This window comes from Actinomadura graeca (assembly GCF_019175365.1).
GTDB lineage: Bacteria > Actinomycetota > Actinomycetes > Streptosporangiales > Streptosporangiaceae > Spirillospora > Spirillospora graeca.
Genome location: NZ_CP059572.1, coordinates 3,528,499 through 3,643,200, shown reverse-complemented (window position 1 = coordinate 3,643,200; position 114,702 = coordinate 3,528,499). Strand labels below are relative to the sequence as shown.

Here is a 114,702-nt window from a genome sequence, read left to right as displayed (position 1 = left end):
GCTCGTCGGAACGGCGCCCGTACTTGGCCAGGCGGCTCTTGACGTCCTTGTAGAAGGCGCGGCCGTCGTCGAGCCTGCCGTGCCGGCTGAAGATGACGTCGGCGTCGGCGGCGGCGAACTCGCGTCCCTCGTCCGAGTCGCCCGCCTGGATGATGACCGGATGGCCCTGCGGCCCGCGCGGCACCGTGAACCGCCCGGCGATGTCGAACTGCGTCCCGCGGTGGGCGAACGTCCCCGCCCCGGCGCGGGCGAACTCGCCCGCCGCCGGGTCCGCCACCAGGTCCCGCGGGGCCCACGAGTCCCACAGCTCGCGGGCGGTGTGCAGGAACTCCCTGGCGCGGTTGTAGCGGTCGGCCTCGTCGAGGTACCCGCCGCGCCGGAAGTTCTCGCCGGTGAACGCGTCGTAGCTGGTCACAACGTTCCAGGCGGCCCGCCCGCCGCTGAGGTGGTCGAGGGTGGCCAGCCGCCGCGCCACCTCGTACGGCTCGTTGAAGGTGGAGTTGACGGTCGCGGCCAGCCCGAGGCGCGTGGTGACGGCCGACAGCGCGGACAGCACGGTCAGCGACTCGGGCCGCCCCGCGACGTCCAGGTCGTGGATGCGCCCCTTCATCTCCCGCAGCCGCAGTCCCTCCGCGAGGAAGAAGAAGTCGAATTTGCCGCGTTCGGCGGTCCGCGCGAGGTGGACGAAGGAGTCGAAGTCGATCTGGCTGCCCGACCGGGGGTCGGACCAGACGGTCGTGTTGTTGACGCCCGGGAAGTGGGCGGCCAGGTGGATCTGCTTGACCGGCAACAGGGGGCTCCCTCATCCCCGGGCGGCCGCGACGGCCCGCCCGGCGAGCGCCGCCGTCACCTGCGGCGCGACGAGCCCGGCCCACGCGTCGAGCACCTCCTCGGCGTCCGCGAAACGCGACTCCGGGAACGCCAGGCCGGGGGTCGGGACGGCCGCGCCCAGCTCCACCAGCAGCGGCCGCAGGTGGACCTCGACGGCCAGCGCGTGCTTCGCGTCGCCCATCACCAGCAGCGGCAGCGCCACCGTCGACGCCAGTGCGCCGCCGGGCAGCCGGTCGAGGAACACCTTCAGCAGGCCCGTGTAGGTGGCCTTGTAGGTGGGGCTCGCGACGACCAGCACGTCCGCGCCGGCGACCCGGTCCAGCGCGTCCTGCACCTCCGACGCCGGGACGGCGTTCAGCAGCCCGGGCGCCAGCGCCGACAGGTCGATCAGGTCCGGCGCGTCCGCGCGCCCGGTCCGCTCACCGACAGCGGCGGCCGCCCGCACGGCCACCTGGAGCGTGCGGGACTGCGGACGGGGATTCCCCACCAGGACGACGATGCTCACGTGACTCTCTCCTCTGTTTGCAGTGGACGGCTCGGGATCTCCCGCCGCAGCACCGGCGCGACGTCGCCCTGGAACAGCTCCAGGGAGGCGCGGTGCAGGTGCTCCGGAAGCCCGTCGGCGTCGGCCTGGACGTGCATGACCTCGTGGCCGAGCCGTTCGTGGTAGCGGTGGACCTTGTCGATGACCTGCTGCGGGCTCCCGATGAGCGCGGAGCTCCGCTCGATCGCGTCCTCGACGGAGTGGAAGACGACCGGGACGCCGTTGCGCCGGAACAGCTCCTGCCGGGCCTCGAAGACGGGCCGGTAGACGTCCACGGCGTCCTGGGAGTTCTTGGCGACGTACAGGCCGGCGGTGCCCGCGCCGACGAGGGCGTCGGCGGGGTCGTGGCCGTGGTGCTCCCAGCGTTCGCGGTAGTGGGCGACCAGCTCGGCGTACGGCTCGACCGGGTTGGTGACGTTGGCGGAGAACAGCGGGTCGCCGTGGACGGCCGCGAGCTCCACCGACTCCCTGCTCGTCGCGCTGCCGTGCCAGACGCGGACGGGACGCTGCAACGGCCGGGGCAGCACCTCCGCGCCGTCCAGCGGCGGGCGGTACCGGCCCTGCCAGGTGACGGTGTCCTCCCGCCAGAGGCGCCGGAACAGCTCGTAGCCCTCCCGGTTGCGGTCCCACTGGTCGGCGGTGGTGACGTGGAACAGCTCGGCCTGCGCCGTGCCGTTGCCCTTGCCGATCATCAGTTCCAGCCGCCCGCCGGACAGGTGGTCCAGGGTGGCGTAGTCCTCGTACGCCCGGACCGGGTCGAGGAGGCTCAGGGTCGTCACGGCCGTGAACAGCCGGATCACGGACGTGCGCGCCGAGATGTGGCCGAGCAGCACCGGCGGCGACGACGACAGGAAGGGCCGCTCGTGCCGTTCCCCCACTCCGAAGCCGTCGAACCCCAGCTCCTCGGCGAGGACGGCGTGCTCGACGACGGTGCGGAACCGCTCGGTGACCGGCGGCGGCACGCCCGTGGCCGGGTCCGGCGCGTGCACGATGAGGGTGATCGCCAGGAACTTCACAGGACCTTCTCCATGCAGATCGAGAAGCGCAGCCGCTCGTACGGCGGGAAGATCGGGATGCGGCTGTAGCCCTCCCGCTCGTAGAGCCGGACCGCGTCGGGCTGCCGGTCGCCTGTCTGCAGGACGATCCGGGGCGCGGCGAGCGAGCGCGCCGCGTCCTCCACGGCCGACAGCAGGGCGGTGGAGACGCCGGTGCCGCGCCGGGCGGACGCGACGTACATCCGCTTCAGCTCCAGGTCGCCGTCCGGGCGCCCGGCGGTGCGGCGGAGCGCGGCGTGCCCGGCGGGCTCGCCCGCGGCGTAGGCGACGGCGACGTAGACGACCTCGTCGGGCTCGACGACGACCGCGCCGCGCCTTTCGGGGTCGGCGGCCTGCCTGTCCAGCTCCGCCAGCCGGTCCCGGTAACGGCCGCGCATCTCCGCCTCCATGGCCTCGCGCAGGGCGGCCGCCGCCGGGTCGTCCCAGCCGGTGGCGCGGACGTCGACCCGGGGGCCTGCGGGCACGGGGGCGCCTCCTGACTTTTATGGTAGGAAAAGAGGATAAATTGTCAATGCAGGGTACGCCGATCCGGCGCGGGTCCGGTTCCGGCACGCGGTGGCGGCGGACCGGATCAGCGGCGGGGTCAGCGGAGCCGGCGGAAGGCGCTGGCGTGGAAGACCAGCGGGGGAACGCCGTCGGCGGCGTCCAGGTCCTCCACGCGGAAGACGACGATGTCGTGGTCACCGGAGCGGACCTGCTGCTCGATGGAGCAGTCGAACCACGCCGACGCGCCCTCGACCAGCACGCTCCCGTCCGCGGTGGACCGCCACTCGACGCCCGCGAACCGGTCGCCGGTGCGGGCGCCGAGACGCCGCCCGACGTGCTCCTGGTGGGCGCCGAGCACACTGATCCCGATGCGGGACAGGTCGCGCAGCAGGGGCCAGGTCGTCGAGGTGTGCGCGACGCACACCGACACCAGCGGCGGATCCAGGGACACCGGGACGAACGAGCTGGCGGCGATGCCCGCGGGGCGTCCGCCGACCAGGCCCGCCACGACCGCGACGCCGGTCGGGTAGGCGCCGTAGACGCGGCGCAGGTCCAGGCCGAGGGTGGTCATCGCCGGGGCTCCTTCGGCAGGAAGGCGGTCGACTGGAAGGCGCCGCCGCCGGGGGATCCGTGGAACAGGCCCCGCCCGGCGAGGAGGGGCAGCACGCCCTCGCCGAACCAGTACAGCTCCTCCAGGTGCGGGTAGCCGGACAGGACGAACTCCTCGATGCCGAGCGCGGCGTACTCGGCGATGCGGTCGGCGACCTCGGCGTGGTCGCCGACCAGCGCCGTCCCCGCGCCGCCGCGCACCAGGCCGACGCCCGCCCACAGGTTCGGCGCCACCTCCAGTGCGCGCGGATCGCGCCACGACCCGTCGGCCCGGCCGCGCTCGTGCAGCTCGCGCATGCGCCGCTGGCCGGTGGACTCGCTCCGCGCGAGGGTGGCCTGGGCGGCGGCGACGGTGTCCTCGCCCAGCGCCTCGACGAGCCGCCCGGCCAGCCGCCACGCCTCCTCGGCCGTGTCGCGGGAGATGACGTGCAGCCGGATCCCGAACCGCGGCTTGCGGCCGTGCGCCGCGGCGAGCCCGCGGATCCACTCGATCTTCGCGGCCACCGCGTCCGGCGGCTCGCCCCAGGTGAGGTACACGTCGGCGTGCTCGGCGGCGACCGGGCCCGCCGCGGCGGACGACCCGCCGAAGTACAGCGGCGGGACGGGGTCGGGGACGGTCGGCAGGCGCGCGGCGTCGATGTCCAGGTGGGTGCCGCGGTGGGTGACGGTCCCGCCCTCCCACAGCCGCCGCACGACCGACAGGAACTCCGCGCATCGGGCGTACCGCTCGTCCTTGGACAGATGGTCCCCGTAGGCGCGCTGCTCGTGGGCCTCGCCGCCGGTGACGACGTTGAGCAGCAGCCTTCCGGGCGCGTGCGCGGAGAACGTGGCGGCCATCTGCGCGGCGAGCGTCGGGCTGATCAGCCCGGGACGGAACGCCACCAGGAACGCCAGCCGCTCGGACTCGCGGGCCAGCATCGCGGTGGTCAGCCAGGCGTCCTCGCACCAGGCGCCGGTGGGGGTGAGCGCGCCGGTGAAGCCGAGCTCCTCGGCGGCCCGCACGATCGAGGACAGGTAGCCGATCGAGGCGCGGCGGTCACCGGACGCGGCGTCCGCGGGACGGCCGTGGCCGCCGCCCACGATGTAGCGCGAGTCGCCGTAGGTGGGCAGGAACCAGTGGAACGACAGGGTCACGGTGGGGTTTCCTTCCTCGGGGGTCCGGCCCCTCTCACAGCTGGCCGTGGCGCGGCGGGGGTGTGCCCTGGAGCAACCAGCGTCCGATGTGCTGTACCTTCCAGCGCTCGGGGTCGTGCAGGGTGTGGGTCCGGGCGTCGCGCCAGTGGCGGGACAGGTTGAGATCGGCGGCCGCCGACCGCGTGCCGCCGAGCTCGAACAGCGCCGACGACGCCTCCAGCGCGGCGCGCCCGGTGGCGACCTTCGCGGCGGCGGTCGCGATCGACGCGCGCGCGGTGGCGTCCGCGGACGGGACGCGCTCGGCCGCGTCGATCGTCTCGGCCGCCTCGCGCAGCAGCGCCTCGGCCCCGCGGACGGCGATCTCCAGCTCGCCGGCCCGCTGGACGAGCAGCGGGTCGCCCGCGGCGGTGTCGGCGCCGCTCTCGAACCACGGACGCGCCCGGCCCGCCGCGGTGACGGCGGCGGCGAGGGCGCCGCGGGCGATGCCGGCGTCCAGGGCGGCATGCAGCACCTGCGCCCGCGCGCCGTAGGTCGTCGGCCCCTCGAACAGCGCGTTGTACGGGATGACCTCGGACGCGCGGACGCGCACCCGCTCCAGCCGGACCGTTCCACTGGCGGTGGTGCGCTGCCCCATGCCGTCCCAGTCGTCCTCGACCGCCACGCCTGGGGACGCGCGGTCGATGTAGGCGAGGGCCTTGGGCGGGGACCCGTCCGGCAGGGGCGGCTCGTCGGGGAGCACGGCGCGGACGACGAGCACGTCCGCGAACAGGGCGCCGGTGCTGTAGTACTTCACCCCGTCGAGGACGTAGCGGCCCCGGCCGGAGCGGCGCAGGGCCGTCGCGTCGTCGGTGACCGTGCGCCCGCCGCGCTCGGTCTGGGCGTTGGCGAAGCGCGCGCCGTCCAGCGCGCGGGCGAAGTACAGCGCCTGCTGCTCGCGGGTGCCCTGCCGCCGCAGGGCGTCCAGGAACACGAAGTGGCTCTGCGGTATCTGCGCGAGGCTGGCGTCGGCGGCGGCCAGCGTGCGGAACACCTCGGTCAGCACCGCCACGCTCACCTCGGCTCCGCCGTGCCGCGCGGGCACGGTGATGCCGAGCAGGCCGGAGTCCGACAGCGCGGCGAGCTCGTCGGCGGGCGGCCGCCGTTCGCGGTCGCGGTCGGCGGCCTGCTCGGCGATGCCGACGGCGAGCTTGCGCGCGATCTCGGTGGCCTCCGCGCCGAAGCGGATCCGGTGGGCCATGGGTCCTCCGTGGTGGTCGGGCGGCTCGGGTGGGCCCGGCCCGCGGCGGCCCGGTGCCCGGGCCGCCGCGGCCGGTGTCGGTGTCGGAGTCGATCTCGGGTCGGGTCAGCGGTAGAGCGAGAACTCGGGGGCGCGCCGGTTCAGCGTCCAGTCGCCGACCTCGCGCGCCTTGTAGGCGACGGGGTCGTGGACGGTGTGGGTGCGCAGGTTGCGCCAGTGCCGGTCGAAGCCGTAGGCGCTGGTGGTGGCCCGCGCGCCCTGGATCTCGAACAGCCGCGACGCGGTCGAGAGCGCGACCTTGGTCGTCAGGTACTTGGCCTCGTAGACGGCGACGGCCGCCTCGGCGCGCTGCTCCTCGGTGAGCGACGGGCCGGTGTCCAGCGCCGCCTGGAGCGCGTCGCCGGCGCGGTCGGCGAGCAGACCCGCCGCGCGGACGTCGCTGGCGATCTCCCCGACCGTCTGCAGGACGTACGGGTCGTCTGTCGCGCTGTCCACGCCGGAGGTCTCCCAGGGGGCGCCGTGCAGCCGCGTCCAGTCGAGCGCCTCTTCGAGCGCGCCCTCCGCCGTGCCGATGTAGAAGTTCACGAACGCCAGTTGCCAGTGCGGCGTGACGAGCGTCTGGTACGGGGTGATCGTCCGTCCGAGGAGCGGGTCGGGGCCGAGGATCTCCGCCCGCTCGACGCGGGTGCCGGTGAACTCCACGCCGCCGGAGTCGGTGAGCCGCTGGCCGATGTTGTCCCAGTCGCCGAGCGCCCGGAAGCCCTCGCGCCCGCCCGGCAGCGCGATGAAGACCAGCTCGCCGTCCAGGGTCGCGGTGACCGAGAGGTGATCGCCGAGGCTCGCCCCGGAGGCGAACGAGCGCCGCCCGTCCAGCCGGAACCCGTCACCGTCCTTGGTCAGGACGAGGTCGGAGCCGCCGCGCGGGTTCTGCACGCCGCCCCAGAAGATCTTCCGCTCGGCGTTGAGGCGCGACAGCCGGTCGGCCTGCGCGGGGGTGCCGAACAGCGGCGCGACGCGGGTCTGCGCGAAGTGGTAGCCGATCAGGTGGGCGATGGAGGTGTCGCCGCGGGCGATGCGGCGGGTGATCTGCACGGTCTCGGCGTAGGACAGGCCGTCCCCGCCGTACTCGACGGGTTCCTGCACCTGGAGGAGGTCGTTCCGGCGCAGCAGCTCGACCTCCTCGCGCGGCGTCCGGCCGGCGCGGTCGCGCTCGGCCGCGGTCGCGCGCAGCTCCGCGGCGACGACGTCGGCGCGCCGGAGGGCCGCGGCGAACCGTTCCCCGTGGGAGGCCCCGCTGTTCTCCGTGGTCCGTTCCGTGCCGGCGTGCTGTGTCTCGACGGACATCCGTCCCTCTCCTTTCCGGTGTCTCGGATCTTCTGTCTCAGGAACCCACGTGCGCCGGGGCGCCGCGCTCGGCGGCGTCCGCCTCCAGCTCGCGGACGAGCGGGAGGACCCGCCGGCCGAAGTACTCGACGTCCTCCAGGTAGTGCAGGAAGCCGAGCAGGAACAGGTCGACGCCGAGCCGCTTGTAGGCGACGATGCGCTCGGCGATCTGCTCGGGCGTGCCGATCAGGCCGGTGCGGAAGCCGTCGTTGTACTGGACGAGGTCGGCGAACTCCGAGTCCTCCCACATGCCCTTGCCGTCGGAGGCGGACCGCCCCGCCTGCTTCACCGCGGACCCGAACCCCTCCACGGCCTCCCGGTCGGCCTTCGCGACGATCTCGCGCAGCACCTCGCGGGCCTCGGCCTCGGTGTCGCGGGCGATGAGGAAGCCGTTGAGGCCGAACCGGACGCGCCGCCCGTGCAGCGCGGCCTCGGCCCGGACGTCGCGGATCTGCTCGGTGACGCCGTCGAAGTCGCGGCCGTTGCTGAAGTACCAGTCCGAGACCCGCCCGGCCATGCGGCGGGCGCTGGTGGAGTTGCCGCCCTGGAAGATCTCCGGGTGCGGGCGGCCCGGCGCGGCCAACGGCTTCGGCTTCAGGTCGAAGTCGTGCAGGCGGTAGAAGTCGCCGTTGAACTCGGCGTGCTCGGACGTCCAGATCTCGCGCAGCACGCGGATGAACTCCTCGCTGCGCCGGTACCGCTCGTCGTGCTCCAGCCACGGCTCGCCGAGCTTGGTGAACTCGTCCTTGAACCAGCCGCTGACGACGTTGACGGCGGCCCGCCCGCCCGACAGCTGGTCGGCGGTCGCGACGAACTTGGCGAGCACCCCGGGGTGCCACAGCCCGGGGTGGACGGCGGCGATCACCTTGAGCCGCCGCGTGGCGAGCAGCAGCGCCAGGCTGAACCCGGTGGACTCGTGCTGGTAGGCGGCCCCGTAGGAGGCGATGTAGCGGACCTGGCTGAGCGCGTAGTCGAACCCGTTGTCCTCGGCGAGGACGGCCAGCTCCCGGTTGTAGTCGTATCCCCAGTCGGTGCGCTGCTCGATCTTGCTCACCACCAGCCCGCCGCTGACGTTGGGGACCCAATAGGCGAACTTCACCGGCTCCGGCGTATTCTCCATATTCCCTACAGACATAGTTAGGATTGTGCGGTTCATTCCGGCCCTGGTCAATGCGCCGGCCGCCCGGTGAGCGTCACACGGCCGCGGTGACGGTCAGGCGGCCGCGGTGACGGTCAGAGGGACGAGCGGAGCCGTTCCACGAAGATGTGGTTGCGGTCGGCGCGGCTGCCCGGCGTGCGCCCGCGCCCCCAGCCGACGATCCGGCGGTACTCGCCCAGCGCCTCGCCGAGGGCCGCCTCGTCGGTGTGCGGGGACCCGGCCGGGGCCGGGCCGCTGAACGGCGCGACGTACAGGGCGTCCGCCGGGCAGTGCGCCTCGCACATGAAGCACGACTGGCAGTCGCCCTGGCGGGCGATCACCGGGACGCCGTCGTCCCCCCGGTCGAACACGTCCGTCGGGCAGACCTTGATGCAGATGTCGCACGCGACGCAGCGGTCCGCGCTCACCACCTCGATCATGCCGCCGCCCTCCGGGGCTCGGCCGCCGTCCACGTCTCGTCCAGCCCGCCGACCAGCAGCCGGTGCTCGAACCGCCGCAGCGAGGGCAGGTCGTCCAGCCGGTGCAGGCCGCGGGACTCCTCACGGGCCAGGGCCGCGCGGTAGCACCAGCGGGCGTGCGCGGTCATCGCCGCCGCCGACCGCGCGCCGAGGCGCTCGCGCCCCTCGCCCGCGAGGCCCCTCGACGTGATCCGCTCCCACAGCGCGTCCAGCGAGGCGAGGGAACGCCGGAGCCCGGCGCGGGTGCGGAAGAGGTTGCGGTCCAGCGGCAGCATCTCCTCCTGCACCGTCCGGACGACCTCCGCCGCGTCGAGCGACCCCGGCGCGATGCCCGCCCGCCCGGCCGGGACCGCGTGCGTGCGCGCCCGGCCCGTCCCGAACAGGGCGGCGCCGCGCCCCGCCCACGTCCCGGACGAGATCGCCCACGACCCGTTGTAGGCGCCGCCGCCGCTGACGGCCCCCGACACGTGCTCGCGGGTCGCGGCGTCCCCGGCGGCGTACAGGCCGGGGACGGTCGTCGCGCAGTCGTCGCCGGTGATCCGGAGCCCGCCGGTGCCCCGGACCGTGCCCTCCAGCACCATCCGCACCTCGTACCGGTCGCGGAACGGGTCGATCCCGGCCTTGTCCAGCGGCAGGAAGTAGTTCGGCTGGGCGCCGCGCATCGCCTCCCGCAGCTCCTCGGGCGCCTGGTCCAGCCGCGCGTACACCTTCCGGCCCGCCGCGAGGCGTTCCGCGACCTGCGTCCTCGCCCCGAGCGGATGCGGGACGTCGATCGGCGCGCCGTCCTCGCCGTAGTACGTCGCGAACTGCATCATCAGGCCCTTGGTGTGCGCGCCGTGCGCGGGGGACAGCGCGTAGGCGCCGGAGAACTCCATGCCCGACATCTCCGCGCCCAGCTCGGCCGCCATCAGATGGCCGTCGCCGGTGTCGACGTTCGTGCCGAACGCGCCGGACAGGAACGCGCACCCGCCGGTCGCGAGGACGACCGCCCCCGCGCGGACCGTCCAGGGCTCCCCGCCCTTCTGCCGGGCGATGCCGGACGCGCCCGCCGCGGCGCCCGAGCCGTCCACGAGCAGCCGCAGCGCCGGATGGTGGTCGAGGATCACCACCCCGGCCCGGCCTCCCGCGGATCGACGGCCCCCCGCGCCTCCCGGGACGGCCCGGAGCACGCGGCGCCGCATCCGCCGCATGTACTCGGGCCCCTGAAGGCTGCCGCGCAGCTCCACGCCGTCCTCGACGGGGAACGGGTACCCGAACGCGGCGAGGTCGCCGACGCGCCGGTACGTCTCGTCCAGGACCCGGGCCATCCAGCCGTGGTCGGCGAGCCCGAGGCTCTGCGCGAACCGCTCGCCGACCGCGCGCTGCCGCGCCGCCGCGTCCGGGGGGACATACCAGAGGTTGTTGCCGCCCGACGCGGTCGGCCCGCTGGTGCCGCAGTACCCCTTGTCCGCGAGGACGACCCGGGCCCCGGCCCCGGCGGCGGCGAGCGCCGCCCACGCCCCGGCGGGCCCGCCGCCGAGGACGAGGACGTCGGTCTCCAGCTCGATCACGGCGCGGTCCCGGCCGCGGTCTTCGCCCCGGGCGCCAGCCAGGAGCCGACCGGGAAGTCCTTCTTGATCAGGTCCTGCCCGACGAGGAACGTCTTGGTGCCTTCGAGCAGCCGGAGCCCCTCGGCGGGGAACGGCTCCTCGGGCAGCTGCTCCTTGAGCGTCGTCTTGATCGACACCTCGGGGGCGTAGCCGCCCGTCCTGGCGACGAACGCGGTGTAGGCGGGCCAGTTCGCCTTCGCGACCCGGGCGCCCTTCGACTCGGCCCGCTGCCACACCTTGACGATGTCCTTGTGCCCGGCCAGGTACTTCTCCGTCACGACCGTCACCGAGGTGCCGAGCAGGTCGGGGTGGTCACGGGACGCGACGTCGATCGAGCGGTAGCCCTTCTGCTCCTCGGCCACCTGGTCGGCGGAGATGAGGCCGCCCGCGTCGATCGAGTTCTTCTCCAGCGCCGCGATGATCGCGGGCGTGTACATGTGGATGATCTGCTTCGGCTTCACGCCCGCCTCCTCCAGCGCCCCGAGCAGGTAGCGGTGGATATAGGAGCCGGTCTGGACGCCGATCCGCTTGCCCTCCAGGTCCTTGAGCGACGCCGGGCCCGCGTTCTTCTTCGCGACGACCGCCGCGTCCAGCCGGATCGAGTTGAGCGACACCAGCCGGGTCGGCAGGCCCCGCCCGTGCCCGACGAGCGCCGGGGTGTCCCCGTACAGGCCGATGTCGAGCGACCCTCCGGCGAGCGCCTGGTTGAGGTCGGGGCCGTTCTGGAACGTCGCGACCTGGATCTTGCCGATCCCGGCGGACTTCAGCTCGGGCAGCAGCTCGCCGCGCTCGTCGAGGAAGCCGACGGTGCGGGTCAGCTTGTTGCCGACACCCGAGCCGATCACGCCGATGCGCAGCGTCCCGGAGCCGCCGTCGGCCGCGGACGAGCCGCACGCCGTCGCGGCCAGGACGAGCAGCCCGGCGGCAAGGACCTTGGGGATCTTCACGTTCAACGCCTTTCAGGGGGGTGGTCTCAGGAGGTGAGGGGAGGGCCGGGCCGGCTCAGCGACGGCCCGACCGCGAGCTTGGCGCCGGGGGTGCGCCCCCGGCCCCAGCCGATCTGCTCGCGGTAGCTGCCGAGCAGCCCGTCCGCGGCGAGCGCCGCCTCGTCGGGCGGCTCCGGCAGCGGGTGCGAGCGCGGGTCGACGAACAGCGCGTCGACCGGGCAGTACGCCTCGCACATGAAGCAGGTCTGGCAGTCGTCCCGCCGGGCGAGGACGGGGATGCCGTCCGCGCCGCGGTCGAACACGTTCGTCGGGCACACCGCGATGCACTTGTCGCAGGCGATGCACCGCTCCCGCGAGACGATCTCGATCACGACGCCACCGCCAGCGCCCCGGCCTCCGGCCGCGTCCACACCTCGTGGAGCCCGCCGGTGACGAGTCGGCGGCGCTGGGACGGGTCCTGCTCGGGCAGGTCCTGCCGCTTGTGCATGCCGCGCGTCTCGGTCCGGGCGAGCGCGGCGTTGTACATCCACCGGGCGTGCGCGGTCATCGCCGCCGCCGACCTCGCCCGGACGATCCCCGCGCCGTCCTCGCGCAGGGTGCCGCTCAGCTCCCGCCACGTCCCGTCCAGGGCGCCGAGCGCCGGGACGAGCCGGTCGCCGTGACGCAGCAGGTTCTTGTCGTAGGGCAGCACCTCGGCCTGCACCGCGGCGGTGTACTCGGCGTGCCCGCGGGTCGCCGGTCCCGACGGCCGGACGCCCGCCTCGCCGAGCGCGCGGACGGCCCGCGCCCGCACCGGCCCGCCGAGCCCGGCGGCGTACCGGGCGGCGCCCCGTCCCGCCCAGGTGCCCGACGACATCGCCCACGCGGAGTTGTGGCTGCCGCCGCCGGTGAAGCCGCCGCAGATCAGCTCGCGGGTGGCGGCGTCGCCCGCCGCGTACAGGCCGGGCACCGTCGTGGCGCAGTCGGGCCCGGTGATCCGGATGCCGCCGGTGCCCCGGACGGTCCCCTCGGCGAGCAGCGTCACGGGGAACAGGTCGGTGAACGGGTCGATGCCCTGCCGGTCGAACGGCAGGAAGAAGTTGGCCTGCGCGAGCCGCATCGCCCGCTGCTCCTCGGGCGTCGCACGGTCGATGCGGCACAGGACGGGCTCGGTCAGCAGCGTCCGCGCGATCACGGACCGCCCCCGCTGGCTGCCCGCGCCCTCCAGCACCGTCCCGTCGGCGTGGTAGAAGGTGGCGAACATGTAGAACGCCGTTTTCGTCACGGACGTGAACGCCGGGGCGATCGCGTACGCGTTGGAGAACTCCATCCCGGACAGCTCCGCGCCCGCCTCCGCCGCGAACAGCGCGCCGTCCCCGGTGTTGACGTCGCAGCCCAGCGCCTTGCTGAGGAACGCGCACCCGCCCGTCGCGAGGACGACCGCGCCCGCCCGGACCCGGAACGGCCGGTCGCCCCGCAGCTGGTACCCGGCCGCACCGGCCACCGCCCCGGAGCCGTCCGCGAGCAGCTCGGTGATGGGGCTGTGGTCGAGGACCCGCACGCCCGCGCGGCGCACCCGCACGCGCATCCGCCGCATGTACTCGGGCCCCTGGAGGCCGCGCCGGATCTGCCGTCCGTCCTTGTCCACCGGGAACGGGTACCGCGACACCTCGGCCAGCTCGTTCATGTTCGCGTACGTCTGGTCGAGGACGCGGGCCATCCACTCCCGGTCGGCGAGGTGCCCGCCGAGCCCTTCGCGGCTCGCCATCGCCGCCTCCCTGGCCTGCGGCTCCGGCTCGACGTACCAGACGCCGGTGCCCGCCGACGCCGTCGCGCCGCTCGTCCCGAGGTACCCCTTGTCGGCGAGGACGACGTCCGCGCCGGCCTCCGCCGCCTTGATCGCGGCCCACGCGCCGGCGGGCCCGCCGCCCGCGACGAGCACGTCCGCGGTCAGGTCGGTCACGTTCGCATCGGTCGTCACAGCGCCTCCTCGGCGGCATCCCTGGTGGTGGCACGATTCGCTCGGCGGGCCCGGACACCGAGCCCGTCGAGCAGGTCGCGCCGCAGCGCGACGAACCGCGGGTCGTCCATCGACCGCGGCCGCGGAAGGTCGACGGCGTACTCCCGCTCGATCCGCCCGTCCGCGAGCAGCAGCGCGCGGTCGGCGAGCAGGAGGGCCTCCTCGACGTCATGGGTGACGAGCAGCACCGCGGGCCGGTGCTCGGCCCACAGATCGGCGACGAGCGCCTGCGCGTTCAGCCTGGTCAGCGCGTCCAGCGCGCCGAACGGCTCGTCCAGCAGCAGCAGGTCGGGGGTGCGGACCAGCGCCCTGGCCAGCGCGACGCGCTGCGACTCGCCGCCCGACAGCGTGAGCGGCCACGCGTCGGCGTGCGCCGCGAGCCCCACCTCCGCCAGCGCCGCCTCGGCCCGTCCGCGCAGGTCACGGCCGCGCAGGCCGAGCACGACGTTGTCCCACACCCGGTTCCACGGCAGGAGCCGGTGCTCCTGGTAGACGACGGCGCGCCTCCCGGGGACCGCGATCTCGCCGCCGCCCTCGCCGTCCAGCCCGGCCAGCGCGCGCAGCAGCGTGCTCTTCCCGGATCCGCTCGCGCCGAGCAGCGCGACGAACTCGCCGGGCGCGATGTCGAGGTCCACGCCGTCCAGGACGGCCCGCTCGCCGAACACGCGCCGGAGCCCGCGGACGCGCACCCCCCTCTGCTCCACGATCGTCATCGCGCCACCAGCCCCCGCCGCCAGGCCAGCGCGCGCCGCTCGACGAGCCGCACCAGCAGGTCGGTGGACACGCCGAGCAGCGCGTACACCACGAGCACCAGGAAGACCGTGTCCATCTGGAGGAACTGCGTGGCCTGGTTGATGACGAAGCCGATGCCGCTGGCGGTCGCCGACTGCTCCACCACGACGAGCGTCAGCCAGGCGACGCCGAGCGACAGCCGCAGCCCGACGAGGATCTGCGGGAGCGCCCCGGGGAGGATCACCTTCCGGATCAGCCCGAGCCGCCCGACCCCGCACGTCCGCGCGGACTCCACCAGCCGCTCGTCCACGCCCCGGATCCCGTGGAACACGTTGATATAGAGCGGGAACACCACGCCCACCGCGATGAGGCCGACCTTGGACGTCTCGCCGATCCCGAACCAGATGATGAACAGCGGGACCAGCGCGAGGTGCGGGAGCATCCGCAGCGCCTGGAGCGGCGCGTCCACGACGTCCTCGCTCACCCTGAACAGCCCCGAGAGCAGGCCGAGCACCAGCCCCAGCGGCAGCCCGATCGCGAGCCCCTTCAGGACCCTCAGCAGCGAGACGCCGAGGTTCTCGGCCAGCTCGCCCGAGACGGCCATGTCCCATCCCCGCACGGCGACCTCGCTGAGCGGCGGAGTGGTGCTGCCGAGCCAGCCCGCGCGCGCGCCGACCTCCCACAGCACGAGGACCAGCGCCAGCCCGCTGACCTTGCGCGCCCGGCGCAGCAGCGACAGCGCCACGGCGCCGGACCGTCCCGCGGCGGCGGGCAGAGCGGCCTCGGGTAGCGCGGAACGGGGTGGATCGAGCAGCTCGGTGGACATGCGGCACCTCCATGACAGGGGCGAAAGGAACGCAGGGGGAATCCGGTGGCGGGAGCCCGGCGGTGGAGGAAGAGAGACGGCCGATCAGAGACCGTGATGTGCGAATGAGCGGCTCAACAGGACGCGCTGCACACGCGAAGGAGGTCGATGTGGCGCCTCGCCACCAGTACCTCCGTTGCGTTCATGCTCCTAGCATGCACACGGATCCACCCCCTGTGAACCCCTCGGGAAGCCGCCGCGACCTGGGCAGACGTCCCCGGGCTGACCCTAAATCGACTAAATCGACCGATTTACCAGGGATTATGGTCGTCCGCCTCCCCGAGGGACTCACCGCCACGGTTATACAGATCACACCCTCAGGAGACACAAGGGTGGACGCTCCGTCCCTCGCCGCCCACGCACCGTCCCCGCCACCTCGTCAAACGCCCGTGTTCGTGAAACGGCCGTGCGATCCGGTCAACGGCGGGTCAACGGCGGCGCTCCGCGTTCTCCGGCTCGTAATAAGTCGCGCCGCGCTGTTAAGCCCGTCGTCGATCCGGCAAGGGTGCAGGTGGGGCGGGGGCACTCACGACGCCGGACGAGCATCCGGGGCCGTGCCGACATTCGCTGGGCTGGGGGGACGACGTGGCGAAGGTGAAGCGCGAGCACAACGGGCACGACAAGGCGGCGGGCGCCGAGCTGCTGTCGTCCCAGGAGTACGCGGTCGAGCACAGGTACGACGCGAGCGGCCTCACGTTCGGGGCGGCGAGCTGCGGCGGGCCCGTCGAGGGCCTCGAACAGCACGTCTGCATGGGCCTGAACGCCTGCAACGCCTTCGACGTCGACACCAACGCCCTCATGGCCGGGACGGGGAACTGCGCCACCGTGCGCCATGTCTGCCACGGCGAGGGCCAGTGCCGTGGGCAGGGCGGCTGCGGCTACGCGGGGAACGACGAGCAGCAGTGGCGGCCGGGGGAGCAGGCGTGCCGCTTCAACGGCAGCTGCGCCAGCCCCGTCAACGTCGGCCGCGTGTTCAGCAACGGGCCGATGAAGGGCAAGAGCGTGTGGCTCCAGGCCCGCCGCCTGATGGAGGACCGCATGTACCGCGCGGGGCTGGCGTTCGGGCCGTCCCCGGGCGAGGGCATCCCCGACGACATGATCCCCGAATACGACGTCGACACCGGCAACGACCTCCCGGACCCCAAGGTCAAGGGCGACGGCCGCCGGGCCCGCGCCGGGAACGGCTCCCGCAAGGCCGGGACGGGCAAGGCCGGGACGGGCAAGGCGGCGTCGGGCAAGACCGCGTCAGGCAAGGCCACGTCGCGGAAGGCGGCGTCAGGCAAGAGCGGGAAGGGCGCGTCGGGGAAGGGCCGATGACGTCGGCGGCCACCGACCACCGGCCGCTCGGTTTCGGAGTGGGCCTGCGCGCGCCGCACATGGACCACGTGCGGCGGCACCGGCCCGCCGTGGACTTCTTCGAGGTGATCTCGGAGAACTTCATGGACTGCGCGGGGGGACGGCGCCGCGCCCTGGAGGGGATCGCCGAACGCCACCCGATCGTGCTGCACGGGGTCTCGCTGTCGATCGGCGGCACCGACCCGCTCGACTTCGGCTACCTCGCCCGGTTACGGGACCTGGCCGGCGCGGTCCGCGCGCGGCTGGTGTCCGACCACGTCTGCTGGACGGGCGTCCTCGGGCGCAACACCCACGACCTGCTCCCGCTGCCGTTCACCGAGGCCGCCCTGGCGCACGTGACGGGACGCGTCCGCGTCGTCCAGGAGTTCCTCGGACGCCGCCTGGTGCTGGAGAACCCGAGCACGTACGTCGGCTTCTCCGCCTCGACCATGCCCGAGCAGGAGTTCATGGCCCGGCTCGTCCAGGACAGCGGCTGCGGACTGCTGCTGGACGTCAACAACGTCCACGTCTCGGCCGTCAACCACAACTTCGACCCCGTCGACTACCTCGACGCCCTGCCCCTGGACCGGGTCGAGCAGATCCACCTGGCCGGGCACACCGACTACGGCACCCACATCATCGACACCCACGACGGCCCGGTCGCCGACCCGGTCTGGGACCTCTACCGGCACGTGACCGAACGCGCCGCGGGGATCCCCACGCTGCTGGAATGGGACGACCGGCTGCCCGCCTTCCCCGTCCTGGAGGCCGAGCTCGACAAGGCGCGGCGGGTGGCGGCCCGGACCCCGGTCCCCGCCGGGAGCGACCTCGATGCCTGAACCGTCCGAGCTGGCCTTGCTGCAGCGGTGGATGCAGGAGGCGATCCTGGACGCGGACGCCGCCGCCGACGACGTCGAGGAGACGCTCACCGCGTCATCCACGCTGAACGCCCGGCAGCGGCTCGGGATCTACTGGCGCGGCTACCGGCTCCGGCTGCTGGAGACCATGCGCGGCATGCACCCCGGCCTGACGCACCTGCTCGGCGAGGAGATGTTCGACCGCTTCGCCCTCGACTACCTCGACGCGCGCCCGTCCCGCGCGTACACGCTGTCCCGGCTGGACGAGGGGTTCACCGACCACCTGTCGACGACCAGGCCCGACGCCGGGGACCCGGAGGGATGGCCGGACCTGATCATCGACCTGGCCCGGCTGGAACGCATCGCCGGCGAGGTCATCGACGGCCCCGGCACCGAGGACGGCCCGCTCCTGCGCCCCGCCGACCTCCCCGGCGGCGCGGCCCTGCGCTGCGTCCGCCTCGTCCCCGCGCCCTGCCTGCACCTGCCGGACTTCGCGTTCCCCGTCAACGAGTACCTGGCGGCCGTCCGGCGCGGCGAGGACCCCGCGCCGCCCCCGCCACGTCCGGTGCGGCTGGCCGTCCACCGCCGGGACTACCGCGTCACGACACGGGAACTCGACCCCGCCGCCCACCGGGCGCTCCGCGCGCTGGCCGGGGGCGCCACCGTCGGCGCCGCCCTCGGCGGCACACCCGAGGCCGCCGACCGCCTCCGACGCTGGACGGACCTCGGCTACTTCGCCGCCGTCCACCGGCCCGCCACCGCCGCACCACCACACACGGAAGAGAGAGCGACACGATGACGACCGCCACCACCAGGACGAAGTCCCGCAAGCCCACGACGAAGTCACGCGCGTCCGGCAAGAAGGCACGCGCGGCACGGGCAGTGCCGATCAGACAACTCAATCCGGCGGAGGGCATCAAGACCGTCCAGGACCTCGCCGACCACCTGTACGTCGCCGCGCAGGTGGAACTCTCCACGATCCCCCTGTACCTGTTCGCCGCGTACTCCATCAGGACCCGCGGGCACTCCCAGTGGGCGGCGCCCCGCGGCGTCCTGCGCACGCTGACCGGGATCTCGATCGAGGAGATGCTGCACCTGGCGCTCGTCCGCAACCTGATGGTCGCGATCGGCCACGGCCACGAGATCAGCTTCTACGACCGGGACTTCATCCCCGAGTACCCGAGCTTCATGCTGAACCGCTACAACCCCGACGACCCGGACGGCGCCGAGCTCCTCCTCAGCCTCGACCGGCTCTCCACGGAACAGGTCAGCACGTTCCGCCGGCTGGAGATGCCCGACGACATCGACCCCAAGGCGACCACCTTCGCCACGCACCCCGAGGACGTCGGCCAGTACACCAGCCTCGGCGAGTTCTACCGCGCCATCGACCAGGCGTTCTGCGAACTGGACAGCAAGATCGACTGGGCGGTCGAGGATGCCCGCAAACAGTACAAGCGCGCGTTCTGGAACGAGTTCGGCAGCGGCAAGCCCATCCGCGTCTACGACCTCGACACCGCCCGCCAGGCCCTGAAGCTCATCATCGAGCAGGGCGAGGGCTCCGTCGACGACCACAAGCGCATCGAAATCCGGCCCGGCGTCGAGGACTACACCCACTACGAGAAGTTCCTGCGGATCGAGAAGGGCGTGGAAGGCATCGGCGCCGTCGACGGCGGCCCCGAATACGAGATCAACATCGACGACCCCGAGGCCACCTGGCCCCTCGTCAGCGACCCCGCGCTGGAGGACTTCGAAGACCAGCCCGCCATCCACAGCCTGATGACGCTCTTCAACGCCGCCTACTGCTACACGCTCTGCCTGCTGGACGACCTGTACGACCACTCCACCGACGACGTGAAGAAAAAGAAGATCCCGGGCACCGAACGCGAGGAGCTCTTCAGCTACCGCTACGGACTCGAACGCAACAACATCTCTCTCATGCAAGGCGTCCTCTACCCCATCGCCCAGACCCTCGTCACCACACCCATCACCGACGGCCCCTACAAGGGCTTCAACGCCGCACCGTCATTCGAGTTCTACGACTTCGACGAAGACCCGGCCCGCTCCAAGAAAGAACAACTCCTCGACCTGTGCGAAGAGGCCATCCAGCACTTTCCCATCCTCGGCGGCCCCGACGGCGTCCAACGCCAAATCAACCTGGTAGCTGCGTTGTAGCAATCCCGGCCCAAGAGAGCTCGCCTGGCGGCTCGCCCTCTTGACCGTGCTTGTGCGAGCGCGACATCGCTCCGCGATCAGCCCGCGTGAGGCTCGCCTCCGGCTTCACCTCACGCGGGCTGGTACCGCGCCCGCGCGACGGCCAAGGCCACTCACGACACCGCCAAACCCGCCCGCCACGCCACCATCCCTTCCCACAAGTGTTCGCCTTGCCCCCTCCTCGTCAGGGACTCGGTTAGCCTCTCTGTCGGCGTACTGGCAACGAAGGGGCGGGGCGATGGTCGAAGGATCACGCGAGATCGAGGTCAAGTACCGCATCGCGGATCCGGTCGCGGCGGCTGAGGCTCTGAGCGCCGCCGGGTTCGTACTGTCGCCGCCGATCCACCAAGACGACCAGGCATATGCAGAAGTGGGCTGGCAGTACGGCATGAGCAAGGTCGGTGTCGCCTTCGCCCGGCTTCGCACCGTGCAGGGACGCTACGTCTTCACCGTCAAGAAGCCGATCGACAACGAGATGGTCTGTACCGAGTACGAGTGCGAGGTTTCAGACCGTGAGCAAATGCACCACGCAATCATGGCGATGGGCTTCTACCCAACCGTCCAGATCGTGAAGACGCGACGTACCGCTTCCCGCGCGGCCCTCTCGCTCTGTCTGGACGAGGTTGAACGCATCGGCAGTTTTTTGGAAGTCGAGCGCCTGGTGGCCTCGCACCAGTCCGGGCTCCAGGTGCAGGCTGAGCTGAACGAGTTCGTCCGGTCGCTCGGCATCGCCGCTGAGCGCACCACGGACACCTACGATTCCTTGATTCGGGCTGCGATGCAGCTCTCGGCCTAGAAGATTGTCAACGATCCTTCGGCGCACAGGCCGGTCGTAAATAGCCGACTCGTGCCAGTGCCTTGGCGCGCGTTCCTGTCAGGTCAGCCCTCCAACATGAGGCTTTCGTACCGGCGGTATCTTCGGCCTCATCGATCAGACGGATGACGGTGGGCAGGTCACGCTGAGTTGCAGTAATGCGCGACGCTCCATCGTCATCCTCCGTGTGGAGCGGGCCGGTGCCTCCACGCTAACGGCCGCTTGGGCGGATGCGTCCGATTCTTGCTGCCAGTTCGCTCTTGTACCGGCGTCACGCATCGCGTAGGGCCTTGGCTCATGTCATACGAAAGAGACAGTTCCAGGCTGGGTGCCGGGTGCTAGGTGATGAGATGCCTTCCGGAGGTGAGGGTTTGCAGTTCTCGGACGGCCGGGCGGTTTCGCTGCTCGCGAGGGATCGCGCGCAGGACGGTCCTCCCGGTCTCAAGGATCATGTGGCTCTGGTGGGCGGGTGGCAGCTCCGCGAGGATCTCCGTGGCCTGCGCGGCGCCGGGACCGGCTCCACCCTTCACCACGGTGCACAGGGCTTCGTGAAGCCGGACGTTCGCCGCGTACTGGTAGCCCTGCGTGCGGGCCAGGACAAGCTCGCGTTCCGTGTCGGCCTCTGCCTCACGTCCGGCACAGGCATGGACCCAACTCGCTGTGAAGTGCACGCGGTTCTCGTTCCAGAGCGTCGGCATTATGCCTCGCGCATTCCTGTCGCCGGTGAAATCGATGAAGGTGCTCAATGCCTCCTGGGCTTCGTCGTGCCTGCCCTGTAGTGCCAGTGCCCTGGCGCGTGTTCCTGTCAGGTCAGCCCTCCAAGATGAGGGTTTCGTTCCGGCGGCACCTTCGGCCTCATCGATCAGACGGATGACGGTGGGCAGGTCACGCTGGCCGTAAAGCCCGAACGCGGCCTCTTCGCAGCGCGTCATCAGGCGCAGGCCGAGGTCGTCGGTGGCATCGGCGGCGACCTTGGCAGTGCGCCACCAATGGATGGCGCCCGCGTGCTGGCCGAGCCGGGTGAGGGCGTTGGCGTACAGCATGGAAAGCGCGGCCGCGACCCGGCGCAGTTCGGTCGCCTGATCCGGCTCGGCGGTGTGTAGCTGACGCTGGATCGCGACCAAGTCGACTATGAGACCGTCCCGCGCCTGCGAGGACGCGCGAGTGAGGATCGCGTGCAGGTGGTCCGACAGGGTCAGGTGCCAGGCGTCGAGGTCTCGGGGTTCTGATTCGAGGGCCAGGGCGAGGAGTTGGCGGACGGGTTCTCCGGTGGAGCCGAATGCCTCTGCGCTCAACCCGAGCGCGGTGAGTTGCAGTAGTGCGCGACGCTCCATCTCGTCGTCTCCTGCGTGGAGGGGGGTTGATATCTCCACGTTTACGTCCGCTTGGGCGAGTGTGTCCAGCTTCTTCTTGTTGAGTCTTTCGGACTGCCGCGGGGGTGGTTCGGGGAAGAGTTCGTGCAGGGGGATGCCGAAGGTCTCGGCGTAGACCGGGGCCCAGGTGCCGGGGTAGTTCTCGCCGTTCTCCCAGCGCAGGATCTGGCGGTACATGTTCCTGACCCGGCTGAGGGAGGGGTTCTCCACGCCGACGGTGCGCAGGAGCTGGCGGGCCATGTCGAAGGGGCCCCAGCCTCGCAGTTCGCGCTCCTCCTGGAGCCGGATGGCCCAGGCGGGACGTTGTGTCTTGAGCATGTGGACCTCTGCCTTCTGCCATGCGACGGTCCGGGGGTGCTTGGGACACCCCCTTCGGATGTCAACTCATTGTCCGTGTTCCGTCACGCATTGTGCAGGGCTTTGGGTCAGATGAATGAGGTGGGTTCGGTCTTTTGCGCCGCGTGCCGGGTGTGGAGGGCCTGGGTGGCGATCGCCGTGTGAAGGTCGCGCACTGCCGGGCGGTTTCGCTGCTCGCGGGGGACGGCGTGCAGGACGGCTCGTCCGGTCTCGGTGATCATGTGGCTCTGGTGGGCCGACGGGAGCTCCATGAGGATTTCCGCGGCCTGCTCGGCGCCGCGATCGATTCCGCCGTTGACCACGGTGCACAGGGCCTCGTGGAGACGGACGTTCGTCGCGTACTGGTAGTCCAGCTGCCAACCTGTGGTCAGGACGTTCGTCCGGGCCTCGTCCGCGGCGGCTTCGTCGCCTGCGTGTGCGTACACCCAGCTCTCGGCGAAGTAGATCTCGGTGCCGGTCCAGTATCCCGGGATGAGGCCCTCGCTTGACGAGCCGGGGTCTGACTGGGACAGCGTGTGCAGCTTCTGCCGTGCCTCGTCGTGCCTGCCCAGCAGGGACAGTGCTTTGGCTTCGGCCGTCTCGACCTTGGCGCGGCCGATGGACGGTCTGTCGCCGGTGATCTCCTGGGCCACGCGGGTCAGGGCGAGCACTGTCGCCGGGGGCCGCTGTCCGTACAAGCCGAATCCGGCTTCGGACCCGAGGGCGAGGAGGCGCAGGTCCAGGTCACCGGCGGCGTCGGCGGCCGTGTACGCCGTGCGCCACCAGATGATCGCGTTGCTGTGGTCGCCGAGGCGGGTCAGGGCGTTCGCTAACAGGATCGCCAGTCCGGCCATCACACGCTGCAGCTCGGTCTCGTCATCGGCCGCTGCGCTCCGGAGCTGCCGCTGGGCGGGCGCGAGGTCGATCAGCAGGTCGTCGCGGGCTCGTGCGGGGGACCTGGTGCGGATCGCGTGGAGGTGGTCCGAGAGGACCATGTGCCACTCGTCGAGGTCGTGGGGTTCGCTGTCGAAGAGCAGGGCGAGCTGTCGGCGGACCGTCTCCGGGTCGAGCGGGCGAGTACTCCGTCTCGGTCTCCGCTTTTGTGCGGCGAGTTGCAGCAGCTTGCGGCGCTCCATGTCGTCATCCCTTGCCGTAGAGGGGACGAACTCATTGTCCTCGTTCCACGACGCACCGTACAGGTCCAGGCTCTGCCTTCCCCAGGGTTCGCTCGTGGTCGTCCGATCTGCACAGAAAGGTGACGTGGCCGGGTGGCCGCGCAGGTCAGGGGCTGGGACGGCCGTCCGCTTCGGTGGCGGGGCGTAGGTGGACGGCGGCTGCCAGGCCGGTGCCGGGGGCGGGGTGCAGGTCGATGTGGCCGCCGCTGGCCTGGACCAGGCGTTGGACGATGGCCAGCCCGAGTCCGCTGCCGCCCTTGGGTGCGTCGGGGGCGCGCCAGAAGCGGTCGAAGGCGCGGGTGCGTTGGGCCGCGGTCATGCCGGGGCCTTGGTCGATGACCTGAAGGGCGACCATCCCCGCCGATCCCGTGCGGGGTTGGGGGGCGGGGTGGCGGGCCAGGGTGATGGTGCTGCCTGGTGGTGCGGCGCGCAGTGCGTTGGCCAGCAGGTTGTCCAGGATCTGCTCCAGCGCGCCGGGGATCGCCCAGACCGGTCCGGTCGGGGCGCCGGTGCGGGTGAGCCGGACGTGTTTGGCGGCCGCCGGTGTGCTCCAGGTGCGGGCCCGGGAGGTGAGGACGGCGTCCAGGTCGACCGGTTCGGGGTGGGTGTCGTGGTGCATGCGCGCCAGGTCCAGCAGGCCGTCGATCATCTGGGCGAGGCGGTCGATCTCGATGACGGCGGCGCGCAGGTCGGCGTGCCCGGTCCGGGGGAGGACGGGTTCGAGGTTCTCCAGCCGGAGCCGCAGCGCGGTCAGCGGGGTGCGCAGCTGGTGGGAGGCGTCGGCGGCGAAGCCGCGCTGGGCGGCCAGCAGTTCCTGGAGGCGGGACGCGGTGTGATTGAACGTGGCGGCCACGCGGCGCATCTCCGGGGGGCCCAGGTGGGTGGCGGCCGGGGTGGTCAGCGTGCCTCCGGCGAGCTGGTCGGCGGCGCGTTCGAGGCTGCGCAGCGGACGGGTGATGGAGCGGGCCAGGGCCGAGCCGACGAGCGCGACCAGGGCCAGCACGACGACGCCGGCCAGGGCGAGGTTCAGCCACATGCGGTGCACGACGGCGTCCGTGCGGCCGGTGGGCACGGCCAGATGGACGGCGCCGTGGATGGTGGGTCCCGAGGCGGCGGGTGCGGCGACGTAGTAGTCGGTGGACGGGTGGGTGCCGACGCTGAGGTGTCCGGCCAGTGCGCGGCGGATCCCGGGCAGGTCGCCGGGATCCCCGCGTCCGGCGGACGCCGGTGCGGCGGCCAGCACCTGCCCTCGGCGGCCGACGATGACGACCCGTCCTCCGGAGGCGCGGGCGTGCTCGGCGGCCAGTCGCGGGAGCAGGTCCGGCTCGTCCTCCTCGATCGCCTCATCGGCGAACTCGGCGAGCACCGTGGCCTGACGTTCCAGGTCGCGTGCGGCGCGCTGGCGTTGCTCCCCGGCGTAGGTGAGCGCGAACGGCACCTCCAGTGAGAGCAGGACCAGCAGGGTCAGCGACAGGTAACTCAGCAATAGCCGCCGCGCCATAGGTGAGGCTCCTACGAGTCCGAGGCGGTGTGCGAACCGGCGACCGCCGGGACGGCGGGGTCGGTCAGCCGGAAGCCCACGCCGCGTATGGTCTGCACCCAGGCCGCGTCGCCCAGCTTGCGGCGCAGCGCGGCGACGTGGAAGTCCAGCGTTTTGGTGGACCCCACGAAGTAGGGGTCCCACACCACTTCGATGATCTGCTGGCGGGTGTAGACGGCGCCGGCGTCCTCGGCCAGCAGTGCCAGCAGGTCGTACTCCTTCGGCGCCAGCTCGACCTCCTGCCCGGCGACCCGGACCTGCCGGGTGCGCCGGTCGATCGTCAGTCGGCCCGTCCGCACGATGTGCCCGCCGTCTTCTGCCTGCCCGGCGCCGGCGTGGGAGCCGCCGGGTCGATGCGGACGGCCGAGGTCAGCCGGGCCGGGCCGGGTGCGCCGGGCGACCGCCCGGATGCGGGCCACCAGTTCCCGCAGCCCGAACGGCTTCGCCAGGTAGTCGTCGGCGCCCAGTTCGAGGCCGACGACGCGGTCGGTCTCGGTGCCGCGCGCGCTGAGCATGATGACCGGCACGTCCGACGCCGTCCGCAGCCGTCTGCAGACGTCGATGCCGTCGATGTCCGGAAGCCCCAGGTCCAGCAGGACCATGTCGGCGCCGGGATGCGCCAGGGCACCCGCGCCGGTGCGGACGTGCTCGACGGTGAATCCGTACCGGCCCAGCCCGTCCACGAGCGGCTCGGCGATCGTGTCGTCGTCTTCCACCAGAAGTATCCGCATCACCGGTGCCCGATCTCCTTCGCGCCGATCCGCACTCGCCCGCCGTGGGGCGTGTCCGGTGTGCAGTACGGATCAGGCCGGGCATGCGGTTGCGGGTCAGTCGCCGTCGTTGTCGGGCTGCTTGTCCTCGTCCTTGGTCCCCACGACTTTGAATGCCTTGTCCAGATACACCTCCACGGTGGTGCCGGTCTTCTGGCGGATCTCCACCGCGTACAGGCCGGGCCGTTCGGCGTCGTACTCGGCCTTGAGCACCTGCCCGGGATACGCGGCCAGCGCCGCCTTCGTCGCCTGCGCCGCGAGCCGTCCGGTCAGAGGGGTCTCCTTCGGTTTCACCCCGCCCCCGCCCGTCTCCTGACCGCCGGACGTGCCGGTCTGGGCGGTCGTGCTCTGGCCGGCGTCGGCGGCCTTCTTGTCTTCACCGGAACAGCCGGTCAGCGCGATCACCGTCGTGGTCACCATGAGAAGAAGCAGCGCTCGGGTACGCATTCGAAAAGGCCCTCCCTGACAGATCGAGGCAATGGGAAATGTCAGGCGTCCACGCTAGGGATCGGACAGACAGGTCCACCCCAGGGCAGGGCCAGCGGACCAACAGCATCCGTCCAGGATCGCGACGGTCATTCGCCGCGCGGTCGTACCTGGGAGCCGTGTACGCGGTTCGCGAAATTGGCAGAGGTGTTGCTGCCATTGGCAGCGGGGGCGCGGGTGGTGGTGATAACGTCCCGCCTCCGTCCGCCTTTTAAGCGCCGCGGCGCTGGGAGGAGCCTGCCGGGTGAGCAGCCGCGCGTACGAGGTCGTCGGCGACGCCACGATGATCATCATTGTGGACGCCGAGACCCGTGACGTCGTCGGCGCCGCCTATGCCGAGGAGGATCCGCGCTGGTGGCGTGGTGTCCTGAACGGGCGGGTCCGCCGCCTGTACGTCCCGGCGGACGTGCCCGACCCGCACATGGACGTCGCCCGCCGCCTCCAGGCTTAGCCGGGCCCGTCCGGGGGCGGCGTCAGGATGCCGTCAAGATTCCCGGGTGGCGCGTCAATATGGCGTAGCAGACCAGTCTTTGTGCGGGATATGCCCATACGGTCGGTTTTGTACTTGCTTATCGATAAAGCAATGCATTTGGGGTTGAGGAATGCACGCCATCGGCTCGCCGGGCGGTGGGCGCCGCCGGGCGGTGGGCGCCGCCGGGCGGGCCGTCGTCCCGAGGTGGCGCCGGGCCCGCGCTGGGCCGGTCGGCGCGGCGGTGTCGTCCTGGACGTTCGACGGAGGTGTCCAACGGTGAGTGACGTGGTGTTCGTCCTGCTGACGGTGGCGCTGTTCGCCCTGATCGGCCTGCTGGTGAGGGGCGTGGAGAGGCTGTGACCGTCGAGAACGCGGTCGGGCTCGTCCTGGCCTCGGTGCTGGCCGTCTTCCTGATCGCCGCCCTGCTGTTCCCGGAGCGCTTCTAGTGGGCACGAGCGTCGCGGGGGCCCTGTTCATCGGGTCCCTCGTCCTCGCCCTGGCCGTGGTGTACCGGCCGCTGGGCGACTACATGTACCGCGTGTACGGCGGGACGCGGCACAGCCGCGTGGAACGTGCCATCTACCGTCTCGTGGGGGCGGATCCGGGCACCGGGCAGACGTGGGTGACCTACGCCCGCAGCGTGCTGGCGTTCTCGGCGGTCGGCGTCCTGCTGCTGTACGGGATGCAGCGGTCGCAGAACCACCTGCTGCTCAGCCTCGGATTCGCGCCGGTCGAGCCGGACCAGGCGTGGAACACCGCGGTCAGCTTCGTCACCAACACCAACTGGCAGTCGTACTCGGGCGAGTCGACGATGGGCCACCTGGTGCAGATGGCAGGGCTGGCGGTCCAGAACTTCGTGTCCGCGGCCGTGGGCATGTGCGTCGCGATGGCGCTGATCCGCGGGTTCGCGCAGAAACGCGCCGAGCACCTGGGGAACTTCTGGGTCGACCTGACCCGCACGTGCGTGCGGATCCTGCTGCCCATCGCGTTCGCCGGGGCGCTCGTCCTGATCGCCGGAGGGGTGGTGCAGAACTTCGCGGACGCGGAGCACCACGTGGTCACCACGGTCGCCGGCGGCCGGCAGGCGATCCCCGGCGGGCCGGTGGCGAGCCAGGAGGCGATCAAGGAGCTGGGCACCAACGGCGGCGGCTTCTACAACGCCAACTCCGCCCACCCCTTCGAGAACCCCGCCGCGTGGACGAACTGGCTGGAGATCTTCCTCATCCTGCTCATCCCCGTCGCGCTGTGCCGCACGTTCGGGCGGCTGGTCGGGCAGAACCGGCAGGGCTACGCGATCCTCGCGGCGATGGGGACGATCGCCCTCGTCAGCGTCTCGCTGCTCAACGCGTTCCAGCTCGCGCACCACGGGACGGTGCCGACGGCCGCCGGTGGCGCCACCGAGGGCGTGGAGACCCGGTTCGGGGTGGCGGACTCGGCGACGTTCGCCGGGGCGACCACGCTGACCTCGACGGGCGCGGTGGACTCCTTCCACGACTCCTACACGAGCCTCGGCGGCCTGATGACGCTGTTCAACATGATGCTCGGCGAGGTCGCGCCCGGCGGAACCGGATCGGGGCTGTACGGGATGCTCGTCCTCGCCGTCATCACCGTGTTCGTCGCCGGGCTCATGGTGGGGCGGACGCCGGAGTACCTCGGCAAGCGGATCGGGCCGCGTGAGATCAAGCTCGCGGCCATGTACTTCCTGGTCACGCCCATCCTGGTGCTGGCCGGGACGGGGGCGGCGATGGCCACCGAGAGCGGGCGGGCCGGGATGCTGAACGGCGGCGCGCACGGGCTCGGCGAGGTCCTGTACGCCTTCACGTCCGCGTCGAACAACAACGGGTCCGCGTTCGCGGGGCTCACCGCGAACACCGTCTGGTACGACACGGCGCTCGGCCTGTGCATGCTGCTCGGGCGGTTCGTGCCGCTGGTGTTCGTCCTGGCGCTGGCGGGGTCGCTGGCCGGGCAGGGCCGCACGCCCGAGTCGGACGGGACGCTGCCCACCCACCGGCCGCAGTTCGTCGGGATGGTCGTCGGGGTGACGGTCGTCCTGGTCGCGCTCACGTTCCTGCCCGCACTCGCGCTCGGGCCGCTCGCGGAAGGGATCCACCGATGACGGCACAGACCACCGAGGCGCCCGTCCCCTCCCCGGCGCCGCCGCCCACGCGGCGCGGCGGCAGGGTCCAGGGCGGCCTGCTCGACCCCGCGCAGCTGGTGCGGTCGGTGCCGGACGCGCTGCGCAAGCTCGACCCGCGCACGCTGTGGCGCAACCCGGTCATGCTGATCGTCGAGATCGGCGCGGTGTGGACGACGGTCCTCGCGGCGCTCGACCCGGGCGTGTTCGCCTGGTCGATCGTGGTGTGGCTGTGGCTGACGGTCGTGTTCGCGAACCTGGCCGAGGCGGTCGCCGAGGGGCGCGGCAAGGCACAGGCGGACGCGCTGCGGCGCGCCAAGACCGACGCCGTGGCGCGCCGCCTCGTCGGCTGGGCGGCGGGACGTCCGGGCGCGTCCGAGGAGCGGGTCCCCGCACCGGACCTGCGGCGCGGCGACCACGTGGTGGTCGAGGCGGGCGAGATCATCCCCGGTGACGGGGACGTGGTCGAGGGCATCGCCAGCGTGGACGAGTCGGCGATCACGGGGGAGTCGGCGCCGGTGATCCGCGAGTCCGGCGGCGACCGGTCGGCGGTGACGGGCGGGACGAAGGTCCTGTCCGACCGGATCGTCGTCCGGATCACCCAGATGCCGGGTGAGTCGTTCATCGACCGGATGATCTCCCTGGTGGAGGGGGCGGACCGGCAGAAGACGCCCAACGAGATCGCCCTGAACATCCTGCTCGCCGCGCTGACGATCGTCTTCCTGCTCGCGGTCGCGACGCTCCAGCCGATGGCGATCTACTCCAAGGGCGCGAACCCGGGCGTGGCGGACTCCGTCGCGCTGGACGGGCACGGCGTCACCGGCGTGGTGCTGGTGTCGCTGCTGGTCTGCCTGATCCCGACGACGATCGGGGCGCTGCTGTCGGCGATCGGCATCGCGGGCATGGACCGGCTCGTCCAGCGCAACGTGCTGGCGATGTCGGGACGCGCCGTCGAGGCCGCGGGCGACGTCGACACCCTGCTGCTGGACAAGACCGGCACCATCACCCTCGGCAACCGGCAGGCGTCGGCGTTGATCCCGGTGGACGGTGTCGGGGAGGCGGAGCTGGCCGACGCGGCGCAGCTGTCCAGCCTCGCGGACGGGACGCCCGAGGGACGCTCGGTGGTGGTGCTGGCGAAACAGCGCTACGACCTGCGCGAACGCCACGCGGGCGAGCTGACCCGCGCGACGTGGGTGCCGTTCACCGCGCAGACGCGGATGAGCGGCGTCGACCTGAACGGGGACGGGGACGGGGACGGAGGGCAGGGCCGGATGCTGCGCAAGGGCGCGGCGAGCGCCGTCGCCGCATGGGTGCGCGGGCAGGGCGGCACCGTCCCCGACGGGCTGGGGCGGACGGTGGACGGCGTGTCCGCGGGCGGCGGCACGCCCCTGGTGGTCGGCGAGGCCACGGACGGCGGCGCGCGCGTCCTCGGGGTGATCCACCTCAAGGACGTGGTGAAGGCCGGGATGCGGGAGCGGTTCGACGAGATGCGCCGGATGGGCATCCGCACCGTGATGATCACCGGGGACAACCCGCTGACCGCCCGCGCCATCGCCGACGAGGCCGGGGTGGACGGCTTCCTCGCCGAGGCCAGGCCGGAGGACAAGCTCGCGCTGATCAGGCGCGAGCAGGACGGCGGCCGCCTCGTCGCTATGACCGGCGACGGCACCAACGACGCCCCCGCGCTCGCCCAGGCGGACGTCGGGGTGGCGATGAACACCGGCACCTCGGCCGCCAAGGAGGCCGGGAACATGGTCGACCTCGACTCCGACCCCACCAAGCTCATCGAGATCGTGGAGATCGGCAAGCAGCTGCTCATCACCCGCGGCGCCCTGACGACCTTCTCCATCGCCAACGACATCGCCAAGTACTTCGCGATCGTCCCGGCGCTGTTCGCCGGCCTCTACCCGGGCCTGGACGCGCTCAACGTGATGCGGCTGCACAGCCCGCAGTCGGCGATCCTGTCCGCCGTCGTGTTCAACGCGCTTGTGATCGTCGCGCTGATCCCGCTGGCGCTGCGCGGCGTCGCGTACCGGCCGGGCGGCGCGTCGAGACTCCTGTCGCGCAACCTCGCCGTCTACGGGCTCGGCGGCATCGCCGCCCCGTTCGCCGGCATCACGCTCATCGACCTCGTCATCCGCTACCTCCCGGGGATGTCCTGATGCGTTACCCCACCTGGATCCGGCGGCACCTGGCCGCGCTGCGCGCGCTGCTCGTCCTGACCGCGCTGCTCGGCGTCGCCTACCCCCTCGCCGTCTTCGCGGTCGCGCAGCTGCCCGGCCTGAAGGACAAGGCGGACGGATCGTCCGTCACCGTGAACGGCAGGACGGTCGGCAGCGCGCTCATCGGCCAGTCGTTCACCGGCGAGGACGGCGGCCCGCTCAAGCAGTACTTCCAGAGCCGCCCGTCCAACGCCGGGGACGGCTACGACCCCACCGCCAGCGGCGCGGGCAACCTCGGCCCCGAGGACATCACCGACATCCTGCCCGACCCCGCCCTCGTCGCCGCGGGCAAGGAGGACGAGAACGCCAGGCAGAGCCTGCTCACGCAGGTCTGCGCCCGCAGCAAGGCCGTCGGCGACCTCGACGGCGTCGACGGCTCGCGCCCCTTCTGCACCAAGGGCGGCGTCGGCGCCGTGCTCGCGGTCTTCGGCCCCCGCACCGCGGACGGCACCGTCCCGCACCCGACCCGGGTCGTGAGCCTGAACGAGGAGGAAGGCGTGGTGAAGACCCCGTTCCTCAGCACCTACAACGGCGTGCGGGTCGAACTGGCGAAGTATGGCGAGGACTACGCCCGCGGCCTGCCGGTGCCCGTCCGCGGAGACGCGCCCGCGACGCCCGCCGTCCCGCCCGACGCGGTCACCGCGAGCGGCAGCGGCCTCGACCCGCACATCTCGCCCGCCTACGCCGCGATCCAGGTGGGACGGGTCGCCAAGGCCCGCGGCGTCGCCCCGTCCCAGGTCGAGGCCCTGGTGAAGGACGGAACGGACGGCCGCGACCTCGGCTTCATGGGGGAGCCGCGCGTCAACGTCCTCGCCCTCAACCTCGCGCTGGACCGGCGGTTCCCCGTCCGGGGCTGACGCACGGCGGGTGTCCGGCCGATGGTGGGCACGTGAACCCGGGACGGTCTTGTTGGTAACGATTCAGGTCGATGGGCTGTCCAACCCCCAGGTCGATAGACGAATCTGGGGGCATGGGCCTACCTTCCCCGGACAGAGGCTTCGCGGACCGGGCATTACGGCAATTGAGCGGCTGGCCCGCGCTGACGGTGTGCCGGGCGGCCGACGGGACGGCCAGCGGACTGGCCTTGCGCACGCACCAGATCGTGCACCTGCACAGCGAGGACGAGGCGGAGGTCCTGCTCACCCCTCCGGTGGTGCGGCGGATGGCCGAGGCCCTCGACGACTGCAACCAGGTGATCATCGAGCCCGGCGGATGGGTCCGCGTCCGGCTGGACAGCGCGAGCGACGTCACCCTGTTCGTCTCGCTGGTGAGCGTCGCGATCAAAGCCAATACCACGGCGCCGGTAAACACGCATCGTGCAATCAGCCCTTGCCCGAAAGCCATTAACGCGGCAGTGTAGAAACAGGAAGTCAATCGCTGACCCGAGGGGATATGCGGTGACCGTACAGGGCGATCCGGCAGTCCGCGAGAAGCAGGCACTGAAAGAGGTGACCGATCGCCTGAGGCGGTCGTTCGCCGACGTCTACAGCGAACTCCAGGTGACCGACGCGGTGGCGACCGTCCACCGCCGGTTCGACGACAGGCCCATCCGCGACTTCGTCCCGATCCTGGTCGAGCGGATGGCGCGGGAGCGGCTGCGGTCGTCGGACGACCGTCCCACGTAGGACGTCCCGCCCCAGGCGGCCCATGCCTCCCGCCGCCCACTCCGTTCACGGCGCCCGCCGCCACTCCCGTTCATCGTGACCGGCGACGGCATATCTATGCGGTCATCGACGCCGTGCCGTAATTCCTGACCGCCGCCCAAAGAATTGCGGCATCGCTTTTCGGTGCGACGCGGCGGCAGCGGCTCCGGGGCACGACAGCAACGACGGCCGCGAACGCGGCCGGGAAGCCCGCTGCCGTGCGTGCAGTGGCGTCCACCTGTGGCCTGAGGCGGCGAACCCCGGGAACGGCGCGGCGTGCCCGTGCAAGCGTTCTGAACGGAACGTCCGCACGGCCGCAGGGGAGACGTATGCCGCGGCGAGATGGAGCAGACGAGGGGACGGGGGCGCCGCCGTCACCCCGCGTCGTCCTGCTGCGCGACACGGCCCCGGCGCGCCGCCGCCCGTTCCTCCCGCGCGGCCGTGCCTCCGAGGACGGCGCCGACCTCTCGGGCCTGTCGGTGAAGGAGCGGCTGGACCTGCGGAACCAGCGCCGCCAGACCCGGCACCAGTCCGTCAACACGGTCGTGATCGTCCTCGGCGTCCTGTTCACGATCGCGAGCCTGACGACGACCTACCTCGCCCTGCGCGCGACCCGGGAGGGCCAGATCACCGACCGCTACGCCAAGTCGGTGGAACAGCTCGGCTCGCAGAACCGCGACGTGCGCGTCGGCGGGCTGTACGCGCTGGAGCGCCTCGCGGACGACTCCACCCGCGACTACTCCACCGTCATGGAGGTCCTCGCCGCCTACGTCCGCGAACACGACCCCCCGCCCAAGGGCAGGCCGCCCGCGGAACCCGACACCGACGTCCAGGCGGCGCTCACCATCCTGATCCGCCACCAGCGCGGACGGCAGGCCGTCCCCCTCGACCTGCACGGCGTCCGCGTCCCCGCCGCGGCCTTATCGGACGGCGACCTCGTGGGAGGCGACCTCTCCAACGCCGACCTCACCGGCGCCCGCCTGACCCGCGCGCTCCTGAGCGGCGCGAACCTCGCGAACGCGGTCCTGGCCCGCGCGTCCCTGGACCGCGCGGCCCTGACCGGCGCGCGCCTCGACCACGCCACCCTCTCCGGCGCCCGCCTGGCCGAGGCGGACCTGACCCGCGCCCAGATGAACGGCGCACGCCTGGACGGCGCGTACCTCGACCGCGCCACCCTCTCCGGCGCGTACCTCCACGGCGCCCGCATGACCGGCGCGCGGCTGGGACGTGCGGACCTGACCTACGCGGACCTGGACGGCGCGCACCTCGACGACGCGCACCTGTCCGGCACGAATCTGACCGGCGCCGTCCTGACCGGCGCGGACCTGACCGGCGCCGTCATGGACGGTGTGCTGCTGAACAGCGGAAGCCTGGACGGCGCGGACCTCAAGGACGCGGACCTGTCCACCGCGAACCTGAACGGCACGGACCTGTCCGGCGCGCGGCTGGACGACGCGGCCCTCAACGGCGCGAACCTGAACGACGCCGACCTGACCGGCGCGAAGCTGTCCGGTGCGAGCCTGTCGGGCGCGAACCTCAACGGCGCGCGGCTGCGCAACGCGGACCTGAGTGACGTGGACCTGACCGGCGCGCACCTCGACCGAGCCGACCTGTCCGGCGCGAACCTGTCCGGCGCGAAGCTGTCGGGCACAAGCCTCACCCGCGCGACGTTGCAGGACGCGGACCTGCGCGGAGCCGACCTGTCCGGTGCCCACCTCGACCACGCCGACCTGTCCGGCGCCGACCTTTCGGGCGCGAACCTGACCGATGCGAACCTGACCGGCGCAGACCTGCGCGGCACGAGAGGAACCTCGCGGCGCAGGTGAGGGACATCGCCTGCAAGGTCTGACACGCCTGGTAGGGGTTGATCCCCTGGACGGACGGCACGACCACCCCGCTGCCCCGCGCCGGGTCGACGTACGTCAGCCCGACCGTGGTGCCGCTGCTTGCCTCCTACGTCACAGGCGGATCCTGCGCAACCACTCGTCCGATGGCGGCGGGGCGCTGCGCGACACCGCCCGGCACGTCGCGCTACTGGAAGCGCGGTTCTGAACTGTCGTCGGACGCCGCGTGGGCCGTCTCGCGGCGCTGCACGGCCGTGCGGCGTCCGCGCCCCCGCCGCCCTCCCGCGTGCCCGCCGCTGGCGCGCCCGCCTCAGCATCCCGCGCTCACCGCGGCGCCGAACCGGATGACGAAGACCCCCGCCTGCGCGTGATCCTCCGGGAACGAGTGCTCCGCCACCGGACCGCGCAGGACGGCGGGCCACCTGGTCGCGCCGGAGACGGCCGCCTCGTCCGACCAGGTGACGCCGTCGAGGTCCTCCAACTGGATCCTCGGGTCCGCCGACCGCAGGTCCGCCCCCTTGAAGTCCGACAGCACCTGCCAGGCCCGCTCCATCGTCGCCGCCAGATCGTCCGCCAGGTCCAGGCACTGCGGGCGCTCGGCGGGGGCGGGGACGTCCGTCCCGTCCAGAAGACGCTCGCGCAGCGCGGCCATCTCATCGGCGCACCGCCGCAGCAACCGGACGACCTCACCGCTCATCACAGGATCAGGCCCGGTCAACGCCTCGCCCTCCTGCCGCATCGCCGCGCTATTCGCGATCGCCGCGGTCTGCTGGAGCATCTCCGCACCCCGCTGGAAAGCGACCGTCTGCGCCTGCGTCTGGGCAAGGTAAGCCCATACGGTATTGACCTCCTTGAAGTCGCTGGCCTGACGGTACAGTCGCTCCGCCTCCGCTTGGTCGCCCAGCTCCTCCCGTACACCGGCCAGCAGGTACAGCGCGTTGCGGTCACCGGCCTTGGCCGCCTCGCGATACAGCCGCTCCGCGATCTTCAGACTTCCCATCTGCTCACAACGCCAGGCCGAACGTGTGAGGCTGTAGGCGTAAGCGTTGGCATGTGGTGCGCTCTCGGGTTCCTTTGGATGGACGCCGAGCAAGTTGTCCACTTCCTTACCGGACAACGGCTGGTCGGTCGTCGCGGCGGCGGTCAGGAGTTCCGTGTAGAGCACGCGCTCGTCCTGTGCGGCTTGAGCGAGTGGTGGCGGGGGAGCGGGTGCGAGGGCGTCGGCGAGGAGGACGGTGGCCCGCGCCATCGACCTTCGCTGTAGATCGAGGACGGCCGCGACCACACCTGTCCCGAATCCGGGTCCCTGCGGCTCGGTAGGCAGCGCGGCGAGATACTCGCGGACGTCCCGCAGGTCCTTTCGTGCGCTCCGCAGGTACCGGTGGGGGTGCCCGAGGCGCAGCATGAGGCGGTGGTGGGCGGGTGCGGTGTGGATCCTCGCCAGGGCGTCGTCCGCCGACCGGCTTTCCTGTGTCGCAGCGCTCTCCGCTTGAGTGTCGGGGACGGCCTCGGTCGGCGGACGGGTGTCCCCCTTCGGGCCGGGGGTGAGGATGTCCGACAGGCCCCGTTCTGTGTCCAGTGCGGCCTCAAGCCCGGCGACCAGGTCACCGTGCCCGCGTTCGGTGTGCAGGATGTTCGCCAGACCCTCGGGCAGCGGCAAGGCCGTCCGGAGATCGGCGATCAGGTCCGCGTGTGCGCCACGGTGCGGCGCTGCGGTCGCCTCCTCCGCCCCGACACCGGTCGCGCCGACCGGCAGGATGCGCGCGAGCCCTTCCCCGATGTGCAGGCCGTCCGCGAGGTCGGCGACGAGTTCCTCGTGGTGGACGGCGAAGGGCGTGTCGTCCGGCTCAGGCGTGGTCATCGCGGCTCCAGCGTGGGCGGAGCGTCTTCTTCAGCGTCGCCCGGGCTTCCCGGAGAGCGGATCGCACCGTCGCCGGGTCCTTGCCCAGCAGGGCCGCGATCTCGGTCGGCCGGTAGCCGTCGTAGGTCCAGGCCATGACCTGGCGCTGGTTCAGCGGCAGCTCACGGACCATGGCCAGGAAGACGTGCCGGTTCTCGACCTCGGCGGACTCCTGTTCCGACAGCAGCGCACCCGGCTCGGGCAGCTCGTCGTGGGGGACCTCCGCCCGGTCGCGTTCGGCGCGCCGCCACCACGTCCGTGAGGCCACCGTCCGGACCCAGGCCCGGGGCGCGTCGATCCGGTCCCACTGCCGGTACGCCTCCGTCATCGCGTCCTGCGCTAACTCCGCCGCCACCACGGGACGGGCGCCCTGCACCACCAGGAAAGCGACCAGCCTGGGCAGGTCGTCCTTATAGAACATCGCGAACTCCATGTCCCGGGCGGCCTGGTCGTTCGCGGGCTCGGACCGGACGCCGCCGGTCAGGGGGGCGGTCGTGCCCTCGGAGACGTCCTCGTCCATCCCTGCTCCTCGGTCCGCGCCGTCCGGGCTAGTCACCCAGCATCTGATGCAGTGCCAGTACCGCGGACCCGCCCGCGCCCAGCGCCGCGAGCAGGGCCCCCGGCCAGCTGGCGGTCTGCGCGAGCGTCAGCGCGCCGACCAGGGCGGAGGCCACGAGGGCGCCCATGAGGATCACCGCCCATCGCACCGGCAGCGGGTCGGACGACGGGGATGGCGCGTCCATGGCGGCCCCTTCCAGGATCGGAGATCTGACAAGCCGCCGCCGATTCCCTCCGCGGCGTGCTCACAGAGATAGTGCCGCCGACCCTCCGAACCGTGCGGTCCGATCTGAGATAAGCGGCCGTCGCCGGTCAGCCGGACGAGCCGATCGCCACGGCGAGGGCGCGGGCGATGGCCGCGGCGTCCTCACCGACGACGAAAGCCTGGGCGTTGACGGCTCCTTCAGCAGTGACCAGGTGCACGGGCTGTCCTTGGATGAGGGAGCCGAGAGCGGCCACTCCTTCACCCGTCAGCTGGTGGATTGCGACGGTGCCTTGCCGAAGCGGAACCGTCACCACGGGCTCATGGCCGTCAGCGGACATCGGGACGGAAAGGCCACCGCCGAGGTCGGCGAGCCTGGCGGCGATACCGGCGATGCGGCTCAGGTCGGTGGAGATCGGAAAGCCGTCCGCCTCGGCGGTGTCTCGCAGGCTCGTCAGTTCCGCCGAACGCCTCAGCCCCTGATCGATGAGGTTCCTCGTCAACTGCCAGCCGGTGTCGGGCAAGCCGCAGTCCTCCCACGCCGCGAGCAAGGTGATATCGCTGACGGGCAGGGGGCGGATCCAATAACGGAAGTTCCAGTCCGGGCCGCTTCCACGCACATCGGCCGGCTCGACCCGCAGTTGCTCTTCGTCTTGCGGCCGCGTTCCGTCACTGGATCTGATGGCCAGGCGTGGTCCCCGAGTGGCGGGCGGATGAAGTTCGCGTGGATTTCCTATATGACGCAGCCAAAAGGATCTGTTGGAAAAGCGATAGCCGACATCGACCATCACCCCGCTGGGGTAGATCTCGACCTGGTCGAGGCGCGATTCGCATTCGTCCGACGAGGCGATGCGCTCACCGACGATGACGAACCCGGGAAGCTCCTCGTCAAGCGGCCCGTTCCGCTCGGCCCCGATGTCCGCGGGAACCGGCATGCTCGATTCTCCGAAAGATTCGCCGCTACCCTGCGCCATGGCGCCCCCTTTTCTGGACGGACGCCACCGACGATACGCCCCACCTCCGGGGCGGCGGGTCCGGGTGGGCCCGCCGCCTGGGTGGGTCAGCTGATGAAGAACTCGTTGCTGCGGACGGTCGAGACGCTGCCGTCGCCGAGGCGCAGGACGGCGACGAACTCGTAGAGGGCGTTCGGGTCGAAGTCGGCCGCGTCGATGACGTAGGTGGTCTGCTTGACGTAGCCGTTGTTGTTGCCGGGGACCTGGCTCCAGTTGTTGCCGGGGTCGCCGGCCTCCTCGTCGAGGACCTGGGCCGCGAACCTCGTGACGCCCCCCGAGGTGGAGTGGGCGCTGATGATGAGCCGGTAGTCGTCCCTCTTGTCGCCGGCCGGGTCGCTGGCGTCGGCCTGGAGCATCAGGTAGAAGGGCGAGTGCGGGTTCCCGCCGACCTCGTTGGGGGTGTCGTCGAGCGTGCCGTTGGCGATGCTGGAGACGTAAAGGCGGACGACCTTGACGTCGGTTGCCATACCGGACCTCCCACGGGCTGTTTCGCCGGTCCGCGCCCGCCCGCCGGCTCGGTCCATGACAGGAATCGGCGGGCTCGCCGAAATCGGCGCCGCTGCACGGTGGGCAGGGCGCAATCATCCTGAAAATGGATGCCGGTCGGCGGTCGGCAGGCCGTCTGGGACTGCCGGATTCGGGATCGGAGGGTGTTCCGTCCCCGCGCGAAGTCCGAACGAGCGTCCCACTGCCCGTTATTAGCGGGACGCAATTCAATATCTATAACGACGCCTGGCCGGACGCCAATACCCCGGCCGGATCCGGCCCCGTTCACGGGTGTCCCGGCGCTGTCGGGCCTTCTCTCGCCCATCATGGATCCCGACCATTGTGGATCTTCTTCGGGAGCTCGGTTCGTTTTCTTGAGCAACTCAGGCCGGTGACAAGTCGGTGACGGCTGTCGGCTTCCTGTCATAGGGTTTTTGGACGAAGAAATCCGTTACGTGGCCAGGCGTCCGCCTCCCGGTAACACGTGGCGGCTCCGGCCGGGGCGCGGGCGGAAGGGGTGGAATACCGGTGACCGTGTGACCGCCCGAGTGACAATATGGGTCCATGACCGGAGAGCCGACCTTGTTCCCGTCCTCGGACCGGCTCGGCGATTATGAGATCGTCGAGACTCTCGGCGAAGGAGGAATGGGCACCGTCTACCGTGCCCGGACACCGGACGGCACCGATGTCGCCGTCAAAGTGATCAAGGCCGATCTCCGCGACAGCCCCGAGTTGCGGGCGCGTTTCCGGCAGGAGGTCGAGGCCGCGCAGCGTGTCGAGCACCTGGAGCCGATCGCGCGCATCCTGGGCTCGGACCTGCTGGCCGACCCCGCCTACATCGTCATGGAATACGTCGACGGAATCGATCTCGATTCGGACCTGGCGGAGCGCGGGCCATTACGCTGGACGGAGCTGAAATGGCTGGCGCTCGGCCTGGCATCCGCGCTCGGCGCCGTCCACAAGGCCGGTGTCGTCCACCGCGACCTGAAGCCGAAGAACATCCTGCTGACCCGGCGGGGGCCGAAGATCATCGATTTCGGGATCGCGCAGGTGCTCACCTCCCAGAAGCGGACGGCCAGCCAGATCGGCACCGTCCCCTACATGGCCCCCGAGGTCTGGCAGAACGAGGTCGCGACCCCCGCGTCGGACGTCTTCGCCTGGGGCTGCCTGATGGTCTTCGCCGGCACCGGGCACCAGGCGTTCGAGGGGGAGACCAGCCAGCAGGTCGCGTTCGCCATCGTCTACGGGGAACCCCGCCTGGACGGCCTGCACGACGGGATCCGCCCGCTGGTGGAGCGGGCGCTGGCCAAGAACCCGAAGGACCGGCCCACGGCCCATGAGATCACGGCGCGGCTCTACGGGGACGGGCAGGCCGACTCGGCGGAGGTCGCCGCCAAGGCGGCGCGGCGGAACCTCGACCGGACCAGCCAGTGGCTCCTGGGCACGTTCGTCCTGCCCCGCATCCCGGACCTGCCCGGTCCCCGCCGGAACGTCGCCCTCGCGGTGGGTGCCGGGGTGGGCGCCCTGGTCCTCCTCGCCTCGCTCCTCGTCTGGGCCGTGCTGGACGGCGGCGCGTATGCGGGCAAGAGCCCGCCGCGCACCGCGGGGGAGCGCCTCTACCTCGATCGCTTCGACAACACCGGCTCCGGGTGGGTCGGCGGGACGTGGACGGCGCGGAGCGTGTCCGGCTATCACGACGGCCGGTACAGGGTGAGCACCCACGGCAGTCATGAGCTCATCTCGTTCGCGCCGATGAAGAAGCTCGCCGTCCCCTCCAGCACGTCCGTGTCGGTGTCCGCCACGCAGGTCTCCGGCCCGGCGACGGGGTGGTTCGGGCTGTTCTGCTTCGGGCCGCGGGCGACGGCCGCGTACTCGTTCCTCATGAAGTCCGACGGATCGGTCATCGAGCTCCGCAAGCAGCGGTACAAGCTCGCCGAGGCGAGGAACGCCGACCTCTACCGGCGGCCCGGCGCGGTCACGATGGCGATCTCGTGCCAGGCGAGCGGGCGGCAGACGGTGCGGCTGCGCCTGTGGGTCGGCGGGCGCCTCCGCATCGACACGGTGGACGACGGCCAGCCGCTGACCGGGCGGACCGTCGGCGTCGCGGTGTCCAACGAGGGCGCCCTGGGACGGGACCCGCTCGTCGTCGACTTCGACGACTTCGAGATCAGGAGGGCCGTCTGAGCGGACGGTTCCTCGTGGGGAAGTGGTGCCGGGCCAGGTGGAGGTAGCTGAATCCGTTCTCGGTGATCGAGGGCCTGCTGAGCTTGTTGGTCGCCAGGTTGATCGCGAGCCCGCTGCCCACCAGGAGCGGGACGGCCAGCGCCGTCGCCTCGATGGCGGCCCCGGACGCGGCCATCGCGATGAAGACGTAGGCGGACCGCCGGATCCAGTCGATCCTGGAGGCGGTGCCGGCGCGCTCCAGGTCCGCCATGGCGCCGACGAGCTCGTCCCGCGAGTGCTCGATCACCTCGCGGGGCCCGTTCCCCTGCGACCGCAGGTCGCGCTGGAGGGCCTGGACGGCGCGGACCAGCCTGCGCCGCTCCTCCTCGTGCCCGGCGCGGAACGCCAGGACCGCGCCGATCGGCGTGCCCGGCGCGGGGATCGGGAGGACGGCGCCGAGATCGACCTGCCAGGCGAGCCGGACCTCGTCGCCCTCGCGCTCGGGGACGTGCCCGGCGTGGAACGCGTCGTAGTCCGCGGTGTGGGCGAAGTACCGGCGTCCGAGGACGCGGGTCATCTCGGCGGCCATCGTCTCGGCGGCCAGGCTGATGAGGAGCCGCCGCATCCGCGGTCCGATCAGCAGCGTGCGCGTGCCCTCGACCGGCGTCACCACCCCGAGGTCGAGCAGTTCCTCGACCACCTCGCGGGGGTACCGGTTCCAGGACTCCCAGGTGATGTCGGTGTCCATCGTCCACTCCGGCGAGCCGTACGGTGGCGCGGCGGGCAACGCGGCCCCCGGGCCCGACCGTCCGACCAGGGGCATGAGGTCGTCCACCAGTGACCGCCACAGCGGCCGCCCGAAGTCCGCGCTGTTCAGGTCGACCGGCGTGTAGTGCCCGGCGTCCTCGATCTCCCGCAGCGCGGGGGAGAGCAGCGCACGGTGGTCGGGCGTGGTGATCGTCGCCAGCGAGTCCCAGTACAGGATCGCCTGGTACAGGATCTCCTCGGGCGGGTTGACGTCCGGGTAGTACAGCATCCCTGCCAAAGCGACTCCGGGGTCTCGGAAGGGCCCACACGCGGGCGGTTCGGGAGCAGGCCGCCACGTCCACTCACCCTGCCACGGCCACGCCGCCCGCCGCCCGGGAACCGGAGGGCGGCCTCCGATGCTTGCGGCGAGCAAGGTCAACGGCGCTTGCGGCGGCGGGGCCAGCGGTGCTTGCGGGGGCAGGGTCAGCGGTGCTTGCGGCGAGCAAGGTCAGCGGTACTTGCGGGGCAGGGTCAGCGGCGCTTGCGGTGGCGAGGTCAGCGGTACTTTCGGCGAGCGGGGTCAGCGGCGCTTGCGGTGGCGGGTCAGGTAGCGGACGGCCACCGCCAGGGCGACCAGGCCGCCCACCGCGGGGACGGCGCGCTTGGCCAAGGACGGGCCGGCGAACTCCAGCAGGTCGATCGCGTCGTCCGACTGGGCGCGCTTCTCCGCCGGACGGGACGCGGGCTGCTCCCGGTCGGGGGAGGCGGTCTCGGCTCGGTCGGCTTCGGCCGCCTCAGGCTCAGGGACGGCGGCGGAATCAACCTCGGCTGCATCCTCGGCTTCCGCGGCGGAATCGGCCTCGGCCGCGTGCTCGGCTTCCGCGGCGGAGCTGCTGCTTGTGGCGGGCTCGGCCTCCGGCGCCTTCTTGGACTCCGCTGCCTTCTTGGGTTCCGCTGTCCTCTTGGGCTCCGGCTCCTTGGGCGCTGGTGCCTTCTCGGGCTCCGTTGCCTTCCCGCGCTCCGGTGTCTTCTTGGGCTCCGGTGTCTTTTCCGACTCCGCTCCCTTCTCGGGCTCCTTTGTCTGCTTGGGCTTCGCGGCCTTTGTCGCCTCTGCTGCTTTCTCGCGCTCTGTTGGCTTCTCCGGCTTGGTTGTCTTCTTGGGGTCTGCCGCGCTTTCGGCCTCTGGTGCCTTTTCGGGCTTTGTGGTCGCTTCGGGCTTGGCCTTGGGCGTGGTGTCCGGTTTCGTGGCGGGCTTGGTGTCGCCTGCGGACGGCGCCTTCTCGGGCGTCTCGGCGGACGGGGACTCCAGTTCCTCCGCCAGGGCCTTGGCGAAACGGTCGATGATCTTGGAGCCGACCTCGGAGAGGATGTTGCGGCCGAACTGGGCGGGCCGTCCGGTGACGTTGAGCTTGGTGCGGACGGTGACGCGGGTCGTGCCGTCCTCCTGCTCGTGGAGGCGGGCCTGGACGGTGGCCGAGGCGGTCCCGGAACCGCGGGCCTCCTTGCCGCCGGCCTCCAGCGTGACCGTCCGGGACGACTCGTCCGCGGAGACGATCCGGGCGGTGCCGCGGTAGGTGATCGTCATCGCGCCGACCTTGACCTTGAGGCGGCCCTTGTACTCCTCGCCGTCGATCGAGTCGAGGGTGGCGCCCGGCATGCAGGCGGCGACGCGCTCCACGTCCAGCAGGACGTTCCAGCCCTGGTCCACGGGCACGGGGACGGTGAAATCGTGGTCGAGTTCCATGATCGCAGTCCTTATCGTCCGGAGACCTTGTTCGTGACCTTACGACCGTCGGACGGGCGACCGCCACTCGGGGATCACGCGGCCGGACCGCCGGGCGGGCGGATCCGGCCGCGTGATCGGGTCAGCTTGCGGCGGCCGCGGTGAGCGCCCGCGCGGTCAGCACGGTGGCGAGGTGCGTCCGGTACTCGGGCGAACCGTGCAGGTCACTGGGCGGTTCGGTGCCGGACGGGGCGTGCTCGGCGGCGGAGCGGAAGGTGTCGCCGGAGGCTGGGCGGCCCTGGACCAGCTGTTCCACCTCGGTGGCGCGGACGGGCGCCGGGCCCATGTTGGTGAGCGCGACCCGGGCGTCCGTGACGGTGCCGTTCTCGCGGCGGACCGCGCAGGCGACCCCGACGATCGCCCACGCCTGGGCCGTCCGGTGGAACTTCTCGTAGCGCACGCCCCATCCCTCGCCCAGTTTCGGGACGCGGACGCCGGTGAGGATCTCGTCCGCCTCCAGCGCGGACGTCATCCAGTCGACGAAGAACTCGGCGGCGGGGATCTCCCGCTCGCCCCGGATGGAGCGGACGTGGAACACCGCGTCCAGCGCCAGCGCGACCGCGGGCAGGTCTCCCGCCGGGTCGGCGTGCGCGAGCGATCCGCCGAACGTGCCGCGGTGCCGGACGGCCGGGTCGGCGACCGTCTCGGCCGCCCGGGCGAGGAGCGGGACGTGCTCGCGGACGGACGGGTCGTGGATCACCTCGTCGTGCGTGGTCATCGCGCCGATGTGCAGGGCGTCGCCGTCGTCGCGGATCCCGCGCAGGGAGCCAATCCGGTCGAGGTCGATCAGCGCGTCGGGGTAGGCGAGGCGGAGCCGCAGCAGCGGCATGAGGCTCTGCCCGCCCGCGAGGATCTTGGCGTCCTCTCCGGCGTCCGACAGGACCGAGACGGCGGCGTCGACGGTGGTGGGCCGCAGGTACTCGAACGTCGCGGGGATCATCGGGTGCCTCCCTCGGTGTCCTGCGCCTGCGCCGAGCCGAGTCCGCCGCCCGCGCCCGGCGTGGCGCTGCCCGGCGTCGCGCTGCCCGGCTCCGCGTCGCCGGACGTGGTGCCGCCCGGCGGCGGCTCCGCGCGCAGCGCCCGCCAGACGCGTTCGGGTGTGCACGGCATCGGGACGTCCCGGACGCCGTACGGGCGGAGCGCGTCCACGATCGCGTTGACGACCGCCGGGGTCGAGGCGATCGTGCCCGCCTCGCCGACGCCCTTCACGCCCAGCGGGTTGGACGTGGCGGGGGTCTCGGTGCGGCCGGTGACGAACTCCGGCAGGTCGGCGGCGGACGGGATGAGGTAGTCGGCCATGGTCGTCGTCGTGAGGTTGCCGTCGTCGTCGTAGACGGCCTCCTCGTAGAGCGCCTGGGCGATGCCCTGGGCGAGGCCGCCGTGGACCTGCCCTTCGACGATCAGCGGGTTGACGACCTTGCCGACGTCGTCGACGGCCACGTACTTGCGGAGCCGGACCAGCCCGGTCTCGGTGTCGACCTCGGCGGCGCACAGGTGCGTCCCGTGGGGGAAGGAGAAGTTCTCCGGGTCGAATGTGGCGTCGGAGTCGAGGGACGGCTCGACGCCGTCGGGCAGGTCGTGGGCGGCGAACGCGGCCAGCGCGACCTCCTGCAGCGTCCGGCCCTCCTCCGGGACGCCGCGGACGCTGAACCGCCCGTCGGTGAACTCCAGGTCCTGCTCCGCGGCCTCCAGCAGGTGCGCGGCGACCCGGCGGGCCTTGTCGACGACCTTGTCGCAGGCGGAGTACAGCGCGATCCCGCCGACGGCCAGTGACCGCGAACCGTAGGTGTCCATGCCCTTGGGCGACACCGCGGTGTCGCCGTGCAAGACCTTGACGTCCTCGAAAGGGACACCGAGCCGGTCGGCCGTGATCTGCGCCCACGCCGTCTCGTGCCCCTGGCCGTGCGGCGACGAGCCGGTGACGACCTCGACCTTCCCGGACGGCAGGACGCGCACCGCCGCGTGTTCCCAGCCCCCGGCGCCGTAGGACAGCGACCCGAGCACCCGGGACGGGGCGATCCCGCACATCTCGGTGAACGTGGACACGCCGATCCCGAGCTGCACCGGGTCGCGGCGCCCGCGCCGGTCGGCCTGCTCGGCGCGGAGCGCGTCGTACTCGAACAGCTGCAGCGCCTTCTCCGTCGCCGACTCGTAGTCGCCGGAGTCGTAGGTGAGGCCCGCGATCGTCTCGTAGGGGAACTCCTCGTGCCCGATCCAGTTGCGGCGCCGCACCTCGATCGGGTCGAGGTCCAGCTCGGCGGCGAGCTCGTCCATCAGCCGCTCGATCGCGTACGTCGCCTCAGGGCGGCCCGCGCCGCGGTAGGCGTCCGTCGGGGTCTTGGTGGTGAAGACGCCCGAGCAGGTGAAGGAGTAGGCGTCCATCTTGTAGATGCCGTTGAACATGAACGCGCCGAGCAGCGGGATGCCGGGCGTGACGAGCATCAGGTAGGCGCCCATGTCGGCGAGCAGGTCCACCTTCAGCCCGCGGACGCGGCCGTCCCGCTCCGCCGCGAGGGTGAGCCGCTGGATCTGGTCGCGCCCGTGGTGGACGGTCATGTTGCCCTCGCTGCGCGACTCCGTCCATTTGACGGGACGGCCGAGCCGCCGCGCGAGCAGCAGCGCGATGACCTCCTCGCCGTATACCTGGAGCTTGGACCCGAACCCGCCGCCGACGTCGGGCGCGACGACCCGGAGCCGGTGCTCGGGGATGCCGGTGACCGTGGCGAGCATGAGCCGCAGGATGTGCGGGATCTGCGTCGCCGAATACAGGGTGAACTCGTCCCCTTCCGGGACGCACAGGACCGCGCGCGGTTCCATCGCGGTGGGGATCAGGCGCTGCTGGACGTACCGGCGCTCCAGGACGACCGGCGCGTCCCGGAGCGCCGCGTCGAGATCGCCGTTCTCGAACACCCACGTATACGACTTGTTCGTGCCCAGCCCGCTGTGGACGAGGTCGGCACCCTCGGCCAGCGCCTCCTCCATGTCGACGACGGCGGGCAGCGGCTCGTAGTCGACGTCGATGTCCTCCAGCGCGTCGGCCGCCGCGTACCGGTCGCGGGCGACGACGCACGCGACGGGCTCGCCGACGTAGCGGACCTCCTCCACCGCCATCGGCGGATGGTCGGGGTGGCGCATGTCCTCGGTGACGACCCAGGCGCACGGCAGCGCGCCCTGCTCGCCGGCGAGGTCGGCGCCGCTGAGCACGGCGACCACGCCGGGGCGGGTCCGCGCCTGCGCGGTGTCGACCTTGGTGATCCTCGCGTGCGCGTGGGGGCTGCGCAGGAAGACCACGTGCAGCGTCCCGGCGGGCGTGATGTTGTCGGTCCAGCGGGTCCGGCCGGTGACGAGCCGGGCGTCCTCGGAACGTTTGCGCGGCGCCCCGATCTCCTTCGCCGGGCCTTCGGCTGTCGCGGTCATGACGTGACCTCCTGCTCCGCGGACGGCGTCCGTTCCCCCGCCCGCCCCGTCTCGCCCGTCTGCCCTGTCTCCACCGTCTCCACCGTCTCCACCGTCTCCACGGTCTCCGGACCGGCGGGACAGCGCATCTCGCCCGCCGCCCGCCGCACGGCGCGGACGATGTTCTGGTAGCCGGTGCAGCGGCACAGGTTGCCTTCGAGCCCGTCCCGGACCTCCTGCTCGGACGGGTCGGCGTTCTCCCGCAGCAGGTCGATCGACGCCATGATCATGCCGGGTGTGCAGTAGCCGCACTGGAGCGCGTGCTCCTCGTGGAAGGCGCGCTGCATCGGATGCTCCGCGCCGTCGATCCCCAGGCCCTCGACGGTCGTGACGTCGCGGCCGTCGGCCTGGACGGCGAGCACGGAACAGCTCTTCACGCTCAGCCCGTCCATCAGGATGGTGCAGGCCCCGCAGTTGCTGGTGTCGCACCCGACGGGGGTCCCGACCTTGCCGAGCCGGTCGCGCAGATAGTGGACGAGAAGGAGGCGGGGTTCGACGTCGTCCTCGTACGTCGCACCATCGACCTCGACACGGATTCGTGGCATGGGTCCTCCCAGGGACGTCTCGGGGTTGGCTGGAACGAGACGCCCCTGGGCGGAGCACGCTGGTCGGGCCACGTCATCGGGGCCACCTCCGTGGAAGCGACCTTCCGAACGTATGCCGAGGTTGAATCGTGTACTAGCCCCCGCCGCCGATTGTTTACCGCAGGGTGCCGGACCGATGGTCCCTTGCGCATGCGCGCCGGGACCTTCTATGCGCGCATCGCAATCTGCTAGTGGACGCGCAGGAGGACGGACCAGGTCTTCGGCCCGACGACGCCGTCGGCGGTGACGCCGCCCCAGCGCTGCACGGACTTCACCGCCTTCTCCGTCTCATCGTCGAACCTGCCCGTCAGGCGGATCTCGGGGTGGCTGCGGGCGAGGAGGAGGCCCTGCACGCTCTCGACGTGCTCGCCCGAGTCGCCCTTCTTGAGCTGCGGCAGCTTCTTCACGATGTCCTCCGTCCAGTCGGACCCGCCGTAGGCGGGCCGTCCGTACCCGGCGATCACGCTCGACGCGCGCACGCGGCGCCTGCAGGCGTCGGCGGTGTTGGCCTCGATGGTCTGGAGCCGTCCGCCTCCGAGGACCCTCTCGACGATGCCGACGTGGTCGATGGCCGACACCCGGTTGGTCTCGCCCCAGTCGAAGAACACGATGTCGCCGGGTCTGGCGTCGTTGACCGCGGCCGTCGTGCCCTTGTGCCAGTGCCCGGCCTTCTGGAAGTCCTCCGCGTGCCAGACGGTGTAGGCGCGGTCGCCGCCCGGCAGGACGGCGCCGGCGTTGCCGCTGTGCCGCGCCCAGTAGGTGATGGCCATGTCGCACCAGGACGCCCGGAGGAACTCGTCTCCGTGCCTGGACGCGTACTCCCGGCTGATCCTATTCGGACGGCCCGACAAGCCGAGGGATCTGCGGGCCTCCGCCAGCATCTGTGCCGCCGTGCCCATCAGGCGCCCTCTCCGCGGTGGACGCCGTCCTCGTCCGCGGCGCCGTACAGGCCCGCCAGGACCTGCTCTTCGTCGGTCTCGGTGGGCCGGTGGACATCGGGATGGACATCGACCTTGTCCATATTGGCCACTTCATCTGTGTCTGTTCGTGTCTCGGGGGTCACTGCTCCTCCGGAGCGTCGGTTTCGCCGCCCTCTCACTGAGTGGGCGTCCGTCCACGGACCGTAACGGGGTCACTTCATACATCTCCGGTCCCCGTCGTGGACCACACGACCGAAAAGGTGAGAACACCACTCACTCGTCGTCAGAATCACCAGGCGCCAGATCGGTGGCCGAACCGGTCAGCGAACCGTTGGACGACCCCGGCGACATGCCGCTGGACGCGGCGCCGACCTGGTTGATGATGTCGCTGCCGGGGCTGCCGTCCCCCTTGGCGAGGTTCAGTGACCGGTCGATCTCCAGGAGGCTGTCGTTCCCGGCGTCGTCGCCGCTGTTGTCGACGTTGTAGATGTTGACGTTGACGTCCCCGGACTCGGCCGCCGACGCGGTCCCGGCCGTCCCGAGGACGGCGGTGCAGGCGAGCGCGGCGCCCGCGAGGGCCTTGAGGAGCCCCGCGAGGGGCGTGATGGGCCCAAGGGATCTGATGGATGTGGGGGGCTTGATGGACGTGAGGGGCTTAGTGGATATGAGGGGTTTGACGGACATGGTGTCCTTTCAGGCGGTGACGCCGGCGGGCTCCGGCGCCGGGCGTTTCGCGAAACGCTGCGCGAGCCAGGAGCACACCAGCAGCTGGAGCTGGTGGTAGAGCATCAGCGGGAGCACGGCGGTGCTGACGGCGGCGCCGGCGAACAGGACGGTCGCCATGGGCAGGCCGCTCGCGAGGCTCTTCTGCGAGCCGCAGAAGAGGACGGCGATGCGGTCCGCGTCGGAGAAGCCGCCGAATCGGGAGATCAGCCCCGCGGCGGTCAGCGCGACGGCCAGGAGGCCGGCGATGACCACGACGAGGACGCCGAGCTCCAGCGCTTCGAGACCGTCCCAGACGCCGGTGACGATGCCGTGGCTGAACGCCGTGTAGACGACCAGCAGGATCACTCCGCGGTCGTACCGCGACAGCAGCCGCCGCCGGGCCCGCAGGTGGTCGCCGATCCACCGCTGGACGAGCTGCCCCACCAGGAACGGCAGCAGCAGCCGCACGGTGATGTCGCCGACGGAGCCGAGCGAGAATCCGCCCTCCACCGAGATCAGCGCGGCCGCCATCAGCGGCGTCAGCACCACCCCGGCCAGGTTGGACAGCGAGGCGCTGCAGATGGCGCCCGCCTCGTTGCCCCCGGCGATGGAGGTGAGCGTGATCGACGACTGCACCGTGGACGGCAGCACGCACAGGAACACGACGCCCGCGTGGAGCGTGTCCTCCAGGAAGAACGCGCAGCCGATCCCGAGGGCCGGGAAGACCACGAAGGTCACCGACGAGATCGCCGTGTGCAGCCGCCAGTGCCGCAGCCCGCGCAGCGCCTCGCCGGTGGAGAGCCGGGCGCCGTAGAAGAAGAACAACAGGGTGATCGCGGCCGTGCCCGTCCAGTCGAGGGCCCCGGCGGCGGCCCCACGGGCGGGGAACATCGCGGCGATTCCCACCGAACAGAGAATCGCCGCGATGTAGGGATCGATATGCAGCCGCGTCATCACCGCGGAGACAGCACGCATGTGTTTCCTTGCTCGTCGGCGGACGTGCCTGCCATCGGGCGGATCACACCAGGGCGTCCGCCAGCTCCCGCTGCGGCTTCGGATGGTTCCGGCTGATGTTGCGTTCGAGCAGCGCGAGCGACTCCTTGACCCCGATGCTCCCGGTGGTGGTCTCGGGGAGCCGTCCCTCGCTGCCCTTGAGACGCTGGAGCGCCTCGTCCATGGCGCTCTGCGCCGCGAAGAGGCAGGGGGTGCTGTAGATGGCGACGTTCACCCCCAGATCGGCCAGTTCGGGCAGCGAGACGCGCGGCGACTTGCCACCCGCGATCTGGTTGAACAGCAGGGGCTTGTCGCCGATGACGGCCCGGACCCGGTGGATCCAGTCGATGCTCCGGACGCCGTCCACCAGGATGACGTCCGCGTCGGTATCCGCCAGGGCCTTGGCGCGCGTGAGGATCTCCTCGTCCTCGGTGGCGTCGGTGCGGGCGACGACGACGAGGTCCCGGCGGGTGCTCAGGACCATGTCGAGCTTCTCCAGGTACTCCGGCAGCGGCAGGATCCGCTTGCCCTCCACGTGCCCGCAGCGCCGCGGGCGCTGCTGGTCCTCCAGGATCACGCCGGACGCGCCGATCCGCTCCAGATGCTCGACGACGTGGCACGCGACCTCGGGGTCGACGTATCCGTCGTCGATGTCGACCAGCAGATGCCGGCCGGGGAAGGCGAGCCGCAGCCGCTGCACGAACGCCACCATGTCGGGCCAGGCGATGAAGCCGATGTCGGGGAGCCCGTAGTAGGACGCGGCGAACCCGAAGCCCGACACGAACAGGCCGTCGTAGTGCTGTGCGGCGACGGAGGCGGAGAACATGTCGAACACGCCGATGAGCGGGGTGACTCCATTCGACAGGATCTCGCGTCGTAGCTCGTCTCCGTAATTCACGTACCACTCCTCTGATCTTGTGTACCGGGGGAGGCGGCCCTGGGGGAGGCCGTACCAAGAATCGATCACGGAATTGCCTGCATTCCGTGTCGTGAATAGTTACTCATCCATGCTGTATAGAACAGGCAACCCTTGAGTATGAACAAAGTAAAATCGGACAGAAAACGTCCGTATTGCACGTCAATCTTCCGATTTATAACTCCGGCCATCTGCGCCCGGACCTGCCCCGATGCCTTCCGCGCCTGTTATGCACCGCCTCGCGGATGAAAGGCCGCACCGGATTCAGGGCTGGCGCCTGCCCCTCTTTTCCCCCGGCTTCCCGCGCGGTCGCGGGATGCCCGCCACCGATGGGGCGATAAGCGCGATCATGTACCTACTCCTCACCAGATGACCCACATTCATCCGGCCGGACCGTCCGGCACCGCAGGGTTCCGATGGCCTGCTCTCCGCGGCCGCCGCGCCACGCACCTCCGCCGCCCGCACCTCCGCCGCCCGCGCCTCACCCGCCGAGCGCGGACGACAATCTCCGCTCGGCGCTATCCCGGGACGAGGACGAACACCTGGCCGGCGGAACCGTCGCACGGCATGTGGAACAGCGGTGCCCGATCCCGCTTGGTGTCTTCCGGGAACCCGAGGCAGAAGCCGCTGTGAACGGCTCGGATGGTGAACCCGGGGGCCGCGCCGCCAACCGGTTCGAACGAGAAGACCTCGCCCCCGGCGTTCTCGTCACCGCATTGGTCGTCGAACACGTAGGGGCCCGGCGTCTTGCGTCCTTCCGAGATGCCCATGCACCCAAGGCCGAACTCGGGGTGGTGCGTGAGAATGCGATAGCCGCCGGGCCGGCGTTCCAACTCCATCGGCGGAAAGGACCGGGCGCAGGACGTCTGTGTGACCAGCCCGCTCGACGCGGACGGCACCTCCGACAGGCACATCCCCGAATGCGCGGCACGAATGCGATACCGCCCCGGACCAGGCCCGGTGCTCCCGGTGCGTCCAGCCTGAACGGACGCCGACGCCCCCGGCGAAAGGCTCTTCCCACTCGATCCACGCGAGAATCGGTCCCCCACCGCGACCGCCAACAGAACGGCAACGGTCACAGCGCACAACCCACCAATGATCAGCAGAGGACGTCGGCGGAGCCCCGGAGAGGAAAGGCCGTCCGACTCCTGCGGGGGCACTTGTACTTGTTCAGGGACCGCGTCCTCCATGGCGATGCGACGGCGGGCCGCCACCCAAGCCGCGACCTGCTCATCGTCGCATCCGCACGCGCGAGTGAACGCCTCGATCTGCTCGTCCCGTGGCAGCCGTGGACGGGACGCACTGAGCATCGCCGCAATGGTCGTGTGGGGCAGCGGGTGGCCAGTGCTCTGCGCCCTGCGCTCCAACTCTCGGTAGGACAGCCCGGACCACGCCTTCAACCGCCTGAGCTCGCCCTTCAACTCGGCGACACTGCAGAGCCGGGCCGGGTCTGGGAATGGTTCCCCATCGGAGCCTAACGAGGCGTCGCGCCCTCCCTTGCCCTGGCCCATCGCTCACTCCTGACCCCGGCGCACCCGAACACGAGTCCCGCAACCCGTCATCCTAGGCCGCCGGGGAAGGCGCTGCCGCCCCCGCAAGCAAGCGCAGGGAACCAAGCGTCCTGCTTGAAGACCGCAATCACCAGCGCTGATTAGTCTTTCACTCGAAGAATGAATCTCTCAGGGCAAAAGGTGGTGGCATGAGCGACACACGTGCAAATCTCAGAGCCGTTCAGGAGATGAATGAAGATTTCTTTCCATGCCAGTGGCGGGCGAAGCCTTATCGACCGTGCTCTCAGCGCAGCTTGTCAGCGTGGCGTGCGAGGCGATCCGACCTGATACTCCCCGCCATCTCGTCCAGCTCGTCAGCGATCCGGGTGGCCTGGTCCCGCTCACCGGCCTGAAGGTAGGCACGGCCGAGCTGATGAACGAAGTCTCCCGCCCATTCCGAGCCGCGCATCTCCAGTGGCAGATCGTCCAGGCCCGCGGTGAGCAGTTCGACGGCCTCAGCGTTGCGGTCCGGGTCCGTGCGGCCGAGGATGCGGTACGCCGTCCCGTGCTCAAGTGCGAAGAAGCCAGGGGCGAAGTAGTAGTACTCCCACGGGCGCGCGTCGTCGGACCGGACGTCCGCGGCCTCCTCCACAGCGGTCCCGGTGAGCTGCCGGACGGTGTCCGCCTCGTTGAGCAAGGCCCGGCCCCGTGCCTCCTGGAACAGGTCGTAGACGCGTCCGACCGACTGCCGCACGCGCTGTCCCGCCTGCGAGAGCCCGATCATGGGGCCGATCTCCCCGCGCCGTTCGGCGACGTACCCCTGCCAGGACATGACCGCGCCGACCAGAGCTTGATCGCCGACCTCGGTCGCCCACTGGAGCGTGCGGGTGAGGTACTCCATCGCCCGGTCATGCCGGTCGACGCTGCTGTGGAGCCATCCGGCGAACTGGGCCCACTGCGCGGCGACGTCCAGCAGCGGTCGGCGGACGGGGCCCCTCGCGCCCCTCACCATGTCCTCGACCGCGGCGAGCTGCGCCCGCACCGGCTCGATCAGCGGGCTCGACCCGCCGGCGTCCTCAGCCCGGCGCTCCGCGGCCAGGATCGCCGCCAGCGAGTCCACGACGGAGAGATCGATCCGCGACGGACGTTGCGCGGCCGCGAGAAGCCGCGCCTCGTCATCCGGCGTGGACACGCCCTTGAGCCCGTCCGGGCACCATCGCGTCGCAGCCGATCGCGGGGCGAACAGGTCGTCTTCGGTCAGGCCGGTCACGCGTGCGTACAGGGCGCGGTAGCGGGGGTTGGGCAGGTATCTGCCCGCCTCCCACTGTTTGATCATTTCGATGAGGCTGGGCACGTGCGGCATGTCGGCGCGGTCGCGGGGGTCGGCGGCGGCGCGCAGGAGGCGTGCCAGTTCGGCCCGTGACCAGTAGGGCGGTGCCTCCCGGATCTGGCGCAGGCGCGCGCCGATGGCCTTCTTGTCGGCGGTCATGCCGTGAGTACCTTCCAACCGTTGCGGGCGAGGGTCCCTGTTCTCCTCCGGCCTTCCTCAGTCTCTCCTCCCGCTCCAGAACCGGCCACGGCTTCACCGACAGTGACTGAGTTGTCCTGCATCGGTAGACGGGACCCAGCTCTGCAGGCCGATGATCGCCTTGCGGGGCCTGCGGGAAGTGGGGGCGGTGCGCTGCCGGGCTTCGTCGTGGTCGTGTACGGAGGCTCAGAAGTCGGGTTCTGGTTTGCGGTTGAGTGCGCGCTCGTATGCGAGCCGGAACCCGGCCTGGGGGTCGCGTCGGTGGCTCGGGTCGCGCGGGTCCGTCGGGTCGCTGGGCGGACGGGTGCGCGAGTCTATGCGGTGCCGGGGGACGGAGGCGTAGTCCTGGCCGGGGATGGGGGCGACGTCGGCGGCGACGACCCGGGCGTGGCGGCCGGTGTAGCCGTCGGGGTGGATCTCGATCCAGAGGAGGCGGGCCCACCAGGTGCGGTCGTGGTGTTGCTCCCATGCGAGGAGGTAGGCGGGGCCGTGGGTGGCGCGGTAGATGACGGCGGGTGGTATCCGCATGTCAGCGGCCAAATAGGTCGAACATGCGTTCTAGTATGCCGGTGGTGTTGTCGGACGTGCCGAGGGGCCTGCCGGGGCACGTGGGGTGAGTGCTCCGAGCCGGGCGGCCTCGGCGGCGCTGATGGGGCGTGCGGTGACGATCTCCTCCGCCGACTCGATCCGCTGGCCTTCCCCTGCCGTTTCATCTCCTTACGAAACGGCGAGCCGTCGCGCCCGCTGCCGCCGTACCAGTTCCGCGCCAGGCGCTTCAGCTCCGGCCTGCGGCGCACGAAGGTGCCCGATCCTGAACGCCCCTCCAGCAGGTTCTCGGTGATCAGGAGGTGGATCGCTGCGGCCCCGGGAGTCCTAGCGCGGGGCACCGGGGCCGCGGCCCTGGCCGGTGTTTTAGCGAAGTGGCGGGCGAGGGACGCGAGCGTGTCCATGCGCTCGACGGTAGGCAGTCGCCCTGATCAGCGGTAGCCGAATCGAGTTCTGTGGATAACGGCCTCATAATCAGCAGGGTTGCGACGAGCATGTGAATCAAAGTGCAGTGGGCGGGGCCCGACCACGCTGCCATCGAAGCGCAGAGAGGAAGTCAGGTTGGACATCACCGCGGACTGGGAGCGCACCCGACAGGAAGTCGCCGAACAGGCGACGGCCTACCCCGAGTTGTACATCCCTCGCCTTGGCGGAACCGCCGGGGAGACCGTGGACCTCGCGCCGCTGTGGGACAGGGCCGTCGCCGCCCGCACCGCCCCCGGTCAGCTCCCCCCGGAGCCGAGCGTGGACCTGCTCGCGGAGGAGGCCGGCGGTCTGGCGCTGCGCCTGCGCGCCGCTCTGAGGGCCTTCACGCGCCGACGGGACGGGCTCACCTTCGTCTCGGATGAGCCGGAGGGCCCGCAGGAAGGGCCGGCCGGCCCGGCGGACGGAGCCATCGCCCTAACGATGTGGTCGCCCGGCGGGGACTCGCTGGGCGGCCCCTGGTGGGCCAACACCAGGCTGTTCGTGTACTTGGGCGAGCACAAGGAGGTGCTGATACACGCGCCGAAAGCGGAGTTCATCGTCGCGACCGCCGACATCCCGTTCCCGGAGAACCCCTTCACCGACCACACCCGGTTCGTGGACAGTGTCAGTGACCCCCGCTCATGCATCCTCGGCGCCCATATCGCCACCGTGTACCGGGCCCACCTCGCGCGCTCCGTGGTGCGCGGGATCATCGCCAACCGACCGACGCCGGACGCAGCGGCGATCACCGCGGAAGAGTTCCTCCGCACCCTGGAAGAGGACTGACCTCGCATGACGAAACGGGCCCCGCCCTCCTCGCGGGAGGGCGGGGCCCGTTCTTGTCGGTCGGGCTTCCCCACCCGCCGACGACCCGAGGCCACCGGGGCCGGTACTCCGGCCTTGCTCTCAGGGAGTGAGGGTCTGCCTGAAGAGCTTCTTGCCGTCCAGGTCCCGCAGGTGAACGGTCAGCTCCCGGCTGCGGGCGTCTATGTCCACCTCGCCGAAGAACTGGAAGCCCTCGGCGGGGGAGGTGTTCGCGTGGGGTGGTGCCTTCGCGAACCTCAGCTGGGGGCCGAACGTGCCGTCGAGGGTGTTGGGGCCGAAGGCGCCGGCGTTCAGGGGGCCTGCGACGAATTCCCAGAAGGGGTCGAAGTCGGAGAATGCGGCCTTGGACGGGTCGTAGTAGTGGGCCGCCGTGTAGTGGACGTCGGCGGTGAGCCAGACCATGTTCCGGACGCGGTGCTTCTTGGCGTGGGAGAGCAGGTCGGCGATCTCGCGTTCGCGTCCGAGGGGGGCGCCGTTGTCGCCTTGCGCGGCGGACTCCTGGGCCGTGCCGTCGGGGACGACCAGGCCGAGCGGGAGGTCGTTCGCGATGACTTTCCAGACGGCCTTGGAGTCGCGGAGTTCGCGCTTGAGCCACGCCGTCTGCTCGGCGCCCAGAAGGCCGTCCTTCTGAGTGGGGGAGTTGTTCGCGTCGTTCGGGGACTTGTAGGTGCGCATGTCCAGGACGAAGACGTCCAGCAACGGGCCGTAGGAGATCCTGCGGTAGAGGCGCCCGGTTCGCGCCGTCCTGACCGGGGTGTATTCGAACATCGCGCGGCGGGCGTGGGACACGAGGACGTCCACGCGCTTCTCGGTGTACTGCGGAAGGTCGAGGATCTCGCCGGGGTACCAGTTGTTGACGGTCTCGTGGTCGTCCCACTGGTAGATCATCGGCACGCGGGCGTTGAACGCCTGGAGGTTCGCGTCCTGGAGGTTGTAGCGGAACTGGCCGCGATATTCGGGGAGCGTCTCGGCGACCTTGGCCTTCTCGGGGGTGACGATGTTGCGCCAGGTGCGGCCGTCCGGGAGCGGGACCGTCTCGGCGAGGGGGCCGTCGGAGTAGACGAGGTCGCCGCTGCACAGGAAGAAGTCCGGGTCGAGCGCGCCCATCGCCTTGAAGATGCGGTAGCCGCCGAAATCGGGGGCGATGCCCCAGCCCTGCCCGGCCAGGTCGCCCGACCAGACGAAGCGGATGTCCTGGTGGCGGCGCGGCGCGGTGCGCAGGCGGCCGGGGACGGGCGCGGACGTGAGCCGCCCGTCCAGGTCGTCGAGGCGCACGCGGTAGTGCAGTTCCTCGCCGGACGGCAGGCCGCGCAGGAGGGTCTTGCCGGTGAGGTCGGTGTCCGGTGTGAGGACCGGACCCCTGATCGTGCGGGCGTTCCGGAAGTCGGGGCGCCGGCCCACCTCGACCAGCATCCGGGACGGTCGGTCCGCGCGGGCCCACACCACCGCCTCGCGGGCGGTCACGTCACCGCTCTGCACGCCGTGGGTCAGGCGGGGGCGCCCCGTCCTGACCAGCGCCGAGGCGGCGCCGCCGGTGAGCAGGGCGGCGGCCGTCCCGCCGGTCGTGATCAGGCCCCCGCGCAGCACACTCCGACGGTCCATGGCGACTCCGTTCCGTTGATCTCAGGGCCGCATGCTCGCGGTTTCCCGCGGCACGGCGGTGGACGGACGATGAACACCCGCGATCCACTTGACAACAGTCGGTGACTGAGTGTCTTCTAGAGTCATGCCAGCGCGTATGTCTCTCGGCCCTGTGGCGCTCCGCCGTGTGGCCAGCGCGCTGTGTCCTTCGTGTTGCCGCTGAATCTCCCGCACCGGCCCCACCACCGAAGGACATCCTGGATATGGTCCCCGATCTCACCATGCGTGGTCAGGACGACCCGCATGGACGCACCCTCATCACCCGCCCGCCCACCGTCGGGCAGCTCGCCGCGCGCGTCCACGACCTCGCGGCGCGGCCGGACGGCTGGTGGCCGCTCGCCGGCTTCGGCACCGTTCCCGTCTCGATCCCGCTGGACGAGGTGGACGGCGTCCGAGCGTGGCTCGCGACGTGGCCGCCCGGCTACCGCACCACCGTGCACGTCCACGGGAAGACCCGGGTCAGCACGCTGGTCGCCGGTGAGCTCGCCGAGGTCGTCATCGCCGTGGACGGCGTGACCGAGCGTCCTCTGAAGGCGAACCGCGTGCGCGTCCACGGCAGCCGCGCCCACGCGTTCACCAACCCCGGCCCCGCCTACGCGGTGACGCTGCACGCGTGACCCGCGGGAACGGGACGAGGCGCAAACGGGACGAGGCGCCCCCGGATGGCAACGCCTCGTCCTCAAAGGGCCCGCTGTAGGGGCTGTCAGGCCCGCGGTGCAGGTCCTCGTCGACTGTCGCTCTGTAACGTTCGTCAGTCTGTGACGATGATCAGGCAGGGGCGGGCTCGGGGGGCTGGGGCTTCCCGCGCCGGCCCTGCCCGAGGGTCTCCTCGCGCCGCTCCTCACGGCTCTCGTCCGCCTCGGGGGAGATCAGGTCGACGGGCCTGCCGTTGAACACCTCGTCGTCCAGCAGGCCCTCCGAGCGTGCGACCAGGATCGGCACCGTGAGCTGCCCGGTGACGTTCAGCGCCGTCCGGGCCATGTCGATGACCTTGTCGATCGCGATCAGGTAGCCGACCGCCTGGAGCGGCAGGCCGACCGTGGTGAGGGTCAGCGTCAGCGCGACCAGCGCCGGGCCGGGGGTGCCGCCGGTGCCGAGCTGCCCGATCACGGCGGCGAGCGCGATCAGCGAGTAGTCGGCGATGCCGAGGTTCACGCCGGTGTACTGGGCGACGAAGACCGCCGCGACCGCCGGGTAGATCGCACCGCAGCCGTCGAACTTGATCGTCGCGCCGAGCGGCTGGGCGAAGCTCGCGTACTCGCGCTGCACGCCGTTGCGCTCGATCGACACCCGCTGCGCGATCGGCAGCGTCGCGATCGAGGACGAGGAGACGAACGCGAACTCGATCGCGGGCCAGGAGTTGCGCAGGAACTTCAGCGGGTTCACGCGGCCGAACACCCGCAGCAGCGCGGGGTAGCCGAGCAGCAGCATGATGGCGACGGCGAGGTAGATCGCGCCGGTGAACTTGGCGAGCGGCTCCAGCGAGCTCGGGCCGTACGTCGCCACGACCGAGCCGATCAGGAAGAACGAGCCGATCGGGGTGAGGCGGACGACCCACCAGACGGCCTTCTGCATGACCAGGTAGAGGTCGTCGACGATGCCGGTGATGCGCTCACCGCGCTCGCCGATCGCGACCAGCGCGGCGCCGAACAGCACCGCGAACGTGACGACGCCGAGGACGTTGCCGTCCGCCATCGCCTTGACGATGTTGGACGGGAACAGGTTGTGCAGCACCTGCGTCCACGTGACCGGCTCGGTCTCGGCGGACTCGCTGGCCAGCTTGCCGAGGCCCTCGCCCGGCTTGACGATCAGCGCGACGGCCAGCCCGATGGCGGTGGCGATGGCCGAGGTGACGACGAACCAGCCGAGGGTCTTGCCGGTCAGCCGGGCGACGCTGCCGACGTTGCGGAGCCGTCCGACGCTCACCACGATCGCGGCGAACACCAGCGGGACGACGACGACCTTGAGGAGGCTGATGTAGACGTCGCCGAACGGGTCGAGCCAGTCCTTGGCGGTCTCCTCGCCGTCGGCGAAGTTGTGGATCAGGACGCCGACGGCGACGCCGAGCACGAGCGACAGCACGATCTGCTGCCAGAATTGCCATTTCCAGACGCGGAGGTTCACTGGGGTTCTCCAGGCGCGGTCGCCGCGCGGCCCAGGGGTGGCGGGCACGACGGCGAGTGGATGGAAGGGGAGAAGAGGGGGCGGGAGGCTGGTCGGGGGGAGCGGCGGCCGACGAAGGGCCGGTCCGGCCCGGACGGCCGTCAGACGGGACGGCTGCTCAGGCGTGACACAGCACGCTGGCGAGGCGGCACAGGTCCACGTGCAGCCGGGCCACGAGCGAGACGCTCTTCTCGGAGAACTTCACGGGTTGCCTCAACGACGGGTATGGACCGGACGTTCCCGATCCCTCGCATGATCTATATCACAATGGTCGGAAACCGGCGATGTACCCCGGCGTCCGTTCACGGTCACCGCCGCGGTCACCGTCGGCATCGCGGGCGCGGTCGGCATCGCGGGCGCGGTCGGGGGCGAGGGTGCGGGGCCGGGTCAGCGGAGGGTGCGGCGGCGTCCCCTGGTCAGCACGCGGACGGTCCCGACCAGCCCGAGGCCGATCAGGACGACCGGGATCAGCGCCACCGGTTCCAGGATCGTCTTCTCCGAGAGCCCGTCGGCGAGGAACAGCCCCGCCAGCACGAGGAAGAACAGCCCGGTGACGGGACCGGCCGGGTCGAACCGGCGGCGCACGCGTGCGGGACGGGCGCCACCGCCCTCGCCGGACCCGCCGTCCCTGGAAAAGGTGTCCTCAGCCACGCTCCACCTCCACGTCCCCGACCTTCCCGCGGATCCGCAGGACGATCTCCGGCGGGTTGCTCACAGCGGGCCCCTCGGGTTCCAGCACCCGCCGCACCCTGGCGTTCGGGCCGCTGGTCGTGCGCATTTCCACGCGCAGGTCGCCGAGGCCGATCCGCGCGTCCAGCCGGACGCGCGCGGACCGCGGCACCACGACCCTCAGCTCGCCGACGAGGATGCCCGCCTCGATGGTGACCTGCTGACCGGGGGTGAGGGGCAGCGCGGTGAGGTCGAGCGTGCCCTGCCCGAATCCGACCTTGTACTCCTGGTTCGTGCGGCTCGTGTCCGTCGGCCGCCACTCCACGTCCCCATACCGGGCATTGCGTGGCAGTTCGCCCACGGCGGACGTGGTGAGCATCGTCAGCGTGAGCACGGTGCCCGCCGTGGCGAGGCCGCGGGTGCGCAGCCAGCCGCCGGCGACCAGGCCGAGGCCGATCACCGCGAGCGCGGGCGCCATGACGATCAGCCACGAATCCGGGGCCGGGTAGCCGTTCGCCACCGGGAGCATCGCGGCCCCGGCGGCCATCGCCGCCAGAAGCGTGATGGACGCCGCGGGGGAGCCGCCGCGTTCCCGTCGCGCGGCGGGCGCCTCCTGGCGGCGGACGGCGGTCGCGCCGGACGCCACACCACCGGACGGCGTGCCCGCGCCGGCCGCACGTCCGTAGGCGCCCAGGTCGATCATTCCCTCGGGCAGGCCACCACCGGTGCCCGGCGTGGCGTCCACGCCCGGTGACACGCCCGACGAGGCGGACGGCCCGCGCGGCGAGAACGAGGCCGGAGACGCCGGCGGATGCCCCGCGAGCCGCTCCGGGACGGTCCGGGCGACCGAGACCAGGTCGACGCCCCGCGCGTGCGAGACGAGCAGCACCAGCCCGAACACCACCATGATCGCGATGGCGTCGCTGGACACGCCCCCGAACAGGCTGCCCGCGACGCCCACGCACAGCAGCGCCCCGAGGATCGTCAGCACCGCCGGGGCGTCGAACCAGCGCCTGACGACGTGCTCCACCGGCGACGGCCCGTCCGGCCTCCCGGGCATCAGCAGCGCCGCCGCGATGTAGAGGATGATCCCCTGCCCGTGCGCGAGGACCAGGATCGCGAACCCCACCCGGTAGACCACCGGGTCGATGCCGGTGTAGCGGCCCAGTCCCGTGCACACCCCGGTCAGCACACGCCGTTCGGGGTCGCGGGCCAGCCGCCGGTACCCCGGCTCCGGCCGCTCCGCCGCCGCTCCGGCCTGCCGCTCCTCGTCCGTGATCGGCCTCTGCTCGTCGCCCATGGTCACCATCGTCCCGCCGCGCGCCGCCGCGCGGTATCCGGGAGGTCCCTGACACGACCCTGGGAAACGGACCGGGGACGGCCCCTGATGCGTGCCGCCGCCCGGCATGTGACGATCGTTGACGTGGGGCATCAGGAGGGACGATGGAAACGGTGACCGACGCGGTGACCGGCCCGGCGCCGCGGCTGGAGCGGACCGCGCGGGGCCGCCTCGTCGCCGGGGTGTGCGGCGGGATGGCGGCGCACCTCGGCGTGGACGTGCTGATCGTCCGCGCCGCGTTCGTCCTGCTCACGCTGGCGAGCGGCCTCGGCGCCGCCGCGTACACCGCGTTCTGGGTGCTGGTCCCCCGGGCGGACGAGGACACCGCGCCGGCGGCGGCCGCGCCCGCCCGCCGCCGGGACTGGGGCCAGCTCCTGGCCTACGCGGCGGTCGGGCTCGGGCTGGCGGTGCTGCCGCTCGGCGCGGGAATCGTCCAGTGGGCGCTGTGGCCGTTCGTCGTCGGCGGAGTCGGCGCGGCGATCCTCTGGCAGCAGGCCGACCGCGACCAGCGGCAGCGGTGGGTGCTGCCCCTGCGCGAGCGGTGGCTGCGCAGCCTGCTCGGGCTGCTGCTGGTCGTCGGCGGCATCGGCGGGTTCGTCGCGCAGAAGGTGGACGCCGGGCAGGCCCGCTCCGTCGTCATCGCCATGCTGATCATCCTCACCGGCGTCGCGGTGATCGTCACGCCGTGGGTGGTGCGGCTCTGGCAGGACCTGGACGCCGAGCGGCACGAGCGCATCCGCTCCCAGGAGCGCGCCGAGCTCGCCGCCCACATCCACGACTCGGTGCTGCACACGCTGACGCTCATCCAGCGCAACGCCGCCGACCCCCGCGAGGTGCAGCGCCTCGCCCGCTCCCAGGAGCGGACCCTGCGCACCTGGCTCTACCAGCCGCGCGCCGACCCCGGCCAGACGTTCGCCGCCGCGATCCGGGAGCTCGCCGGGGAGGTCGAGGACGACCACGGCGTGCCGATCGAGATCGTCTGCGTCGGCGACACCGTCCTGGACGACCGGATCGGCGCGACGCTCCAGGCCGCCCGTGAGGCGATGGTGAACGCGGCCAAGTACGCCGAGGCGCCGTCGGTGTCGGTGTACGCGGAGGTGGAGGGCGACGAGATCGCCATCTTCGTCCGCGACCGGGGCAAGGGATTCGACCTCGACCAGGTCCCGGAGGACCGGATGGGCGTCCGGGGGTCCATCATCGGACGTATGGAACGCAACGGCGGCAAGGCCACCGTCCGCACCGCCCCGGGCGAGGGCACGGAGGTCCGCCTGGAGATCAAGAAGTCATGAGCGGGGCGGGCCGTGGGGGAGCGGCGCCGCCGCCCCTCGAAGAAGCCGGGAATCGAGCGGAGCGAGCCGGGGCGAGCCGGGGCGTGCAGCGATCGTCCCCCCCCGCGAAGGAGCATCGTCCCCCCTCTAAGGAGCAGAGTGTGAGCGAGGCGTTGAAGAGGGTCGTGCTGGTCGACGACCACCAGATGTTCCGGACGGGCGTCAAGGCCGAGCTGGGCGGCGGCGTGGAGATCGTCGGGGAGGCGGGCGACGTCGACGAGGCCGTCACCGTGATCAAGGCCGTCCAGCCGGACGTGGTGCTGCTGGACGTGCACCTGCCCGGCGGAGGGGGGATCGAGGTGCTGCGGCGGCTGCACGGCAACGTCCCGTCCAGGTTCCTCGCCCTCTCGGTGTCGGACGCGGCGGAGGACGTGATCGGCGTCGTCCGGGGCGGGGCGCGCGGCTACGTGACCAAAACGATCTCGGGACCCGAGCTGACCGACGCGATCGGACGGGTCGCGGAGGGCGACGCGGTGTTCTCGCCCCGGCTCGCGGGCTTCGTGCTGGACGCGTTCGCCGCGACCGACGTGCCCGCCGTCGACCCGGAACTGGACCAGATCACCCAGCGGGAGCGGGACGTGCTGCGGCTGATCGCCCGGGGCTACGCCTACAAGGAGATCGCCAAGGAGCTGTTCATCTCCGTGAAGACGGTGGAGACGCATGTCAGCAGCGTGCTCCGCAAGCTCCAGCTGTCGAACCGGCACGAGCTCTCGCGCTGGGCGGCGGCGCGGCGCCTCGTCTGACCGATCCCCGCGCCTGAACGGCGCGTGGCGGCGGGCGGACGGTGAGTGAGCCCGGAGATCGTCGCGCAATGGTTCGGTGGCGACTGAGAGCAAATTGTAATGTCCGTTTTTGCGCTATGGTGATCACCCCTGGGCCACGGATATGCAAAAGTCGCTCCTCATGACCTATCCCCCTGGACCCGGACAGCCGGGTATGGATCCGCCACCCCCCGTACCGCCGCCTCCGCCCCCGCCTTATCCCATGCCCGGTGAACCGTCCTCCTCGTACGGCTCCGGGCCCCCTCTCAACAACGACAAGACAAACGGCCTGGCCATCGGCGCCTTCGTCACCGGGCTCATCCCGTGCGTGAGCCTGCTGGGCCTCATCCTCGGCGTGATCTCCCTCCGCCAGATCGGACGGCTCGGAGGTAAGGGACGTGGCCTGGCGATGGCCGGCATCGCCCTGTTCTGCGTTTGGCTGGCCGCCAGCATCGCCGGCTATGCCCTTCTCGGTGGAGACGACTCCGACAAGGGCACAAGCGCCAAGCCGAAGATCACCTCGACCAAGCCGAAGAAGGTCGACGCCAAGAAGATGAAGGTCGGCGACTGCATCAACGACAACTCCGGTGCGTCCACCTCGACCTCGGCGGACGGGCCGGTGGAGGTCGAGAGCGTCAAGATCGTGCCGTGCACAGGCCCGCACGACGGCGAGGTGCTCGCCGCGTTCAAGCTCGGCGGGCTCTTCCCGAGCGAGAACGAGATGAGCCAGAAGGCCTCGGCCGGCTGCAAGCGGCTGATGGCCCCCCGGCTGCGCCGCGACCCCGCCGCCGCCAGCCTCGCGACGTCCTACTACTACCCGACGGCGGAGTCGTGGACCCGCGGCGACCGCGACGTGACCTGCGTCGCCGTGCACGCCACCGAGGGCAAGAAGCTCACCCGCCCGATCCGCCGCTGACGGACGGACCGTCCCGCTCGCTGGGCGGCCGGCCCGCCGCCCGGTCCTGGGACCGTCCCTCCGTCCGTGATCCATGGACGCAGCAGCCGCCGAACGCTGCGACCTCGTAGACGCAGAGACCGTCGTCCGTCAGTGGTCCCGTATGTCGTACTCCTTGAGCGCGTAGGAGTCGGTGACCGCGGAAAAGTCGGTCTTCTCCTCCTCCGGGGGCTCCACGCCCTTCGCTCCCGCGTCGATCTGGGCGCGCAGCCTTTCGATGCCCGTCAGCGCCAGTTCCTGGTTGGCGGACACGAAGCCGCGCAGCTCGTCCTCGTAGGCCGCGAACGCCCTGGAGTGGTCGCCGCCCGCGGCCCTCAGCTCGCCGGCCAGCACGTACGCGCCGACCATGGCCATGCTGGTGCCCTGGCCGGACGCGGGGGAGCCGCAGTAGCCGGCGTCGCCGAGCAGGACGACCCGTCCGCGCGACCAGGTGTCCATGTGGATCTGCGCCATGGCGTCGAAGTGGAAGTCGGGCGCGTCCGCCATCGTCGCGGCCAGCCGCGGCAGCTCGCCGGCCACGTTCGCGGCCGCGAACCGGTCCGCGAGCAGCCGCCGCTGGCCGGGCACGTCGCGGAAGTCGTAGTCCAGGGGCGCGCCCGGATGGTCGAACCCCATGTAGACGCGGCACTCGCTGTTGCCGCGCGCGCTCATCGCCAGCGCGCCCCACAGGCCCCCGGTCGCCTGGAAGACCGTCTGCCAGCGGTCGAGGCCGAGCACGTTCGGAGCCGTCCACACCCCGATGTAGCCGCCCAGGTGGCGCAGGTAGTCCTCCTCGGGGCCGAAGGCGAGCCGCCGGGTGTTGGAGTGCAGCCCGTCCGCGCCGACGACCAGGTCGAACACGCGGACGGTGCCGCCGGCAAAGACGACCCGCACCTCGTCGCCGTCCTGCTCCAGGCCCGCGATCGAGTCGTCGAAGAGGTACTCGACGCCGTCGCCGACCGCCCCGGCCAGCAGCCCCGCGAGGTCGTCCCGCAGGATCTCCACGTCGGGGCCGTCCAGCTCCCCGCCGCTGACGGTCCTCTCTGTCGTCCGGTAGACCTCCTTGCCCGAAGGGTCGACCACCGACATCCCGCGCAGGTCGGTGCTCAGCCGCCGGACGTCGCCGAGGACGCCCATCCGGTCCGCGACGTCCAGCGCGGGTCCCCGCACGTCGACCGCCTGCCCGCCCGGCCGGGGCCCCGGCGCCAGCTCCACCACCGTGACCTCGAATCCGTACCGGTCGAGCCAGTACGCGAGGGCGGGGCCCGCGATGCTCGCCCCGGAGATCAGCACTCTCGTGTTCCGCATTCAGCGCTCCTTCAGTCGTGTTGCCTGAAGGCTCGCCGTCCACGCTGACAGGCGGCTGACGCCCCGGTCACCGCACGGGCGGGGACCTGACGCTCCGCTGACAGCGCCCCACCGTGGTCACTGGCGCATGGTGGACACCACGAGGTCGGCCATGTGCTCGACGGTCGTGACCCCGTCCTCCATGGTGGGGTTCTCGCCGCTGCACACCGCCACGAGGAAGTCGTGGTCCGGCCCGGTGATCCGGCCGATGCTGTTGATCGTCCAGCCGTGGCCCTGCTCGCGGACGGGCGTCCAGCCGTTCTTCAGCGCCACCCGCTCGCCCGGCCGCGCCGCCGCGCTCACCCCCCACGCCTGCTCGCGCAGGACCGTCCCCATGAGGCCGAGGACGTACTCGCGTCCTGGCGGGCCCAGCGGTCCATTGCCCGCGAGGCTGGTGAGCAGCCGGACCTGATCGGCCGGGCTGGTCAGGGACGAGCCCCACGACGTCTGGAACGGCGTGGTCTCCGTCAGCCCGAGCCGCCGGTTGGCCTCGCGGATGCCGGAGCCGTACCCGGACTCGGCGTACAGCGCGTCGGCGGCGGAGTTGTCGCTCTCCCGGATCATCTGCCTGGCCAGGTCCTTCTCGCTTTCGGACAGGCCCCGGCGGTCGTTCTGCCGCCGCAGCAGCAGCCCGGTCAGGATGTCGACCTTCATGATGCTGGCGGAGACGAACCGGCCCTTCTCGTTCTCGCCGAACGACCGTCCCGTGCGCAGATCGACCGCCATTACGCCCGCCTTGCCGGGCCGCTGCGCGTTGTAGGCGCGGACGGTCTGCCGCAGCCTCGCGGTGTCGAGCGGGCGCCGCGCCACCGCGGCGGTCCCGTCCTTGCCGACCGGGCCCGTGGCGCCCGCCTGGACGCCGGTCTTGCGGTCCGGCTCGTCCGACATGATCCAGCGGGCCGTCAGCCCCGCCCCGGCGGTCGCCGCTGCGCTCGCCGCCAGGGCGAGCACGATGAGTTGGCGTCGCATCGATCCCCCGATTCGCGCGACGGCGGCCGCCCCCCGGAGCCGCCATGATCATTGGCGGCCGTACCCGGGTCCGTCCATATGCTCACCTGGCGCCGTTACACCCGTACGGACTCTTTGTCGTCCATTACCGGCTTGCGGGAATCCGGACCCCCCGGGAAGGCAGAGCGCCCCCCGCCTGCCCGAAGGCCGCCCCGCTCAGCCGGAGGGCGTCCCGTGCAGCCGGAGGGCGTCCCGTGCAGCCGGAGGGCGTCCCGCTCAGCCGGAGGGCGTCCCGTGCAGCGACCGCCCCGTCTCGGAGGAAGTCCGGCCTGAGGGCGCCTTATCTCGGAGGACGCCCTGTCTCAAAGGGCGTTCTGCCTGCGAGGACGTCCCTCTCAGAGGGCGCCTGGGAGTCGCGCTGGGCAGCCGGGCTCGCAGCGCTCGGAATGCCACGCCACCCGCCGGGCGTAGGTGCCGAGGCGCCGCCGCAGCCTCCTGCGGGTGAGCGGCCCGGTGCCGGGGAGCCGTGACTCGAACGCGCCGCGCCAGCGGATCAGGGTGTCGGAGCCGTGCGGCTCCAGGGTGATGTCAGCGCGGAACCCGCGCGGCGCACGTCCGGCCAAGGCGATGTAGGCGTAGTGCCGCGGCGGGTCCCACTCCACGACCTCCTCGCGGCTGCGGGCGACGCGCCGGACGGCGCCGATCCCGTTCGGATGGCCCTCGCCTGCACGCTCCCGCCTGGGCCGGACCCAGAACGTCCCCCACTCGTCCCACGCCTCGGCGACGCACAGGTGCTTGAAGATGACTTCGGGTGCGGCGAACGACGTTGCGGTGGCCTCGATCTCCAATGACATGCCGACCTCCCCCGAGCTCGGCCCGCGCGCCCCTCGGACCGCCTCCGGGAGGGTGGTGCGCACGGGTGCTCTGAGACTCATGCCCGATTTCGGGGAGATTACGGCATGTAAGTGCATGAGTTTGGAACGTGACACACAAGCCGGACAAAACGCTCCCGGCTCGGCCCCTCCCCGTCGGACGGCGCCTCGTCAGCCCGCTCGGTCGATCCGTCCATCAGGTCACCTCGCCGGGCCGTCCCGTCAGACGGCCTCCCGGACCAGCCCGTCCTCCCGGAGCAGCCCGTCCCCCCGGACCACCCCATCGGACCGTGCCATCGGGCTGTCGCTCAGGCCGTGTCGACGACCTGGAAGGACTCGGCGAGCCGCCCTTCCGGCAGCCCGGCCGCCGCCGCGTTCCCCGACATCCAGCCGCGCAGCATTCGCGGCAGCCCCTCGCCCATCTGTGCGGTCTGGCTGGCGTGCGCCCGCAGCGCGCTCAGCTTGCGCTCGAACCGGTCGGTGACGTCCACGAAATGGTTCAGGCCCGCGGCCGGGCTGCCGCTGATCCACACCTCCCGGACCGTCCATGCGCCGAGGTCCTCCTCGGCCAGCAGCTCAGGGAACGCATACGGGTTGCGCGCGTCCGGGTAGACGGCGTCCAGCGCGGCCGAGCCGACCGCCCGATGGTCGGGGTGGCTCGGGTAAATGCGCTCATAGTTGCGCTCCGGGCTCGGCATCAGCACCCTGTCGGGGCGCACCTGCCGGATCACCCGGGCGATCTCACGGCGCAGGTCCAGCGTCGCCTCGACCCGCCCGTCCGGACGTCCGAGGAACCGGATGTCGCTCACGCCGACGTACTTGGCGGCGGCGCGCTGCTCGTCCCGCCGCAGCGCCGCCATCTCCGCCCGGGTGATCCCGTCGTCGAACCCGCCCGCGTCGCCGTCGGTGACCACCAGGTACACCACGTCGATGCCCCGGTCGGTCCAGCCCGCCACCGTCCCCGCCGCGCCGAAGTCGACGTCGTCCGGGTGCGCCATGACGGCGAGGACACGCCGCACCTCACCGTCGTCCAGAACATTGGTCACGCATTCCACCCTATGCGGGGTTCATCCGCGTCGACGATCAAGGAACGCCGCGCGGACCCGAACACGGCGCAGTCGCGATCATGATGCGGGCCTGATCACGATTGGGCCTGGGAGGGGGCGCCCCACCGGGGTAGAGCTGAGACATGCGCAAACTCATCAACGCCCCGGCGGACGTCGTGCCCGATGCGCTGCGCGGCCTCGCCGCGGCCCATCCCTCACTGCGGGTCGACGGGGCGAGCGGGACGGTCATGCGCGCGGACGCGCCGCGCGCAGGGAAGACCGCCCTGGTATCGGGCGGCGGGTCCGGCCACGAGCCGCTGCACGCCGGGTTCGTCGGCCACGGGATGCTGGACGCCGCGTGCGCGGGGGAGGTGTTCACCTCACCGGTCCCGGACCAGATCATCGCCGCGACCATGGCGGTGAACGGCGGCGCGGGCGTCCTGCACATCGTGAAGAACTACACCGGCGACGTCCTGAACTTCCGGATGGCCGCCGAACTGGCCGAGGACGAGGACATCGAGGTCACCTCCGTCGTGGTCGACGACGACGTCGCCGTCGAGGACAGCACCTACACCGCCGGGCGGCGCGGAACCGGCGCGACGCTGTTCGTCGAGAAGATCGCCGGAGCGCTCGCCGAGGAGGGCGCCGACCTCGCCGCCGTCGCGGCCGTCGCGCGGGAGGTCAACGAGCGCAGCCGCTCGTTCGGCGTCGCGCTGTCGCCCTGCACGGTGCCCGCCGCCGGAGAGCCCACCTTCGAACTGGGCGAGGACGAGATGGAACTGGGCATCGGCATCCACGGCGAGCCCGGCCGCGAGCGCGTCAGGGCCGGGACGGCCGCCGAGATCGTCGACGCCGCGCTCACCGCGATCGACGCGGACCTGCCCGTCTCCGGGTCCGAGCTGCTGGTGCTGGTGAACGGCATGGGCGGCACGCCGCTGATCGAGCAGTACGTCGCGTACGCGGCGGCGGCCGAATGGCTGTCCGGGCATGGCGCGACGGTCGCGCGTCCGCTGGTCGGCCCGTTCGTCACCAGCCTGGAGATGGCGGGCTGCATGATCAGCGTGTGCCGGCTGACGCCGGAGCTGACGCGGCTCTGGGACGCGCCCGTCGAGACCCCGGCCTTGCGGTGGGGCCGGTGAACGCCGCGGACCTCGCCGGATGGATCCGGCACGCCGCCACGCTCGTCTCCGCCGACGCCGAGCGCCTCACCCGCCTGGACGCCGCCATCGGCGACGGCGACCACGGCCTCAACCTCGATCGCGGGTTCACCGCCGCCGTCGAGGCGGTGGACGCCCTGCCCGGCGACGCGCCGCCCTCGAAGGTCCTGATCGCCGCCGGCCGCGCCATCGTGTCCAAGACCGGTGGCGCGTCCGGCCCCCTCTACGGGACGGCACTGCGCCGCGCCGGCAAGGCCGTCGCCGACCTCCCGGACGTGGACGCCGCCGCCCTCGGAGCCGCGCTCACCGCCGCGCTGGAAGGCGTCCAGGAACTCGGCCAAGCCGCCGAAGGCGACAAGACGATGGTCGACGCGCTGATCCCCGCCGTCGCCGCCTACGAGGCCGCCCTCGCCGGAGGCGCGGACCTCACGTCCTGCGCGCGCGCCGCCGCCGACGGCGCCGCCCAAGGAGCCGAGGCGACCGTCCCCTTGCAGGCCCGCAAGGGACGGGCCAGCTACCTGGGCGCGCGCAGCACCGGTCACATGGACCCGGGCGCCTCGTCCACCGCGCTCATCCTGCGCGCCCTCGCCGACGTGACCGTGGAGGGATGACGCGCATGGTCGGGATCGTCCTGATCTCCCACAGCCGCGCCCTCGCCGAGGGCGCCGCCGAACTGGCCCGCGCGATGGGCGTCGGCAAGGCCGTCGTCGAACCCGCCGGAGGAGACCCCGACGGCGGCCTGGGCACCAGCCTCGACCGGGTCGAACGCGCCGTCGCCACCGCGAACGACGGCGACGGGGTCCTCCTCCTCGCCGACATCGGCAGCTCCGTCCTCACCGCGAAAACCTTCATCGAGGACGCCGAGGACCGCGACCCCACCGATGCCGTAGAAGCCGTCCTCGCGGACGCGCCGCTCGTGGAGGGCGCCGTAGCCGCCGCGTCCATGGCCGCCACCGGGGCCGATCTCACCACCGTCCAAGCCGCCGCCGAATCAGCCCGCGACCTGCGCAAACTCGGCCCAGCCTAGAACCACGCCAAGCAACCCAACGCAGCCCGCAAACCGCAGCCGCCACCACACTGCCGCCCCCAGCACTTGATCACCCAGAGGTCCCCAGCGCGGACGACACGACCCGCAGACAAGCCCAAGGCCGTTGCCGCGAGCTGCGCGCCGCGCCCGCGAGATGCGCGCAGCCCACCGCACTGCCGTCGCCAGCGCGTGATCGCGCCAAGACCCCGGCGCGGACGACACCACCCCCGGGCGCGTCCTACACCGCCACCTTGTACCGTCATCGCGAGACGCGAGCCGTCCACGGGGGAACGCAAGCCGCCGCCGCGCTGCCGTTCCAGCACCTGATCACCCCGGCATCCGGCACGGACGACGTCACCCGTGCACATGCCCTACGCCACCGCGCCACGTCCAGACCGGCTTTCGCTCCGGTGTGGTTCACGCTCGGCCGCTACGGAGTCGCGTCAAGCGGGGTGAAAATGTGCCGAATCGGTTGTCCTCATCCGGACCGGCTCCGCGGGCCACAGGCCGGTGACCTTGAGTGAACGGGCCGGTGACCTTGGGGAGCGGATTCGCAACCCGCTGGTGGCGGTGAGGGAGCCGAAAACGTCCGCGGTGCGCCGTAGACTCGCACGTGATGTCGAAGACCGAAGCTCACCCCTTGCTCGATGGCCTCAACCCGCAGCAGCGCGCCGCCGTCGTGCACTCCGGCGGCCCCCTGCTGATCGTCGCGGGCGCCGGGTCGGGCAAGACCCGCGTGCTCACCCACCGCATCGCCCACCTGCTCGGTGAGCGGGACGTGCATCCAGGGCAGATCCTGGCGATCACGTTCACCAACAAGGCCGCCGCCGAGATGAAGGAGCGCGTCGACGCCCTCGTCGGCCCCCGCTCGCGCGCCATGTGGGTGATGACGTTCCACTCCGCCTGCGTCCGCATCCTGCGGCGCGAGGCCAAGCGGCTGGGCTTCCCGACGAGCTTCTCGATCTACGACCAGGCCGACGCGAACCGCCTCATGGCCCTCGTATGCCGCGAGCTGGACCTCGATCCCAAGCGGTATCCGCCGAAGTCGTTCAGCGCCCAGGTCTCGAACCTGAAGAACGAGCTGATCGACTACGAGACGTTCAAGAACCGCGCGTCCACGCACATGGAGCAGACGCTCGCCGAGGCGTACGAGATGTACCAGGCCCGCCTCCAGCAGGCCGGCGCGATGGACTTCGACGATCTGATCATGATGACGGTCAACCTGCTCCAGGTGTTCCCGGAGGCCGCCGAGCACTACCGGCGCCGCTTCCGTCACGTCCTCGTGGACGAGTACCAGGACACGAACCACGCGCAGTACGAACTCGTCCGCGAGCTGACGGCCCCGATCTCGGTCGCCGGAGGATCACCGGACGGGCACGCCGAGGAGATCGGCCCGGCCGAACTCTGCGTCGTCGGCGACGCCGACCAGTCGATTTATGCGTTCCGCGGCGCCACGATCCGCAACATCCTGGAGTTCGAGCGCGACTACCCCGACGCCACCACGATCCTGCTGGAGCAGAACTACCGCTCCACCCAGACGATCCTCTCCGCCGCCAACGCGGTCATCGAGCGCAACGCCGACCGCAAGCCCAAGAAGCTCTGGTCCGACCAGGGTGAAGGTCACAAGATCACCGGTTATGTGGCCGACAACGAGCACGACGAGGCCGCGTTCGTCGCGCACGAGGTCGACAAACTCACCGACGCGGGCGACGCCCGCCCCGGTGATGTCGCCGTGTTCTACCGCACGAACGCGCAGTCCCGTGTCTTCGAAGAAGTGTTCATCCGCGTCGGCATGCCGTACAAGGTCGTCGGCGGCGTCCGCTTCTACGAGCGCAAGGAGATCCGCGACCTCCTCGCCTACCTGCGCGTCCTCGCCAACCCCGAGGACACCGTCTCCCTGCGCCGCATCCTCAACGTCCCGAAACGCGGCATCGGCGACCGCGCCGAAGCCTGTGTCGAGGCCTACGCGTCCCGGGAACGGATCTCGTTCTGGCAGGCCCTCCGCCGACCCGAGGACGTCCCCGGCATGGCGACCCGCTCCATCAATTCCGTCCGCGAATTCGTCGCCCTGCTGGACGAACTGCGCACGGCCGCCGAGTCCGCGACTCCCGCCCAGCTGGTCGACCAGATCCTGACCAAGAGCGGCTATCTCGCCGAACTCCAGAATTCCAAGGACCCGCAGGACGAGACCCGAATCGAGAACCTCCAGGAACTCGAAGCCGTCGCCCGCGAATTCGAGGAGAGGCTCGACGGCGAGAGCGCCGAAGGCCGCCTCCCCGACTTCCTCGAACAGGTCGCGCTGGTCGCCGACGCCGACTCCATTCCGGGCGGAGCCAAGGGCGGGCCCGTCCCCCCGGGCGAGCAGCCGGAGGAGACCGACCAGGGCGTGGTCACCCTCATGACCCTGCACACCGCCAAGGGCCTGGAGTTCCCCGTCGTCTTCCTCACCGGCATGGAGGACGGTGTCTTCCCCCATTTGCGGGCAATGAGCAATCCCAAGGAACTCGAAGAGGAACGCCGCCTGGCCTACGTCGGCATCACCCGCGCCCGCCAGCGCCTCTACCTCTCCCGCGCCACGATGCGCAGTTCGTGGGGAGCCCCGCAGGTCAACCCGCCGTCCCGTTTCCTGGGCGAGGTCCCGAGGGTCCTCATCGACTGGGAACGTGAGGCTTCGTCCACCTCGTCCCCGGCGATGTCCCGGATGGCAGCCCGCCCCGGCGTCCGCTCCCCGGGAAACCGTGAGGTCCCGGCCCTCTCCCCGGGTGACAAGGTCACCCACGACTCATTCGGCCTGGGCACCGTCGTGACCGTGGACGGCGCTGGCGACAAGGCCGCCGCAAGTGTCGACTTCGGCGGCGAGTACGGCGTCAAACGCCTCGTCCTTCGCTACGCCCCGGTGGAAAAGCTCTAAGGGCTCACAACAAGATGTGCGTGCGGCACGACGCGCCGTGATTCGGGTGTGGTGTGGGGGAGTGCACCACACGCTGGGCGACCCCCGTGGACCGTGGCCGACAGCCGCTGGGAGCGGTCCGAGCCGCTGCTGCCGAGGGTGGAGCGCCCGAAGGTGGAGCGCCGCAAGCGCCATGCCGGGCATAAACGGCTGGACGCCCGCAAGTGCTGTGCGAGCTCTTGTTGGCGCTGCACACCGGGATCCGGTTGGGTTCCCGCCCCGGGAATTGAGGTTGGGGTCGACGATGACGTGCTGGCGTAGGTCGGCCGGGTGGCATGGTGCCGGCGTGTGGGAGCGGTTGCACCGGCTGTTGCCGGAGGAATTGCACGCCGCCGAGCAGCTAGTGGGCTGGTACAGGACGGTAATCGGCAGTCGCGCGTCCGCGCGCTCAAGGGCAGCCCGAAACTGGGCCGAGTCTGGTCGGCCGCGGCCGGCCGGGTTCCGGGCACTACGTCTGACCGAGGGCTACGGATCCCGCTTGCGGTATCGCTGAACGGTGGGACACCGCGACGACGTCGCGCCAGCCCGCCCTGCTGCTGGACCAAGTGCCGCCCATCGGGACGGTAGTGGAGACGACCGCGCCGAAGACCAGTGTGCCTGTCGGCCGACCGCGGCTGTGACCACGACGAACCCCGCCGCCTGCTACGGGCACGGGCTTCTAGGCACCGTGTCGCTCGACGCGGCGTCGCGCAAGGGTCCGGCCCGGGCGTGCACCGCTATGTCGTCGAGCGGACGATCGTGTTGCTGTACCTGTTCCGCCGCCTGCGCATTCGCCGGGAGATCCTCTGACGCGCACTGGTTCGCCCCAGCCGTCGGCGGACGCGCTGCTGTTCGCCGTCCGTCGCCTGTACAGCGGGGGCGCCGCGATCGTGTTCGCGGCCCGCGAGGGTTTCGCCGCCTCAGCCACCTTGAGCTGCCGCTGGACGCGCTGGACCGCCTGGCCGCCGCCGCGCTGCTCGACGACATCCACGAAGCTCTCACGACCCTCACCGCCGCCATCATCCGCTGGCGACGTCTCGATCGCTGACTCTGTTACGACTACCTCTGAAGCCTGTGTGCCACAACGGCGCAGCGGTTGAGTGGCCTTGAGATGCTGAGAGCAGCCAACCACGCTGGCGTGACGGCCAGCAGCAGCCGTCCTAAGCGTTGCTTTGTGAATCGTGGTCGAGGGACATTCCAAGGCTGGCGATGGTGATGGCGGCGCGGTAGTGGGTGGCGAGCTGGTAGGCGGGGAGGCCAGGTCACGGAAACGCTTGAGCTGGCTAGACACCGCCCGCTCACTTTGCCGCAGCGGTGACGCGAGTGGTCGCGGTTGAAGCCGCTGCGTCAATGTCCCCGACGTGCGCGAACGGCAAGTTCGTCGCCGGGTTCGGGGATCTCACGACGGATCCGGTACCGCCGCAGCCAGCGCGGACACTCGCCTCAGTGTGCTGCCCGTGCGCAGAACGCATGCGCAAGCTGAGGACGGAGCGGTGCGAGACGGGGCGGTGCGAGACGGGGCGGTGCGAGACGGCGCCGGTCTGGGACGGCACGCGTGATGAAGGGTTCCTCAACCAGATGCCATCTGGACAGCCCCGCAAAGCGCTCCCGGTTGGCCCAAGGTTCTGACCGCGAGGGGCGGGCGCAAGCCGGTGGGGCACGCCCCGCGTTTGTGATTCAGAAGAAAGGCTGGCCCGCTAGGTGGGCGGCAGTAGGGGGCAGGCGACTGGCTGATACGTCCGGGCGTCGCGGGGGTAGCCGGGGAGGAAGGGCAACCGCACAGCGGGGAGCGCGGCAATGGTCTCGACTCGCGGTTCCGGCTCCTGCTCGCGCTCCTCTCCGGCTCCGCTGAGCCTGCGCGGGGGTCGTGGGCTGCCTTCTCGTGGCCCAGCCATTTTGGCCGGTCGCTAGGGCGTTCAGGACCCGGGGCCCAGGGCACGGACGGAACTTCGACGACTCTTGTGCGGTGGTCGTTGTCGGAAACGCTCCGGGACGCGCGGAACCCCCGGCCGGGGGGAGCCGGGGGTTCCGTTCTTTCTCGGCGGCTGTTAGTTACAGCGCCTCCACGCGAAGTGGTAGGTCTCACTGCCGTGTGTCGAGTCCGCCGCGACGAAGCTGACCTTGGAATCGTCGCTGCCGGGGGTCACACGCAGCTCGGTGTTGACGTTGAGGTTGCGCTCCTCGTCACAGGGCTTGTAGAGCAGCTCGTTGTTCTCGAGCCTGTCGTTGACCCGCCACTCACCGAAGTAGCGGCCCTTGATGTTGCGGGTGATGGTCCGGTTCTCCTGGCTGCCCTGGAAGTAGTAGTTCGCCCGCTGCGTGCCGACGGCGTCGGCCTGCAGCCCGGCGAAGCCGCGGTGCTCGAGCCCGCGGATCGCGTAGGTGTAGCCGGGTGCCCTGACACGCAGGCTGATCTGGCAGTTCTTCCGGGAGTTCGTCGGGGAGGCGTCACCACCGGCGTAGACCAGGTAGTCGCTGTAGCTGATGGTGAACGAGGATTTATCGTTGGTCACCGTCGTCGTCCCGGCCGGGCAGCCGGAGCCGTTGACGCTCGCGACATCGATGGTCACGTTTTCGGGCGCCGCCGCGTCAGGGGCGTCAGTCGTGTCCGCGGGAGCGGGGGAGGCGATCAGGACGGACAGGCCGAGGGCGCCGACTGCCGTGATCATCGTGTGTTTGACATTCATCATCGGGGTCTTCCATGTCAATTGGCGGAAGTCCAGCACGGCCCGGCTGGCCGTCCCGGCCGGTATTTCCGACTATCGACGTTCGCGACTTCGGGGGGCTGGTCACGTCGCTGCCGGTAATTCCTCAGTGACGGTAATCCCGCCGCATGAAGTGGGTCAATGCCTACTTTTTCGATTCGCATTCAACCTTAACTTTTTTAACCCACCCCGGTCGAACACGTCTGATCCTCGCGGGTCCTGCGGCCGCCTCCCCTCTGTTCTGGCAGGTCAAAGCCGTGAAGGACTCACGGGATACCACATCGAGCCCGAAAAAAACTTCTGTGACATCACGATTTCCGCACAGGCTCTACAAGACCTCATAACAGGAGTCAGGTGAAGAACGAGGAGAATCGGTGGTACTGCCCATGACGACTGTCATGGATTGTCAAAATCCAGGGGCTCCGCAATCGTCTCGGCAGGCCCCGCCAGCCTCGACTGCTAATAGCGAGTAGTCGAGTGGTCACGCGGCAGAGTGCGATGGCGGGCAGGCGTGCATGCCACACCTGCCCGGCTTCGCAGCGGCCGGGGATGCACCGCGGGCGGTTGCCGGCGCCCGTTCTCGATCACGGTGCGCCTGTCCGGCGCGCGGTGCGGGCCGGATTGCGTGGAACTCGGCGGTCGCGTCGGCGTTGGACGCGGGGGACGGAGGCCGGTGCCCTCGCGGTGGCGGTTGCGGCGGCCGCGGTTGCGGATGCAGCGGCGGGTTCGGGTGCGGCGGCCGGACCGGTCGGGTGGGTGCGGTCGTTCTCGGGTGGTCGGAGACGGTAACTGTAGAGACCGTCCGAGCTGCGGCTGATGGTGACCTGCCGGGGATTGGCGTGTTTGTAGCGGTTGTGCCATCCGCAGGCGAGCGCGAGCTTGTCGATGTCGGTGGGGCTGTGGCTCAGTACCCAGCCGTCGACGTGGTCGACTTCGCAGAGGATCCCGGGCACTTCGCAGCCCACGACGGCGCAGGTGGGGTACAGCGTTTCGAGTACCTGCCGTTGCCCGCTGCTGGCGAACCGGTGGCGGTGCCCGAGGTAGAGCGGGAGATGCCCTCGTCCCAGGATCAGCGGCGATACCCCGGCCGCCAAGGCGATGCGGCGGGCCTGTACGGCGGGGATGGGCGTGCCGTCGCTGAGGCGGGCGGGGGCGGTACCGCCGGTGAGAGTGTCGAGATCGCAGATGACGGTGACCTTGGTAGCGGTGTGGCCGCCCGACAGCACTCCGGTCAACGCCGCCGCCATCCGCTCCGACAGGTCTCGGCGGTCGTCGGCCCCGGAGGGTTTGGCCAGGGGGCCAAGAGTTCCGTCCCAGATCGCGGCGTCTTCGGCGTTGAGCCAGCCCTTGATGTAGCGGCCGCCGTCCAGGGAGCGGGTGGAGTCGATCCAGGACCGCTCATAGCCTCGCCGGGACTCGGCATCAGGCGACTCGGTCCCGTCGCGCTCGGCGATGACTTCGCGGATCCGGAACCCGATCGCGGCGAGCTTCCCGGCGGAGTATCCCTGATCGGTCAGGTCCAGGAGGATGGTTTCGGCGGCGGCGCAGTCGTGGTCGTCGAGACGGGCGACGGCGGCGGCGATGGTGGCGGCCTGGCCGTAGGTCAGCGTTCCGGTCGCCCAGCGGCTGGCGACGGCTGGAAGCCGGTGGCCGTGGCGGGCCACGGTGAGGCGTTCCTTGGCGCGGGCGTCGCGCATCCCCAGTCGGGAGCGCAGCCATGCGTGGGTGCTGGGGTATCCGTGGCGCTTCGCTTCGCCGTGGGTATCGACGCAGGCGACGAATCCGGCCAGGGCACTCTCACAGCGGTCGGTCGCGGCGGCGAGAGACTCGGCGAGCTGCAGGCACGCCGCCGGGGAGTCTGGCGCGGATCGCTGGGCCAGCTCGGCGGCGATCGAGGCCAGAGCGTCCACCAATTCGCCGGTGGAAGCCCCGTCCAGATCCATCACCCTCGAACACATGTTCCAACAATACTCGAGCCCTCTCGCAAACACCCCCCGATGGACGGCCACTTCGAGCTCGAAAAATGTCACCACCCGGCTATGTCACCTCAGGGACAGATTCCATGGATGTGCCTATCTGCCGGGATAGTGCACTGCCACGCCAATTTGGCTGGAGGGAGGTATGTATTGGTTCGAGACTATTCGCCTCGAATGTCAGGAGAGGCTATGGGAGATTGGGCATGTCGAAAATGAGTAGCGTCGAGGCTCGGCCCAGTCCTCGGTCCCTACTCTTGGGCAGGGTCCCGAGTGCGCGTTCCTGGGGCTGGTTTCTGGTGGTTGGTGTCCGTCGAAGGTGGGGGCGGCGCGTCGGGCGGGGGCAGGCGGAGCCTGCCCGATGAGAGCTGCACCCAGGGGCCGTAGAGGCTCCGAAGTCAAGGGTGGGACGGAGTCCCATCGCGTAGCGACGCGAAGCGCCCTTGACTTTGGAGGGGCGGCCCCGTACGCAGCGCCGCCCCCACCGATGAACTTGATATTCGGCGATAGAACGTCGAGCAAGTATTTTGGTTATTGCGTAGGTTCGTAAATCGGGTGTTTTTGTGTCTAGTAGGGCCGTGTAGGGCGAGTAAGATAGAGGCTTGGCGGTCGGATCCAGGCGAACGCTTCGGTCTCTTTGACGGTGATCTCGGCCCGCCTATAGAGGCCAGGGCCGCTGGCGGGATCGTGCTGGATGGCCTCTTCGAAGAACCAATCTGAGGCGATCACGGCGAGGACGCCGGTGGAGGCGTCCAGCGCTTCTTTGAGAGCGGGAGCTTCCAGTAAACGAAAAGCGTGGTTGAGTGCTGCGCTGGTCGCGCCGTGGGCGTCGTGACGAACCTCGCCTGCGTGGAAAGCCAGGCGTAAACGGATCCTGGACTCTTCAGTATGGACCTGGTTGTGTTCATCCAGAGCCGCGGCGAGGGCAGGCGGCAGCCCGGCGGACAGGAGGGCTTTGGGGATGTCGGACGGCACCAGGATGAGGACGCCGTCTCCCCGATCCTCGCGATAACAGTCCGCCCAGTCGACTCCGCATCGGGAGAAGGCGGTGTTGAGTGCGCGGTACAAGCCCTCTCGGACGGCGACCTGGTGCGGAACGGTCCTGTGGGGGTCGCTGAATTTGGCGACGTCCACGCAGATGATTGTGTTGTGGACGGACGGTCCCGGATATGTGCGGCCTCCGGGGCCGGGCCGTGCGGGTCCAGTGTCGTCCGTACCGGAGATCACGTGGTTGGAGTCGCCGACGACGAGCTGCCCCTGGACGTCGCCGCCGATCCGTATTTCGGGGTCCCGGCGTGCCATGACGTGCACCTGTACCTTTCCGTCGTCGGGCGCCTCTGTGGTCGTGCCTGAGCCTGTGGGCGGACGCCTCTGCGGTTGGACGAGACTCCGTGATCGGTGACGCATTCGTCAGTTGACCTGCACGGTCATGGACGTGTTGCCGGTGACGACGAGTTCGCACGGGCGGTCGCTTGGTGTGCCCGCGGGGCAAGGGGACGGCCACGTCTGCTGGCCTGTGGAGGGGTCGGATGCGTTACCGATGGGGGTGAGGGTGATCCGGTCGCCCACCTCGGCCATGAAGTTCGGGCATGAGCTCCGTGAGCAGCGGCCGAGCATCCCGCCGTTGCGGCTGACATCGATTTCGCCCTTGCCCGTGACCGTCAGCGAAATGGAGGCGGGTGTCGGGTCTGCCGCGCCGGTGGAGCCCAGCAAGGTGATTTCCTGGGGGGCGGCCGAGCCGCCGGAAAGCCCCAGACCGGGGAGGACCACGGTCGCCTGGTAGCTCTTGTTGGGGATCGGTCCCGGGTCGAAGGTCAGAGCAAGGAGACAACGCGAGCCCGGCTGGATGATCCCGGAGTCGCAGGTGTCGTCTACGGCTTTGCGGAAGTGTCCTTCGCCGCCTCTGATCGTCCAGTTGGGCCCATCGAGGCGCCGGTCGCATACCGGGAACGTCCAGACGGTGCCATGTTCGGCGTTGTAGCGGTCGTCGCGGGGTTTGAACTCGCCGAAGTCGTGAGGCTTGGGCTGCTCGGCGACGCAGTTGGATCCGCCTTTGCTCCCGTTCCTCTGCTGGCCGTTGTCACCCTGGTTCTGCCCGCCCGAGCTGCCGTTCCCGGAGCCGTTCCCCTTGCCGCCGTTCCGGTTGTCATTCGGTGCCGACGACAGTGACGACTCGGGGAGGCCGACGCGCGTCGTCGGGCTGGTCAGGGCGCCGTTCGAGGAGCTCGGCGTCCACACGAGCCCCATCGCCGCGATCGTGCCGCCGACCACCACAGTGGCGCACGCTCCGAGAATGGACGGTTTGGCCAGCAGGCTTTTGGGCGCTGTGGACCCAGCGCCCTTGGTCGCGCTTGCGGTTCCCAGATGCTTGCCCGCCAGCAATGCCGTCCCGACCGCTGCGCCGAGGAGCGCGCCCCTGGTGAGGGCCTTGCGGCGCAGGTGTTCCTGCTGGTCGAAGTACGCCTCGTCCTCGGAGGCGCGTAAGGCGCGGGACGCCTGGCGCCCCAGTGCGAGGACGCGGCGCCACGCCCCCCAGCGCAGCGTCACGCATAAGGCCGGAGCGGCGGCCTTGGCCAGATCCCGGGCGGCGGCGTAGTGACCCTCCTCGAAGGCCCTTTCCAGGACGGCGACCACGAGCGGTCCTACCGCGGCGACGTCGTCCACGCCCGCCGACCGTGCCCAGGCGGCGAGCACCGCGGCGCGGCGTCCCGGTTCCGTCGGAGGATCGTCGCGCGTGACTTTCCGGGCGAGAGGGCCGGACAGGCTGTATCCGTTCCCTTCTTGGACGACGAGGCCGGCGGTCTCCAGTCGCCTGAGGGTCTCCGTCGCGTCGTCCTCGCGGAGTTCTTCCGTCAGATCGGCGATGAGTGGCGTCGGTACGGCGACCCCCTCGGCCGCGCGCAGGGTGGCCAGGACGGCGCGAGCCGCGTCGCCTAGACCTGTGGCCAGGGCGCTGGCCAGCGTGTTCTGGTCGGCGGGAACGTCTGTGACAGCGGCCGACCGTAGGGCGGCGGCGGCCTGCACGATGGCAGCGGGATGACCGTCCACCGAATTGGCGAACCGCTCTGCGAGCCGTCGCTCGTCCTCCGAGCATTCTCGGCGGACCTCGCGCACGAGCAGTTCGACCGCGGAGTCCTCCGGCAGGCCCCCGAGTTCGATCGTCTCGCCGTCCCACGGCAATGGGCGCGCGGTCGAGACCAGGAGCCCGCAGCCGGGCAGCGCATCCAGGAGCTTTGCTAGGCCGGTGCCGCCACCCGAGTCGTCTTGGGCAGCCGGGCCATTTGGATTGTCGGGCCCGTTTGGGGTGCCCGAGCTGCCCGTGGCGACCGAGCCGTCTGCAAGCCCGCTCGGAGCGTCGGAGGCGGCGAAGTCGTCCACGACGATGAGAGCGTTGATCGTTCCCATCAGGCGCCGAAGCTGGGACCGCGCGGGCTTGAAGTCACGGGTGTCGTAGCACGCCTGAAACAGATCTTGGAGGACGTCGTCTACGTCTTCACCTGCGGCCGAGAGGTAGATCACGTCCGTCCCGGCGGCCTCACGCCTGGTGGCTGCGGCACGCAATAGCGCCGATTTGCCGGTTCCAGAAGGCCCGGTCACCTGGACGGGAGTCCGCTCGTCGAGCAGCCGCCCGATGCGGTCCAGCTCGCCGTCGCGTCCGAGGAGATCGGGTTCGTCGAAGCGCAACGGCGTTCCGGCGGGACGGCTCCGCGGCCGGGGCGCGGGCATGGGCTCGTGCCTGACCACCACCTCGGCGGCCCCGCCTGAATTGACGACGACGTTGTTGTCACCGACGACGAGCTGGCCTTCGAAAGCGCCGCCAACGCTGATCCGAGTCTCTCCGTCTCCGGCCATATCGGCCTCCCACCAGGCCCTAAAGCGGAGCTGTCAGCAAGAAGGTACAAGCCAGGCCTGATCAGGTGGACTGTTGACCCTTAGTGGCCAATTCGTGGCTCTGTGGCACATGACGCAGCGGAATCGCCCGGCAGGACCATGGGGGACGGCGAGTCATTAGGAGAATGAAACGGCAGGAGGGCGAGACGGCAGGAGGGCGCGACGGCAGGAGGGTGCGGCGACGGCGGGGCGATGGTGAGGTGGTAGGGCGACGCGGTCCAGGGGAGGGGTCAGGTCACTGGCCGGCGGCGGAGGATGCTCATGGGAAGGGTGTCCAGGACGACCTTGTCGTCCTGGTTGAGGAGTTCGGCGCGAGTGCGGACGAGGCCACGGTCGGGCTTGGAGCGGGACGGACGGGCCTCGACGATCGTCACGCGGAGGCGGAGTTCGTCGCCCGGGCGGACGGGGGCCGGCCAGCGCAACTCGTCCACGCCGGGAGAGGCCATGCTGGCGACACGGGACAGGACGTGGTCGGCGAAGAGGCGCATCATGATCGAGCCGGTATGCCAGCCGCTGGCGATGATGCCCTGGAATGGTCCCTTCTCCGCATAGGCGGAGTCGATGTGGATCGGCTGAGGATCGAAGCGCCTGGCGAATTCGAGGATGTCTTTCTCGTCCACGCGGATGTGGCCGTACTCGTAGGTCGTGTCGGTGACGTAGTCCTCGAAGTACCGGTCGTCGATAGGGGCCGCGAAGTCGCCGCCGAGCGCGCGCGTGATCGTCATGAGGACAGCATGGCCCACGTCTGCGAGGTGCGAGCGCTGAAAGTGAACGACCGCAGGCCCTAGAGGTAGGCGACTCAAGCCCTCAAGGCGACAGGAGTCCGCAGCGAAGCATGGACAGGTGACACAGAAGGGTGGCGCGAAAGGCGCTTGGCCAGTGGAGGCCGTCTTGGACGTGGTCGGTGGACACCGTTCTCTGATGCGGACAAGTGATACGGAGCACACAGGGGACACGAAGGGGCCACACGGCTAAGGGAGGAGTGGACAAGGGGGCGGGCGGAGCCGCGAAGGTGACACTAAAGGCGACACGGCGGGTGCGCGGGCGGCTGGCATGAAGGGCGACATGAGTCGATCGCGGGGACAGGTGGTGTCGAAGGGGGGCGCGGACGGGTGATTCGGCGCGTAGTGTCATTTGCGACATGCATGTGACTCCTTACGCCCCCTGGAGCCCCCTTGCACGCCGAGCAGGTGCTGTTGCTGTTGTCGGCCGCCGCGTCGGCGGGCTGGGTGGACGCTGTCGTCGGTGGCGGCGGGCTGATCCAGTTGCCCGCGTTGCTCCTGCTCAACCCGGGGCAGCCGGTGGCGACGGCGCTCGCGACGAACAAGCTCGGGTCGCTTGCGGGCACCTCGTCCGCAGCCGTCGCGTACCTGCGCAGGACGAAGCCCGACCTCCATGTCGCGGGCCCGGCGGCGGTGATGGCGGTCTGCTTCGCGGCCGTCGGGGCGTTGTGCGCGGCGGCGATCTCCTCGGACGTGCTGAAGCCGGTCATCATGGTCGTCCTGCTGACGGTCGCCGCGATCGTGGTGCTCAAGCCGGACCTGGGCCGTGTCCCCGCGCCGGTGTTGCGGACCCGGCGCAGGGTCGCCGCGGCCGTGCTGGTCCCCGGCGCCGTGATCGCCTTCTACGACGGGCTGGTCGGGCCCGGTACCGGGACGTTCCTGGTCATCGCGTTCACCACGCTCCTCGGCATGGACTTCGTCACCGCCTCCGCAACATCGAAGATCATTAATACCGGCACGAATCTCGGCGCGCTGCTGGTGTTCGCGGCGCAGGGGCATGTGCTGTGGGCCATCGGCCTCGCGATGGCCGCGTGCAACGTCGTCGGGGCCCAGGCGGGGGCGCGGATGGCGATCAGCCGGGGGAGCGGGTTCGTCCGGGCCGTCCTGCTCTGCGTGGTCACCGCGCTCGTCGCCAAGCTCGGTTATGAGCAGTTCACCTGATGCGTCCGTCTGCCCGGGCGGTTTCGCACCGGCCACGGGCAGGTCCCTAGCGCAAGACGCCTTTTCGGCGTCTGTGCCATGCCCTGCGACGTCGGCGGCACAATCGTGGACGGTCAGCGGCACGTTTGTGTGGCGCCCATGCGATCTGGGGGCGTGCGTCAGCTTGATCTGGGGGCGTGCGTCAGCCGACCGGGGGGATGGGGAGTGGGCGCTTCAGCGCGGACAGGGTGAGGACGACCAGTGACGCCGTCCAGCCGAGGGGCGCGACTCCGGCGGGACGGCCCGTCTCGCCGATCTTCTCGGGGAGGGCGCCGAGCGACGTGCGGTGGACGGTGAGCCAGTCGAGGCGCCCGAGAGCCTCGTCGATCCGTCCGGAAGCGGCGGCGTTGAGGCCGAACAGGGCCGTCTCGGGCGTCCAGGCGACCAGCTTGTTGCCCGCCCAGCGCTCACCCGGCAGGACGCCGCCGTTCGGCAGGGCCTGCTTGCCCGCGGCGTCCGCGACGGCGGTCGTCACGCTCGGGTCGGACGGTGCGAAGGGCGGCGCGATGAAGGTCACTGAGGTGTCCATCAGCCCGCCGCGGACGGGAGAGCGCGGATAGCCGTACGGGGCGAACTGCCTGGTCACGGCTGCGGAGACACGGTCCGCGGCCGTCCGCCACCGGGCGGCCTTCGTGCCGCCTCCGTAGCCGTCGGCGAGGGCCGCGGCGGCGCGCAGCCCCGCGAGGACCGGGCCGACGACGCCGAGCGTGGGACGGCGCGGATCCTGCTCGCGACCGCGGTCGCGTTCCCAGTAGTCGGACGAGGGCGGCGGCAGTCCCTCGGTGTCCAGGGAGCGCGTGAGGTGGTCGGCGGCCCGCTGCACCATGGGCCACAGCTCCGGGAGGTCCTCCCCGGGCGGCGTCTGGGCGCGGTAGAGCCAGCCCGCCCACAGCACCCAGCCGACCGAGTCGAGCTGCGGGTCACGGCCGTCGGCGACGGCGGTCCCGTCGGGCCGGTAGCGGGCGGCCCACAGGCCGTCCTCGTGCTGGACGCGGGCCAGGAACCGCAGGACGCGGCGCGCCTCGGTCAGGTGGCCGGTGACGGTGAACGCGGCGGCGGCGAAGGCGGAGTCGCGCGGCCAGCAGTACCGCCACGCCCCGTACCAGGACGCGAGGGACGCGCCGTTCGGGCGGGTGAGGAGCCGCAGGTCCAGCAGCGCCCGCGTCGCCATGTCCCGGTAGCGGTCCCCGTAGCGGCCGCGCTCGGCGAACCCGTCGCCCGGGACGGTGCCGTCCGCGAGCCAGGCGTTGTCGGTCCGCACCGCCGCCGTCACCTGCGGATCGTCCGGTGGGACGAGCACGGACGTCTCAGTCCCGAAGGGGACGAGCCGGACCCGCCCGTCCGCGAGCCGGACGACGGAGCTGCCCGGCAGATAGGAGGCCCCGGGCGCCTCGGCCGGTGACAGCGGGGCGCCGGTGACGGGCCAGCCTCCGCCGCCGACGAGCCCCGGGCTGGCCCAGCCGGGTCCGGAGCCGTTCGGGATGGTGGAGCCGGTGGTCGCGACGAGCGTGGCGGCCACGAGCAGCGCGGCGGCACGCCGGAAGCGGCGCATCCCGCGCGGCGCCGGGCGCTCGTCCGTCATGGCCGTCCGTCCCCCTCCGGCAGCTGTTCTCCGGGCTTGAGCGGAAATAAGTACACCAAACTACTTCTTTGTGTTCATCCTCCTCAGGAGCCAGCCGTGCCCTCCTCCCCGGGGCCGAGAACCTCCGGTTTTCCGAAAGTTGACCTTCCGGTTGCCGGGACGAGGACCGACCCGGGGAAAGCGGATCGGACCCGGGCGCATGACCATGGACCCGCGTTGACTAGGCTGCATCGACGGAGCGGACCGCAGAGTGCCGGCCGCACGGAGAACCGTGTACCCCCACTCGTGTGGTCATCAGGCTGTCGATCCGTAAAAAGGACGCCTCGTGGACCTGTTCGAACATCAGGCGAAGGAGCTCTTCGCCGAGTACGGGGTACCGGTGCCCACCGGCAAGGTCGCCCATACTCCCCAGGAAGCCCGGGCCATCGCGGCGGAGCTGTTCGCCGCGGGAAGCTCGAAGGTCGTCGTCAAGGCCCAGGTGAAGACCGGTGGCCGCGGCAAGGCCGGCGGTGTGAAGCTGGCCGACACGGCCGACGAGGCGGAAACGCTCGCCGGCCAGATCCTCGGCATGGACATCAAGGGCCACACGGTCCACAAGGTCCTGGTCGAGGAAGGGAGCGCCATCGCGCAGGAGTACTACTTCTCGTTCCTGCTCGACCGCGCGAACCGCACCTTCCTCTCCATCTGCTCCGTCGAAGGCGGCGTGGAGATCGAGGAGGTGCCGCACGACCGGCTCGGGCTCGTCCCGATCTCGCCGCTGACCGGCGTCGACCGGGCCAAGGCCCGCGAGATCGCCGAGGCGGGCCGCCTCCCCCAGGAGGCCCTGGAGGGCGCCGCCGAGCTGATCGAGCGCCTCTGGGCCGTGTTCACCGACGAGGACGCGACGCTCGTCGAGGTGAACCCGCTGATCCTCACCGCGGACGGCCAGGTCAAGGCCCTCGACGGCAAGGTCTCCCTCGACGACAACGCCGCGTTCCGCCAGGAGCACGACAAGCTGGAGGACAAGGCCGCGGCCGACCCGCTGGAGGCGGCGGCCAAGGCCAAGGACCTCAACTACGTGAAGCTGGACGGCAGCGTCGGCATCATCGGCAACGGCGCCGGCCTCGTCATGTCCACCCTGGACGTGGTCTCCTACGCCGGTGAGGGGCTCGGCGGCCAGCGGCCGGCGAACTTCCTCGACATCGGCGGCGGCGCGTCCGCCGAGGTCATGGCGGACAGCCTGGAGATCGTCCTGTCGGACACCGACGTCAAGTCGGTGTTCGTCAACGTGTTCGGCGGCATCACGGCCTGCGACGCCGTCGCCAACGGCATCGTCGCCGCCTACAAGCTGCTCGCCGACCGCGGCGAGAGCGTCAACCGGCCGCTGGTCGTCCGGCTGGACGGCAACAACGCCGAACTCGGCCGCACGATCCTCAGCGACGCGGGGCTGACCGGCGTCCAGCAGGTCGACACCATGGACGACGCGGCGAGGCGCGCCGCCGAACTCGCAGCGGCAGGTGCATGAGCATGGCCATCTGGCTCACCGAGAACAGCAAGATCATCGTGCAGGGCATCACCGGCTCCGAGGGCTCCAAGCACGGCCGCCGGATGCTCGCCTCCGGCGCGCAGGTCGTCGGCGGCGTCAACGCCCGCAAGGCCGGTCAGACGGTCGACTTCGACGGCACCACCCTCCCGGTGTTCGGGACCGTCGCCGAGGCGATGGCCGAGACCGGCGCGGACGTGTCGGTCGTCTTCGTCCCGCCGAAGTTCACCAAGGACGCCGTCGTCGAGGCCGTCGACGCGGGCATCCCGCTCTGCGTCGTCATCACCGAGGGCATCCCGGTGCACGACACCGCCTACTTCTGGGCGTACGCGGAGTCCAAGGGCAACAAGACCCGGGTCATCGGCCCGAACTGCCCCGGCATCGCCTCCCCCGGCAAGTCCAACGCGGGCATCATCCCGGCCGACATCACCTCGCCCGGCCGCATCGGGCTGGTGTCGAAGTCGGGCACGCTGACCTACCAGATGATGTACGAGCTGCGGGACGTCGGCTTCTCGACCTGCGTCGGCATCGGCGGCGACCCGGTCATCGGCACCACCCACATCGACGCCCTCAAGGCGTTCCAGGACGACCCGGACACCGACGCCATCGTCATGATCGGTGAGATCGGGGGCGACGCCGAGGAGCGCGCCGCCGCCTACATCGAGCAGCACGTGACCAAACCGGTCGTCGGCTACGTCGCCGGGTTCACCGCCCCCGAGGGCAAGACCATGGGCCACGCCGGCGCGATCGTGTCCGGCTCCGCCGGCACCGCGCAGGCGAAGAAGGAGGCCCTGGAGAAGGTCGGCGTCCGCGTCGGCAAGACCCCCAGCGAGGCGGCCGTCCTGATGCGGGAGATCATGAAGAACCTCTGACCTCCGGTCGGCCACCGAAAGACGCCCGAGCCCCTCAGGGGCCCGGGCGTCTTTCGTCGATATCCGCCATGAGCTGGGGCTGGCCGCAACCGGAGCCGGGGCTGGGCTGGGCTGGACGGGGCCGGGAGCCGTCGATTCCGATTGGCCAAGCTGGACGGGGCTGGACGGGTAAAAGCCCCCCCGGGGCCGCCGGGGAGCTGGGGCCGCTGGTCCGCTGTGAGGGACGCCCAGACGCCCAGACGCCCAGACGTCCAGACGTCCTGGAGGAGGGCTCACACGCCGGATGATGTGGTCGTGTGCGCCGGTCGCCGGTCGCCGGGCGTTCTGTGCCGGGTGTCTGCCGTGGCCTGACGACAAAGGCGACACGCCGGGCGAGGGTGCGGGCGCGGCCGGGGCGCGATGCCAGCATGGAGCGCGTGAGCGACGTGAGTCCCGGAAAACGCGGAACCCCGGCCAGGGCGGAGCCGTCCGGCGCGGAGTCGCCCGGGGCCGTCCGGGCGGCCCGCGGCCTGCGGCGTCCCGGCGCCGTGCAGGAGGACAGGCGCCCCCCGCAACCTCCCGGGGCGCCGCCGCAGCCTCCGGCAGCGGCGCGTCCGCTCTACGTGACGGGGCTGGTGGCGGCGCTGTGGTGCATCGGCATCGGCCTCGCCGTCCTCACCACGATCACGCTGATCGGCTGGATCGCCGCGCCGAAGACCGCGCTCGGCCACGGCATGTCCGGGGTGTTCCGGACGGCCGTCAACTTCTGGCTCGTGTCCCATCACGCGGGCTTCTCCACCGGCCACGGGCGGGTGGGGCTGCTGCCGCTGGGCCTGCTCGTCCTGCCGGGTGCACTGCTGTACCGGGGCGGCGGATGGATGATCCGCGGCCTCGGACTGCCGGACCGTCCGCGCGTCGCGGTCGCGCAGGTGGCCGTCACGCTGGCCGTCCCGTATGCGGCGCTGGACGGGCTGCTCGCGCTCGCCGCGTCGTCCCCGGCGGTACGGCCCTCGGCGTGGCAGGCGCTGATCGCCTCCTTCCTCGTCGCGGTCATCGCGGGCGGGCTGGGCGCCGCGCGGGCCGTCGTCGCGGCGCAGGTCGCGGCGCAGGCCAAGGGGGAGCGGCTCAGGTCCGGGCTCGGGGCGCTGCTGCGGCTGCTGCCCGACCGGCCGCGCTCGCTCGTCATCGGCGTCGCGGGCTCGCTCTCGGTCCTGCTGGCCTCCGGGGCGCTGCTGGTCGGCGGCTCGCTCGCGATGCACATGACCGACGCGGACGGCCTGTACGACGTCCTCGCGCCCGGCATCGTCGGCGGCGTCCTGCTGCTGGTGGTCGAGCTGGCGTTCCTGCCGAACGCGGTGATCTGGGGCATGGCGTACGCGGTCGGCCCCGGGTTCTCGGTCGGCGGGGGCACGAGCGTGTCGGCGACCGGTGTGTTCTTGGACACCGTCCCGGCGTTCCCGCCGCTGGCGGCCCTGCCCGAGCCGGGCCCCGCCCCGGCGATCTCGCTGCTGGCCCTGGCCGCGCCGTTCGTCGCCGGAGGCGTGGGCGGCTACCTGACGATCCGGTCACTGCCGAGCCCGGCCTACGAGGGCGCGCCGCTGTGGGGATTCGTGTCCGGGGCGCTGACGGGCGGCGTGGTGGCGCTGCTGGCCGCGCTGGCGGGCGGCCCGCTCGGCGGCGGCCGCATGACGACCGTGGGCCCGTCGGCGTGGCAGGTCGGGCTGATGGCGGCCCTGGAGGTCGGCATTTCCGCGGCCATCGCGGCGTGGGTGGCGAACTGGAGGATCCTGCGCCGCCCGGCGGAGGCCGAGATCCGTCCCGCGAAGGGCCGCGGGGCGGGGGGCAAGAAGAAGGCCAAGAGCAAGGGCCGGGGCGAGGAGCAGAGCACGGGCCACGAGCAGGGCCGGTCCGGGGGCAGGGCTAAGGACGGGGCCAAGGGCAGGGCGTCTCGTAGAGGTGGGCGCCGGACGCCTGCGGCCTCTCCCTCGGCGTCGGCGGCGATGATGCCGCTGTCCGCGCCCGTCCCGGACGAGACGTCCACGCCCCCCGACGGCGCGCTCCCGCGTCCCGTGCCGAGGCCCTCGCCGTATGCGCCGGACCCTCTGGAGTTCGAGGAGGCCGAGCCCGTCCTGGCGCCCCGGCGCCCCGCCCGCGCGCGGACCCGCGGACCGCTGCCCGACCTCGCCGAGGAGACGCCCGCGCCGCTGCCCCCTGTGCCCCCGCCGAGCGACGGCACGGTCGTCCTGGAAGGCCACATCATGGACGAGCCGGACACTCCGGAGGCGCCGAGGCCCGAAGCCGCCGAGCCCGTCCCGCCGCCTCGCGAGGACCCCGAACGCACCGAGAACCGGGGCGGCGCCATCTACGTCCTCCGGGACGAGCCCAAGGACGACTGACCCTCGACCTCGACAGCAAAGCCTCAGGGCGCTGTGGAGCTTCGGGGCGGAGACAGGGGCTCAGAAGCGGACGCCGACGTCGTCCATCGTGCCGGACGGGAGGTGCAGCTTCTCCTCCATCTTCGGGTAGTAGTGCTCCCGGCACGCCCGCTGGTCGGCGTTGGTGTTGGAGCCGCTGACGCACTTCTGGTAGCCGTTCAGCTCGGGCGCCAGGTACGCCGTCCCGGCGATGGCGAACAGGGAGATCGTCAGGCCGATCGCGCCCAGCACGATCCCCGCGGTGGCGCCCGGCGCGACGCCCCGCGTCCGCTTGGCCTGCCGCTGCGCCTTGATCCCGACCACCAGCGACGCGATGCCCAGCACGAAGCCCAGGGGGTAGAAGAAGAACGCGGTAAGCAGGGCCAGGCCGCCGAGCCACAGGGCCCGCATGCCGGTCCGCTCGACGGGGGGCCGGCCCAGCGGGGCGGCCCCGCCACCGCCCTGCCCCTGCGGCTCACTCACGTTCGGTCCTCCCACCTGCGGATCATTGGGCGCCGAGCAGGGCCGATAGGCTCGTGTCGACCCGAACAGCCCCACGTCCACCAGGGAGTCATGGTGTCCGCCCGGCTCGTCGTCCTCGTCTCCGGCGCGGGGACCAACCTACAAGCGCTGCTCGACGCGTGCGCGGACCCAGCCTACGGGGCCCAGGTGGTGGCCGTGGGCGCGGACCGTCCCGGGACCGGGGGCGTCGAGCGCGCCGAACGCGCCGGGCTCCCCACCTTCACCCTCCGCATCGCCGACCACCCCTCCCGCGACGACTGGGACGCCGCGCTCACCGACGCCGTGGCCGAACATGGACCCGACCTCGTCGTCTCCGCTGGCTTCATGAAGATCCTCGGGCCGCGCTTCCTCGCCCGGTTCGGCGGACGGACGGTCAACACCCACCCGGCGCTGCTGCCGTCCTTCCCCGGCGCCCACGCCGTACGGGACGCCCTGGCGTACGGGGTGAAGGTGACGGGCTGTACCGTGCACTTCGTCGACGAAGGCGTGGACACCGGACCCGTCATCGCCCAGGAGACCGTCCAGGTGGGCTGGCATGACGACGAGGACTCCCTGCACGAGCGCATCAAGCAGGTGGAGCGCCGTCTCCTGGTCGACGTCGTCGGGCGGCTGGCCCGCGACGGCTGGACGGCACGGGGAAGGCGGGTCTCAATGAAGTGCAGGACCTGCGGCGAGACGTCCGGCGGCGATTCGTCCGGCGGTTCGGCCCACACAGAGTGAGCCCGTACAGAGTGAGCCCGTACAGAGTGAGCCCACACAGAAGCAGCCCACAGAGGGTCAGCCCACAGAGGGGAGCTCGGCCGGTGAGTCGGGTGGCGATTAGGCGCGCGCTGATCAGCGTGTACGACAAGACCGGGCTGGAGGACCTGGCCCGTGGCCTGCACGAGGCCGGGGTGGAGATCGTCTCCACGGGCTCCACGGCGGGGCGGATCGCCGCCGCAGGGGTACCGGTCATGAAGGTGGAGAAGCTCACCGGGTTCCCCGAGTGCCTGGACGGCCGCGTCAAGACCCTGCACCCCAAGGTGCACGCGGGCCTGCTCGCCGACCGGCGCAAGGACGACCACCTCCAGCAGCTCGACGACCTGGACGTGGAGCCGTTCGACCTCGCCGTGGTCAACCTCTACCCGTTCGCCGAGACCGTCGACTCCGGCGCGACGCCCGACGAGTGCGTCGAGCAGATCGACATCGGCGGCCCGACGATGGTCCGCGCCGCCGCGAAGAACCACGCGTCCGTCGCGGTCGTCGTCGACCCCGCCGCCTACGGGACCGTCCTGGACGCCGTCCGGTCGGGTGGTTTCACGCTGGAGGAACGGCGGCGCCTGGCGGCCCTGGCGTTCTCCCACACCGCGTCCTACGACGTGGCCGTCGCGTCGTGGTTCGCCGGTTCCTACGCGCCGGACGAGACCGCCGCCGACGCCGGCTGGCCCGACTTCCTCGGCGCCACCTGGCAGCGCGCGAACGTCCTGCGGTACGGGGAGAACCCGCACCAGCGCGCCGCGCTGTTCACCGACGGCAGCGGCGGCGGCCTCGCCGGAGCGGAACAGCTCCACGGCAAGGAGATGTCCTACAACAACTACGTCGACGCCGACGCCGCCCGCCGCGCCGCCCACGACTTCGACGCCCCCGCCGTCGCGATCATCAAGCACGCCAACCCGTGCGGCATCGCGATCGGCGCCGACCTCGCCGAAGCCCACCGCAAGGCCCACGCCTGCGACCCCCTGTCGGCCTTCGGCGGCGTCATCGCCGTGAACGGGACCGTCACCGCCGAACTGGCCGCCCAGGTCGCCGAGATCTTCACCGAGGTCCTCGTCGCCCCCGCCTTCGACGACGACGCCCTGGAGATCCTCACCCGCAAGAAGAACATCCGCCTGCTGCGCTGCCCGCGGACCCCCGCCAACGCCACCGAGTACCGGCGGATCGACGGCGGCGTCCTGCTCCAGACCGTCGACCGCGTCGACGCCCCCGGCGACGACCCGTCCGGCTGGGAACTGAAGGTCGGCGCCCCCGCCGACGAGGCCACCCTCCGCGACCTGGCGTTCGCGTGGCGGGCCGTCCGCGCCGTGAAGTCCAACGCGATCCTCCTCGCCGCCGACGGCGCCACCGTCGGCGTCGGCATGGGCCAGGTCAACCGCGTCGACTCCGCCAAACTCGCCGTCACCCGCGCCGGAACCGAACGCGCCGCGTCCGCCGTCGGTGCCTCCGACGCCTTCTTCCCCTTCCCCGACGGCCTGGAGGTCCTGACCGCCGCCGGCGTCCGCGCGATCGTCGAACCCGGCGGCTCCGTCAACGACGACAAGGTCATCGAAGCCGCCGAAAAGACCGGGACCACCCTCTACTTCACGGGCACCCGGCACTTTTTTCATTGAGTTTCCTTGGCGTCGGGCCTGGCGGCCCTCCTTCGGCGGAAACTCGGGCGATCGCTGCATCGCTTCGACTCGCCCTGGAGGGCTCGCTGCGCGATCAGGTTCTCGCTTCGCTCGCACCTGCCTTCGGACGCGATCGCAACCTTCGGGTTGTTGGGGGTTGGGGTTCCTGCTTGCTGGGGTTGAGGTCGGTTCTCGGGTGTCGCTTGGCTCGCCTGGCGGCTCGCTCGCTCATGTAGGTCGCAGGGCTTGCCGCTGGGCGTCGCCTTCGGTTGTGGGTGGTGAGCGCAATCTCCTCGGCGTCGCCTTGGGCCGGGGTTGGAATAGGCACAGCCGCTCGGCGGCGTCCTTGGGACGGGGGTGGGATGGCCTCAGCCGGTCGGCGGCGTCTTGGGCGGGGGTGAATTAGACTTCCCCTGGTCGCGTACCCCCTGCTTACCCCTCTCTTGACCTGCGCGGCCTGTGCCGTTGGAGGCCGTATGGACCTGGTGCTGACCTTCCTTGTGGGCTCGATCGCCCGGACGGACGCCCTGCTGCTGGAGTCCCGGCAGGTGATCGGGCTGGCCGCCGCGGCGCTGCTGGCCATGCTCGCGGCCCATGTCGGATGGCATGGCACCGACCGGCTCATCACGTGGCGTCAGCGGCCGGACGAGGACTGATCCTCGCCGTCGGTCATCGCGTGGGTGGCGGTGTCGCGGATCGAGCCGTCCGCGTGAATCCGGTGGTGGACGCCCTCGTACGACGCGCCGAGCCGCTCCAGTGCCGTCCGGGATCGCTCGTTGCGGACGCGGGTGTGCCAGGCGACGCGGATTGCGCCGAGGTCGCCGAACGCGCGTCCCAGCAGGCCGCGGTGGGACGGTGAGATCTCGTCTCCCCCGGCGACCTCGCCCGTGGCGGCGTCGATCCGCGCCCTCGGCAGCGGACGCCCCGTTCGCGGACGGCGAGCGCGGCGTCGATGTCCGCCCGCATGTCCTCCACCGTCGCCGATGGCGGGTGCCCGGCAGGGCCGCTTAACGGTTATTTTCACCGGGCACTCGGCGGTTACCATGGCGTTCTAAGCGACTGGCGCGGTCAAGGTGGATCACCACCGGGGAGCGAACGTACAGTCCGGACACCGCGCGCCTGGGTGGACGGGCCCCGAGCCGGGCCCGGTTCCCGGCGATCAGCGCGGAGGAACGCATGACGGCACAGATTCTGGACGGCAAGACCACCGCCGCCGAGATCCGCTCGAACCTGAAGGGTCGCGTGCAGGCGCTGCGCGACCGCGGCGTGTCCGTGGGGCTCGGGACGGTCCTCGTCGGCGACGACCCCGGCAGCCACTCCTACGTCAACATGAAGCACCGCGACTGCGCCGAGGTCGGTATCGAGAGCATCCGCCGTGACCTGCCCGCCACCGCCACGCAGGACGAGGTGGAGCGCGCCGTCGCGGAGCTGAACGCCGACCCGGCCTGCACCGGGTACATCGTCCAGCTGCCGCTTCCCAGGGGGCTGGACGAGCAGCGGGTGCTGGAGCGCATCGACCCCGCCAAGGACGCGGACGGCCTGCACCCCATGAGCCTCGGGCGGCTCGTGCTGATGCAGCCCGGGCCGCTGCCGTGCACGCCGAAGGGCATCATCGAGCTGCTGCGCCGCTTCGACGTCCCGATCCGGGGCGCGGAGGTCACCGTGGTCGGGCGCGGCATCACGGTGGGGCGCTCGCTCGGGCTGCTGCTGACCCGCCGCACCGAGAACGCGACCGTGACGCTCTGCCACACCGCGACCCGTGACCTCGCGGCCCACACCCGGAAGGCCGACATCGTGGTGGCGGCCGCGGGCGTGCCCGGGCTGATCACCGCGGACATGGTCAAGCCGGGCGCCGTGGTCCTGGACGTGGGCGTGTCCCGGGTGGACGGCAAGCTCGCCGGGGACGTGGCCGCCGACGTCCGTGACGTCGCCGGATGGGTGGCCCCGAATCCGGGGGGCGTGGGCCCGATGACCCGCGCGATGCTTCTGGCGAACGTGGTGGAGGCGGCGGAGGACTCGCTCAAGAACGCCGGCTGATCCGCCGGATGCGGCGGCGGCCCTCCCGGGCCGCCGCTGCACCCTGCGGCGGCCCGGAACGGTGTTTCCCGCTCAGCGGTCACCCCGGCTTGCGCTGCCCAGAGGGTGACCGCAGGCCCACATCAGCTGGCCCGGCGTCCCGCGGCGCTGTGCGCCGGACGGCCGGGACCGGTGACATGCCCCGGGGCGTGCCCCGGGGTGCCCGGTCTGCGCGGTTCGGCTCCCCGGACCCCGGTGGTCCGCCCGTCCATCGGGCGGCCCTGCTGGGGCACGTGCACCGGCGGCAGCGGACGGACGAGGCCCATGGCGATGACCTCGTTCGCGAGCCGCGTGCGGCGGTTGGCGCCCTCCGGGATGCGGAATTTCTGGTACAGACGCAGCAGGTGCTGCTTGACGGCGGCCTCGGTGACGACCAGTTCGCCCGCGATGTCACGGGCGGTGGCCGGTGCCACGAACGCCTCGTCCGAGAGGGCGGGGCGGCAGAGCGCGGTCAGCACGTCGACCTCACGGCGGGTGAGCTCGGGTGCGACGGCCCGCCGCAGCTCGACGTCCGGATCCACCTCCTCCCGGGGGATGCCCCCCATCCGGCAGCGCGCCGTGCCGAAGCTCACGACGTCTCCGTCCTCCAGGACACGGCGGGCGATCGGCCTGCCGTTGACTCGGGTTCCGTTACGGGACAGGCCCATGTCGACGACGTACACATACGGGCCGCGTCGAACGATCTCGGCGTGCAAACGCGACACGCTCGGATCATCGAGGCGGATGTCGACTCCTCTCCCTCTCCCGACCGTCGTAACGTCGGGGCGCAGCGGCACCACCAGCCCGCTGTCCTCGATCCGCATGAACGGCCCCTCCACGGCAGTCCTCCCAGCTAGTTAGCGACCCCTGTCCGACGGGTTACCCGGGCCGGTCACCGTCACACCCTCCTACTGGCGAGTAGGACCGATGGCGCAAGGCATCCGGGCCCCCGGGCGCCTCCTGTGTCCCATCCGTTTCCCTCGCCTGGCACCGACCCCGGCCGCGCCCGGAATCCCGGACGGACGGCGCCTCGTCCGGAAGCGCGCGGATGATGTCGTGCCGCGACCCGAATGGCACTACCGTGAAGTGCCACCGGCCGTCCAAGCCGGTTTCCGATTCGGAGGGGCCATGAGCACCGAGGTGCACCGGCGGAGGCGCCGCGCGCCGCGCCGCAGGGGCGCCGCGCCGCACTGGCTCGGCCGGCTGCCATATCTGCTCGTCCTCAGCGGCGTCGGCGCCGGGCTCGCGCTGTGCGCGCTCGACTACTGGCGCAAGGGATCCGGCCTGATGGCGGCGGCGCTGCTCCTCGGGGCGCTCGCGCGGCTGCTGCTGCCGGAGTCGCAGCTCGGCCTGCTTGCGGTGCGCAGCCGGTCCGTCGACTGCTGGACGCTCGTGATCCTCGGTGAGATGGTGGCGTTCGTCGCGCTGAGCATCCCTCCGATGAACAAGACCGGACTCGTCCTCGCCGGGGCGTTCGGCGTGCTGATCGCGCTCGCGATGGCGGCGCGCGGCCTGCGGCTGCTGATGTCCGGCCGCCGGGACGGCCCGTCCGGCTGACGGGCGTCCGCCCTGCCGGGAACGCTCCGGCCCAGGCCAGGTCCGATGCCCGCCATGGCCTCGGCTAGCCTTGCCAGTTGAGCCTTACAAGGACTGCTGGCCGGTGTAGGAAAGGGACAGCAACGGCATGCCCAAGATCAAAGTAGCGGCCCCCGTCGTCGAGCTCGACGGCGACGAAATGACGCGGATCATCTGGAAATTCATCAAGGACCAGTTGATCCTGCCTTACCTGGACGTCGATCTGAAGTACTACGACCTGGGGATCGAGCACCGTGACGCCACGGACGACCAGGTCACGGTGGACGCCGCCCACGCCATCAAGGAGCACGGCGTCGGTGTGAAGTGCGCCACCATCACCCCCGACGAGGCGCGCGTCGAGGAGTTCGGCCTGAAGAAGATGTGGCGCTCCCCCAACGGGACGATCCGCAACATCCTCGGCGGCGTGATCTTCCGTGAGCCGATCGTGGCCTCCAACATCCCCCGCCTGGTGCCGGGCTGGACGAAGCCGATCATCATCGGCCGTCACGCCCACGGCGACCAGTACAAGGCCACCGACTTCGTCGTTCCGGGCCCGGGCAAGGTGACGATCACCTACACGCCGCAGGACGGGTCGGAGCCGATGGAGTTCGAGATCGCGGACTTCCCCGGTGGCGGCGTCGCCATGGGCATGTACAACTACGACGACTCGATCCGCGACTTCGCGCGCACGAGCATGCGGTACGCGCTGAACCGCGAGATGCCCCTGTACATGTCGACGAAGAACACGATCCTCAAGGCCTACGACGGCCGCTTCAAGGACCTCTTCCAGGAGATCTACGAGTCGGAGTTCAAGGCCGAGTTCGAGGCCAAGGGCCTCACCTACGAGCACCGGCTCATCGACGACATGGTCGCCGCCGCGCTCAAGTGGGAGGGCGGCTTCGTCTGGGCTGCGAAGAACTACGACGGCGACGTCCAGTCCGACACCCTCGCGCAGGGCTTCGGCTCCCTCGGGCTGATGACGTCGGTCCTCATGACCCCCGACGGCAAGACCGTCGAGGCCGAGGCCGCGCACGGCACGGTGACCCGGCACTACCGCCAGCACCAGCAGGGCAAGCCGACGTCGACCAACCCGATCGCGTCGATCTTCGCGTGGACCCGGGGGCTTGAGCACCGCGGCAAGCTCGACGGCAACGCGCAGCTCATCGGCTTCGCGAAGGCGCTCGAAGAGGTCTGCGTCCAGACCGTCGAGGCCGGTCAGATGACCAAGGACCTGGCGCTGCTCGTCGGCGCCGACACCCCCTGGCTGACCACGCAGGAGTTCCTGGAGGCCCTCGACACCAACCTCCAGAAGAAGGTCAACGGCTGATCCCGTCCCCTCGAAGGGCCGTCCCGGAGGGTTCCGGGACGGCCTTCCGTGTTCGCGGGAGGGCGGCGGCCATGCCGGTCCGGGTACCTGGGGGAAGGCGGGCGGTGCGCGCGCGATAACCTGACCCCGGTATATCTCGACGGCGAGAGATTCGGCGCGGCGGCGCGGCTCTCGGGTGGTCGGGTTCGAAGGATGGCCGCCTGAGCCCCGTCAGGTCAGCAGCAGGAGAAGAAGGTAATGACGCGCACTCCAGTCACCGTCACCGTCACCGGCGCCGCGGGCCAGATCGGCTACGCGCTGCTGTTCCGCATAGCGTCCGGCCAGCTGCTCGGCGCGGACGTACCCGTGCGCCTGCGGCTGCTGGAGATCCCCCAGGCGGTGAAGGCCGCGGAGGGCACCGCCATGGAGCTGGACGACTGCGCGTTCCCGCTGGTGTCCGGCATCGACATCCTCGACGACGCCGTGAAGGCGTTCGAGGGCGCGAACGTGGCGCTGCTGGTCGGTGCCCGCCCCCGCACGAAGGGGATGGAGCGCGGCGACCTGCTGGAGGCCAACGGCGGGATCTTCAAGCCGCAGGGCGAGGCGATCAACGCGGGCGCCGCGGACGACATCAAGGTGCTGGTCGTCGGCAACCCGGCGAACACCAACGCGCTGATCGCGCAGTCGCACGCGCCGGACGTCCCCGCCTCCCGCTTCACCGCGATGACCCGGCTGGACCACAACCGGGCGCTGGCGCAGCTGTCGAAGAAGGCGGGCGTGTCCGTCGCCGACATCCGCAGGATGACGATCTGGGGCAACCACTCGGCCACCCAGTACCCGGACATCTTCCACGCCGAGATCGCCGGCAAGAACGCCGCCGAGACGGTCAACGACCAGGGCTGGCTGGAGAACGACTTCATCCCGACCGTCGCCAAGCGCGGCGCCGCCATCATCGAGGCGCGGGGCGCGTCGTCGGCCGCGTCGGCAGCGTCCGCCGCGATCGACCACGTGCACACCTGGGTCAACGGCACCGCCGACGGTGACTGGACGTCCATGGCGGTCGTGTCGGACGGCTCGTACGGCGTCCCCGAGGGCCTGATCTCCTCGTTCCCCGTCACGACGGCGAACGGCGAGTGGGAGATCGTCCAGGGGCTGGAGATCGACGCCTTCTCGCGCGCCCGGATCGACGCGTCCGTGGGAGAGCTGTCGGAGGAGCGCGACGCCGTCCGCAAGCTCGGCCTCATCTGACCGTCTGCGCGATCTGACCGTCTGCGCACTTTTTCACGCGACCACCGCACGAGCCCCGGGCCGGTCAGGCCCGGGGCTCGTTCGTGTGAGAAACACGGTCAAGAGGCCGGTACCGGTCGCTAGGGTGTGATCGCTCCATCAGGTGATCGGGGAGGCGGCAGGTGGCGGAACAGGCTTTTCAGGTCGATCTGCGCGGCGTGGTGGATCTGCTGAGCCGCCATCTCTACGCCAGTCCCCGCGTCTACCTGCGGGAACTCCTGCAGAACGCCGTCGACGCGATCACCGCGCGCGGTGACGGCGGCCGGGTCGCCATCGAGACCGGCGGCGGTGTCCTGCGCGTCCACGACGACGGGATCGGCCTCACCGAGGACGAGGTCCACACCCTGCTCGCGACGATCGGGCGCTCGTCCAAGCGGGACGAACTCGGGTTCGCGCGGCACGACTTCCTCGGCCAGTTCGGGATCGGGCTGCTGTCGGCGTTCCTCGTCGCCGACGAGATCGAGGTGGTGACGCGGTCCGCGCGCGGTGGCGCGGGGGTGCGGTGGACGGGGCTGTCCGGCGGCAGCTACCGCGTCGAGCCCGCCGAGCGCGACGAGCCGGGCACGACGGTCACGCTCCGGGCGCGGCCGGGGTCGGCGGAGCTGCTGAGCCCGCCGGTGGTGGCGGGCCTCGCCCGCACGTACGGGTCGCTGCTGCCGGTCGAGCTGACCGTGGACGGCGTGCCGGTCGCCGGGGACGGTCCCGTGTGGCGGGCGGCCCACCGCGACCCGGCCGGGCGGCGGCGTGCGCTGGAGGAGTACTGCGAGGAGCTGTTCGGCTTCACGCCGTTCGACGTGGTCGACCTGGACGTCCCGGAGGCGGGGCTGACGGGCGTCGCGTTCGTCCTGCCGCATCCGGTCGCGCCGTCCGCGCGCGCCGCGCACCGCGTCTACCTGAAGCGGATGCTGCTGGCGGAGAACGTGGAGGGGCTGCTGCCCGACTGGGCGTTCTTCGCCCGCTGCGTCGTCGACGCGGGGGAGCTGCGGCCGACCGCGAGCCGTGAGGCGCTCTACGAGGACGAACTGCTGGAGTCGGTCCGGGACGGGCTGGGCGAGATCCTGCGGCAGTGGCTGGTGAAGCTGGCGGAGACCGATCCGGCGGCGCTGGACGGGTTCCTCGGGCTGCACCAGCTCGGCGTGAAGGCGATGGCGCTGCACGACGACGACATGCTGCGGATCGTGGACCGCTGGCTGGACTACGAGACGTCCGCCGGGCCGATGACGCTGGCGGAGTTCCGGCGGCGCCACCCGGACGGCCGGTTCACCACGAGCGTGGACGAGTTCCGGCGGCTGTCGGCGGTCGCCGGCGCGCAGGGCGTCGGGCTCGTCAACGGCGGCTACGTGCACGACCCGGAGATCATCGAGCGGTTGCGGGGGCTGGACCCGGACATCCGGCTGGGCAGGCTCGACGCGGCGGAGCTGACCACCACGTTCGGGACGCTCGACCCCGCGGTGGAGCTGGCGCTGCGGCCCTTCCTCGCCGCGGCGCAGCGGGCGGTGGAGCGGCTCGGCTGCGAGGTGGTCGTCCGCGACTTCGACCCGGCGTCGCTGCCCGCGTTGTACCTGACCAGCCGTGACGCGCAGTTCCAGGACGAGCTGGCGCGGGCGCGGGACGAGGCGGACGAGCTGTGGGCCGACGTCCTCGGCGCGGTCGGCGCCCACTCCGTGGCCGACCGCGCGCAGCTGGTCCTCAACCACCGCAACCCGCTGACCCGCCGCATCACCGCGCTCGGCGCGGACGGGCCGGTCGAGCCGGCCGTCCAGGCGCTGTACGGGCAGGCGCTGCTGCTCGGCCACCATCCGCTGAGGCCCGCCGACACCGCGGTGCTGAACCGTTCGTTCATCGGCCTGCTGGAGTGGGCCGTCCACCCCCCGGAGGCCCGAGAGTGAGCACGGAGGACGTCGGCGGCCTGATGGCCCGGTCGCAGGAGCTGCCCTACGGGGAGGCCCGGACCATCCTTGTGGAGGACGCACTGCGCCGGGCGGAGGCGGCGGGCGACGAGACAGAGGCGTTCTGGGTGCGGCTCCAGCTGACCAACGCCTACCAGTACGGCGGCGAGCCCGCGAAGGCGTTCGCGACGTTCAGCCGGACGATGGCCGACAACGACCGCGACCCCGGCCGCTTCGAGGGGACGCGCCGCCTGCTCTGGCAGATGAAGGCGATCGTCAACTCGCTGACGCAGTTCCCCGAGATCCCCCTCGACCGCACCCACCGGGTGCTGGACGACATGGAGCGCCGCTACCGCGAGGCCGGGTACAGCCTCCAGGCGGTGTACCACTACCGCAACGCGGTCGCGTTGCACGTCGGCGACGCGTCGGCGGACGACTGGTACCTGAAGTGGCGGGCCGCGCCGCGCGACGAGCTGTCGGACTGCGCGGGCTGCGACCCGACCAGCATGGTGGAGCACCTGGTCCGGTACGGGCGGTACGAGGAGGCGTTCGAGGTCGCGGCGCCGGTCCTGGGCGAGGAGCTGAACTGCGCCGAGCAGCCGCAGGGCATCCAGACCGCGTTGCTGCCGGTGTATCTGCGGACGGGCCGCACCGAGGAGGCCCGCGACGCGCACCGCCGCGCGTACCGGGTGCACCGGACGCAGCTCGCCGACCTGGACGAAATCGCCGACCACCTGCGGTTCTGCGCCGACACCGGGAACGAGGCGCGCGCACTGGAGATCGTCCAACGGCACCTGGGCTGGCTCGACCGGGCGCCGAGCCCGCACATCGGGATGCGGTTCGCGGCGGCGGCGTCGCTGGTGCTGCGGCGGCTGACGGACGCCGGGCACGGCGCGGCGACCGTCCGCCGTCCCGGGTTCGGGGACCGCGCGGCGGCGGACGTGCCGCTGGCGGAGCTGGGCGCGGACCTGGCCGGGGTCGCGACGGGACTGGCGGAGCGGTTCGACGCCCGCAACGGCACGTCCTGCCAAGGGGACCTGATCCGGGCGATCCTGGAGGCCGAGCCGATCGTCGAGTTCCTGCCGCTCGGCGAGCACCACCGGCGCCGCCGCGCGCCGTCCCCGGCCCCCGCACCGGAGGCCGCCGACCTGTCCTCCGAGACGGACCTGGACGCGCTGCTGGACGAGGCCGACCGGCGCCGCCTCCGCCGTGACATGCCCGGTGCGGCGGCGCGGTGGCGGCGGTTCGACGAGGTCGCCGAGACGACGGAGCCGACGCCGATGCAGCGGGCCCGCCGCGTGGACGGCCAGGGCGGTCTCCTGGCGTTCCAGGGCGACTTCGCGGGCGCGATCGTCTGCTGGGAGGAGGCGGCGGGCCTGTTCGCCGGGCTGGGCGAGCAGACGCGGCGGTACCGCACGCTCAGCCGCCTCGGCGCCGCGCGCGTGCAGGCGCGCGACCGCGGCCCCGCCCAGCCCGGCGCCGTGGAGCCCGGCGCCGTGGAGACGGGCGCTGTGGAGACGGGCGCTGTGGAAAGTGGCGGCGGCGGGGCCGACGTTGTGACGGGGCTCGCCGAGCTGGAGGCGGCCGCCGATCACTTCGCCGCGCATCCGACCGGCGACGGCGACGGCACGATCGCGCTCGTCCGGCTGGCCCGCGCCTTCCTCGACCTCGGGCGCCCCGCCGACGCCGGGGCCGCGCTGGACCGGATCGCCCCCGATGACTCGCCCGGTGACGCGGGGGAGGTCGCGTTCCTGCGGGGGAGCGCGCTGCTGATGGCCGGTGACGTCGGCGAAGCGGTCGCGGTGCTGCGAGCGGGCGTCGCCGCGGCGCGCGAGGCGGGCGACCCGGAGCCGATGGCCCGACCGGCGCTGCTGCTCTCCCAGACCCTGAACCAGCTGGCACATGCCGAGGGCCCTGACGCGCCGCCCGCGGGGGAGGATCCCGGTGCGGAGGTGCTGGCCGTCCTCGGCGAGGTGATCGAGACGCTGCCGGGCCCGTCGCCGCTGCTCACGGCGGCGCACGCCGAGCGCGGCCTCACGCTGCTCGTCGGCGACCGTCCCGCCGAGGCCGTCGCCGACCTCGCCGAGGCCGTCGCGGGCTGGACGGCGGCGGGCCTGCACGAACAGGCCACCTACCTGCGGGTGGACCTGGCCGCCGGGTACCTCGCCGCCGGACGCCACCTGGAGGCCGCGGAGGTCGCGGAGGAGGCCCTGCCCGCCGTCGCGGAGGACGCGGAGCGGCGCTGCCGCCTGGTCCTCGCGCACGCGCAGAAGGAGCTCGGCGAGGAGGACGCCGCCGGGCTGTTCGCCTCCCTCGCCGAGGACGCGGCGAAGGACGGGCAGCACGGCGCGGCCGGGCACTTCCTGGAGCAGTCCGCGGAGGTCCTGACGAACCTGGACAAGGACGCCGTGGCCGCCGGGCGGTTCGCCGACGCCGCCGACGCCTACGCCGAGGCCCCCGACCCGCACGGCGTGGTGCGCACCAGGCGCCGCGCGGCGATGTGCCTGCTGTGGTCCGGCGAGACGCCCGGGGCCGTCACCGCGATGGAGACGGCCCGCGAGGCGCTGGCCGGGCTGCCGCCGGGCGACGAGCCCGCCAGGATCTGGGAGACGGCGCTGGTCTCCTTCGACCAGGCCCGCGTCCTCGCCCAGGCCGGACGCCTCGCCGACGCCGAGACCCACGCGGCCGCCGCCGTCGACGGCTTCCGCGTCCTGGAGGAGACCGGCCCGGCCGAGGAGGCGACGGCCCTCCTCAACGACATCAGATCCGCGATGGGCTGACCCCCGCGGGGCGTTGGGGTGCCATGGGGCATTGCCGCCTCGTGGGTCAGTGGATGCGGCGGGCGCCTGCGGACGGTGTGGCGTCGAGGAAGCGCGGCTCCGCCCAGTCGCGTCCCTCGTAGACCGCCGTGATCGCGTCGCGGACCCGTCCGGCCCGGTCGGCGCCCGTGAGGACGATCACCGAGCCGCCGAATCCGCCGCCGACCATCCGGCCGCCGCGGGCACCGGCCCGGACCGCCGCGTCCACGGCGGCGTCGGCCTCGGGCCAGGAGACCTGGAACTGGTCGCGCAGGGACAGGTGCGAGGCGTTCAGGAGGGAGCCAAGCTCGGCGACGGCCCCCGCGCGCAGCAGTCCGGCGACGGCCTCCACGCGGTGGTTCTCGGTCACGACGTGCTGGACGCGGCGGCGCAGCACCGGGTCGCGGAGCGTGCCGAGGGCCCCGGCGAGGTCCTTCACGTCGCGCAGCGCGGCGACGCCCAGCCGGGCCGCGGCCTCCTCGCACTCGGCGCGGCGGCGGGCGTACTCGCCGTCCGCCAGGGCGTGGTCCGCGCGCGTGTCGGCCACCAGCAGCGCCAGGCCCGCGTCGGCGAGGGCGAGCGGCACCTGGGACGACAGGCCGCTGCGGCAGTCGAGCATCAGCGCGTGACCGGGCGTGCAGAGCAGCGACGCCGACTGGTCCATGGGCCCGCACGGCACGCCGACCTGCTCGTTCTCGGCGCGCTGCGCGAGCCGCGCCAGGTCGGCCCGCTCGATCCCGGCGCCGTGCAGGTCGCGGAGGGCGAGCGCGGTGGCGCACTCCAGCGCGGCGGACGAGGCCAGCCCGGCGCCCTGGGGGAGGTCAGAGTCGATCATCAGGGAGGCGCCGCCCGCCGCGGGCCCGCCCGTCGCGTGTGCGTTCAGCACGCGGGCGACGCCGACGGGGTAGGCGGCCCAGGCCAGGTCGGGCGGCCAGCCCTCGGAGACCACCGGCCCTCCCGCGACGGGCGCGGTGACCGGGGCGCCGCCGGCCTGCGCCGAGCGGACCTCGATGACCCCGTCACCGCGTCGCGCGGCGGCGACGGTCACGCCCTGTGGCAGCGCGAACGGCAGGACGAGGCCGTCGTTGTAGTCGGTGTGCTCGCCGATCAGGTTGACCCGCCCCGGGGCGTGCCAGACGCCGTCCGGGGCACGGCCGTACGCCTCGGAGAACGCGGTGATGAGCGCGCCGTGCCCCGTCCCCGTCACCGCGAGCGCAGGAACGTCCACGCGTCCGACACCATGGCGCGCAGGTCGCGCTCGGGCTTCCAGCCGAGCTGCGACTTGATCTTCTCCGAGGACGCCACCAGGACGGCCGGGTCACCGGGACGGCGCGGCCCGACCACGGCGGGGATCTCCCGCCCGGTGACCTCGCGGCAGACGTCGATGACCTCGCGGACGGAGTTGCCGGTGCCGCTGCCGAGGTTGAAGACCTGGTGGGAGCCGGGCGCGCAGGCGTCCAGCGCGAGCAGGTGGGCGCGGCCGAGGTCGGCGACGTGGATGTAGTCGCGCAGGCAGGTGCCGTCCGGGGTCGGGTAGTCCTCGCCGAAGACGTGGACGGCCTCCCCGTCGCCCTGCGCGACCTTCAGCACGTTCGGGATCAGGTGGGTCTCGACGGCGTGCCGCTCGCCCTGCCGGCCGTAGGCGCCCGCCACGTTGAAGTAGCGCAGCGACACCCCGCCGATGCCGTGCAGCCGGGCGTACTCGGCGAGCGTGGTGTCGATCGCCAGCTTGGACGCGCCGTACGGGTTGGTCGGACGGGTCGGGTCGGTCTCCAGGATCGGCGTGGACTCCGGCTCCCCGTACGTCGCGGCGGTCGAGGAGAACACGATCCTCGGGACGCCCGAGACCCGCATCGCCTCAAGGAGCGCGAGGGACTCGCCGAGGTTCTTGTCCCAGTACAGGCCGGGCTTCTCCACCGACTCGCCCACCAGCGACTTGGCGGCGAAGTGCAGGACCGCGTCGAAGCCCGCGCCGCCCAGAACGTCCGCGGCCGTCTCGCGCAGCGTGCCGCGCACCAGCCGCGCGCCCTCGGGCACCGCGTCCGCGTGCCCGGTGGACAGGTCGTCCAGCACGACGACCTCATGCCCCGCCTCCAGGAGCAGGGCGGAGACGACGCTGCCGATGTAGCCGGCGCCTCCGGTGACGAGCAGCTTCACGAACGGACCTCCAGTGGACCGGCTGTGGGACAGGCGGGGGTATCTTCCAGGCTAGCCGGAACCGCGAACGGGGAAGGTTCAACCCATGGACCGGACGCCGCCGACTCCGCGGTACCCGCGGTCACGGCCGCCGAGACGGCTCGCCAGGCCGCTGATCTGGCTGCTGTCGGGCTCGGCCGACCTCGTGGTGCGGCTCGCGGGCGGCGACCCGGGGGCGCTGCGCGAGGAGCTGACCGCCGAGCGGATGCGGGCGCTCGTCGCGGAGAACACCCTGATCACCGCGGACGAGCGGGCGCTGATCGGGGAGGTGTTCGCGGCGGGGGAGCGGCCGCTGCGGGAGGTGCTCGTCCCGCGCACGGAGGTCGAGTTCCTGGACGCGGGGCTGCCGCTGCGGGCGGCGGCGCGGGTGGCGGCGGGCAGTCCGCACTCGCGGTTCCCGGTCTGCCGCGACTCCCACGACGAGGTGATCGGCTTCGTCCACATCAGGGACCTGCTGCCGGCCGGCGTCCCCGACCCGCCGGGCGAGGACGGGCCCGTGGGGGAGCTGGCCCGCCCGGTGAAGTTCCTGCCGTCCTCCAAGCGGGTTCTGCCCGCTCTGTCGGAGATGCGCCGCGAGGGCTGCCATCTTGCGATCGTCATGGACGAGTACGGCGGCGTCGCCGGGATCGTCACGCTGGAGGACCTCGTGGAGGAGCTGATCGGCGACATTCGCGATGAATATGATGTGCAGGACGCGCAGGCTCGGCGCCTGCACGGCGGCGTGGTCGAGGTCGACGGCCTGCTCAACCTCGACGACTTCGCCGCCGAGACCGGGATCCGGCTGCCCGCCGGGCCCTACGAGACGGTCGCCGGCCACATCATGGCCGTCCTCGGCCGGGTGCCCGCGAAGGGCGACTCGGTGGAGGCCGGGGGGCGGCTGCTCGCCGTCGCCCTGATGGACGGCCGGCGGGTGGCCCGCGTGCGCGTCACACCGCGGGCGACGCCGCAGCTCCTACCGTCGGCGCCCGCGCCGCCGCCTGCGACCCCGCGGGCGGTCGCACCGCGAGAGACGCCTGCCCCGAACGGGTCCGGCGGCACCTGAGAGAATCGGTCCGTGCACATGCCCGAAGCGCCCAGCCCCGCCGGCACCGCCGCGCGGCCCGCCGACACCGCCGCGCGGAGCGTCACCGCCGTCCCGCGCGACACCGCCGCCCCCCGCGTGCTGTCCGGCATCCAGCCGACCGCCGACTCGTTCCACCTCGGCAACTACCTGGGCGCTCTGCGGCAGTGGGTCGCGATGCAGGACTCGCACGACGCGTTCTACTGCGTGGTGGACCTGCACGCGATCACGGTCGAGCACGACCCGGCCGTCCTGCGCCGCCGCACGAAGGTCGCCGCGGCGCAGCTGTTCGCGATGGGCGTGGACCCCGAGCGGGCGACCGTTTTCGTGCAGAGCCACGTCCCCGAGCACGCGGAGCTGGCGTGGGTCCTCGGCTGCCTCACCGGGTTCGGCGAGGCCGGGCGGATGACCCAGTTCAAGGACAAGTCGTCCAAGCAGGGGACGGCGGGCACCAGCGTCGGGCTGTTCACCTACCCGATCCTCCAGGCGGCCGACATCCTGCTCTACACGCCCGAGCCGGGTCCGGACGGCAGGGCCCTGCGCGTGCCGGTCGGCGAGGACCAGCGGCAGCACCTGGAGCTCACCCGCACGCTCGCCGGGCGCTTCAACCACCGGTTCGGCGAGACGTTCGTCCTCCCGGAGGCGTTCATCCCCGAGGACGCCGCGAAGATCACCGACCTCCAGGAGCCGACCGCGAAGATGAGCAAGTCGGCGTCCTCGCCGCAGGGCATCATCGACGTCCTGGAGGACCCGGGCCCGATGCGCAAGAAGATCATGCGCGCGGTGACCGACACGGGCTCCGAGGTGGTCTACGACGAGGAGAAGAAGGCCGGCGTCACGAACCTGCTGCGGATCTACTCGGCGCTGGAGGGGACGTCCGTCGCCGACCTGGAGGCCCGGTACGCCGGGGCGGGCTACGGCCAGTTCAAGAAGGACCTCGCGCAGGTCGTCCTGGACACGTTCACGCCGATCAGGGAGCGCACCCTCATGCTGCTCGACGACGAGGAGCAGCTCGACCGGCTCCTCGCGCAGGGCGCCGTCCGCGCCTCGCACGTCGCGTCCCGGACGATGGAGACCGTCCGCGAGCGGGTGGGCTTCGTGGGGCTGGGATCCGGGGGACGTGGTCACTGAGAGGGCGGCCGAGGCGCCCGGGACGGGCGCGCCTCCGGCGAGGGTCCGCATGATCGGGGTGGCCATCCCGATCCCGGACCCCTACGGCGCGCTGCTCCAGGGCAAGCGCGCCTCCTATGGCGACCCGCTCGCCGGTGCGATCCCGACCCACATCACCCTCCTGCCGCCCACAGAGGTGGACGGGGTGGAGCTGGACGCCATCGAGGCGCACCTGCTGGACATCGCCCGCAAGGAGCGGCCCTTCCATATCCGGTTGCGTGGTAGCGGAACGTTCCGACCCGTGTCCCCGGTCGTGTTCGTGGCCTTGGGTGAGGGGATCGACGATTGCGAACGCCTTCAGGCGCTAATTGCGTCGGGGCCGCTCGCCCGGCCGCTCGACTTCCCGTTCCACCCGCACGTGACCATCGCCCACCATCTGCCCGACAAGGTGATGGATCAGGCGTTCATGGAACTGGCCACCTACAGCGCCCGGTTCGAAGTCTGGGGGTTCTCGCTGTACGAGCACGGTGAGGACGGCGTGTGGCGCCCCCAGCGCGACTACGTGTTCGGCGTCGGCGGCGCCGGTCCCCGGACGGAGGACGACTGCCCCACAGAGTCCTGACCCCTGGCCCCCCCTCGATCCCGCCTCTGCGCGGGGGTTCTCAGAGCGGCCGCACGGTCCTTTGCAGGCTCCATCCGAGTCCTTGACCCACCGATCCCGGCGCTTGGGCAACGCATCGTCCAACAGATGATTACCGTGCGCTGCATCGACCATCCGAATCCGGGTACGTTGCGTGCATGCGGCGGGTGATCACCACAGTACAGCGGCGGAGTGAGACCCTGCTGGGCAAAGGAAAGGGCGTGCTGAGCGCCGCGCGCGCACGGTCCAAGTGGTTCGACCATCTGGCACGCGCGTTCGAGCGGTACATGGACCGGCGTGGCGACCGCCTCGCCGCGGCCCTCACCTGCTACGGCTTCCTGTCCTTCTTCCCTTTGCTGGCGCTCGCGTACTCGCTGCTCGGCTACCTCGTCGGGGTCAGCGGCCAGGCGCGCGACTACTTCGTCCGGGCGGTCAACTCGCTGCTGCCCGGCCTGTCGGGCCAGCTCCAGGTGGAGCAGATCGCCCAGTCCAAGGCGGCCGTCGGCATCCTCGGCCTGGTCGCGCTGCTGTTCACCGGGCTCGGCTGGGTGCAGGTGCTGCGCGAGTCCCTGCGCGACATGTGGGCCAACGAGCCGACCGGCGGCGGCAACTACGCGGTCAAGACGCTCTGGGACCTCGCCGTCCTGGCGTTCCTCGGGGTGATCCTCATCTGCGGCATGGCGGTCTCGACCGTCACCACGTCCGCGACGCACACCGTCCTCGGCTGGTTCGGCCTGGAGGACGTGCCCGGTGCCGGGACGGGGCTGCGGCTGCTGTCGCTGGCCTTCGCGATGGCGTTCGACACGGTGATCTTCCTGGTGCTGTTCACCCGGCTGTCCGGCACGCGGGCGCCGTGGCGGCGGATCGCCCGGGGCGCGCTGTTCGGCGCCGTCGGATTCGAGGTCCTGAAGCAGATCGCGACGCTGCTCATCGGCCGGACGACGCAGAACCCCGTCTACGCCTCGTTCGCGGTGCTGGTGGGCCTGATGGTGTGGATCAACGTCGTGTCGCGGTTCGTGCTGTTCGTCGCGGCGTGGACGGCCACGCGCCGCGTCGTCCTCACCGCCGACGCGGGCAGCCCCGAGAAGGCCGTCGACCAAGGGTGCGACCCCGCGGCCGCGGACGGGGGCGCGTCGGCGCGCGGCGAGAAGGCGCCGTCGCCGCACTGAGCCGCCCCCGCCGCCCCCCGCCGCGGGGCGGCTGACGGGGCCTGGCTACAGGGCTACCGGCCGGAGTCGTCGTAGGACGGCTCGGCCGGCCGCGCCGGAGGCGGGCCGTAGCGGCGGCGACGCCGCAGCACCGCGATCAGCACCCCGGTCGCCAGGACCGCGCCGACCGCGCCGCCGCCCACGAGCAGCCACATGCGGGTCGAGTCGTCCGAGGCCAGCGGCGCGTCGGGCAGCAGCCCGCCGGGGCCGTCCTTGGGGTCGGGCGCGTCGCCCGGGGGCACCAGCGCGCCCACCGGCTTGGCCTTGCCGCGTGCCGTGAAGCCCCAGTCCAGCAGCTTGACCGCGTACGGCGACGGCGGCATGTCGGCCTTCATCAGCGAGATGATGATCGTGTGGCCGTCGCGCCGGGCCGCGGCCACGTAGGTCTGCCCCGCGGCGATGGTGTAGCCGTTCTTGCCGCCGAGCAGGCCGGTGTAGCCGTACCGCTCACCCGGCAGCAGCTTGTTGTGCGTGTGGATCGGGTAGCCGCCGACCTTCTTGCCCTTCTTGCGCTCCTTCTTGGACGGAGGCGCCGGGAAATCGAAGTCGATCGCCTGGACGTACCTGCGGTAGTCGGCGTTCTTCAGGCCCTCGCGCAGGATCAGCGCCAGGTCGTAGGCCGAGGTGTGCTGCGTCCTCACGTTCAGGCCGAGGTCCTTGTCCAGGCCGTTCGGCGACCCGGCGAGGGTGTCGCGGGCGTTGATCCGCCTGGCCTCGGCGTTCATGTCGGCGAGGGTCTTGCGCATCCCGCCGTCCGCCTCCGCGAGCGTCACCGCCGCGTCGTTGGCCGACATCATCATCAGCGCGTGGAACAGGTCGGAGACCTTGTACTGCATCTTCGGCGTCAGCCCGACCTTGGTGCCCTCGACGTCGCACGCCCGCTGGGACGGCCGGACGAGCCGGTCCGGGTCCAGCCGCGGGACGAGGGCCAGCGCCGTCAGCGTCTTGAGCGTGCTCGCCGGAAGGTACTGGCCGTGCGGGTCCTTGGCGGCCAGCACTTCGCCGGTGTCGCCGTCCGCGACCAGGTACGACGAGGCGTTGACCTTCGGCAGGGCCGGGATGCCCGCGGTCGTGTCGACGACGAGGCCGCGCGAGGCGAGCTGCGGCCCGCCCACCGGATCCGACGGCGGCGCGACCCTGCCAGGCGGTGCCGACAGTGCCGGCGGAGCGGTCAGGCAGATCGCCGCGACCGGCACCGTGATCACCGTCACGGTGCGGCGCAGCCCGCTCCGCAGCCCATGTCGCTCTGGTCGCAAGCTCCCGCCGCTCCTCGTTCCCGCAGCCGCGCAGCTGCCCCCAACGCCCATGACTCCCCCGAAGACTAGGCGACGTATCCGCCGAAGAGGTACCCGAACCGGGAGACGGCGATCCTCGGGATGTATCCGAAATCACACAAGGTAGGCTGACGTACCAACATCGGTGACAGTCCGTCATGACGGGGAATTTAGGACGGGCTGACTAGTTCGATCTAGTGATGCCATCGGCATGGCGGATGACCGAAAAGTGTGGCTCCTGTTGGTCCGTGGCCGGTCCGTACGAGTCAAATGGTCCGCAAAGGGCAGAGAGACCCGGCGGGCTCGCAGGCGCGGGCGTCATCATGGTGGAACACATGACCTGGACCGGCGTTTGTCCAGGCTTAGGGACCCGCTGGCTGAATTGCGCCACGTGCCACGCAACGACCTGCAAGGATTGTGGACGGAGGTTGGCCGTGGCCATTGACTTCAACCCGTCGAACGGGGCGACCCTCGGCATCGAGTGGGAGCTGCAGCTCGTCGACGTGGAGACCAGGCACCTGCGGCAGGACGCACGCGAGGTGCTCGCCGCGCTGCCCGTCCTCGCCGAGGGCACGGGGATCCCCAAGATCCGCCACGAGCTGATGGAGTCGACGGTCGAGGTCGTGACCGATATCTGTCACACCGTGGGCGAGGCGAAGGACGACCTGTCGGCCACGCTCGCCTCCCTCCGCTCCGCCGCCGCCGACCGCGACCTCACGCTGGCCTGCACGGGCACCCACCCGATCAGCGACTGGCGCGACGCGGTGATGGCGCCGATGGGCCGCTACGCACAGCTCATCGAGCAGATGCAATGGCTGGCCCGGCGGATCCAGACGTTCGGGGTCCACGTCCATGTGGGCATAACGGACGGCGCGAAGGCGATCCCGATCGTGAACGCCCTGTCGGCCTACCTGCCGCACTTCCTGGCGCTCACCGCGTCCAGCCCGTTCTGGAGCGGCAGCGACACCGGCCTCGCCTCGTGCAGGGCCGTCGTCTTCGGGCAGCTCCCGACCGCGGGCCCGCCCCACTCCCTGGACGACTGGGCGGCGTTCGAGGACTACATGGACACCCTCCTGCGCGCCGGAACGATCCGGAGCATCAAGGAGGTCTGGTGGGACATCCGTCCACATCCGGACTTCGGCACCATCGAGATCCGGATGTTCGACGGCATCCCCACCCTGCGGGAGGTGGGCATGGCCACCGCCCTCTGCCAGAGTCTGGTGACCCTGTTCGACCAGCAGCTCGACCGGGGATACACCCTGCCCCGCCCCGCGGCCTGGGTGGTACGTGACAACAAGTGGCGCGCGACCAGATACGGACTCGACGCCATCGTCATCACCGATGACACTGGGAACACCGCACCACTCCGCGACGACCTCTACGAGCTGATCCGGGAGCTGGAGCCCGTCTCCGACCGGCTCGGCTGCGCGGAGGAGCTCAAGGTCGCCTGGGAGGTCCTCGAACACGGGGCTCCCTACGAGCGTCAGCGCGCGATCCGCGCCGAGGGCGGCACTCTGGAGAACATCGTCGACGCGGCGATCGTCGAACTAGCGGAGGACAGGTTCGTCACACGGGGGGAGGTCGCTCATGCCGCGACCTGAGGAGCCGGCCGGCCGGGGAACGCCGGGCGACAGACCCGCGGGACCCCGGTACCGGCCGTCCGGCCCCCCGCCGGACGCCCCGCCCGCGCACGACCGGGCGGAGGCCGGCACTGGCGACGACAGCAGAACCGACCACATCACCGGGCGGACGCCGTTCGGCTCCGCCATCGCGCAGGGGGCGCACATGACACATCCGGGACACGGGGTGATGCCCGGCCTGGCGGCACCCACCACCTCGGGGCCAGGGGGCTCCGCGGGGCAGGCGGCACAGGACGGGCGGACAGCACGGGACAGCCGCGCACAAGGCGGGCTGGGCGGGCTGGAGGGCCAGGAAGGGCAGAGCGGCCAGGAGGGACAGGACGGCCGGGACGGCGCGGGCTCCTCCGCCGCGTCCGATCCGTCCGGACCGCCCGGCGTGCCCGGCACGTCCGGGCTGCCCTCCGCGCCCGGCGCGGGGGTCCCCGGGCCGGCCGGGGCCGGGGGCTCGGCGGCGGTGCTCGGCGGCGCCGCGCTGCAACCGCAGCTCGACGCGTTCCTCGCCGGGCACGAGGCCGGCCTGATCGCGTTCCGCCGCGATCTGCACATGCATCCGGAGCTGGGCTACAACGAGTACCGCACCACCGAGCAGATCGCCGGGCGGCTGCGCGCCGTCGGGCTGGAGCCGCGGATCCTCCCGGGCGGCACCGGCCTGTTCTGCGACATCGGGCCGGCCGACGGCACGACCGTCGCGCTGCGCGCCGACATCGACGCGCTCCCGCTGCGCGACGAGAAGGAGGGCGTCCCGTACCGGTCGACGGTCCCCGGCGTCGCGCACGCGTGCGGTCACGACGTCCACACCACGATGGTGCTCGGCGCCGGCCTGTTCCTGGCGCAGCAGGCGGAGGCGGGGCTGCTGCCCGGCCGGGTCCGGCTGCTGTTCCAGCCCGCCGAGGAGACCCCCGGCGGAGCGCTGGACGTGATGGCCGCGGGCGGCATCGCGGGCGTGGACCGCGCTTTCGCGCTGCACTGCGACCCGCGCATCGAGGTCGGACAGCTGGGCCTGCGCACCGGGGCGATCACCGCGGCGTGCGACAAGGTGTACGTGAAGGTCACCGGCCCCGGCGGGCACACCGCCCGGCCGCACCTGACCGCCGACCTCGTCTACGCGCTCGCCAAGATCGTCACCGAGCTGCCGTCGGCGCTGTCGCGGCGCGTGGACCCGCGCTCCAGCCTCT

The 114,702-nt window shown here is 71.5% G+C and carries 104 protein-coding genes and 1 riboswitch (2 of these 105 cut by a window edge); of the genes, 44 read left to right on the top strand and 60 right to left on the bottom strand.

The window, feature by feature from the left end; translation table 11 throughout:
- From AGRA3207_RS15975 to AGRA3207_RS15900, 16 genes are all read right to left on the bottom strand, one after another.
- Positions 1-790: the 5' portion of an NtaA/DmoA family FMN-dependent monooxygenase gene (locus AGRA3207_RS15975; RefSeq protein ID WP_231335422.1), read on the bottom strand. It extends 557 nt beyond the left edge of the window; only the first 790 of its 1,347 coding nucleotides appear in the window; it begins with the start codon at positions 788-790; its stop codon lies off the left edge, out of view.
- Between the two features lie 12 nt (positions 791-802).
- A complete protein-coding gene (locus tag AGRA3207_RS15970) occupies positions 803-1,336 on the bottom strand; it encodes an NADPH-dependent FMN reductase (protein WP_231335421.1) in 534 nt (177 codons plus the stop codon).
- The gene (locus tag AGRA3207_RS15965) at positions 1,333-2,391 is read right to left on the bottom strand and encodes an LLM class flavin-dependent oxidoreductase (RefSeq protein WP_231335420.1); all 1,059 of its coding nucleotides are present in this window, start codon (positions 2,389-2,391) and stop codon (positions 1,333-1,335) included. Before AGRA3207_RS15965 ends, AGRA3207_RS15970 begins: the two co-directional genes overlap by 4 nt.
- The gene (locus AGRA3207_RS15960) at positions 2,388-2,894 is read right to left on the bottom strand and encodes a GNAT family N-acetyltransferase (RefSeq protein WP_231335419.1); all 507 of its coding nucleotides are present in this window, start codon (positions 2,892-2,894) and stop codon (positions 2,388-2,390) included. The genes AGRA3207_RS15965 and AGRA3207_RS15960 overlap by 4 nt, the downstream gene beginning before the upstream one ends.
- Before the next feature lie 119 nt (positions 2,895-3,013).
- Complete coding sequence (locus tag AGRA3207_RS15955) at positions 3,014-3,487, bottom strand: flavin reductase family protein (protein ID WP_231335418.1); 474 nt, start codon at positions 3,485-3,487, stop codon at positions 3,014-3,016.
- Complete coding sequence (locus tag AGRA3207_RS15950) at positions 3,484-4,659, bottom strand: LLM class flavin-dependent oxidoreductase (protein WP_231335417.1); 1,176 nt, start codon at positions 4,657-4,659, stop codon at positions 3,484-3,486. Before AGRA3207_RS15950 ends, AGRA3207_RS15955 begins: the two co-directional genes overlap by 4 nt.
- Before the next feature lie 34 nt (positions 4,660-4,693).
- Positions 4,694-5,896, bottom strand: coding sequence for an SfnB family sulfur acquisition oxidoreductase (locus AGRA3207_RS15945; protein ID WP_231335416.1), 1,203 nt, complete (start codon positions 5,894-5,896; stop codon positions 4,694-4,696).
- Positions 5,897-6,001: 105 nt separating this feature from the next.
- Complete coding sequence (locus tag AGRA3207_RS15940) at positions 6,002-7,240, bottom strand: acyl-CoA dehydrogenase family protein (protein WP_231335415.1); 1,239 nt, start codon at positions 7,238-7,240, stop codon at positions 6,002-6,004.
- A gap of 37 nt (positions 7,241-7,277) precedes the next feature.
- Positions 7,278-8,414 (bottom strand): dimethylsulfone monooxygenase SfnG, encoded by a 1,137-nt coding sequence (gene sfnG, locus AGRA3207_RS15935; RefSeq protein ID WP_231335414.1) that lies wholly within the window; start codon positions 8,412-8,414, stop codon positions 7,278-7,280.
- A 98-nt stretch (positions 8,415-8,512) separates the two neighbouring features.
- A complete protein-coding gene (locus AGRA3207_RS15930) occupies positions 8,513-8,857 on the bottom strand; it encodes a 4Fe-4S dicluster domain-containing protein (protein WP_231335413.1) in 345 nt (114 codons plus the stop codon).
- The gene (locus tag AGRA3207_RS15925) at positions 8,854-10,446 is read right to left on the bottom strand and encodes an FAD-binding protein (protein WP_231335412.1); all 1,593 of its coding nucleotides are present in this window, start codon (positions 10,444-10,446) and stop codon (positions 8,854-8,856) included. The genes AGRA3207_RS15930 and AGRA3207_RS15925 overlap by 4 nt, the downstream gene beginning before the upstream one ends.
- Entirely contained in the window at positions 10,443-11,432 is a 990-nt protein-coding gene (locus tag AGRA3207_RS15920) for an ABC transporter substrate-binding protein (RefSeq protein ID WP_231335411.1), read from the bottom strand. The genes AGRA3207_RS15925 and AGRA3207_RS15920 overlap by 4 nt, the downstream gene beginning before the upstream one ends.
- Positions 11,433-11,458: 26 nt before the next feature.
- Positions 11,459-11,803 carry a 4Fe-4S dicluster domain-containing protein gene (locus tag AGRA3207_RS15915; RefSeq protein ID WP_231335410.1) on the bottom strand — a complete coding sequence of 115 codons (345 nt, stop codon included), beginning with the start codon at positions 11,801-11,803 and terminating at the stop codon, positions 11,459-11,461.
- Complete coding sequence (locus tag AGRA3207_RS15910; protein WP_231335409.1) at positions 11,800-13,392, bottom strand: FAD-dependent oxidoreductase; 1,593 nt, start codon at positions 13,390-13,392, stop codon at positions 11,800-11,802. Before AGRA3207_RS15910 ends, AGRA3207_RS15915 begins: the two co-directional genes overlap by 4 nt.
- Positions 13,389-14,144 (bottom strand): ABC transporter ATP-binding protein, encoded by a 756-nt coding sequence (locus AGRA3207_RS15905; RefSeq protein ID WP_231335408.1) that lies wholly within the window; start codon positions 14,142-14,144, stop codon positions 13,389-13,391. Before AGRA3207_RS15905 ends, AGRA3207_RS15910 begins: the two co-directional genes overlap by 4 nt.
- Complete coding sequence (locus AGRA3207_RS15900) at positions 14,141-14,989, bottom strand: ABC transporter permease (RefSeq protein WP_231335407.1); 849 nt, start codon at positions 14,987-14,989, stop codon at positions 14,141-14,143. The genes AGRA3207_RS15905 and AGRA3207_RS15900 overlap by 4 nt, the downstream gene beginning before the upstream one ends.
- A gap of 624 nt (positions 14,990-15,613) precedes the next feature.
- Between AGRA3207_RS15900 and AGRA3207_RS15895 the strand changes: the two genes are divergently transcribed.
- The 5 genes from AGRA3207_RS15895 to cyaB all read left to right on the top strand — a co-directional run bounded on the left by AGRA3207_RS15895 (position 15,614) and on the right by cyaB (position 20,227).
- Positions 15,614-16,345, top strand: a complete 732-nt coding sequence (locus AGRA3207_RS15895) for a hypothetical protein (RefSeq protein WP_231335406.1) — start codon at positions 15,614-15,616, stop codon at positions 16,343-16,345.
- Positions 16,342-17,202: an MNIO family bufferin maturase gene (gene bufB / locus AGRA3207_RS15890; RefSeq protein ID WP_231335405.1), complete on the top strand. Its 861-nt coding sequence runs from the start codon at positions 16,342-16,344 to the stop codon at positions 17,200-17,202. The genes AGRA3207_RS15895 and bufB overlap by 4 nt, the downstream gene beginning before the upstream one ends.
- Positions 17,195-18,019: an HvfC/BufC N-terminal domain-containing protein gene (locus AGRA3207_RS15885; RefSeq protein WP_231335404.1), complete on the top strand. Its 825-nt coding sequence runs from the start codon at positions 17,195-17,197 to the stop codon at positions 18,017-18,019. Before bufB ends, AGRA3207_RS15885 begins: the two co-directional genes overlap by 8 nt.
- A complete protein-coding gene (locus tag AGRA3207_RS15880) occupies positions 18,016-19,392 on the top strand; it encodes a ferritin-like domain-containing protein (protein WP_231335403.1) in 1,377 nt (458 codons plus the stop codon). The genes AGRA3207_RS15885 and AGRA3207_RS15880 overlap by 4 nt, the downstream gene beginning before the upstream one ends.
- A 277-nt stretch (positions 19,393-19,669) precedes the next feature.
- Positions 19,670-20,227, top strand: coding sequence for a class IV adenylate cyclase (gene cyaB / locus AGRA3207_RS15875; RefSeq protein WP_231335402.1), 558 nt, complete (start codon positions 19,670-19,672; stop codon positions 20,225-20,227).
- Between the two features lie 356 nt (positions 20,228-20,583).
- On the opposite strand, the gene AGRA3207_RS15870 is transcribed toward cyaB, so the two are convergent.
- From AGRA3207_RS15870 to AGRA3207_RS15850, 5 genes are all read right to left on the bottom strand, one after another.
- Positions 20,584-21,936, bottom strand: coding sequence for a helix-turn-helix domain-containing protein (locus tag AGRA3207_RS15870; RefSeq protein WP_231335401.1), 1,353 nt, complete (start codon positions 21,934-21,936; stop codon positions 20,584-20,586).
- A gap of 107 nt (positions 21,937-22,043) precedes the next feature.
- On the bottom strand, positions 22,044-23,090 hold the full coding sequence (locus AGRA3207_RS15865) for a hypothetical protein (protein ID WP_231335400.1): 1,047 nt from the start codon (positions 23,088-23,090) through the stop codon (positions 22,044-22,046).
- 145 nt (positions 23,091-23,235) lie between these two features.
- Positions 23,236-24,630, bottom strand: coding sequence for a sensor histidine kinase (locus tag AGRA3207_RS15860; protein WP_231335399.1), 1,395 nt, complete (start codon positions 24,628-24,630; stop codon positions 23,236-23,238).
- An 11-nt stretch (positions 24,631-24,641) separates the two neighbouring features.
- A complete protein-coding gene (locus AGRA3207_RS15855) occupies positions 24,642-25,400 on the bottom strand; it encodes a response regulator transcription factor (protein WP_231335398.1) in 759 nt (252 codons plus the stop codon).
- Positions 25,401-25,496: 96 nt separating this feature from the next.
- Positions 25,497-25,844: a PepSY domain-containing protein gene (locus tag AGRA3207_RS15850; protein ID WP_231335397.1), complete on the bottom strand. Its 348-nt coding sequence runs from the start codon at positions 25,842-25,844 to the stop codon at positions 25,497-25,499.
- Positions 25,845-26,169: 325 nt separating this feature from the next.
- Here AGRA3207_RS15850 and AGRA3207_RS15845 point away from each other — a divergent pair, with 325 nt between their 5' ends.
- The 9 genes from AGRA3207_RS15845 to AGRA3207_RS15805 all read left to right on the top strand — a co-directional run bounded on the left by AGRA3207_RS15845 (position 26,170) and on the right by AGRA3207_RS15805 (position 34,222).
- Positions 26,170-26,376, top strand: a complete 207-nt coding sequence (locus AGRA3207_RS15845; RefSeq protein WP_231335396.1) for a hypothetical protein — start codon at positions 26,170-26,172, stop codon at positions 26,374-26,376.
- A gap of 144 nt (positions 26,377-26,520) precedes the next feature.
- Entirely contained in the window at positions 26,521-26,757 is a 237-nt protein-coding gene (locus AGRA3207_RS15840; protein ID WP_231335395.1) for a hypothetical protein, read from the top strand.
- Positions 26,754-26,843 (top strand): K(+)-transporting ATPase subunit F, encoded by a 90-nt coding sequence (kdpF, locus tag AGRA3207_RS15835; protein ID WP_231335394.1) that lies wholly within the window; start codon positions 26,754-26,756, stop codon positions 26,841-26,843. Before AGRA3207_RS15840 ends, kdpF begins: the two co-directional genes overlap by 4 nt.
- Positions 26,843-28,513 (top strand): potassium-transporting ATPase subunit KdpA, encoded by a 1,671-nt coding sequence (gene kdpA, locus AGRA3207_RS15830; RefSeq protein WP_231335393.1) that lies wholly within the window; start codon positions 26,843-26,845, stop codon positions 28,511-28,513. Before kdpF ends, kdpA begins: the two co-directional genes overlap by 1 nt.
- Positions 28,510-30,693 (top strand): potassium-transporting ATPase subunit KdpB, encoded by a 2,184-nt coding sequence (gene kdpB, locus AGRA3207_RS15825; protein ID WP_231335392.1) that lies wholly within the window; start codon positions 28,510-28,512, stop codon positions 30,691-30,693. Before kdpA ends, kdpB begins: the two co-directional genes overlap by 4 nt.
- Positions 30,693-31,610, top strand: a complete 918-nt coding sequence (locus tag AGRA3207_RS15820; RefSeq protein WP_231335391.1) for a potassium-transporting ATPase subunit C — start codon at positions 30,693-30,695, stop codon at positions 31,608-31,610. Before kdpB ends, AGRA3207_RS15820 begins: the two co-directional genes overlap by 1 nt.
- Before the next feature lie 113 nt (positions 31,611-31,723).
- A complete protein-coding gene (locus AGRA3207_RS15815) occupies positions 31,724-32,113 on the top strand; it encodes a luciferase domain-containing protein (RefSeq protein ID WP_231335390.1) in 390 nt (129 codons plus the stop codon).
- 37 nt (positions 32,114-32,150) lie between these two features.
- Positions 32,151-32,378 (top strand): three-helix bundle dimerization domain-containing protein, encoded by a 228-nt coding sequence (locus AGRA3207_RS15810; RefSeq protein WP_231335389.1) that lies wholly within the window; start codon positions 32,151-32,153, stop codon positions 32,376-32,378.
- Positions 32,379-32,725: 347 nt separating this feature from the next.
- Complete coding sequence (locus AGRA3207_RS15805; RefSeq protein WP_231335388.1) at positions 32,726-34,222, top strand: pentapeptide repeat-containing protein; 1,497 nt, start codon at positions 32,726-32,728, stop codon at positions 34,220-34,222.
- Positions 34,223-34,550: 328 nt separating this feature from the next.
- Here AGRA3207_RS15805 and AGRA3207_RS15800 read toward each other — a convergent pair whose 3' ends face one another.
- From AGRA3207_RS15800 to AGRA3207_RS15780, 5 genes are all read right to left on the bottom strand, one after another.
- Positions 34,551-36,101, bottom strand: a complete 1,551-nt coding sequence (locus AGRA3207_RS15800; RefSeq protein WP_231335387.1) for a hypothetical protein — start codon at positions 36,099-36,101, stop codon at positions 34,551-34,553.
- Complete coding sequence (locus AGRA3207_RS15795) at positions 36,088-36,660, bottom strand: RNA polymerase sigma factor (RefSeq protein WP_231335386.1); 573 nt, start codon at positions 36,658-36,660, stop codon at positions 36,088-36,090. The genes AGRA3207_RS15800 and AGRA3207_RS15795 overlap by 14 nt, the downstream gene beginning before the upstream one ends.
- A gap of 28 nt (positions 36,661-36,688) precedes the next feature.
- A complete protein-coding gene (locus AGRA3207_RS15790) occupies positions 36,689-36,883 on the bottom strand; it encodes a hypothetical protein (RefSeq protein WP_231335385.1) in 195 nt (64 codons plus the stop codon).
- A gap of 127 nt (positions 36,884-37,010) precedes the next feature.
- Positions 37,011-37,874: a hypothetical protein gene (locus AGRA3207_RS15785; protein WP_231335384.1), complete on the bottom strand. Its 864-nt coding sequence runs from the start codon at positions 37,872-37,874 to the stop codon at positions 37,011-37,013.
- 86 nt (positions 37,875-37,960) lie between these two features.
- Entirely contained in the window at positions 37,961-38,380 is a 420-nt protein-coding gene (locus tag AGRA3207_RS15780) for a hypothetical protein (RefSeq protein ID WP_231335383.1), read from the bottom strand.
- A 583-nt stretch (positions 38,381-38,963) separates the two neighbouring features.
- On the opposite strand from AGRA3207_RS15780, the gene AGRA3207_RS15775 reads away from it, so the two are divergent.
- Positions 38,964-40,583 carry a serine/threonine-protein kinase gene (locus AGRA3207_RS15775; RefSeq protein ID WP_231335382.1) on the top strand — a complete coding sequence of 540 codons (1,620 nt, stop codon included), beginning with the start codon at positions 38,964-38,966 and terminating at the stop codon, positions 40,581-40,583.
- Here AGRA3207_RS15775 and AGRA3207_RS15770 read toward each other — a convergent pair.
- The 13 genes from AGRA3207_RS15770 to AGRA3207_RS15715 form a co-directional block, all read right to left on the bottom strand.
- Positions 40,567-41,607 carry a hypothetical protein gene (locus tag AGRA3207_RS15770; protein WP_231335381.1) on the bottom strand — a complete coding sequence of 347 codons (1,041 nt, stop codon included), beginning with the start codon at positions 41,605-41,607 and terminating at the stop codon, positions 40,567-40,569. The genes AGRA3207_RS15775 and AGRA3207_RS15770 overlap by 17 nt on opposite strands.
- A gap of 282 nt (positions 41,608-41,889) precedes the next feature.
- Positions 41,890-43,053: an SRPBCC family protein gene (locus AGRA3207_RS15765; RefSeq protein WP_231335380.1), complete on the bottom strand. Its 1,164-nt coding sequence runs from the start codon at positions 43,051-43,053 to the stop codon at positions 41,890-41,892.
- 121 nt (positions 43,054-43,174) lie between these two features.
- Positions 43,175-44,032 carry an FAD binding domain-containing protein gene (locus tag AGRA3207_RS15760; protein ID WP_231335379.1) on the bottom strand — a complete coding sequence of 286 codons (858 nt, stop codon included), beginning with the start codon at positions 44,030-44,032 and terminating at the stop codon, positions 43,175-43,177.
- Positions 44,029-46,509, bottom strand: coding sequence for a xanthine dehydrogenase family protein molybdopterin-binding subunit (locus AGRA3207_RS15755; protein WP_231335378.1), 2,481 nt, complete (start codon positions 46,507-46,509; stop codon positions 44,029-44,031). The genes AGRA3207_RS15760 and AGRA3207_RS15755 overlap by 4 nt, the downstream gene beginning before the upstream one ends.
- Complete coding sequence (locus AGRA3207_RS15750; protein WP_231335377.1) at positions 46,506-47,093, bottom strand: (2Fe-2S)-binding protein; 588 nt, start codon at positions 47,091-47,093, stop codon at positions 46,506-46,508. Before AGRA3207_RS15750 ends, AGRA3207_RS15755 begins: the two co-directional genes overlap by 4 nt.
- 227 nt (positions 47,094-47,320) lie before the next feature.
- A complete protein-coding gene (locus AGRA3207_RS15745; RefSeq protein ID WP_231335376.1) occupies positions 47,321-48,031 on the bottom strand; it encodes a C40 family peptidase in 711 nt (236 codons plus the stop codon).
- The gene (locus AGRA3207_RS39825) at positions 48,031-48,153 is read right to left on the bottom strand and encodes a hypothetical protein (RefSeq protein WP_273700048.1); all 123 of its coding nucleotides are present in this window, start codon (positions 48,151-48,153) and stop codon (positions 48,031-48,033) included. The genes AGRA3207_RS15745 and AGRA3207_RS39825 overlap by 1 nt, the downstream gene beginning before the upstream one ends.
- 172 nt (positions 48,154-48,325) lie before the next feature.
- On the bottom strand, positions 48,326-48,736 hold the full coding sequence (locus AGRA3207_RS15740) for a hypothetical protein (RefSeq protein WP_231335375.1): 411 nt from the start codon (positions 48,734-48,736) through the stop codon (positions 48,326-48,328).
- 9 nt (positions 48,737-48,745) lie between these two features.
- A complete protein-coding gene (locus AGRA3207_RS15735; protein ID WP_231335374.1) occupies positions 48,746-49,732 on the bottom strand; it encodes a bile acid:sodium symporter family protein in 987 nt (328 codons plus the stop codon).
- A 43-nt stretch (positions 49,733-49,775) separates the two neighbouring features.
- Complete coding sequence (locus AGRA3207_RS15730) at positions 49,776-50,648, bottom strand: isocitrate lyase/PEP mutase family protein (RefSeq protein ID WP_231335373.1); 873 nt, start codon at positions 50,646-50,648, stop codon at positions 49,776-49,778.
- A gap of 536 nt (positions 50,649-51,184) precedes the next feature.
- Entirely contained in the window at positions 51,185-52,087 is a 903-nt protein-coding gene (locus tag AGRA3207_RS15725; RefSeq protein WP_231335372.1) for a helix-turn-helix domain-containing protein, read from the bottom strand.
- Positions 52,088-52,460: 373 nt separating this feature from the next.
- Complete coding sequence (locus AGRA3207_RS15720; RefSeq protein WP_231335371.1) at positions 52,461-53,645, bottom strand: helix-turn-helix domain-containing protein; 1,185 nt, start codon at positions 53,643-53,645, stop codon at positions 52,461-52,463.
- A gap of 225 nt (positions 53,646-53,870) precedes the next feature.
- Positions 53,871-54,212 (bottom strand): hypothetical protein, encoded by a 342-nt coding sequence (locus tag AGRA3207_RS15715; RefSeq protein ID WP_231335370.1) that lies wholly within the window; start codon positions 54,210-54,212, stop codon positions 53,871-53,873.
- Between the two features lie 579 nt (positions 54,213-54,791).
- Between AGRA3207_RS15715 and AGRA3207_RS15710 the strand changes: the two genes are divergently transcribed.
- On the top strand, positions 54,792-55,481 hold the full coding sequence (locus AGRA3207_RS15710; RefSeq protein ID WP_231335369.1) for a hypothetical protein: 690 nt from the start codon (positions 54,792-54,794) through the stop codon (positions 55,479-55,481).
- Between the two features lie 120 nt (positions 55,482-55,601).
- Here AGRA3207_RS15710 and AGRA3207_RS15705 read toward each other — a convergent pair whose 3' ends face one another.
- Positions 55,602-57,122, bottom strand: a complete 1,521-nt coding sequence (locus AGRA3207_RS15705) for an alkaline phosphatase D family protein (protein WP_231335368.1) — start codon at positions 57,120-57,122, stop codon at positions 55,602-55,604.
- A gap of 242 nt (positions 57,123-57,364) precedes the next feature.
- Between AGRA3207_RS15705 and AGRA3207_RS15700 the strand changes: the two genes are divergently transcribed.
- Positions 57,365-57,778, top strand: a complete 414-nt coding sequence (locus tag AGRA3207_RS15700) for a cupin domain-containing protein (RefSeq protein WP_231335367.1) — start codon at positions 57,365-57,367, stop codon at positions 57,776-57,778.
- 151 nt (positions 57,779-57,929) lie between these two features.
- Here AGRA3207_RS15700 and AGRA3207_RS15695 read toward each other — a convergent pair whose 3' ends face one another.
- The 4 genes from AGRA3207_RS15695 to AGRA3207_RS15685 form a co-directional block, all read right to left on the bottom strand.
- Positions 57,930-59,333, bottom strand: coding sequence for a dicarboxylate/amino acid:cation symporter (locus AGRA3207_RS15695; RefSeq protein ID WP_231335366.1), 1,404 nt, complete (start codon positions 59,331-59,333; stop codon positions 57,930-57,932).
- 109 nt (positions 59,334-59,442) lie between these two features.
- Entirely contained in the window at positions 59,443-59,541 is a 99-nt protein-coding gene (locus AGRA3207_RS40085; protein WP_338028282.1) for a putative leader peptide, read from the bottom strand.
- 170 nt (positions 59,542-59,711) lie between these two features.
- Entirely contained in the window at positions 59,712-59,975 is a 264-nt protein-coding gene (locus AGRA3207_RS15690) for a hypothetical protein (RefSeq protein WP_231335365.1), read from the bottom strand.
- On the bottom strand, positions 59,968-61,293 hold the full coding sequence (locus tag AGRA3207_RS15685) for a PspC domain-containing protein (protein ID WP_231335364.1): 1,326 nt from the start codon (positions 61,291-61,293) through the stop codon (positions 59,968-59,970). The genes AGRA3207_RS15690 and AGRA3207_RS15685 overlap by 8 nt, the downstream gene beginning before the upstream one ends.
- A 143-nt stretch (positions 61,294-61,436) precedes the next feature.
- On the opposite strand from AGRA3207_RS15685, the gene AGRA3207_RS15680 reads away from it, so the two are divergent.
- The 3 genes from AGRA3207_RS15680 (at position 61,437) to AGRA3207_RS15670 (ending at position 64,337) form a co-directional block, all read left to right on the top strand.
- Positions 61,437-62,621: an ATP-binding protein gene (locus AGRA3207_RS15680; RefSeq protein ID WP_231335363.1), complete on the top strand. Its 1,185-nt coding sequence runs from the start codon at positions 61,437-61,439 to the stop codon at positions 62,619-62,621.
- A gap of 185 nt (positions 62,622-62,806) precedes the next feature.
- Complete coding sequence (locus tag AGRA3207_RS15675) at positions 62,807-63,403, top strand: LuxR C-terminal-related transcriptional regulator (RefSeq protein ID WP_273700060.1); 597 nt, start codon at positions 62,807-62,809, stop codon at positions 63,401-63,403.
- 241 nt (positions 63,404-63,644) lie between these two features.
- Complete coding sequence (locus AGRA3207_RS15670; protein WP_231335362.1) at positions 63,645-64,337, top strand: DUF4190 domain-containing protein; 693 nt, start codon at positions 63,645-63,647, stop codon at positions 64,335-64,337.
- A gap of 129 nt (positions 64,338-64,466) precedes the next feature.
- Here AGRA3207_RS15670 and AGRA3207_RS15665 read toward each other — a convergent pair whose 3' ends face one another.
- From AGRA3207_RS15665 to AGRA3207_RS15650, 4 genes are all read right to left on the bottom strand, one after another.
- Positions 64,467-65,663, bottom strand: a complete 1,197-nt coding sequence (locus AGRA3207_RS15665; RefSeq protein WP_231335361.1) for an FAD-dependent monooxygenase — start codon at positions 65,661-65,663, stop codon at positions 64,467-64,469.
- Between the two features lie 117 nt (positions 65,664-65,780).
- On the bottom strand, positions 65,781-66,671 hold the full coding sequence (locus AGRA3207_RS15660; protein ID WP_231335360.1) for a serine hydrolase: 891 nt from the start codon (positions 66,669-66,671) through the stop codon (positions 65,781-65,783).
- 374 nt (positions 66,672-67,045) lie between these two features.
- A complete protein-coding gene (locus AGRA3207_RS15655; RefSeq protein WP_231335359.1) occupies positions 67,046-67,504 on the bottom strand; it encodes an SRPBCC family protein in 459 nt (152 codons plus the stop codon).
- Positions 67,505-67,830: 326 nt separating this feature from the next.
- Entirely contained in the window at positions 67,831-68,520 is a 690-nt protein-coding gene (locus AGRA3207_RS15650; RefSeq protein WP_231336306.1) for a PIG-L deacetylase family protein, read from the bottom strand.
- 191 nt (positions 68,521-68,711) lie between these two features.
- Between AGRA3207_RS15650 and dhaK the strand changes: the two genes are divergently transcribed.
- The 4 genes from dhaK (at position 68,712) to pcrA (ending at position 73,663) form a co-directional block, all read left to right on the top strand.
- The gene (gene dhaK, locus AGRA3207_RS15645) at positions 68,712-69,707 is read left to right on the top strand and encodes a dihydroxyacetone kinase subunit DhaK (protein WP_231335358.1); all 996 of its coding nucleotides are present in this window, start codon (positions 68,712-68,714) and stop codon (positions 69,705-69,707) included.
- Entirely contained in the window at positions 69,704-70,336 is a 633-nt protein-coding gene (gene dhaL, locus AGRA3207_RS15640; RefSeq protein ID WP_231335357.1) for a dihydroxyacetone kinase subunit DhaL, read from the top strand. The genes dhaK and dhaL overlap by 4 nt, the downstream gene beginning before the upstream one ends.
- A complete protein-coding gene (gene dhaM, locus AGRA3207_RS15635; protein ID WP_231335356.1) occupies positions 70,333-70,752 on the top strand; it encodes a dihydroxyacetone kinase phosphoryl donor subunit DhaM in 420 nt (139 codons plus the stop codon). Before dhaL ends, dhaM begins: the two co-directional genes overlap by 4 nt.
- 616 nt (positions 70,753-71,368) lie before the next feature.
- Positions 71,369-73,663 (top strand): DNA helicase PcrA, encoded by a 2,295-nt coding sequence (gene pcrA / locus AGRA3207_RS15630; RefSeq protein WP_231335355.1) that lies wholly within the window; start codon positions 71,369-71,371, stop codon positions 73,661-73,663.
- Positions 73,664-75,729: 2,066 nt separating this feature from the next.
- Here pcrA and AGRA3207_RS15625 read toward each other — a convergent pair.
- The 3 genes from AGRA3207_RS15625 to AGRA3207_RS15615 form a co-directional block, all read right to left on the bottom strand.
- Positions 75,730-76,350: a DUF4360 domain-containing protein gene (locus AGRA3207_RS15625; protein WP_231335354.1), complete on the bottom strand. Its 621-nt coding sequence runs from the start codon at positions 76,348-76,350 to the stop codon at positions 75,730-75,732.
- A 620-nt stretch (positions 76,351-76,970) separates the two neighbouring features.
- Entirely contained in the window at positions 76,971-78,416 is a 1,446-nt protein-coding gene (locus tag AGRA3207_RS15620; protein ID WP_231335353.1) for an HNH endonuclease signature motif containing protein, read from the bottom strand.
- A 510-nt stretch (positions 78,417-78,926) separates the two neighbouring features.
- Positions 78,927-79,493, bottom strand: a complete 567-nt coding sequence (locus AGRA3207_RS15615) for a hypothetical protein (protein WP_231335352.1) — start codon at positions 79,491-79,493, stop codon at positions 78,927-78,929.
- A gap of 93 nt (positions 79,494-79,586) precedes the next feature.
- Here AGRA3207_RS15615 and AGRA3207_RS39820 point away from each other — a divergent pair, with 93 nt between their 5' ends.
- Positions 79,587-79,712, top strand: a complete 126-nt coding sequence (locus AGRA3207_RS39820) for a hypothetical protein (protein ID WP_273700047.1) — start codon at positions 79,587-79,589, stop codon at positions 79,710-79,712.
- A gap of 57 nt (positions 79,713-79,769) precedes the next feature.
- Here the strand turns inward: AGRA3207_RS39820 and AGRA3207_RS15610 are convergent, their stop codons facing one another.
- Positions 79,770-82,211 (bottom strand): ATP-binding protein, encoded by a 2,442-nt coding sequence (locus AGRA3207_RS15610; RefSeq protein ID WP_231335351.1) that lies wholly within the window; start codon positions 82,209-82,211, stop codon positions 79,770-79,772.
- A 269-nt stretch (positions 82,212-82,480) separates the two neighbouring features.
- The gene (locus AGRA3207_RS15605) at positions 82,481-82,975 is read right to left on the bottom strand and encodes a MaoC family dehydratase (RefSeq protein WP_231335350.1); all 495 of its coding nucleotides are present in this window, start codon (positions 82,973-82,975) and stop codon (positions 82,481-82,483) included.
- 450 nt (positions 82,976-83,425) lie between these two features.
- On the opposite strand from AGRA3207_RS15605, the gene AGRA3207_RS15600 reads away from it, so the two are divergent.
- Positions 83,426-84,193, top strand: coding sequence for a sulfite exporter TauE/SafE family protein (locus tag AGRA3207_RS15600; RefSeq protein ID WP_231335349.1), 768 nt, complete (start codon positions 83,426-83,428; stop codon positions 84,191-84,193).
- A 181-nt stretch (positions 84,194-84,374) separates the two neighbouring features.
- Here the strand turns inward: AGRA3207_RS15600 and AGRA3207_RS15595 are convergent, their stop codons facing one another.
- The gene (locus AGRA3207_RS15595) at positions 84,375-85,814 is read right to left on the bottom strand and encodes a glycoside hydrolase family 15 protein (protein ID WP_231335348.1); all 1,440 of its coding nucleotides are present in this window, start codon (positions 85,812-85,814) and stop codon (positions 84,375-84,377) included.
- A gap of 325 nt (positions 85,815-86,139) precedes the next feature.
- Between AGRA3207_RS15595 and sucC the strand changes: the two genes are divergently transcribed.
- The 3 genes from sucC to AGRA3207_RS15580 all read left to right on the top strand — a co-directional run bounded on the left by sucC (position 86,140) and on the right by AGRA3207_RS15580 (position 90,583).
- Positions 86,140-87,318, top strand: a complete 1,179-nt coding sequence (sucC, locus tag AGRA3207_RS15590; RefSeq protein WP_231335347.1) for an ADP-forming succinate--CoA ligase subunit beta — start codon at positions 86,140-86,142, stop codon at positions 87,316-87,318.
- A gap of 2 nt (positions 87,319-87,320) precedes the next feature.
- Positions 87,321-88,208 (top strand): succinate--CoA ligase subunit alpha, encoded by an 888-nt coding sequence (sucD, locus tag AGRA3207_RS15585; RefSeq protein WP_231335346.1) that lies wholly within the window; start codon positions 87,321-87,323, stop codon positions 88,206-88,208.
- A gap of 416 nt (positions 88,209-88,624) precedes the next feature.
- On the top strand, positions 88,625-90,583 hold the full coding sequence (locus tag AGRA3207_RS15580) for a cell division protein PerM (protein WP_231335345.1): 1,959 nt from the start codon (positions 88,625-88,627) through the stop codon (positions 90,581-90,583).
- Between the two features lie 60 nt (positions 90,584-90,643).
- Here the strand turns inward: AGRA3207_RS15580 and AGRA3207_RS15575 are convergent, their stop codons facing one another.
- The gene (locus AGRA3207_RS15575; protein WP_231335344.1) at positions 90,644-91,084 is read right to left on the bottom strand and encodes a DUF4190 domain-containing protein; all 441 of its coding nucleotides are present in this window, start codon (positions 91,082-91,084) and stop codon (positions 90,644-90,646) included.
- 90 nt (positions 91,085-91,174) lie between these two features.
- Between AGRA3207_RS15575 and purN the strand changes: the two genes are divergently transcribed.
- From purN to AGRA3207_RS15560, 3 genes are all read left to right on the top strand, one after another.
- The gene (gene purN, locus AGRA3207_RS15570; RefSeq protein WP_231335343.1) at positions 91,175-91,843 is read left to right on the top strand and encodes a phosphoribosylglycinamide formyltransferase; all 669 of its coding nucleotides are present in this window, start codon (positions 91,175-91,177) and stop codon (positions 91,841-91,843) included.
- Positions 91,844-91,926: 83 nt separating this feature from the next.
- Positions 91,927-93,489 carry a bifunctional phosphoribosylaminoimidazolecarboxamide formyltransferase/IMP cyclohydrolase gene (gene purH / locus AGRA3207_RS15565; protein WP_231335342.1) on the top strand — a complete coding sequence of 521 codons (1,563 nt, stop codon included), beginning with the start codon at positions 91,927-91,929 and terminating at the stop codon, positions 93,487-93,489.
- 476 nt (positions 93,490-93,965) lie between these two features.
- Positions 93,966-94,145, top strand: coding sequence for a hypothetical protein (locus tag AGRA3207_RS15560; RefSeq protein WP_231335341.1), 180 nt, complete (start codon positions 93,966-93,968; stop codon positions 94,143-94,145).
- Here AGRA3207_RS15560 and AGRA3207_RS15555 read toward each other — a convergent pair.
- Complete coding sequence (locus tag AGRA3207_RS15555) at positions 94,124-94,513, bottom strand: GNAT family N-acetyltransferase (protein WP_231335340.1); 390 nt, start codon at positions 94,511-94,513, stop codon at positions 94,124-94,126. The genes AGRA3207_RS15560 and AGRA3207_RS15555 overlap by 22 nt on opposite strands.
- A gap of 21 nt (positions 94,514-94,534) precedes the next feature.
- Positions 94,535-94,621, top strand: a riboswitch (ZMP/ZTP riboswitch).
- Between the two features lie 44 nt (positions 94,622-94,665).
- Between AGRA3207_RS15555 and AGRA3207_RS15550 the strand changes: the two genes are divergently transcribed.
- Complete coding sequence (locus tag AGRA3207_RS15550) at positions 94,666-95,526, top strand: bifunctional methylenetetrahydrofolate dehydrogenase/methenyltetrahydrofolate cyclohydrolase (protein ID WP_231335339.1); 861 nt, start codon at positions 94,666-94,668, stop codon at positions 95,524-95,526.
- A gap of 122 nt (positions 95,527-95,648) precedes the next feature.
- Here the strand turns inward: AGRA3207_RS15550 and AGRA3207_RS15545 are convergent, their stop codons facing one another.
- Complete coding sequence (locus AGRA3207_RS15545) at positions 95,649-96,383, bottom strand: FHA domain-containing protein (protein ID WP_231335338.1); 735 nt, start codon at positions 96,381-96,383, stop codon at positions 95,649-95,651.
- A 289-nt stretch (positions 96,384-96,672) separates the two neighbouring features.
- On the opposite strand from AGRA3207_RS15545, the gene AGRA3207_RS15540 reads away from it, so the two are divergent.
- From AGRA3207_RS15540 to AGRA3207_RS15520, 5 genes are all read left to right on the top strand, one after another.
- Positions 96,673-97,101, top strand: coding sequence for a DUF3017 domain-containing protein (locus tag AGRA3207_RS15540; protein WP_231335337.1), 429 nt, complete (start codon positions 96,673-96,675; stop codon positions 97,099-97,101).
- 127 nt (positions 97,102-97,228) lie between these two features.
- Entirely contained in the window at positions 97,229-98,446 is a 1,218-nt protein-coding gene (locus AGRA3207_RS15535) for an NADP-dependent isocitrate dehydrogenase (protein ID WP_231335336.1), read from the top strand.
- 237 nt (positions 98,447-98,683) lie between these two features.
- On the top strand, positions 98,684-99,673 hold the full coding sequence (locus tag AGRA3207_RS15530; protein ID WP_231335335.1) for a malate dehydrogenase: 990 nt from the start codon (positions 98,684-98,686) through the stop codon (positions 99,671-99,673).
- Positions 99,674-99,834: 161 nt separating this feature from the next.
- A complete protein-coding gene (locus AGRA3207_RS15525) occupies positions 99,835-101,601 on the top strand; it encodes an HSP90 family protein (protein WP_231335334.1) in 1,767 nt (588 codons plus the stop codon).
- On the top strand, positions 101,598-104,381 hold the full coding sequence (locus AGRA3207_RS15520) for a hypothetical protein (protein ID WP_231335333.1): 2,784 nt from the start codon (positions 101,598-101,600) through the stop codon (positions 104,379-104,381). The genes AGRA3207_RS15525 and AGRA3207_RS15520 overlap by 4 nt, the downstream gene beginning before the upstream one ends.
- 46 nt (positions 104,382-104,427) lie before the next feature.
- On the opposite strand, the gene galK is transcribed toward AGRA3207_RS15520, so the two are convergent.
- On the bottom strand, positions 104,428-105,627 hold the full coding sequence (gene galK, locus AGRA3207_RS15515; RefSeq protein ID WP_231335332.1) for a galactokinase: 1,200 nt from the start codon (positions 105,625-105,627) through the stop codon (positions 104,428-104,430).
- Entirely contained in the window at positions 105,603-106,556 is a 954-nt protein-coding gene (gene galE, locus AGRA3207_RS15510; protein ID WP_231335331.1) for a UDP-glucose 4-epimerase GalE, read from the bottom strand. Before galE ends, galK begins: the two co-directional genes overlap by 25 nt.
- Positions 106,557-106,641: 85 nt before the next feature.
- On the opposite strand from galE, the gene AGRA3207_RS15505 reads away from it, so the two are divergent.
- From AGRA3207_RS15505 to AGRA3207_RS15490, 4 genes are all read left to right on the top strand, one after another.
- Positions 106,642-107,637 carry a hemolysin family protein gene (locus tag AGRA3207_RS15505; RefSeq protein ID WP_231335330.1) on the top strand — a complete coding sequence of 332 codons (996 nt, stop codon included), beginning with the start codon at positions 106,642-106,644 and terminating at the stop codon, positions 107,635-107,637.
- A gap of 12 nt (positions 107,638-107,649) precedes the next feature.
- On the top strand, positions 107,650-108,786 hold the full coding sequence (trpS, locus tag AGRA3207_RS15500; protein ID WP_231335329.1) for a tryptophan--tRNA ligase: 1,137 nt from the start codon (positions 107,650-107,652) through the stop codon (positions 108,784-108,786).
- Positions 108,776-109,387: a 2'-5' RNA ligase family protein gene (locus AGRA3207_RS15495; RefSeq protein ID WP_231335328.1), complete on the top strand. Its 612-nt coding sequence runs from the start codon at positions 108,776-108,778 to the stop codon at positions 109,385-109,387. Before trpS ends, AGRA3207_RS15495 begins: the two co-directional genes overlap by 11 nt.
- 176 nt (positions 109,388-109,563) lie before the next feature.
- Positions 109,564-110,574 (top strand): YihY/virulence factor BrkB family protein, encoded by a 1,011-nt coding sequence (locus AGRA3207_RS15490; RefSeq protein ID WP_231335327.1) that lies wholly within the window; start codon positions 109,564-109,566, stop codon positions 110,572-110,574.
- A gap of 53 nt (positions 110,575-110,627) precedes the next feature.
- On the opposite strand, the gene AGRA3207_RS15485 is transcribed toward AGRA3207_RS15490, so the two are convergent.
- Positions 110,628-111,869: a D-alanyl-D-alanine carboxypeptidase family protein gene (locus AGRA3207_RS15485; protein ID WP_231335326.1), complete on the bottom strand. Its 1,242-nt coding sequence runs from the start codon at positions 111,867-111,869 to the stop codon at positions 110,628-110,630.
- Positions 111,870-112,321: 452 nt separating this feature from the next.
- Here AGRA3207_RS15485 and AGRA3207_RS15480 point away from each other — a divergent pair, with 452 nt between their 5' ends.
- Positions 112,322-113,488 (top strand): glutamate--cysteine ligase, encoded by a 1,167-nt coding sequence (locus tag AGRA3207_RS15480; RefSeq protein ID WP_231335325.1) that lies wholly within the window; start codon positions 112,322-112,324, stop codon positions 113,486-113,488.
- Between the two features lie 493 nt (positions 113,489-113,981).
- Positions 113,982-114,702: the 5' portion of a M20 family metallopeptidase gene (locus AGRA3207_RS15475; RefSeq protein ID WP_231336305.1), read on the top strand. The gene runs 524 nt beyond the window's last position; the window shows 721 of its 1,245 coding nt (coding positions 1-721); its start codon is at positions 113,982-113,984; its stop codon lies off the right edge, out of view.

Coding starts and splice junctions, on each gene's coding strand:
- AGRA3207_RS15955 (WP_231335418.1), bottom strand. CDS start 3,487: ATGACCACCCTCGGCCTGGACCTGCGCCGCGTCTACGGCGCCTACCCG.
- AGRA3207_RS15945 (WP_231335416.1), bottom strand. CDS start 5,896: ATGGCCCACCGGATCCGCTTCGGCGCGGAGGCCACCGAGATCGCGCGC.
- AGRA3207_RS15940 (WP_231335415.1), bottom strand. CDS start 7,240: ATGTCCGTCGAGACACAGCACGCCGGCACGGAACGGACCACGGAGAAC.
- sfnG (WP_231335414.1), bottom strand. CDS start 8,414: ATGTCTGTAGGGAATATGGAGAATACGCCGGAGCCGGTGAAGTTCGCC.
- AGRA3207_RS15930 (WP_231335413.1), bottom strand. CDS start 8,857: ATGATCGAGGTGGTGAGCGCGGACCGCTGCGTCGCGTGCGACATCTGC.
- AGRA3207_RS15905 (WP_231335408.1), bottom strand. CDS start 14,144: ATGACGATCGTGGAGCAGAGGGGGGTGCGCGTCCGCGGGCTCCGGCGC.
- AGRA3207_RS15900 (WP_231335407.1), bottom strand. CDS start 14,989: ATGTCCACCGAGCTGCTCGATCCACCCCGTTCCGCGCTACCCGAGGCC.
- bufB (WP_231335405.1), top strand. CDS start 16,342: ATGACGTCGGCGGCCACCGACCACCGGCCGCTCGGTTTCGGAGTGGGC.
- AGRA3207_RS15885 (WP_231335404.1), top strand. CDS start 17,195: ATGCCTGAACCGTCCGAGCTGGCCTTGCTGCAGCGGTGGATGCAGGAG.
- AGRA3207_RS15880 (WP_231335403.1), top strand. CDS start 18,016: ATGACGACCGCCACCACCAGGACGAAGTCCCGCAAGCCCACGACGAAG.
- cyaB (WP_231335402.1), top strand. CDS start 19,670: ATGGTCGAAGGATCACGCGAGATCGAGGTCAAGTACCGCATCGCGGAT.
- AGRA3207_RS15870 (WP_231335401.1), bottom strand. CDS start 21,936: ATGCTCAAGACACAACGTCCCGCCTGGGCCATCCGGCTCCAGGAGGAG.
- AGRA3207_RS15865 (WP_231335400.1), bottom strand. CDS start 23,090: ATGGAGCGCCGCAAGCTGCTGCAACTCGCCGCACAAAAGCGGAGACCG.
- AGRA3207_RS15860 (WP_231335399.1), bottom strand. CDS start 24,630: ATGGCGCGGCGGCTATTGCTGAGTTACCTGTCGCTGACCCTGCTGGTC.
- AGRA3207_RS15855 (WP_231335398.1), bottom strand. CDS start 25,400: ATGCGGATACTTCTGGTGGAAGACGACGACACGATCGCCGAGCCGCTC.
- kdpB (WP_231335392.1), top strand. CDS start 28,510: ATGACGGCACAGACCACCGAGGCGCCCGTCCCCTCCCCGGCGCCGCCG.
- AGRA3207_RS15820 (WP_231335391.1), top strand. CDS start 30,693: ATGCGTTACCCCACCTGGATCCGGCGGCACCTGGCCGCGCTGCGCGCG.
- AGRA3207_RS15815 (WP_231335390.1), top strand. CDS start 31,724: ATGGGCCTACCTTCCCCGGACAGAGGCTTCGCGGACCGGGCATTACGG.
- AGRA3207_RS15805 (WP_231335388.1), top strand. CDS start 32,726: ATGCCGCGGCGAGATGGAGCAGACGAGGGGACGGGGGCGCCGCCGTCA.
- AGRA3207_RS15800 (WP_231335387.1), bottom strand. CDS start 36,101: ATGACCACGCCTGAGCCGGACGACACGCCCTTCGCCGTCCACCACGAG.
- AGRA3207_RS15795 (WP_231335386.1), bottom strand. CDS start 36,660: ATGGACGAGGACGTCTCCGAGGGCACGACCGCCCCCCTGACCGGCGGC.
- AGRA3207_RS15790 (WP_231335385.1), bottom strand. CDS start 36,883: ATGGACGCGCCATCCCCGTCGTCCGACCCGCTGCCGGTGCGATGGGCG.
- AGRA3207_RS15785 (WP_231335384.1), bottom strand. CDS start 37,874: ATGGCGCAGGGTAGCGGCGAATCTTTCGGAGAATCGAGCATGCCGGTT.
- AGRA3207_RS15780 (WP_231335383.1), bottom strand. CDS start 38,380: ATGGCAACCGACGTCAAGGTCGTCCGCCTTTACGTCTCCAGCATCGCC.
- AGRA3207_RS15775 (WP_231335382.1), top strand. CDS start 38,964: ATGACCGGAGAGCCGACCTTGTTCCCGTCCTCGGACCGGCTCGGCGAT.
- AGRA3207_RS15765 (WP_231335380.1), bottom strand. CDS start 43,053: ATGGAACTCGACCACGATTTCACCGTCCCCGTGCCCGTGGACCAGGGC.
- AGRA3207_RS15760 (WP_231335379.1), bottom strand. CDS start 44,032: ATGATCCCCGCGACGTTCGAGTACCTGCGGCCCACCACCGTCGACGCC.
- AGRA3207_RS15755 (WP_231335378.1), bottom strand. CDS start 46,509: ATGACCGCGACAGCCGAAGGCCCGGCGAAGGAGATCGGGGCGCCGCGC.
- AGRA3207_RS15750 (WP_231335377.1), bottom strand. CDS start 47,093: ATGCCACGAATCCGTGTCGAGGTCGATGGTGCGACGTACGAGGACGAC.
- AGRA3207_RS15745 (WP_231335376.1), bottom strand. CDS start 48,031: ATGGGCACGGCGGCACAGATGCTGGCGGAGGCCCGCAGATCCCTCGGC.
- AGRA3207_RS39825 (WP_273700048.1), bottom strand. CDS start 48,153: ATGGACAAGGTCGATGTCCATCCCGATGTCCACCGGCCCACCGAGACC.
- AGRA3207_RS15740 (WP_231335375.1), bottom strand. CDS start 48,736: ATGTCCGTCAAACCCCTCATATCCACTAAGCCCCTCACGTCCATCAAG.
- AGRA3207_RS15735 (WP_231335374.1), bottom strand. CDS start 49,732: ATGCGTGCTGTCTCCGCGGTGATGACGCGGCTGCATATCGATCCCTAC.
- AGRA3207_RS15720 (WP_231335371.1), bottom strand. CDS start 53,645: ATGACCGCCGACAAGAAGGCCATCGGCGCGCGCCTGCGCCAGATCCGG.
- AGRA3207_RS15715 (WP_231335370.1), bottom strand. CDS start 54,212: ATGCGGATACCACCCGCCGTCATCTACCGCGCCACCCACGGCCCCGCC.
- AGRA3207_RS15705 (WP_231335368.1), bottom strand. CDS start 57,122: ATGGACCGTCGGAGTGTGCTGCGCGGGGGCCTGATCACGACCGGCGGG.
- AGRA3207_RS15700 (WP_231335367.1), top strand. CDS start 57,365: ATGGTCCCCGATCTCACCATGCGTGGTCAGGACGACCCGCATGGACGC.
- AGRA3207_RS15685 (WP_231335364.1), bottom strand. CDS start 61,293: ATGGGCGACGAGCAGAGGCCGATCACGGACGAGGAGCGGCAGGCCGGA.
- AGRA3207_RS15680 (WP_231335363.1), top strand. CDS start 61,437: ATGGAAACGGTGACCGACGCGGTGACCGGCCCGGCGCCGCGGCTGGAG.
- AGRA3207_RS15675 (WP_273700060.1), top strand. CDS start 62,807: ATGTTCCGGACGGGCGTCAAGGCCGAGCTGGGCGGCGGCGTGGAGATC.
- AGRA3207_RS15670 (WP_231335362.1), top strand. CDS start 63,645: ATGCCCGGTGAACCGTCCTCCTCGTACGGCTCCGGGCCCCCTCTCAAC.
- AGRA3207_RS15665 (WP_231335361.1), bottom strand. CDS start 65,663: ATGCGGAACACGAGAGTGCTGATCTCCGGGGCGAGCATCGCGGGCCCC.
- AGRA3207_RS15660 (WP_231335360.1), bottom strand. CDS start 66,671: ATGCGACGCCAACTCATCGTGCTCGCCCTGGCGGCGAGCGCAGCGGCG.
- AGRA3207_RS15655 (WP_231335359.1), bottom strand. CDS start 67,504: ATGTCATTGGAGATCGAGGCCACCGCAACGTCGTTCGCCGCACCCGAA.
- AGRA3207_RS15650 (WP_231336306.1), bottom strand. CDS start 68,520: ATGGCGCACCCGGACGACGTCGACTTCGGCGCGGCGGGGACGGTGGCG.
- dhaK (WP_231335358.1), top strand. CDS start 68,712: ATGCGCAAACTCATCAACGCCCCGGCGGACGTCGTGCCCGATGCGCTG.
- dhaM (WP_231335356.1), top strand. CDS start 70,333: ATGACGCGCATGGTCGGGATCGTCCTGATCTCCCACAGCCGCGCCCTC.
- pcrA (WP_231335355.1), top strand. CDS start 71,369: ATGTCGAAGACCGAAGCTCACCCCTTGCTCGATGGCCTCAACCCGCAG.
- AGRA3207_RS15625 (WP_231335354.1), bottom strand. CDS start 76,350: ATGATCACGGCAGTCGGCGCCCTCGGCCTGTCCGTCCTGATCGCCTCC.
- AGRA3207_RS15610 (WP_231335351.1), bottom strand. CDS start 82,211: ATGGCCGGAGACGGAGAGACTCGGATCAGCGTTGGCGGCGCTTTCGAA.
- AGRA3207_RS15605 (WP_231335350.1), bottom strand. CDS start 82,975: ATGACGATCACGCGCGCGCTCGGCGGCGACTTCGCGGCCCCTATCGAC.
- AGRA3207_RS15595 (WP_231335348.1), bottom strand. CDS start 85,814: ATGACGGACGAGCGCCCGGCGCCGCGCGGGATGCGCCGCTTCCGGCGT.
- sucD (WP_231335346.1), top strand. CDS start 87,321: ATGGCCATCTGGCTCACCGAGAACAGCAAGATCATCGTGCAGGGCATC.
- purN (WP_231335343.1), top strand. CDS start 91,175: ATGGTGTCCGCCCGGCTCGTCGTCCTCGTCTCCGGCGCGGGGACCAAC.
- AGRA3207_RS15560 (WP_231335341.1), top strand. CDS start 93,966: ATGGACCTGGTGCTGACCTTCCTTGTGGGCTCGATCGCCCGGACGGAC.
- AGRA3207_RS15550 (WP_231335339.1), top strand. CDS start 94,666: ATGACGGCACAGATTCTGGACGGCAAGACCACCGCCGCCGAGATCCGC.
- AGRA3207_RS15540 (WP_231335337.1), top strand. CDS start 96,673: ATGAGCACCGAGGTGCACCGGCGGAGGCGCCGCGCGCCGCGCCGCAGG.
- AGRA3207_RS15535 (WP_231335336.1), top strand. CDS start 97,229: ATGCCCAAGATCAAAGTAGCGGCCCCCGTCGTCGAGCTCGACGGCGAC.
- AGRA3207_RS15530 (WP_231335335.1), top strand. CDS start 98,684: ATGACGCGCACTCCAGTCACCGTCACCGTCACCGGCGCCGCGGGCCAG.
- AGRA3207_RS15505 (WP_231335330.1), top strand. CDS start 106,642: ATGGACCGGACGCCGCCGACTCCGCGGTACCCGCGGTCACGGCCGCCG.
- AGRA3207_RS15490 (WP_231335327.1), top strand. CDS start 109,564: ATGCGGCGGGTGATCACCACAGTACAGCGGCGGAGTGAGACCCTGCTG.